The organism is Pseudonocardia yuanmonensis, assembly GCF_039542425.1.
In the GTDB taxonomy this organism is placed as follows: domain Bacteria; phylum Actinomycetota; class Actinomycetes; order Mycobacteriales; family Pseudonocardiaceae; genus Pseudonocardia; species Pseudonocardia yuanmonensis.
Genome location: NZ_BAABIC010000010.1, coordinates 110,417 through 220,431 on the forward strand (window position 1 = coordinate 110,417; position 110,015 = coordinate 220,431).

Sequence of the window (110,015 nt, forward strand, 5' to 3'; positions counted from 1 at the left end):
ACGAGCCGACCGGCTCCGTGGGCCTCGAGGAGGTGCCGGAGGGCGTCGTGCTCGCGGTGCGCGGTGCCCTCGACCTCTCGCTCGCCCCCAAGGTGCAGCGGGCGGTGGAGCGGGCCGTGCGGTTGCGCCCCGCGCTGCTCGTGATCGACCTGACCGAGGTGAGCTTCCTGGCCTCGGCCGGCATGGCCGAGCTCGTCCGCGCCAACCGGCAGCTGCAGGGGCAGGTCCCGGTCCGCGTCGTCGCCGCAGGGCGGCTCGTCCTGCGCCCGCTCGAGCTGACCCGACTCACGGACGAGCTCGCCATCCACCCCACCCTCGACGACGCCCTCGCCGCGGGATGACGCGGATGGAGGACGAGGGCCCGGAGACCGACGCCCTGCTGACCGCCCTGGCCTCGGCGTTCACCGGCCCGGACGGGCGACCCGTGCCGGTCGAGCGGCTGGCCCTGACCCCCGAGCGACTCGCCCGCCTGCACACCGAGGGCTCCGCCGTCCTGCGCCCGACCGACGGCTCCGCCGTCCTCGTCCTCGACGACACCCAGCTCGCCGCGCTGCTCCCGGGGGCGACCGCGGCGCTCGTCGTCCTCGACGGGCACGGCGGCGACCCGATCGGCAACGGCGCGGCCCCCACCGCGGCCCCCACCGCGTCCCCCACCGCGTCCCCCACCGCGTCCCCCACCGCGTCCACCGCGGCCACCGCCCCGGCGGGCCACGACGGCGCCGTCGCCCTCGTCACCCGCGCCCCGGTGGGCCGTTCGCACCTGCTCGCGGCCCGGGCCGTCGCGGCGGCGACGGGAGGCCTGCGCCGGGCCGTCGACGCCCTGCGCACCGAGGCCGCGGTGATCGACGCGCTGCACTCGGTGGGCCGCCGGCTCACCGCGCAGCTCGACATCGACCGGATCGTGCAGGAGGCCACGGACGCGGCCACCACGGCCGTCGGGGCGGCGTTCGGCGCGTTCTTCTACAACCTGGTCAACCAGTTCGGCGAGTCCTACACGCTCTACACGCTGTCCGGGGTGCCGCGGGAGGCCTTCGCCCGGTTCCCGATGCCACGCAACACCGAGGTCTTCGCCCCGACCTTCGACGGCCGGGGCACCGTCCGCAGCGACGACATCACCGCGGACCCGCGCTTCGGCCGCAACGCCCCGTACCACGGCATGCCCGAGGGCCACCTGCCCGTGCGCAGCTACCTGGCGGTGTCGGTGATCAGCCCGACCAGCGGCGAGGTGCTCGGCGGCTTCTTCTTCGGCCACCCGGAGCCCGGCCGGTTCACCGACCGGCACCAGTACGTGGCCGAGGGCATCGCGGGCTACTCGGCGATCGCGCTCGACAACGCGCGGCTGTTCGAGCGCGAGCGCGACTTCACCCGCGAGCTCTCCCGCAGCATGCTGCCCGAGGCCCCCGCGGTGCCCGGCCTGGAACTGGTCACCCGGTACCTGCCCGCGGCCACCGGGCCCAAGATCGGCGGCGACTGGTTCGACGTCATCCGGCTGGTCGACGGGTCGACCGCGTTCGTGATCGGCGACGTCGTGGGGCACGGGGTCACCGCCGCCACCGTGATGGGCCAGGTCCGCACCGCCATCCGCTCCTACGCCCTGCTCGGACTGCCGCCCTCCGAGGTGCTGCGGCACGTCTCCGCGCTGCTCGACAGCTTCGCCGAGTCCACCTTCGTGACCTGCTTCTACGCCGTCCACACCCCCGACGACGGCCTGGTCTTCGCCAACGCCGGGCACCTTCCGGCCGTGCTGCTCCGCGCCGACGGCACGATCGAGCAGCTCGGCGAGGCGCTGGCGCAGCCGCTGGGCGTCGGCACCACCTTCCCGGAGCGCACCGCGTTGTTCCGGGAAGGCGACGACCTGCTGCTCTACACGGACGGACTGGTGGAGAGCCGCAGCCGGGACGTCACACAGGGCATCGAGTGGCTGCTCGAGGCGGTCGCCGGCCTGCCGCGCCCGCTCACCGGCGAGGCCTGCGACGGCCTCGTCCAGGCGCTGACCGGGGGCGCGCACGACGACGACGTCGCCCTGATCTACGTGCACCGCGCGGGAGCGGGACCGGCGTGAGACGGACCCGCGGCGGCGAGGACCGGACGTCGGGGGCGTCCGGCGACGGCGACTTCCACGCCCGGATCTGGGCGACGGCGGACCGCCTGGTGGGGCTGCGCCGGGCGCTGGCCCGCTGGGCGGCCGGGACCGGGCTGCCGGAGGAGCGGCAGGAGGACGTGGTGCTCGCCGCGTACGAGGCGATGGCGAACTCCGCCGAGCACGCCTACCCGGACGGGGAGGGCGGCCCGGTGGAGGTCTCGGCCCGGTGCGGGTCGGCCGAGCTGACCGTGGTCGTGACCGACGAGGGCCGCTGGAAGGCGCCGGACCCGCACGAGACGCTGCGCGGGCGCGGCCGGCCGCTCATCGGGGTCCTGGCCGACGCCGCCGCCACCGTCCACCGCGAGGACGGCACGACCGTCACGATGAGCTGGCGGCTCGCGCCGGCCTGAGCACGGTGCGGCGGTCCCGCGCGAACCACTCCGCGCCGAGCAGCACCATCAGCGCCAGCTCCACCGGCAGGCCGCCGTAGTACAGCAGCTCCGCGCCCGCCCGGGCCTGCTCGGCGGGCAGCCCGGGCGGCGGGTCGGCGTACACCGTCCTCGCGAGGACGTCGTGCGCGGCCACGGCTGCGACGAGCACCGCCGCGCGGACGCCGAGGCGGGCCCGGTGCGGCGCCGGCTCGGGGCTCACCAGCGAGGCGGCGAACAGCGTCCCGGCCACCAGCATGTGGACGGCGACGAGGGCGTGCGCGGCCGGGCCGCCGGTGGCGTGCAGGCCGGTGCGGAGGAGCACCCACAGGCCGCCGACGTCGAGCAGGCCGGCGACGACGGGGTGGGTGAGCACGCGGACCGGGCCGGAGCGCAGTGCCCGGGCCAGCCCCCGGGCCCGGGCCACGGGCAGGGTCCGGAGCGCGAGCGTGACCGGCGCCGCGCGCACCAGGAGCAGCGGCGCGAGCATGCCGAGCAGGAGGTGGCCGGCCACGTGCACGCGCAGGTCGGGGTGGACGGTCAGCGGGGCGCCGACCGCGGCGCCCGCGACCCCGGTGAGCCAGCTCGCCGTCCGCCGCGCCGGCCACGGGCGCCCGAGGACCGCCGCCAGGTACCCGGCCGCGGCGACGGCGGCGAGCAGGCCCACGGGGACCGGCCCCACGAGGCCGTGCCCGCTCATGCACGCCGCTCGCGGGTGCGGACCAGCAGCACCAGACCCACCACGAGCAGGACGACGGCCAGGACGTTCCACATCACGTCGTAGACCAGCAGGTCCGGCACGTAGCGGATCTGGTGCAGGCCCAGCAGCTTGTGCTGGACCAGCCCGTCGTACAGCTGGAAGGCGCCGCCGCCGGCCAGCGCCCCGCCGGCCACGCGCACCGGCCGGAGCGCACGGTCCCGGCGCAGCGCGGCGATCAGGAACCAGGCGGCGACCGTGGCGAACCAGCTGAAGGCGTGGAAGATCCCGTCGGAGACCAGCCCGGCCGCGGAGCTCGCCCGGTCGTAGAAGTGGTGCCAGTGCAGGAGCTGGTGGAACACGGCCTCGTCGAGGAACGCCACCGCGCCGAGCCCCAGCAGGACGCCCGCGAGGACGTTGCGCCGCGCGGCCCGTGCCGCGACCGCCCCGGCCGCGCCCCTCCCTGTCGTCGGTGCCGCCATGTCCGTGCTCCCTCCGTCGCCGAGGAGGCACTACCCGGCGTGGTGCGCCGGACACCGGCGGGCCGGGGAGGCTGCCGGTTGGGACGGGCGGGTGCGGGTACATCACCCGGGTGGCCGATCACCCGCACGTCGACCGACCCGTGCCCACCACCACCGAGACCGGCTCGCCCTGGCTGACCGACCGCGCCGACGTCCGCTACACCGGACCGACCACCGAGCGGCACTTCGACGTGCTGGTCCTCGGCGGCGGGATCACCGGGCTGACCACGGCGTACCTGCTGAAGGAGCGCGGCGCGCGGGTCGCCGTCGTGGAGGGCGACCGGGTGGCCTCCGGCGCCACCGGCAACAACACCGCCAAGGTCACGGCGTTGCAGGGCACGATGCTGTCGCAGATCCGGTCGGCGCGCGGCGCGGAGGCGGCGGCCTACTACGCCGAGCACAGCCTGCGCGGGGTCGAGCTGGTGGCGGCCGTCGCGGAGGAGCTGGGGATCGACTGCGACCTGCACCGCCGGGAGGCGTGCACCGTCGCCGCAGACCGTTCCGAGCTGCGGTCGGTGGAGAAGGAGTTCGAGGCCGCGCGGGCGGCGGGCCTGCCGGTGGAGTGGACCGAGGAGACCGACCTGCCGTTCGGCGTCGCGGGCGCGGTCCGGATGCCGGAGCAGATCGAGTTCCACCCCGTCCGGTACGCCCGGGGCCTCGCCGCGGCCGTGCACGGGAACGGGTCGGCGGTGTTCGAGCGCACCCGCGCCGTCGAGCTGGCCGAGGAGGACCCGGTCCGCGTCGGGACGACGCGCGGGACGCTGACCGGCGACCGGGTCGTCGTCGCGACGCACTACCCGGTGTGGGACCGCGGGGTCTTCTTCGCCCGGATGGAGGCGGTGCGGGCCTACTGCATCGCGGCGCGCATCCGGGGCGGCCCGCCGCGGTCGATGTCCATCACCGCGGGCTCGCCGAGCTGGTCCTTCCGCTCGCTCGGGGACCAGGTGATCCTCTGCGGCCAGGACCACCCGACCGGGCAGCGCGGCGTCGACCCCGGCCGCTACGGCGTCCTCGAGGACTTCCTGCGCCGCCACGTCACGGTCGAGCAGGTCACCCACCGGTGGTCGGCGCAGGACGCGCTGCCCTACGACCACACCCCGATGGTCGGGACCTACACCCCCGTGTCCTCCCGGGTCTTCGTCGCCGCCGGCTACTCGAAGTGGGGGCTCTCGGGCGGCAGCATGGCCGCGGCCCTGCTCGCGGAGCAGATCGCGGGCGGGCCGGGCTCGCCGGTGCTCACCCCGCACCGGATCAGCCCGAGGGCGTTGCCCACCCTGGCCCGCACGAACGCGAAGGTCGCGATCGACCTGGTCGGGGACCGGCTGCGGCCCGGCGAGGCCGCCTCGGCGGCGGAGGTCCCCGCGGGTGAGGGCCGCATCGTCCGCTCCGGCGCGGACCGGACCGGCGTCTACCGTGACCCCGAGGGTGGGCTGCACGCCGTGTCCGTGCGCTGCACCCATCTCGGCTGCCTGGTGCGGTTCAACGGCGCCGAGCGCAGCTGGGACTGCCCGTGCCACGGCTCCCGGTTCGACGTCGACGGGGCCGTGCTGGAGGGCCCCGCGACCCGCCCGCTCGACCGCCGACCCGTGCCGGGCGCCCCGAGCGACCGCGGTCGCCGCGCCTAGACTCCGATGGTGCGCCCCGCCGAGAGCCCAGCGGACGCGGACACCGGACGGACGACCGGTGACCGGCTCCGCCGGATCCAGACGCTCACCGACACCGAGCTGGCCCGGCTCGGCGTCGACGCGCTGCTGGGCGAGGTGCTCGAGCGCGTCCGGGACCTGCTCGACGTCGACACGGTCGCGGTGCTGCTCCTCGATCCGTCGAGGACGTTCCTCGTCGCCACGGCGACCCGGGGGCTGGAGGAGGAGACCCGCCAGGGCGTGCGGATCCCACTCGGTCGGGGCTTCGCCGGCCGGATCGCCGCGGAGAAGCACGCCGTGATCATCGACGAGGTCGACCACTCGAACGTGCTCAACCCGATCCTGCGGGAGAAGGGCATCCGCTCCCTGCTCGGCGTCCCGCTGCTGGTCGGCGGGGACGTGCTCGGGGTGCTGCACGTCGGCACCCTGCGACCGCGCGAGTTCACCGCGGAGGACGCGGAGCTGCTCCAGCTCGCCGCGGACCGGGTGGCCCTGGCGACCCGGGCGCAGATGACCCAGGCCGAGCGGTCGGCGGCGGCCGCCCTGCAACGCAGCCTGCTGCCCGGGCAGCTGCCGTCGGTCCCGGGACTGGAGCTCGCCGCGCGGTACGTGCCCGGCGGGGGCGGCGAGATCGGTGGGGACTGGTACGACGTGTTCGACCTGCCCTCGGGCCGGCTGTGCGTCGTGGTGGGGGACGTCGTGGGGCGCGGGCTGCAGGCCTCCGTCGCGATGGGCCGGCTGCGCAGCGCCGTGCGCGCCTACGCCCTGCAGACCGAGGACCCGGGGGAGCTCCTGCGCCGGCTCGACATGCAGGTCCAGCACTTCGAGCGGGACGTCATGGCCACCGTGCTGTGCGCGGTGGTGGAGGTCGACCAGAGCCTGGCGTGGGTGTCGTCGGCCGGGCACCCGCCGCCCGTCCGGGCCCTGGACGGTGCCCGGGGCGAACTGGTGGACGTGCCGACGGACCCGCCCATCGGGCTGACGCCGCCGCGGCGGCGGCGCACCAGCAGCGTGGCCCTGCCGGTCGGCTCCTGCCTCGTCCTGTACACGGACGGCCTGGTGGAGCGCCGCCGCGAGTCGCTCGACGCGGGGCTGGAGCGGCTGAAGGACGCGGTGCGGCCGGCGGCGGCCGAGGACGTGTGCGTGCGGATCATGGGCCGGCTGATCGGCAGCGAGACCTCCGCGGACGACGTCGCCCTGCTCGTCGTCGCACGCCCGGCCGACAGCGGGACGGCACCGCTGCGGCTGGTCGAGCCCGCGGTGCCGCGGTCGCTGCGCAGCGTGCGGCAGTCGCTGCGGAGCTACCTCGCCTCGGTCGGCGCGACGCTGGAGGAGATCTCCGACCTGGTCCTGGCCATCGGGGAGGCGTCCGCCAACGTCGTGGAGCACGCCTACGGGCCGGGCGGCGGCCTGCTGGAGGTGCACCTCGAGATGCACGGGCCCCGGGTGAGCGCGACGATCCGCGACACGGGCTCCTGGCGGGAGGCCCGCGGCGTGAACCGCGGCCGCGGGACCACCCTGATGCACGGCCTCGTCGACGAGTGCCACGTCGAGCGGGACGCGACCGGGACCCGGGTCGTGCTGGAGAGGACCCTGGGGAGGAACCGGTGACGGACGCGAGCGTCGTGGCCCGCGAGGCCGAGCCCGGCCGGTTGGAGATCACCGTCGCCGGCGAGGTCGACCTGGAGAACGCGACCTCCTTCGAGCAGCGGGTCCAGGAGCTGATCACGAACCGCGCCCGGTCGGTGGTCCTCGACCTGGGCGGCCTGGACTACCTCGACAGCGCGGGGCTGCGGGCCCTGTTCACCCTCGCGAACCGCCTGCAGCTGCTCCAGGTCGAGCTCGAGATCGTGCTGCCCGGGGACTCGCCGGTGCGCAAGGCCGTCGAGCTGGTGGGGCTGGGCGAGGTCGTCACCCTGCGGATCGACTGAGCCGGATTCTGGAACGGTCCAGAGAAGCACGCTCTTGCGCCACACGAAAGCTGTAGTGCAAGATGCAGATATCCCGATCGGAGCCCGGAGGTTCCGAGGGAAACGGCATCGCCGACATCGTCGAGCAGGAAGGAGCACCCGCGATGCTGATGCGTACGGACCCGTTCCGTGAGTTCGACCGTCTCGCCCAGCAGGCCCTCGGCACGGCCGCCGGGACGTGGTCCCGCCCCGCCGCCATGCCGATGGACGCCTACCGCCACGGCGAGGAGTTCGTGGTCGAGTTCGACCTCCCCGGCGTCGACCCGTCCGCGATCGAGCTGTCCGTGGAGCGCAACGTCCTGACCGTCAAGGCCGAGCGCCGGCCGACGCTGCGCGACGAGCACATCGAGATGCAGGTGGCCGAGCGGCCCCTCGGCGTCTACTCGCGCCAGCTGTTCCTCGGCGACACGCTCGACACCGACCACATCCACGCCGACTACCACTCCGGCGTCCTGACCCTGCGCATCCCTGTCGCGGAGAGGGCCAAGCCGCGTACCATCTCCATCTCCACCGCGAACGATCCGGGGCGCCGCGAGATCGACGCCTGACCGTCCGTCCGGCCGGGTCACCGGGCCCGGCCGGCACTCCTCGGAGCTGAACGCAGGTGAGCCCGATGAGACCACGTGCCGACGTCGGCCGGAGCGCCGCCGTCGACCCGGCCGCGCACGAGCGGTCCCCGCCCCGTGCGGGCGCCGCCGCCCGGGTGCAGGTGTGCCCCTACGCCTGCACCCCGGCCGCCGCGCCGCTCCCGTCCGGACCGCCGATGCCCTGATCGGCGACCTCCCCCGTCGACTCCCCGACGACCGATCCCCAGGAGCCCCATGTGAGCCTCGCCAACGTCTGGCTGCAGCAGCTCGACGGCAGCCTCGTCCGGGCCGACCAGGCCACCGAGATCACCCTGCACCGGACCCCCGAGCTGTCGGGCAAGTCGGCCCACTGGCTCCTCACGGTGTCCGTCCCCGTGCCGGTGGGCAGCGGCGACCCCGGGGGCTGGCGCACCGAGCAGCTGCACCGGACCCTCGCGCAGACCTCCGCGCCGCCCACGGACGCGCCGGTCGCCCTCGCGCGCCTGCTGGCGCGGCTCGACGCGGCGGACGCGGCCGGTGTCGTGCGCGCCGACACCTCGCGCGTCCGGCACGTGCCGCACCCCGACCACACGCTCGGCGCCGGCGAGATCCGCTTCGGCTTCACCGCCTTCTCCGGCGTGGAACCGCGCGCGGCGCTCGACGGCGTCGTCGCCCCGGACGAACCGGGAGAGCTCACCGGGGAGCACCGGCCCCGCCGGGCCGAACTCGCGGGGAGCGGCGCCGGGCCCCGCTGACCGGCGCCGACCGGCAGGAACCCAGCCCAGGCCCGCCCACGGCGTCACCCGAACCGGCCGGACGGTCCGCCGCCATCGGGCACCGGACGGTCGACGATCCTTCACCGTTCCCGACGGCCGAGAGGAGGACCCACACAGCGAAACGACACGTGGAAGAGATCGGATCACCCACCGGGCCGGGCGCCGGGAGCACGGCGCAGTCGACACCCGCCGTCAGACACCTCCCGCCGCCCGGCCCCCGACATGCCCGGACCGAGCCGGGTCGCGGTCGGGGAGTGGCCGCGTCCGGGCGGGGTACCGCCCCGGCATGGCTGGACCGGACCCGACCGCCGACCCCGAGGGCTCGTCCCTGACCTTCGTCGGCACCGCGACGACGCTGCAGCGCCTCGGCCCCTTCACCGTCCTCACCGACCCCAACTTCCTGCACCGCGGCGAGCGCGCCTACCTGGGTCACGGCCTCACGAGCAGGCGCCGCACCGAACCCGCGCTCGGGCCGCAGGACCTCCCGCCGCTGGACGCCGTGGTGCTGTCCCACCTGCACGGGGACCACTTCGACCGGCGCGCCCGGAAGGGGCTGCCGCCCGCCGTGCCGATCGTGACGACCCCGCACGCCGAGCGCCGCCTCACCCGCCAGGGCTTCCACGCCGCGGCGGGGCTGCGCACGTGGGAGACGTGGGAGACCAGCCGCGGCGACGCGGTGCTGCGCGTGACCGCGGTGCCGGGGCAGCACGGCCCCGCCCTGGTGCACCGCGCCCTCCCGCCGGTCATGGGCTCCGTGCTCGAGCTCGAGCGGGCGGGCCGCACCGTCCTGCGGCTCTACCAGACCGGCGACACGCTCATGCGTCCCTTCCTGCACCGCGTCCACGAGCGCTTCGGCCCGCCGGACGTCCTCGTCGCGCACCTGGGCGGGACGCGGGTCGCCGGGATCCTGGTGACCATGGACGCCCGGCAGGGCGCGGACCTGGTCGAGGCGTTCCGCCCCGGGACCACGATCCCCGTGCACTTCGACGACTACGACGTGTTCCGGTCGCCGCTGAGCCACTTCACGCAGGAGCTGCACGACCGCGGGCTGCAGGCGGGGCTGCGGGTGCTGCACCGGGGCGAGACCGCGCGGCTGGAGCCGGTCGCGGCTCCGGTGCGCGGCTGACCCGGCCGGCCGGGCCCGCGTCGCCCACGTGCTCGCCGTGTGCGGGCGGTCGGTCGTCGAGCAGGCCGCGGCGGAGCTCGGCGAGGGTGCGCGCGAGCAGCCGGGAGACGTGCATCTGGGAGATGCCGACCCGCTCCGCGATCTGCGTCTGCGTCATCTCGCCGAAGAACCGCAGCATGAGGATGGTGCGCTCGCGCTCGGGGAGGCCGTCCAGCAGCGGGCGGAGCGCGTCGCGGTACTCGACGAGGTCGAGCTCGCGGTCCAGCTCGCCGAGCCGGTCGGCCAGCGGGGTGTCGCCCTCGTCGTCGCCCGCGACGGCGTCGAGCGAGCCCGCACTCTGGTTGGCCTGCGCGTCGAGGGCCTCGATGACCTCCTCGATCGGTACGCCGAGGTGCGCGGCGAGCTCGCTGGGCCGCGGGGCCCGGCCGAGCTGCTGGGACAGCGGCCCGGTGGCCCGGCGGACGGCCACGCCGAGGTCCTTGAGCCGCCGCGGCACCCGCATGCTCCAGGTGCGGTCGCGGAAGTAGCGCAGGATCTCCCCGCGCACGCAGGGAATGAGATAGCCGAGGAACTCGCCCTGCGCGCGCTCGGGGTCCCACCGGTCGATCGCGGAGATGAGGCCGACGGTCGCGACCTGCACGAGGTCGTCGAGCCCGCCCGGGTAGCCGCGGCTGTGCTTCTTGGCGAGGTGCCGGGCCACGGGGAGGAAGCCGAGCACGAGTTCGTCGCGCAGGGCACTCCGCCGGGGATCGGCCGGGTCCATCTCCGCGTAGGCGTAGAGCCCCGGCATGAGGCGGACGTACTCGCTGTCCGGCGGGACCTCGGTGGACTCGGTGAGGCCGGCCGTCACGGAGCGTCCCCGGGGTGGGGTGTCGCGACGGCTCGGTGGGTTCGGGGCCCGACGACCACCTGGGTCACTTCCCTCCGTCGTGGATGTGTGCTGTCGACGGGCGGACTGTTTCACCCCGGCGCCGGGACGCCGGGCCGGACGCTACCCAACTCGAACATCGGGCGCAGGACGGGACGCCGGCGACGGGCCGTGTGGCCGGATCGTGCAGGTCCGGGAGCTGCACGGGTGAGGGGTTCGGTCCACCGCGGCCGGGTACCTGACGGCCGACGTTGATCACGGACGGGAGGGGTGACCGTGCCGACCTGGCTGCTGGCCGGCCTGTGGGGGCTGCTCGCGGGCGGTGCGCTGGTCCTCGGGGCCGCGATCGCGTGGTGGGTGCGGGTACCGCCGAAGATCGTCGCCGGGATCATGGCGTTCGGCGCGGGTGTGCTGATCTCGGCGCTGGCATTCGAGCTGGTGGACGAGGCGGCGCGGCAGGGCGGGCTCGTCGCCACGACGGTGGGCTTTCTGGCCGGCGCGGTCGTGTACGTGCTGGCCAACGCGGCGCTGGACCGGCGTGGCGCCCGGCACCGGAAGCGCTCGGGCGACCAGCAGCCCTCGGAGGAGGAGCAGTCCGGCAGCGGCGCGGCGATCGCCGTCGGGGCCCTGCTCGACGGCGTCCCCGAGTCCGTCGTCCTCGGGCTCACCCTGCTCACCGGGGGCGCGGTGAGTCCCGCGGTGCTGGCGGCCATCTTCATCTCCAACGTCCCCGAGGGGCTGTCGAGCGCGGCCGGGATGAAGCGCGCGGGCCGTCCCGCCCGCTACGTCTTCGGGGTGTGGATCGGCATCGCACTGGCGAGCGGGGTGAGCGCGCTCGTCGGCTACCTCGCGCTCGACGGCGTGTCCCCGACGGTCGTCGCGGTGATCATCGCGGTGGCGGCGGGCGCGATCCTCGCGATGCTGGCCGACACGATGATCCCGGAGGCCTTCGAGCGCGCCCACGTCCTCACGGGGCTGATCACGGCCCTCGGCTTCCTCACCGCGTTCGCGGTGCACACCGCGGGCGCCTGATCGCCGGCGGTGTAACACTTCGACCCCCCGCGGACGCTCACCGGACGGTGAGAGCGTTCGAGTGGCGGGAGGTCGACCTCAGCGTGAACGGGGTGCGCGTCGACGGGGTACGGGTGCGGGCGGCCGAGCCCGCCGAGGGCACGGTGGTCCTGGCGGTCGCCGGCGAGATCGACGTCGCCCACGCGGACGCGGTGCGCCGGGCCGCGGAACCGCGGCTGGGCCAGGGTGTGCGGCTGGTCCTCGACCTCACGGACCTGACCTACCTCGGCTCGCACGGGCTCGCGGTCCTGGCCGACCTCGACGGCGCGGCGCGTGCCCGCTCGGGCGTGCTCGTCGTGGTCACCGGTGCGGCGAACAAGGCGGTGCTGCGGCCCGTCGCCCTCACCGCGATGGACCAGGTCCTGCGGCTCGCCCCCACCCTCGACGCCGCGCTGGCCGACCCCGCGGCCTGACACTCGACCCCGCCGCTACCGGCGGGCCTCCGCCACCCAGGCCGCCATCTCGCCGCGGACCTCGCCGGCACCGAGCAGCGCCGTCATCGTGTCGCCGACCGTGCGCAGCGCCGCCGCGGGCTCGCCCCGTTCGGCGATCTGGGCGCGCAGCGGGGTGCCCGTGCAGAAGCCCTCGGCCACCGCGGCCGCCGAGGGCGCGGTGCCGGTCCGGACCACCCGCTCCAGGTCGACGTCGGTGAACCCGGCCCCGGCCAGGTCGGCGCGGATGCGGTCCGGGTCGGCGTACCCGTGCGGAACCGCCGCGACGAACGGCGGCGGGTCGGCGGGGAAGGCCGCGCGGAGGCCGGCGGTCAGCGCCTCCGCGAACGCGTGCGTGCGCACCTCGTCCCAGGCGGTGAACAGGAAGCGCCCGCCCGGCGTGAGCACCCGCCGGACCTCGGTGTACGCCGCCGGGCGGTCGGGGAAGAACATCACCCCGAACCCGCACACGGCCAGGTCCACCGTGCCGTCGCCGGCCGGCAGGTGCGCCGCGTCGGCCTGCTCCCACCGTGCGCGGGCCTCGCGCCCGCCGCCGTACCGGACCATCGCGGGGTTGAGGTCGGTGGCGAGCAGGTCCGTTCCCGGCAGCGCCTCGGCCAGTGCCCGGGTGACCACCCCGGTGCCCGCGGCGACCTCCAGCACCCGCCGCGGCGCGGTGGCCGCCGCCCGACGGGCGAGCTCGGCGGCGAAGGGGGCGAACACCGCGGCCTCGAGGCCGTCCGCGTAGGCCCGGGGCATGGCGTCCACCCAGACGCGGTCCTGCTCGTTCGGCATGCGGCGACGGTAGGACGTCCGGCGCTCCCGTGGTCCCGCCGGACGGCCGAGATGCGGACACCCGTGTGACGTGGAGCACCGGGCGTTTACGGACCCGGCACACCGGGGGACCCGCGGACCACGAGGGTCGAACCGACGGCCCGCACCGGCGAGCCGGCCCAGCGGGGTCGCGCGGCCCGGGTCCCCGTCGGACGACCCGCACGCGGCCCCCACCGCTCCGGCCGCCTCGCCCCCCGATCGACCAAGGAGCGACGAGTGAGCGTCCACGCCCTGTCCGAGACCGGCCCCGAACCGGATCCGCCGCTCACGCGGCCCAGTGAGTACGCCGACGAGATGCCGCGGCTGCGCCGCTTCGCCACCCTCCCCGAAGGCTCCCCGGAACGCGCGCGGCTGCGCTCGGAGCTGATCGTGGCCTTCCTGCCGGTGGTGCGGAACCTGGCCAAGCGGCACGGCGCGGGCTACCGCGGCGGCCAGGAGGACCTGGTGCAGGTGGGCACGGTCGGGCTGATCAACGCGATCGACCGGTGGGACCCGGAGCGCGCCCAGGGCGAGTTCCTCGGCTTCCTGATCCCGTCGGTGCGTGGCGAGATGCTGCGTTACTTCCGTGACCGCACCTGGTCGGTGCGGGTGCCGCGGCGGCTCAAGGAGCTGAGCGTCGAGATCACCCGCGCCGCCGGGCAGCTGTCGAACCGGCTCGGCCGGGCGCCGAGGCCGAGCGAGCTCGCGAAGCACCTGAACGTCGACGTCGGCGAGGTCGTCGAGGCGCTCAACGCCAAGGCGAACCAGCACAGCGCCCCGCTCGAGGCGGTCGCGGACGACGACTCCGGCCCCGGCGTCGTCGACTCGCTCGGCGACCTGGACCGCAACCTGGAGAAGGTGGAGAACCGCGAGGCGCTGCGCCCGCTGATCGCGGAGCTGCCCGAGCGCGAGCGCGGCATTCTCACCATGCGCTTCTTCGGCGACCGCACCCAGACGCAGATCGCCGAGCACTACGGGATCTCGCAGATGCACGTCTCCCGACTGCTGGCGCGCACGCTGGCCCGCCTCCGGGAGGGCCTCCTCGAGGACCGCGGGTGATCCCGCGCGGCGGAACCCGCTGCTGCGCACACGATTGGAGCGCGCGGAGACCGGCAATCCGGGCGGAGTGACGGCGATGAACGACGATGGGCGGGAGGCCCGTGCGGCGGAGACGATGCGGTCGGCACCGGCGTTGCGCGCGGGCTTCGCGCTGTCCGATCTCACGCTGCGCGAGCTGTGGACCGCCCAGGTCGCCCTCGGTGGGATGCTGTCCGAGGAGGAGCTGCGGGACACCCTCGAGCTGCGGCGCGAGCCCACCTGGGCCGAGCACGACGTGGTGGCGGCCGCGCTCAACGACTGGTTCACCGAGCGGGGCCAGGACCACCCGGTGGCCTACTCGGAGGAACTGCGCGCCCGGGACCCGGGCGCGTCGTGACGGACGGTTAAGCACGGCGACGGGCGGGAACCCGTTTCCCGATCGGGTGACGCACCCGCACCGACGGACCCCACGGGAGCGACCATGACCTCGACCGACCGCGGCGACCAGGGCGACGGCGCCGACACGGACGCGCGCCCGCACCCGCGGGAGATGTTCATCCGCCTGCTGTTCGACACGGTGCGGCAGGACCCCTTCCCGAGCGGCACCCAGCTCGACCTCATCGAGGAGTCGATCCCGGCCCAGATGGTGCCGGAGTACGTCGAGCTGCTGATCCAGAAGTCGCGGGAGGGCTGCTTCCCGAGCACGGACGTGCTGCGCCGGATCCAGCGGATGTCCGCCGGCGGCGGAGCGGCCCCGCGCTGCTGATCCGCCGTCCTCCACGGCCACTCGCGACCGCGGAGTCGGCCTGCCGCCGACCCGCCCCGACCGGGTCGTTCTCGAGGCCGGTTCGGCAGGTCGCGGCCTTTCGACGCGCGGGCCGCGGGGGTTCGGTCGTACCGTCGTGACTGCTCGCCGAGCGAGCCGGGGTGAAGCAGACCGCCCTCGTCCGACCTCACGGCGGAGGACAGCCTGTGCACCGCACGACCGTCACCCTCTCCGGCCGGCTCCCGTGACCCGCGAGGTCCACGCGACCCCCGTCGGGACTGCCGACGGGCACGCCGCGAGCGAGTACATCGGGTTGATGCCCACCCTGGAGCGCTACGCCTCGCTCCCGCCCGAGCACCCGGACCGGCCCCGGCTGCGGGAGGAGCTGGCGCTGGGCTTCCTGCCCGTGGTCCGGCACGTGGCGGCCAGGCACGCGCGCGGCTACCCGGGCGGGCTGGACGACCTGGTCCAGGTCGGAGCCCTCGGCCTGCTCAGCGCGCTGGACCGGTGGGACCCGGAGTTGGCCCGGGGCGAGTTCCTGGGCTACCTGGTGCCGTGCGTGCGCGGGGAGATCCTGCGCTACTTCCGGGACCGGACCTGGACGATGCGGGTCCCACGCCGGCTCAAGGACCTTACCGTGGCGATCCGGCAGGTCACCGGACCGCTGTCGCAGCAGCTCGGCCGGGCGCCGCGGCCCAGCGAGCTCGCCGCGCACCTCGACGTCCCGGTCGAGGAGGTGATCGAGGCCCTCGACGCCGAGTCGAACCAGTACACGGGCTCGCTCGACGCCGTGCTCGGCGAGGACGACGGTGACAACCCGATCACGAACCGGCTGGGCGAGCTCGACGCCGCGCTGGACCTCGTGGAGTACCGGCACGCCCTGCGCCCGCTGCTGGACCGGCTGCCCGAGCGCGAGCGCACGATCCTGCTGCTGCGCTTCTTCGGGGAGCTCACCCAGACCCAGATCGCCGAGCGGATCGGCATCTCGCAGATGCACGTGTCCCGGCTGCTCTCGCGGACCCTGAGACGGCTGCGCAGCGAGCTGCTCGACGGACCCGGCCGACCTCCCGGCCGACGCCGCGCCCGGGAGGGCGGCCGGCTGACCGGCAGGCCGACCGCAGCGGGTCCCGCGGCCGGCCCGAAGACCACCCTCGTCACTCCTTGTTGAGCTTGTCCTGCGCCAGGCCCGCGGCCTTCTCCATCGTGTTGGGCAGCTCGGTGGTGCCGTAGAAGCGGCTGTCCGGGTGCGTCGGCGGCGGCATCGGCACCGACGACGTCGGTCCCTCGTGGTAGCTGAACTCCCCGTTGCCGTCCGGGGTCGGCCCCTTGGCCCAGCGGCCCTCGGCCGCGTGCGCCCCGTCCGAGAAGTTGAGGTACTGGTAGGAGAACTCGGTCGCCTCCTTGCCCTGCGGGAAGTTGCTCGGCACCGGCAGCTTCTCCGAGCCCTCCTCCTTGAGCTCCTCGGCGGCGGCGAGCCACATGTTCTGGTGCATCGTGTCGCGGGCGAGCAGGAAGGACAGCAGGTCGCGCACACCGGGGTCGTCGGTCATGTGGTAGAGCCGGGCGACCTGCAGGCGGCCCTGCATCTCGGCGTTGGCGTTGGCCTGGAAGTCGGCGAGCAGGTTGCCGCTGGCGGTGATGTAGGAGCCCTGCCAGGGGTTGCCCATGCTGTCGACCGGGCGGGCGCCGGCACCGGCGACGATGGCGTGCTGGATGTCGGTGCCACCGATGACCGCGGCGACGGTCGGGTCGTCCTGGACCGCGTCGGAGGTGATTCCGAGCGGCGCCTTCTCCAGCAGCTGGGCGATCATGGTCGCCAGCATCTCGACGTGTCCGATCTCCTCGGACGCGATACCGAACACGAGGTCGCGGTACTTGCCCGGGGTGTGCATGTTCCAGCCCTGGAACATGTACTGCATCGCGACGGTGATCTCCCCGTACTGCCCGCCCAGCACCTCCTGCAGCTTGCGGGCGTACACGGCGTCGGGCTTGTCGGGGGTGGCCTTGAACTGCAACTCCTGGCGGTGCAGGAACATGCGGGCTCCTCACGAGGTGGACGGCGCCGCCCGGGGGCGACGTGGGCCCGCGGCGTCGGTGGGCCGCGAGGGGGCCGGCGCGTGATCTCGGCCGGCGCGGCGCGGATGCCCGGCGCCGCCGGGCGTAAACCGGAACCGGTCCCAAGGACGCAGCCGGGTTGAGCCGACCGCGGTGGGGTAGCCGCCGCCCGCGGACGCGTTCCGACCACCACGAGGAGACCCGCCATGACCGAGACCGTGGCGCGCGACGACGTGCCGTCCGGCGCCGACGTCGTCGACGAGCTGACCAGGGACCACCACGAGGTGCTCGAGCTGCTCGAGCGCATCACCGCCACCCGGGTGGCGCAGGAGCGCCGGGACATGGCCGACACCGCCATCGCCGAGGTGGTGCGGCACTCGGTGGCCGAGGAGATGTACGTCTACCCGGCGATGTCCGACGCGCTCGACCGGGGCGCGGACACCGTGGAGCACGACAAGGAGGAGCACAACAAGCTCGAGCGGATCATGAAGGACCTCGAGGGCGTCGACGGGGACGACCCGCGGTTCGACACGCTCGTCGCGGACTTCACCCGGGCGCTGCGCCACCACGCCGAGGACGAGGAGACCGAGCAGTTCCCGCGGATGCGCGAGGCGATCCCGCAGGAGCAGCTCGTCGAGCTGCGGCGCAAGGTCGAGGCGGCCAAGAAGATCGCGCCGACCCGCCCGCACCCCGACTCGCCCAACGCCGAGCTGTTCCACAAGATGGCCGGGCCGGGTGTCGGGCTGGTCGACCGCCTCCGCGACCGGCTGAGCAACCGCTCCACCGGCTGACCGCGAGCGGTTCCGACCGACCGACGCCCGGGCACCGCGGTGCCCGGGCGTCGGCGTTCCCCGGCGTTCCCCGGCGTTCCCCGGCGTTCTCCGGCCCACCGCGGGCCGGCGGTCATCCGTTGAGCTCGGCGCGCAGGTGGGCGAGCGTGCGGGCGAGCAGCCGGGACACGTGCATCTGCGAGATGCCGACCCGCTCGGCGATCTGGGTCTGCGTCTGCTCGCCATAGAAGCGCAGCAGCAGGATCGTGCGCTCGCGCTCGGGCAGCGCGGCGATCAGCCGCCGCAGGTCGCCGCTGTGGTCGACGAGGTCGAGCCCGACGTCCGCGGCGCCCAACCGGTCGGCGGGGGTGAACCCGGACTCCGACTCCGGCTCGTCGAGGCTGTCGGCGCGGTGGCCCGCAAGGGCGTCGAGGGCCTCGACGACGTCGTCGACCGACCGGCCGAGCTCGGCGGCGAGCTCGCTGGGCCGCGGCGCGCGGCCGAGGCGCTGGGTGAGGTCGATCGTGGCGCGGTTGACCGCGACCGTCAGGTCCTTGATCGCCCGGGGCACGCGCAGGGCCCAGGTGTGGTCGCGCAGGTGGCGCAGCATGGACCCGCGGATGCTCGGCACGAGATAGGCGAGCGGGCCGCCGGCCGTGACCTCCGGGTCGTAGTTGTCGACGGCCCGGATCAGGCCGACGATGCCGGCCTGCTCCAGGTCCTCCGCCGCAGCGGAGGTCGCGTAGCGCCGGGCGAGGTTGCGCACCAGCGGGAGGAACTCGGTGATGAGGTAGTCGCGGCGCGCCGCGTGGTCCGGGTCCTCCGGGCCGCTCTCGGCGTGCGCGCGCAGCAGTGGCTCGAGATCGTCGTAGCCGTGCGGACCGTCCCTGCGCTCGGCAGGCGCCCGCGTCCTCGGTGGGATCGGCGTGGTCGTGGGCACAGGCCCGCCTACCCGGCAGCCCGGCGGGGAAACGGTCGGGGCCGCTCCCCTCGGCGAACGGCGCGTGGCACGCCCGCCCGGGCGTTGCGGGCGGGCGCCCCGGCGGGGAAGGTGGGGGGCAAGCCCGCGCGAGTCCCGTGACCGGAGGCAGCCATGCGCGACGAGGCGTCCGGACAGTGCGCCGGCCTCGGCACCGCCGTCGACGAGACCGCCGGCGTGTGCGTGCTGACGCTCGAGGGGGTTCTCGGTGTGCGCACGGCTCCCGAGCTCGACCGGGTCCTGCACAAGCTGCTCCTGGACCGTGGCCGGCTGCTGGTCGACGTCGGGCGGCTGGGCCTGTCCTCCACCGCGGCGCTGGCCACCTTCCCGTCGGCGCTGGCGGCGGTCGGCGGCTGGCCGGCCGCCAGGATGGTGCTGTTCGCGGCGGGCGGGCCGGTGATCGAAGGGATGGCGCAGGCGGGGCGGCACCGAGAGGTCCCCGTCGCGACCCGTCGCGCGGAGGCCCTTGCCCTGCTCGACCGGCGCCCTGCACGGGTGCGCCGGAGCACGGACCTGCCCGCCGGACCGGCCGCCGCGCCCTTCGCCCGCCTGCTCCTCCGCTCGGCCTGTGAGGACTGGGGGCTCCCGGCCGAGCTCGTCGAGCGGGCCGCGATCGTCACCAACGAGCTGGTCAGCAACGCGGTGCAGCACACGCTCGGGCCGGGCGACCTGACCCTGGCCCACTCGTCGCGGGGACTGTGGGTCTCGGTGCGGGACGGCTCCGCGGCCCGGCCCGTGCTGACCGCGGAGTCGGACGGTCTCGGCCTGCGGGCGGTCGCCGAGCTGAGCAGCACATGGGGCGTGACCCCCTTGGGCAGCGGCAAGGCCGTCTGGGCCCTGGTCGCCGAGGGCGACGCAGCCGGCTGAGGTGCACGCCGGTGTTCTCGGAGGAAGGGGCATGAGCCGGTGACGCCGGGGTACCCCGCCCGCTCCACGGGCCCCTCCGGGGACCGTCCGGTGACCGACGACCACGAGGGGCGGACGTGCGCCGGAACGACCTGACGTGCCGCGTCGACGACGGACCGGTCCCGGTCCTCGTCCTCGCCGGCCCGCTGACCGTGCGCACCGCGCCGCGGGCCGAGACGGACCTGCGCAAGCTCCTGTTCGACCGGGGTTCGGTGCTGGTCGACGTGCGCGACCTGGACCCCGTCGTCCCCGCGCTCCTGGCCCTGTTCACCAGCACCCTGACGGCAGCGGGCGGATGGCCGTCGGCGCGGCTGGTGCTGGTGACGGGCCCGGGGCCGGTCGCCACCGCCCTGCGGCGCAGCGGGGTGCTCCAGGAGATCCGGATCGCCCCCGACCGCGAGCACGGCCGGGCCCTGCTCGGGCTGCGCCCGACCCGGATCCGGCGGCTCACCGAACTGCCCGACACGGTGGTCGGCGTGCGGTTCGCACGCGTCCTCGTGCGGGAGGCCTGCCGCGAGTGGGAGCTGGTCTCCGGCGTGCCCGCCCGCGCCGAGCTCGTCGCGGACGAGCTGGTCGCCAACGCGCTCGTGCACGGCCGCGGGCGCCGGTCGTTGCTGCTGACCCTGGACCGCGGCGGGCTGCGCGTGGGGGTGCGGGACGAGGGGATCGACATGCCCGACCCGGACACCTCCGGCGGGCAGGGGTTGCACGTGGTCGCCGAGCTGGCCGACGGCTGGGGAGCGACCCGGCACGAGGTGGGCAAGACCGTCTGGGCCGTACTTCGCACCCGGTGAACGCACGCCGGGCCCGGACCGGTCCCGTCCCCGGCCCCACGGCCCGTCAGTCCGGGAGCCGGTCCGCGGGCGCCTGCGCCAGGGACCGCCCCGCGGCCTCCCGGGCGGCCAGCGCGGCCCGTCGGTGCCGCTCGGCCGCGTCGAGGTCACCCACCGCCATGAGGGTCCGCGCGGCGTGCTCGTGCCTCTCGGCGGTGAGCAGCTGTCGCTGCGCCGCCCGTTCGTGTGCGGTCCCGGCGTGCCGCAGCGCCGCCCGGGCCCGCTCCGTCGCCGTCTCCACGTCCGCCACGGTGGAGCCGCGGCGCAGGCTGATCTCGCGCCGGCGGGTCCGCAGCTCCTCGAGCCGGAGGTCGATCTCCGCCCGGCGCTGCTCGACCGCGGCCAGGAACTCGGCCTCGTTCGCGTCCACGGCCTCGTTCACCCCACGGTCCCGCTCGCCGCCGCCCGGTCGACCCGCCGCTACCGCGCCGCGACGCTCTCGGCGCCGGCCGACTCCTCCATGGTGAGAATGGCCCCGACCACCGAACCCCCGTCGCCCCGCAGCGGGCTGGCGATGACCCGGACGTCGATGCTGCGGCCGCGCCGGTTGATCGCCGGCAGCGTGACCTCCTGCGGACCGTCCTCACCCGAGAGGGTACTGCGGACCACCGGCCGCACGAGGTCCAGCGGCAGCCCGATGTCGAGGTTGAGGAAGTGCTGGCCCACGGCCTCGTCCCGGCGCAGCCCCCACAGCTCCTCGGCCTGGTGGTTCCACACCTGCACGTGCAGCTCGGTGCCCACGACCACGACGCCGGCGCGCAGGCTGGTCAGGATGGTCTCGAGGAAGGCGTTGGCTCGGTCGAGCTCGCCGGTACGGTCCTGCAGCTCGTCGTTGATCGTCTGGAGCTCGTCGTTGGTCGACTGGAGCTCCTCGTTCATCGTCTCGAGCTCCTCGTTCGTGGACTGGAGCTCCTCGTTGGTGGTCTCCAGCTCCTCGACCGTGGACTGGAGCTCCTCGTTGGTCGTCTCGAGCTCCTCGTTGGTGGACTGCAGCTCTTCGTAGGCCGTCTCGAGCTGGCGGTTGGCCTGCTCCAGCTCGTCCTGCAGCCGGCGGAAGTCCGTGACGTCGTGGAAGGCGACGCCGACGCCGAGCACGTCCGCGCCCGACCCGACCAGCGGGCTGACCTGCACCTCCAGGTGCACGGCCTCGGTGCCGCGGTGGTAGGTGACGTCCGTGACCCGGACCGTGCGCCGCTCGCTCTGCGCCTTCTCGATGTGCCGGCGGAGCTCCAACGGCCGGTAGGAGAGCTCGAGGTCCCGGAACGGCCGGCCGACGTCCCGCGCCGAGATGCCGAACAGCACCTCGGCCTGCCGGTTGACCACCGCGATCGTGCCGTCGCCCGTGAGCACGATCTGGGCGAGGGGGGAGGCGAGCACGGCCTCGTTGCGCAGCACGTCGATGCCGCTCAGGTCGGCCCGGTTCATCATCGGCGGAGCGTCCGCGAACAACGTCCCGTTCTGCGGGGCGCTGCGCGGCGCCTTGCGGAACGTGCGCCGCTTGAGGTCGACGGGCAGGAACAGCGCGCCGTGGCTGAGCAACATCTCGGCCTTCCCCAGGAACAGCACACCCGGCTCGGAGAGCGCGAAGTGGAAGCGGGTCAGGATCCGGGCCTGGGTCTCGGCGTTGAAGTACATCAGCGTGTTGCGGCAGACCAGCAGGTCGATCCGGGAGATCGGGGCGTCCTGCACCAGGTCGTTGCGACCGAAGATCACGGAGCGGCGGAGGTCCTTGCGGAAGGCGAAGCGACCGCCGGTCTGCTCGAAGTACTTCTCCAGCAGCTGCGGCGGGATACCGCGGACCTCGCGGTCCGAGTAGGTCCCGTGCCGGGCGTGGGTCAGCGCCTCCTCGTCGACGTCCGTGGCGTAGATCTTGACCCGGTCCCGGAACTCGGCGGTGCCCAGCATCTCGGCCAGGACGATCGCGAGGGTGTAGGCCTCCTCGCCCGAGGCGCAGCCCGCGCTCCACACCCGCAGGGGCTCGGTGGGGCCCTTGCCGGCCAGCAGCGCCGGCAGCACGTCGGTGCGCAGGTACTCCCAGGCCTCCGCATCGCGGAAGAAACCGGTGACGTTGATGAGGATGGTGTTGAACAGGGCGGTGAACTCCTCGGCGTGCAGCTCGAGGTAGTCCAGGTACTCGGCGTAGTCCGCGACGCCGACCTGGGACATCCGCCGGTCCACCCGCCGCATGAGGCTGGACCGCTTGTACCCGGTGAAGTCGAAGCCGCGGTTCACCTTCAGGTGCTGCAGCAGGGCCTCGAAGGCCGGATCCGGCTGCGACAACGACTTTCTCCGCTCACCTCGGGGCCGGGCCACCCGGCACGGGCCGCGCGGGGAGCCTAGCCGATGACGGCCGCCCGGACGCTCAGTCCTCGGGCAGGTCCCGGGTGAGCATCCGGCGCAGCATCCCGGCCTCCGACCCGGTCCGGTCGGCCTTGCGCCGGTGCGTCCGGGCGGCGTGCGGCCGCCCGGACGACTCGGCGGTGTCCGCGAGCCACCGCTGGAGCGCGGCCTTCTCCTCCAGCGCCCGCAGCGCGGCCCAGAGGACGACCTCGACCCCGTCGGCCTGCTCGCCCGCGAGGCTGTCCGGCGACCAGGCGTGCCCGACCCGGCAGCGAAAGCGGGGCTCCGGTTGTCCCTCGAGGCGGAACAGCACCCCGTCGCAGTCCGGGCAGGAGAGGGGGGAGGGCTCGCCCAGCTCCAGCTGCGGCTGGGGGCCGGGCACCGCAGCGGCGACGTCCGTCTCCTCTGCCGCGAGGGGGTCGACCGGATCGTCGGCCCGCGTGCCGACCGGGTCGTCGGGCGGGTCGGCCAGCAGGTCGACGATCGCGGCCCCGAGCTTCCCCGCCGGCACCGCGCGGGCCCCGGAGACGTGCTCGAGGGCGCTCTGCGGCATCCCGGGGTACAGGGCCTCGGCCGGCTCCTGGACCAGCGCGGCGCCGCCCTGCCGGGCGAGGACGGCGAGGCCCGCAGTGCCGTCGTCCCGGTTGCCGGACAGCACGATCCCGATCGCGTGCGGGCCGAAGTCCACGGCCGCCGAGCGGAAGAGCGGGTCGATGGAGGGCCGGTGCCCGTTCTCGCGCGGCCCGCGCGAGAGGTGCAGGTGCCCGTCGGCGACGAGCACGTGGTGGTCCGCGGGGGCCGTGAAGATGGTCCCGGGCTCCAGGCGCATCCCGTGCCGCGCCGTCACCGCCGGCAGGGGCCCCGCGCGGCCGAGGATCGCGGCGAGCGCGCTGGGCGCCTCGCTCGGGATGTGCAGCACCACGACCACCGCCGCGGGCAGGTCCACCGGCAGCGAGGCGGCGAAGGCGCGCAACGCCTCCACCCCGCCGGCGGAGGCTCCCACCACGACGACGTCCGTGACCACGGCCGCACGCACGGGCGCGGGTGCCTCGTCCGGGCGGTAGGTGTGCGGGTCGGTCAGGCCGCCCGCCGGTCCGTCCGGAAGCGGTCCGACGGCGGACACGTCCGGCACGGGCACCGCCTCTCGATCGGTGTCGGGCAGGTCCAGGCGGGCCGCCCGGGCCTGCCCGAACGGTACCCCTTCCGGGCCCACTCCCACCGGCCGTCCGACGATTGACCGGACGGGGACCGGGGAACACCGCCGTGGTGGCCGACCACCCGCTGCTCGTGCTCGGCGCCTCCGCAGGAGGCGTCGAGGCGCTGCTCGAGGTGGTCGCCGGGCTGCCCGCGGACCTGCCCGCCGCGGTCCTGGTCACACTGCACACGACCGACCGACCGCAGAGCACCCTGCCGCGGGTCCTCGGCCGCGCGGGCCCGCTGCCCGCCGGCCAGGCGGCGGACGGGGAGCCGCTGCGCGCGGGCCGGATCCTCGTGGCCCCGCCCGACCGCCACCTGCTCGTGAACGGGGGAACGGTCGCCCTGAGCAGAGGCCCGAAGGTGAACCGGCACCGCCCCGCGGTGGACGCGATGTTCGCCTCGGCCGCGCGGGCCCGGGGCCCCCGGGTGGTCGCGGCCGTGCTCTCCGGCGCGCTCGACGACGGTGCGGTCGGCGCCGCCCTCGTCGAGCGGGCGGGCGGCCGGGTGCTCGTGCAGGATCCCGCCGACGCCCTCTTCGGCTCGATGCCGCGGGCCGCGGCCGCGGCCGTGCCCGCCGCGCGGGCGGCGCCGGCCGCGAAGCTCGGCCCGCTGCTCGCGAGAACGGTCCAGGAGTTGCCCCCGGGAGGTGACGGCATGGGCGACACGGCGAGGATCCCGGCCGACGACGACGGCATGGCCGGCAGCCGGGACCCGGCCTTCCTCCGGCCGGACGAGAGCACGCCGACCCGGATGGCCTGCCCCGAGTGCGGCGGCGGGCTCGCGCGCATCGACCTGCCGCGCATCGGCTACTTCCGCTGCCACGTGGGGCACCAGTACAGCCCCCGCTCGCTCGAGGCCGCCCAGCGGGAGGAGGCGGAGGCGAAGCTGTGGTCGGCGATCGCCGCACTGGAGGAGCACGCCGTGCTGGCGCGCGTGCTCGAGGAGGCGGATCGGACGGACGGGGCCGGGCTCGACCCCGACATGGACTTCCGTGCCGCGGCCGAGCACTCGGCGGACCTGGCGCGGTCGATGCGGGCGCGCCTGCTGCGCGGCGAGGCGACCTGACCCCTCGTCCGGCCGAGCGTGCGCGCCCCTTCCCCGGGGGATCAGCGTGGACCGTCCGCCAGGACGTGGCGGGCGATCTCGACGAGCTTCGTGTTGGTGGTGCGGGAGCCGTGCCGGAGCATCTCGAACGCGGCCCGCTCGTCGATCCCGTGGGTGTGCATCAGGACGCCCTTGGCCTGCCCGATGAGGTCGCGACTGGCCAGCGCCCGCTGCAGGTTGTCGGCCTGCAGCGCGCCGGCGAGGGACACGGAGGCCAGCGCCGCGCACAGCCGGGCGCGGGCGAGCTCGGGCTCGCCGAACGCCCCGGGCGCGGGGGCGTGCAGCACCAGTGCGGCCCTCCGCTGCCGCGGCGCCGAGACCAGCGGGACCGCCGCCACCGACCGCAGGCCGAGCTGGGTCGCCGGGGTCGCGAGCCCGGGCCACCGGGCGGCGGCCTCCGGCGCGCCGAGGTCCTGCACCACCACCTGCTCACCGGTGCGGAGCGCGTCGGGCCCGGGGCCCTCGCCCAGCCGGACCTGCAGCGCGCAGGCCTGCCCGGCGAGCTCGTCCGTCGCGGCCCGCACCGCCGGCCCGGGCGACTGAACCAGCAGCCCGACGTGCAGGGCCGCCGGGACCGCCCGCCGCGTCGTCTCGACCACCGCGGTGCAGGCGCGCTCCGCGTCGGAGGCGCCGAGCAACGTCCGCGTGGCCTCCTCGAGCACCCCGACCAGACCGGAGCCGTCGGTGCCGTCCGCGGCGTCGGTGTCGTCGCCGTCGGCGGCCGCCCGCCCGTCCGGGGCGGGACCGTTCCTCCGCAGGGCCTCGGCGGTCCGACGCACCCGCGCGACGCTGTCGTGCAGCTCCGCGAACCGCTCGACCAGCTCCGCGTGGCGCAGGCACAGCTCCTCGGACCGGGCCCGGGCGAACCGGGCGGCGGCGAGCCGCACCGCGCGGTTCTCCTGCGCCTCGGGTGCGGAGCCCTGGATCGTGCCGGAGCCACCACCCGTGCGGACGGACGCCCCGTCCGCGGCGCCCACGCCGCCCAGCTCCGCGTCGAGGACTCGCAGGGTGTGCTCCACCAGGTCGAAGGCGTGCGCCAGGTCCGCCCAGAGCCCGGTCCCGTCGGTGGTCACGTCGTCCTCCTCCCAGCGTCCCGAGGCCCTCCGACGCTAGCGCCGACCGGTTCCCGCGGCATCCGGGAGGCCGTCGGTCAGGTGTCCCGCAGCCGCCGCCGGACGACGCCGGGAACCACACCCCAGAGCACGCCGAGCAGCACCAGCGCGGCGGCCGCGGCGATGACCCCGGCGACCCAGCCGAGGACCACGTCGAAGATCAGCTCGACCACCCCGACGACGGCGAGCCCGAGCGTCGTCAGGCCCGCGATCGCGAGGCGTTGGCTCACCGCGACGAGCGGGCGCCGCGCGTGCAGGCGGAACAGCACCCGGTGCAGCATCACGGGCGCGATGAGCAGGCCGGTGGCGGTCACCGACAGGGCGGTGGTCACGAGGTAGACGACCCGCTGGTGGGTCACGATGTCGGCGAACCGGCTCTGGAAGGGCACGGTCAGCAGGAGGCCGGTGAGCAGCTGCACGCCGGTCTGCGAGACCCGCAGCTCCTGCAGCAGGTCCGCCCAGTTCCGGTCCAGCCGCTCGGTCGGGGTCTCCCGCCGCTCCCGGAAGTCCCATGCCGCGTCGTCGTCGATCCCGTCGTCGACCCGGGTGTCGGTCCGCGCGCCGGTCCGGGTGTCGGTCCGGTGGTCGGCGCCGCCGCCGGCCGCGGGGTCGGAGCCGGGGCGGGTGTCGGTGCGCTCGGGATCCACGGGCCACCTCCGCTGCGTACGCTGGGAGCAGAGCGTGCCACGGTCCGCCCCCGTTTCGGCAGGGCCGCGAGGGGTATCGGCCCCGCACGTCGAACCCACCACCGGCACCGTCCCCGAACCACCCGGAGCGCACGTCCCATGAGCGAAGAGACCCTCGACGACATCGCCGCGACCATCGCGGAGCGCGCCTCCTCGGCCGGCCGCACCGTGGCCGTCGCCGAGTCGCTGACCGGAGGCATGGTCGCCTCCGCCCTGGCCCGCGCCGAGGGCGCCTCCGAGTGGTTCCGCGGCTCTGTCGTGGCCTACTCCAGCGAGGTCAAGCACGACCTGCTGGACGTCCCGGAGGGCCCGGTCGTGAGCGAGCCCGCGGCGCGGGCCATGGCCGGGCGGGTGCGCGAGCTGCTCGGCGCCGACCTCGCCGTCGCGCTGACCGGCTCGGGCGGGCCGGACCCGCAGGACGGCCAGCCGCCCGGCACCGTCTACATGGCCGCCGCCGGCGAGCCCGGGGGCGAGGAGGTGCTCCGGCTCGACCTCGAGGGCGAGCCGGGGGAGATCTGCGGCGCCGCCGCGAAGGAGGCCCTCCTGTGGATCGCGGCGCGGCTGCAGGCCGACCAGGAGGACGCGCGGGTGGGCTCCGGGCCGGGCCGGCGCGGCGGCACGGAATGACCGACGCCGCCACGGCGACCGTCACGGGCACGCCGACGCCGGCCCAGCGGCTGCTGCAGGTCCGCACGATCTACGCCGAGCCCGAGGCCCGTGACTCGCCCCGCGGCCGTCAGGTCCTGGAGCGCTTCCCCGGCGCCGAGATCATCGAGGTCCCGTCGCACTGGCAGATCCCGGAGCTGCACGGCAACGCCGGCAACGTCGACCGCTGGGTGCGGGTCAAGACCGAGACGCTGGTGCTGGGGGTGAAGAAGTCGCTGTCCGCGCGGCCCAACGGCCGGTCGTCGGACTTCATCGCGCCCTCCACCGCCAACGGCTGCGCGATGGCCTGCGCCTACTGCTACGTGCCCCGGCGCAAGGGCTACGCGAACCCGATCACGGTCTTCACCAACATCGAGCGGATCACGAAGTACCTGCGCGGGCACGTGAGGCGCCAGGGTCCGAAGCCCGAGCCCGACCAGGTGGATCCGCACGCCTGGGTCTACGACATCGGCGAGAGCTCGGACGTCTCGGTCGACGCGCTGGTCAGCGACAACGTCGCGGACCTGGTCGCGACCTTCCGCGAGCTGCCCACGGCCAAGGCGAGCTTCGCCACGAAGTTCGTCAACCGCGAGCTGCTCGACCTGGACCCGCAGGGCCGCACCCGGATCCGCTTCTCGCTGATGCCCGAGCGTGACTCCAGGCTGCTCGACGTGCGCACCAGCCCCGTGGCCGAGCGGATCGCGGCGATCGACGACTTCGTCGCCGCCGGGTACGAGGTGCACCTCAACCTCTCGCCGATCGTGCTGCGCGAAGGCTGGGAGCAGGACTGGGCCGAGCTGCTCGTCCGGCTCGACGACGAGCTGGGCGCGGCCTTCAAGGAGCAGGCGGCCGCGGAGATCATCATGCTCACCCACAACCGCGAGCTGCACGAGGTCAACCTCGGCTGGCACCCGAAGGCCGAGGAGGTGCTGTGGCGCCCGGAGCTGCAGCAGGCCAAGCGCAGCCAGAGCGGGATGTGGAACGTCCGGTACCGCAACGTGCCCAAGCGGGAGGGCGTGCAGGCCGTCACCGACCTCATCGCCCGGCACGCGCCGTGGCTGCGGGTGCGGTACGCCTTCTGACCCCCTCCGAGGAGGCAACCGATGACCACGGCCCTGCGGAGCGACCACGGCCTGTTCGGGCCGACGTCGGTGACCTGGCGCGTGCACCTCGAACCGGTCATGTGGGTGGCCGGCATGCGGGCGCTGCTCCTGCAGTCCCTGCACCCCCGGGTCATGCGCGGGACCTTCCAGAACAGCGCGCTGTTCGACCCGGCCAAGGCGTGGCCGCGGTTCCAGCGGACCGTGGAGTTCGTCGGCACCCGCACCTTCGGGTCCCTGGCCGAGGTCGAGGCGGCCGGGGCCCGGGTGCGGCGGCTGCACCACCGGCTGCGCGGGTTCGACCCGGAGTCCGGCCGGCGGTTCCCGATCGACGCACCCGAGGGCCTGCTGTGGGTGCACTGCGGCGAGATCGACTCCTACGTCGACGTCGCCCGCCGCGCGGGGATCGTCTCCGCGGCCGAGGCGGACGAGTACGTGGCCGAGAGCGTGCGGGCGGCGGAGGTGGTGGGCCTGGACCCGGCCGTCGTGCCGGCGTCCCGGGCGGAGCTGGCCGAGTACTTCGCGCGGATGCGGCCCCGGCTGCGGGTCACGGACGAGGCGCGGGTCGCCGTCGGCGGGCTGCTCGCCCCGCCGGCCCCGCCGCCCGGTGCTCCCGCGTGGACCCGCGCGGCGATCTCGGCCACCGCGACCACCGCGTTGGCCACCCTGCCGCGCTGGGCCCGCCGGATGTACGGGCTGCCGGGCCTGCCGACGACGGACCTGGTCGCGTCGGCGTTGCTCGGGGGGCTGCGCCGGGCGACCGACCTGCTGCCCGACCCGCCCGCGCCGCCGGAGGTCCGGGAGGCGCGCCGGCTCGTCCGCGAGGTCCGCGCGGGCCGGTCGGTGTAGCCCGCGGGCCCTCCGGGGTATCGCCCGGTGGACCGGACGGACGCACCGCGGGAGGACACGATGAGCGAGTTCGAGAAGGGCGACAAGGTCCGCTGGAAGAGCCACGGCGGGTGGGCCGAGGGCGAGGTGCTCAAGAAGATCACCGAGGACACCGAGGCCGCCGGGCGCACCGTGCGGGCGTCGAAGGACGAGCCGCAGTACCTCGTGCGCAGCGAGAAGAGCGACAGCGAGGCCGTGCACAAGCCGGACGCCCTGGAGCGCTGCTGAGCAGCTGCCCCCAGGGCGGGGAGGGGTCGACGCAGGTGGCTCGGTCGGCTCCATGCCCGGCCGGCCGGCCGGTTGGGCGGGGTCGGCGCGGGTAGCCGAGGGGCATGACGACCCGAGAACTCGCCCTCGTCACCGGCGCCTCCAGCGGTATCGGCCTGGAGCTCGCCCGCGAACTGGCCCGCCGCGGCTACGACCTCGTCGTCACCGCAGAGGACGCGGCGCTGGAGACCGCCGCCGGGAAGATCCGCGAGGCCGGCCAGAGCGCCGAGGACGACGGCGGCGGCGTCTCCGTCACCACCGTGCACGCCGACCTGCGGCGCCGGGAGGGCGTCGAGGAGGTGTGGGCCGCCGTGGGCAAGACCGGGCGCCCGGTCGCCGTCGCCGCGCTGAACGCCGGCGTCGGCCTCGGCGGCCCGTTCGTGGAGAACGACCTCGAGGCCGAGCAGGACGTCATCGACGTGAACGTCACCTCGACCGTCCGGCTGTCGAAGCACGTGCTGAGGGACATGGTGGCCCGGCACGAGGGACGGGTCCTGATCACGTCGTCGATCGCGTCCCAGATGCCCGGCACCTACCAGGCGATCTACAACGCCTCGAAGTCCTTCCTGCAGTCCTTCGCGCAGGCGGTGCAGGCCGAGCTCGAGGCGGGCGACAGCGGCGTCACGGTGACCTCGCTGATGCCCGGGCCCACCGAGACGAACTTCTTCCACCGCGCCGAGATGGACGACACCAGGGTCGGCGCCGCGGACAAGGACGACCCGGCGCAGGTGGCGAAGCAGGGGGTGGACGCCCTGCTCGCCGGCAGGGACAAGGTGGTCGCCGGGTCGCTGTCCACCCGCGCGCAGAGCGTGGCGAACGACGTGCTGCCGGACAAGCTGAAGGCCGGGGCGCACAAGAAGATGGCCGAGCCGGGCTCGGCCGAGAAGTGAGCACCGAGAAGTGACCGCGGAGGCCTGACCGCGAGGACCGACCGCCGGCCCTGGTCGGGCCCGAGCTCGGGAGGGAGCAGGGACATGGCCGACAAGCACCGGGAAGCGGAGAAGATGCGCGACGACGTGCCGGCGACGATCGCGCGCTCGGACGACAAGGCGGTGCGCACCTACAAGAAGGCGCTCGAGTCCGCGGAGGAGAGCTACGGCGACGGGGAGCGGGCCCACCGCACCGCCTTCGCCGCGCTCAAGCACACCCACGAGAAGGTCGGGGACCACTGGGAGCCGAAGGACGAGCCGGGTCCGTCGGACGAGCAGGCCGAGAAGAGCGCCCCGCAGTCCCGGTCCGACGACCGCGACACCGCGGGCGGGGTGAACGCCAGGGCGAAGAAGGGCCACCTCGTGCAGATCGCGAAGAAGCTCGACATCGCCGATCCCGACGGCAAGAACAAGGACGAGCTCGTCGAGGAGATCCAGAAGGCGAACGACCGCGAGACCGCTCGCGCCCGGAAGAAGTGACCAGCGCCACGCCGACCTGGTGACACGCGTTTGACCGGCGGAGATCGGTGGGACCCCAGGCGCATTCCGCATCGAATCGCAGGGAGCCTGCTGTGACCGACGTGCACCCGGAGGGCCTCGTCGCCGCCCCCGCCCGGGTCCGTGCCCGCCCCCGCCTGGGAGCCCCGCTGTGGCTCTGGGCGATCATCTCCGCGGTCTGCTCGCTGGTCGCGGTGGCCGCCTTCGTGCGGTGGGACCCGCTGGGCGGGGTGGGCACCACGGCGGACGCGAGCGCGTCGAGCGGGCTCGCGGTGGGCGGCACCAGCCTGCTGCCGCTGGAGAAGGCCTCCGGGCCGGGCGGGGACCTCTCCGGGTTCGCCGGCCGCACCGTCACCTCTGAGGGCGTCCCCGTGCAGTCGGTCCCGGCGGACGAGGGCTTCTGGCTGGGCACCGCGGCCGACGAGCGGGTGTGGGTCCAGATCGTGCGGCAGCCGGGCGAGTCGCCCTTCCGGGTCTCCGCCGCGGACCGGGTGTCCTTCACCGGGCGGATGGTGGCGCACACGGACGGCTTCGCCGCGCAGGTCGCGCCGGGCGACCCGGCCGCCTCGGCGCTGCTGGGCCGCCAGCGCGCCCACGTCGAGGTCGCCGCGTCGGACCTGGAGATCGTCTCCTCGTAGGCTCGCAGGGGTGACCGACCTCGACCCCTACGACGGTGCCGGGCTCACGGACGGGCGGCTGCGCGTCCGCTTCGCCTCCGGCCGCACGGACGAGGTCGCCGCGACCGTCCCCGTGCCGGGCGTGCTGCGGCTGCGGATCGGGCCGCCCGTCCCCGGGACCTCGCCGATCCTCCTCCCGCTCGCGGACCGGCCCGCCGAGCTCACCGCCGTCGAGGGCGGGGTGCGGATCGCCGGACCCGAGGTCGAGGCCGTGTGGTCGGCCGACGGGCAGGGCCTGCGGTGCGGCGGCTTCGCCCGGTTCTCCGAGCCCGCCGCCGAGACCGTGCCCTTCGCCGCGGGCCGCCGTCCGGCCACGGGGGAGCGCCCCGCGGGCTGGGTCGAGACGGTGCACCTGGGTCCCGACGCCGGCGTGTACGGCGGCGGCGAGAGCTACCAGGGCATCGACCTGCGCGGCAGGTTCCGGCGGATGCGCAACACCGAGGTGGACCGGGCGGCGGGCCGCGACACCGCGTACCTCAACGTACCCCTGCTGTGGTCGGACCGCGGCTGGGGCCTGTTCGTGCACACCGGCGCGGTCGTCGACGCCGACCTCGGCGCCACCCACGCCGAGGCCGCGCGGATCGACGTCGACGGGGAGGGCCTGGACCTGTTCGTGCTCACCGGGGACGCGCCCGCGATCCTCCGCCGCTACCACGCCCTCACCGGGCTGCCCCGGCCGTTGCCGGAGTGGGCGCTCGGGACCTGGATGAGCCGGTCCTCCTACTTCACCGCCGGGGAGATGGTGGCGACGGCGGACGAGCTGGCCGCCGCCGGGAGCCCGCCGGTCCTGATGCACGTCGACGAGTGGCTGGGCGAGGTCGTCCTCGACACGTCCGCGTGGAGCGCCGGCCCGGACCGGGAACGGTTCCCCGAGGGCTGGGCGGCGCCGCTGCACGACCGTGGTGTGCGGACCAGCCTGTGGATCAACCCGTACCTCGCCCGCGGCACGGAGGAGGCCGAGCGGCACCGCGAGTTCCTGCTGGGCGGCCCGTCCGGGCGCCCCGTCCCGACGATCGACGACCCGGACACCCTGCCCGTCGACCTCACCGACCCGCGGGCACGGAGCTGGTGGGTGGAGCGGCTCGCCGCGACCCTCCGATCGGAGGGCGCCTCGGCGGTGCTCGCCGACTTCGGCGAGGAGGTGCCGGGGGAGGCCCGCTTCGCCGACGGCAGCACGGGCGCGGCCCGGCACAACAGCTACGGGCTGCTCTACGCCGAGGCGGTCGCGGAGGCGGGGGAGCGGGCCCACGGGGCCGACTTCGTCGCGGTCGCCCGCTCCGGCACCGCGGGGCAGCAGCGGTACGCGGTGACCTGGGCGGGGGACATGCCCTCGACCTGGGGCGGGCTCACCTCCACGCTGCGGGCCTGCCTGTCGATGGCGCTGTCCGGGCTGGCCTTCGTCACCCACGACGCCGGCGGCTACTGGACCCCGGAGTCCTACGAGCGGGCGAAGGAGCTGCGCAGGGACATGCGGCCCTTCGCCACCGAACCGGACGTCGAGCCGGAGCTGTACGTGCGGTGGACGCAGTGGGCAGCGTTCTCGCCGATCATGCGCTTCCACGGGGTCGGCGCCCGGGAGCCCACCGCCTACCCGTCGCCCCACCGGGAGGCGGCGCTGGCCGCGTGCGCCCTGCGCGGGGAGCTGCGGCCGCGGCTGGTCGCCGCGACGCGGGAGGCCGCGGAGAGCGGGACGCCCGTGATCCGGCCGATGGTGCTGGCGTACCCGGGCGACCGGGCGGCCCGCGACGCGGACCTGCAGTACCTGCTGGGGCCGGACGTGCTGGTCGCACCCCTGCTCGAACCGGGCGGGCGTCGCTTGCTGTGGGTGCCGCCGGGGGACTGGCGGCCGCTGTGCGGGGCGGCCCCGGTCAGCGGGCCGGGCTGGCGCGAGGTGTCCTGCGACCTCGGCGCGTTCCCGGCCTGGGCCCGGGCGGACGGTACAGGGGCTGCGGGGCACGAGGATTGAACGTCCCGGTCCGCGGATACGCCTCGGCCATGACCGCACGCGACAAGAACGACGAGGGCATGACCGAGCAGGTCCTGCGGGAGTCCACGATCACCGGCACCCCGGAGGACGACGCCCACGCCGCGGCCGACGAGCCGCAGGGGGCGGCGTTCCCGCGCGGCGGCGCGGACACGGCCGACAGCGCCGGCGAGCACGAGGAGGGCGACCGCTGACGGACGCCGCCGGGGCGGGCCGCGCGGGCGGGCGCCCGGGCCGCCCGCGGGCTCGGCGGCGCCGCCGGGGAGCAGGCCTCGTCGAGCGGGCCTCGTCGAGCGGGCCTCGTCGCGTGGGGCCCGCTCGAGCGGGGCCTCAGCGGGCGGGGCCGAGCGCCGCGGCGCCGGTCTTGAACGCCGGCTGCTTCGATGCCGGGTCCCAGGTCGTGAGGGTGAGCTCGTTGGCGGCCCGGTCGTGGGCCCGGTCCCGCTCCGGCGCGTCCCAGTAGCCGTAGTGGAAGGGCAGGAACACCACGCCCTCGCGCAGGTCCACGATCCGCACCCGGGCCCGCACGCGGCCGCGCCGGGTGCGCAGCTCGGCGAGGTCCCCCTCGGCCAGCCCCGCCCGCCCGGCGTCGGCCGCGGAGCACTCCACCCACACCTCGGGCTCGGCGTCCTGCAGCTCCGGCGCTCGGCCCGTCTTGGTGCGGGTGTGGAAGTGCACCAGCGTGCGGCCGGTGATCAGGGCGAGCGGGTACTCGTCGTCCGTCGGCTCGGGCAGCGGGACGTGCCGGACGGCCCGCAGCATCGCCCGGCCCTGCGGGTTGCGGGCCCGGTACGCGTCGGCGTCCGTGGGCTCGCCCGTGACCAGGTCCTTCGGGTAGTTCTCGCAGACGTCCGGGTGCGCGGGGAAGCGACCGTCGCCGTAGAGCCGTGGGGTGCCGTCCGGCGCCTCGGCCGTGCACGGCCACTGGATCCCGCCCGCCCCGCGCAGCCGGTCGTGGCTCAGCGCGGTCTGGTCGAGCGGGCGGCCCGCGGTCGACGCGGCCCAGGCGGCGAAGGCCGATTCGGCGTCGTCCCAGGGCGGGAAGGCCTGCCCGTCCCGGTCGCGCAGGTCCGTGCGCCGGGCGAAGTCCAGGAAGATGTCGAGGTCCGGCCGGGCCTCCCCGGGCGGGTCGACCGCCTTCTCCGCGAGGTGCACGGTCCGGTCCGCGTTGGTGAGCACCCCGGTCTTCTCGCCCCACGTCGCCGCGGGCAGCACGACGTCGGCGAACTCCGTGGTCTCGGTGCGGAACAGGTCCTGCACCACCACGAACAGGTCGTCCTGCGCCAGCACCCGGCGGATCCGGGCGAGCTCGGGCAGCGAGACGGCGGGATTGGTGCCGGAGATCCACAGCAGCCGGATCGTGCCCTGCTCGGCCTGCTCGAACAGCTTCATCGCGTGCGTCGGCGGACCCTCGTGCGGCAGTGTGTCCGGGTCGACGTTCCAGATCCGGGCCAGCTCCTCGACGTGCGCCGGGTTGGCCCAGTTGCGGAAGCCCGCGAGGTCGCCGTTCGCGCCGCACTCGCGGGTGTTCTCCGCCGTGGGCTGGCCGTTCATCTGCAGCACCCCGCATCCGGGCCGGCCCAGCATCCCGCGCAGCAGGTGCACGTTGTTCACCGCACACCCCGCCGCGGTGGCCTGGTGGGACTGGTAGAAGCCCTGCAGCACCGTCGACAGCAGCCGCTGCGCCCCGCCGAGCAGGGCCGCGGCCGCCCGGAGGTCGGGTTCGGGAATCCCGCACAGCTCCGCCACGGTCCCCGGCGGATAGTCCGCGACGACCGCCGCGAGATCGGCGAAGCCCACCGTGTGCGCGCCGACGTACGCCTCGTCCACGTGCCCGCCCTCGAGGAGCAGGTGCAGCAGGCCGTTCATCAGGGGCAGGTTGGTGCCGGGGCGCGGCGCGAGGTGCACGCCGCCGGAGGCGCGGGCGGCCCGGGCGACCTCGGTGGTGCGCGGGTCCACGCACAGCAGCCGGGGCGGGTCGTCGCCGGCGAGCCGGTCGAGGATGCGGCTCCACAGCACGGGCTGCGTCGCGGCCGCGTTGTGCCCGAAGAGGGCGATGACGTCCGCGTGGTCGACGTCGGCGTAGGACCCGGGCTGGCCGTCGCTGCCGAAGGACTCCTTGAGCGCCTCGGCCGCGGTCGCCGTGCACAGCCGCGTGTTGCCGTCGAGGTTCCTCGTGCCGAGCCCGCCGTGCACCACGGCGGCGAGCGTCCAGTACTCCTCGGCGAACAGCTGACCGGTCGTGTAGAAGCCCAGGCCGGCCGGTCCGTCGTCCGCGAGCACGGCGCGGGTGCGGGCCACGATCCGCTCCATCGCGGTGTCCCAGTCCGTCTCGACCAGCTCGCCGCCCTCGCGGACGAGCGGGCGGGCGAGCCGGTCGGGCGAGCCGTTGGCCTGCCAGCCGAAGAGGTCCTTGGGCCCGAGGCGGCCGCGGTTCACCCGGTCCCCGGCCCGGCCCCGCACCCCGACGATCCGGCCCGCCCGCACCGCCACGTCCATGGCGTCGCCGTTGGAGTGCAGCAGCGACGCGGCCGGGACCCAGCGCTCGACGTCCTCCTCCGTCACGCCCTCGGCCAGCTGGACGTCGACGCGGACGGGCCACTCCGCGCCCTTCCCGTACGGGGTGCGGGCACCCCAGGGGTGCGCGACGCGATCCGGTTCCATGGGCGCAGAACTACCCGGCCTCACCGTGTCCACGCCGGACGACGTGTGACCCGCGCGGGGACGGGTAGTTCGCCGGACGTGGAGATCGCGGGGAGCGTCGTGGTGGTGACCGGCGCGTCGAGTGGCATCGGGCGCGCGACCGCGCTCGAGCTGCTCCGGCGCGGCGCGCGTGTGATCGGAGTGGCCCGCGACGCCGACGCCCTGGCCGAGCTGAGCGGGCACGGCCTGGTCCCGGCCCCGGCCGACACCAGCGACTTCGCGGCCGTCGAGGCGGTCGCCGGGGACGCGACGGGGCGCTTCGGCCGCATCGACGCCTGGGTGAACTGTGCCGGGGTCGTGGAGTTCGGCGCCTTCCTCGACGTGCCGCTGGAGGAGGTGCGGCGGGTGCTCGACGTCGACCTCATGGGGTACGTGCACGGCTGCCGCGCCGCCCTGCCCGGGATGATGGAGCGCGACCACGGAGTGATCGTGAACGTGTCGTCGATCCTCGGGCTGATCGCCCTGCCCTACGGCGCGGCCTACTCCATGGCGAAGTTCGCGATCCGCGCGCTCGGCGTCAGCCTGCGCCAGGAGCTGCGGACCTCCGGCGTGCGCGGGGTGCGGGTGGGCACGGTGCTGCCCGCCGCGATCGACACGCCCATCTGGCGGGACGCCGCCAACCGGACGGGTGCCCGGCCGCGGCTCGCCGCGCCGACCTACCGCCCCGAGCGGGTCGCGCGCATCATCGTGAACCAGATCCGCAGGCCCCGGCGCGAGGTCGTGGCGGGCGGCGTCCTCGCGCGGCTGCTCCTGCTGCAGCACAAGGTCTGGCCGGAGAGCGCCGAGCGGGTGTTCGCCGCCGAGGTGCACCGCTACGTGCTGGCCCGGCCCGGCGGGCCGGAGGACGATCAGGGGACCCTGTACGCCCCGCCCGACCGGCCGCGCCGCGTGCACGACGGCTGGAACGGGCCGGGGCGCGAGCGGGCCCGCAGGATCGCGGCCGGCCTCGGTGCCGCGACCGCACTGGGAGCGGTCGTCGGCCGGGCCGTCCGGCGGTGACGGGCGGGACGTGGTGACGGGCGTGGTGACGAGCAACGTCGGAGGAGGGAGCGGGATGCAGGTCGAGCGGTTCGTGCCGGCGGAGCCGGCGGAGGTCTGGCGGGTGCTCGCCGACGGCTGGAGCTACCCGCTCTGGGTGGTGGGCGCCACGCACATGCGGGCCGTCGACGACGGCTTCCCGGCCGTCGGGACGCGCCTGCACCACAGCGTCGGCAGCTGGCCGGTCCAGCTGAAGGACCGCACCGAGGTGGTGGCCTGCGAGCCGGAGCGGCTGCTCGAGCTCAAGGCGCACGCCTGGCCGTCCGGCGCCGCGCGGGTGCGCATCGAGCTGCGGCCCGAACCCGGCGGGACGCGGATCGTGATGCAGGAGCACGCCGAGTCCGGCCCGGCGGTCCTGATCCCGGGGCTCGTGCAGCAGGCCGTGCTGGTGCCGCGCAACACCGAGACCCTGGCCCGGCTCGAGAGCATCGTCCGGAACAAGGTCGTGCGGCAGTCGTGAGCGACACCGCCGACGCCGTCGTCGTCGGGGCCGGGCACAACGGCCTCGTCGCCGCCAACCTGCTCGCCGACGCCGGCTGGCAGGTCCTCGTCCTGGAGGCCGCCGAGGCCCCGGGCGGCGCCGTGCGCACCGCCGAGATCACCGCGCCCGGCTTCCGGAGCGACCTGTTCAGCGCCTTCTACCCGCTCGGCGCCGCCTCCCCGGTGCTGCGCGAGCTCGGCCTCGACCGGTACGGCCTGCGCTGGCGGCACGCCCCCGAGGTGCTCGCGCACGTCACCCCGGACGACCGCTGCGCCGTCCTGTCCCGCGACCTCGACGCCACCGCGGGCGGGCTGGACGCGTTCGCACCCGGGGACGGGGCGGTCTGGCGGGAGATGGCGGGGGAGTGGGACCGCGTCCGGGACGCGCTGCTGGAGACGGTGCTGCGCCCGTTCCCGCCGGTCAAGGGCACGCCGCGGCTGCTGCGCGCGCTCGGCGCGGCGGACGCGCTGCGGTTCGCGCGGATGATCGTCCAGCCCGTCCGCCGGTTCGCCGACGAGCGGTTCGCCGGGGAGGGCGCCAAGCTGCTGCTGGCCGGCAACGCGCTGCACACCGACCTCGGGCCCGACGCCGCGGGCAGCGCGGTGTTCGGCTGGCTGCTCTGCATGCTGGGCCAGGACGTCGGCTTCCCGGTGCCCGAGGGCGGCGCCGGGCGGATCGTCGACGCGCTGGTGGCACGGCTCGAGGAGCGCGGCGGCCGGGTCGAGTGCGGCCGGCCGGTGCGCGAGGTGCTGCTGCAGGGCGGGCGCGCGGTCGGGGTGCGGGACGCCGAGGGCACGCCGGTGACGGCCCGGCGCGCCGTGCTCGCCGACGTCCCCGCCCCGGTGCTCTACCGGGACCTGGTGGGCGAGGCGAACCTGCCGTCCCGGTTCGTCCGCGACCTCGACCGGTTCCAGTGGGACACCGCGACGGTCAAGCTCGACTGGGCGCTCGACGGTCCGGTGCCCTGGACCGCGGCGGAGGCCCGCCGGGCCGGCACCGTGCACCTGGGCTCCGACATGCACGGCCTGCGCGGCTACGCCGCCGACCTGGCCGCCGGACGGGTACCCGAGCAACCCTTCCTGCTGTTCGGGCAGATGACCGTCGCCGACCCCTCGCGCTCGCCCGCCGGCACCGAGTCCGCGTGGGCCTACACGCACGTGCCGCGGGACCTGGGCTGGACCGAAGCGGACCTGCTCCGGCACGCCGAGCGCATCGAGGCGACGATCGAGCGCAACGCGCCGGGCTTCCGTGACCTGGTCCGGGCGCGGAGCGTGGCCGGTCCCGCGGACCTGCAGCGGCGCAACCCCGGGCTGGTCGACGGGGCGATCAACGGCGGCACGGCGGCCGTCCACCAGCAGCTGGTGTTCCGGCCCGTCCCCGGGCTGGGGCGCGCGGACACCCCGATCGACCGGCTCTTCCTCTCCGGGTCGTCCGCTCACCCCGGGGGCGCGGTGCACGGCGGGGCGGGCGCCAACGCGGCCCGGGCCGCCCTCGCCGCCTCGGGCCGCCTCGGGCCGGTCTACCGCGGCCTGGTCCGGGCCGCCCACAAGCGCATCTACGCCGACCCCCGGCGACCACGGCACGGATCCACCACGCGATCCCGGAGCGGTCGCGAGCACACCATGGCTCCCTGACGCGCACGATCCCGCCCTGACACCGCGTCAGGGATCCATGATGCGCAAGGTCGGAGCCCCTGGGCGCGCCATGCTTCCCCGGCGCCTCGTCACGGGCGTGTGCGGAGGAGGTCGGGGGACAGGGCGGGGCGGCCGCCCGGGTGGCGGACCGTCGAGGCCGCGGCGGCCACGCCCACCGCGAGGGCCGCGCCGGGGTCCGCGGACGGATCCCGCAGCAGGGTGACGGCGAGGCCGGCGGTGAGCGCGTCGCCCCCGCCCGTCGTGTCGACGGGCCCCTCCGGACCGGGGTCCTCGAGCGGCAGGAACACCTCGCCGCCCGCCCAGACGGCCACGTTCCCCGGCTCGTCGCGTTCCACGCCGAGCACCGCGACCCCGAGCCCGTCGTCGACGAGCCGGCGGCCGGCGTCGACCGCGGCCGCCGGGCCGTCGATCTCCCGGCCGAGCAGCTGCTCGGCCTCGGCGGGATCGGCGCGCAACATGTCGACCAGTCCGAGCAGCGCGTCCCGCCCGTCGTCGCCGGGCACGCCGTCGAGCAGGATGCGGGCGCCGCCGATGTGGGCGTGCCGGGCGGCGGCGAGCAGGGCCGGCACCGGCTGCTGGGCCTGCAGGACCACGACGCGGGCCGCGCGCAGCTCCGTGGCGGCGGCGTCGACGTCGGCCTCGGTGAGGAGCACCGGCTCACCCAGGTCCTGCAGGTAGCGCCACCGCCCCTCCCGGTCGAGGACGTCGACCACGAGGCCCGTCGCCGTGCCGGGGCGGCGCACGACCCGGGACACGTCCAGCCCGTCGAGGCGGGCGCGGTCGAGCACGAGCTCCGCCGCGGTGTCGTCCCCGGCCACGGCCACCAGCGAGGCCGTCGCACCCAGCTGGGTCACGCCCACCGCGCAGTTCGCGCCCTTGCCGCCGAGCATCTCGTGACGCTCCCGGACGTCGGCCGCGCTCCCGGGCCCGGGCATCTCGTCGACGACCAGCACCAGGTCCCGGGCCAGCTGACCCACGACCACGACCTCCGGAACGGTCCGCATGGTCCGGCCCCTACCCGTGCCCCGGGCCGGCACACGCGTGGTCCAGGATCAGTAGTCCGGATCGCCGGGGCGGGGCGGCGAGCAGTTGTTGGCCACGTTCATCTGCTGGGCCAGCTCGTCGACCCGTTCCGCGCGCGCCTGCTCGTCGCCGCGACCGGACCCGGTGTCCTCGCCGGCCTCCCCGCCGGTCTCTCCGCGGGTCTCCTCGCGGGTCTTCTCGGCACCGTCCTGCTGGGCGGGGTCCTGCACGCCACGGACCTCCCTCGTCACGTCGTCAGCCGGCCGGCGTCCCGGCCGTCCGGCCCCCGCGTACCCGGTCACCAGGGCGTCACTCCCGCAGCACGGCCGCGACCGGCGGGGAGCGGAAGGCCGTGCCCTCGCCCTCCGTCCACCGCCGCAGGTCCGGCTTCTGCGGACCGGACCCGCCGAGCAGCAGCACGCCCGTCAGCACCGCCGCACCGACGCCGGTGACCACCACACCGAGCAGGATCGTGCGGTCGATCGCCGCGGGCCCGCCGGAGGTCGCGAGCCGCATCACCACCGGTGCCGCGAGGAACGCCGCCTCCGCGCGCAGCAGCTGGACCAGCGCGAACGCCGGCCCGAGCCGGGGCGCGGGAACGCTCAGCGCGCCGAGGAAGAGCCCCGGGGCCACGCCCGTGCCCGCGCCCAGCCCGAGCAGGAACCCCGCTACCGCCGCGCGCACCAGACCGCCGCCGCTCAGCAGGACGGCACCGGCCGCGCACACCGTGAGCAGCCCGCCCAGCACCAGCACGGGCAACCACCGGGTGGGCAGGACGCGGACGATCAGCAGGATCGCCAGCAGCATCCCGGCCACCTGGGTGGCCAGCGCCGCGCCGACGACCGCGGGCGGATGTCCCTCGACCCCCTGCAGCCGCAGCACCGCCAGCTCGGTGAACGCGGTGAACCCGGCGCCGGTGACCATCGCGGCCCCGATGCCGGTGATCGGCAGCGTGTGCGCGAGGAGCCGGACCGGCATCAGCGGGTCCTCCTTGCGGTACTCGCGGACCACCAGCAGCACGAGCGCCGCCAGCCCGAGAACCGTCGGCACCACGAACCCGGGTGCGGTGGCCGGGCGCCCGACCAGCACGCTCACCCCCACGAAGGGCAGGAAGGTCGCGGCCGCGGCCAGCGGGACGCCGGACGGGTCGAAGCGCATCCGCGGCGCCTCGGGGTCGCTGCGCCCGAACCCCGCGAGCCCCACCACGAACCCCGCCAGCGCGATCACCGCGGCGCCCAGGTGCACCCAGCGCCAGGCGCCGGGCGTGGCGGCGAACCCGCCGATCGACGTCCCGAGCACCGAGCCGCCGAAGAGCCCCAGGTTGATCAACGCGACGGTGAGCGGGATCCGCCGCGGGCCGTGCCCGGTCACGGCCGGCGGCAGCGCCACGACCAGCAGCATCCCGCTGCCCAGGCCCAGCAGCACCCGCCCGGTGACGAGCACGGCGTTCGACCCGGCGAGCGCGGCCGCCCCGGCCCCGGCGGCGACCAGCAGGGTGCAACCCAGGTAGATCCGGCGCGGGTCGATGCGCCGCATCAGGTCGGCGGCCGCGACCACGCCGAAGGCGTACGACGCGTTGGCCAGCCCCTGCCCGAGCTGCAGCCCGGCCCGGTCGGTGCCGAGCTCGCGGGCCAGCACCGGGGTGAACAGGAAGGGCGCCGTGGAGAGCAGCACGAAGGGGGCGAGGCCGAGCAGCGCCATGGCGATGCCGGTGGACCAACGGCCGGTGAGGCGGGGCGACGGCAGCCTCATGGGGCGGTGCGGCGCGGGCGGGGGAGCACGGGCATGCCCCGGTCTTCCCCTCCGCCGGAGGGCTCAACCGGGGGGCCGCGCCCGGATCAGCTCCGGTCGCTGCGCGACACCGCGTACGCCGGCACGTCCGGGAGCCCGGCGCTCGCCGGGATGCCCAGCGCCCGCAGGATCATCTGCGCGGGCCGGTGCTCGCCGCACACCAGGTGCAGGCCCCCGCCGCGGCGCTCGAGGTCCTCGCCCAGGGTCAGCAGCTCCCGCACCCCGCTCGCGCAGAGGTGCTGCAGGTCGTCGAGCTCCACGACGACGACGGCGGAGTCCGCCTCGGCGAGCCGGCGCAGCGCCGCGCGGAAGGGCCCGAGGGTCGCGAGATCGACCTCCCCGCGCAGGTGCGCGACGAGGTGGCCCGGTTCCGGGCGTTCCTCGAGCTCGATCTCGACCATGGCCCTCTCCTGCATCGGCGGTGCGCCTCCCCGGGACGGGAGATCGCGCGCTGCGTGGTTGAACGCCGCGACTCCGAGAAGCTTTCATGCTGGCACGCGAGTACCTGTCCGCGTAACCCCCGAACCTCCGCACCCCGGCCGGCGTCCGTTTGCCCCACCCGCGGCCGGGTATCGCAGCGGGGACCGTGGATCCCGAGCGGGAGGCCCGCATGCTCACCGCACTGGCCCTCAACTGCACCCTGAACGCGTCCCCGACCGGGTCGAGCACCCAGAAGCTGATCGACGAGGTGTTCGCCGCGTTCAAGGAGCACGACGTGGTGGGCGAGACGATCCGCGTCGTCGACCACGACGTCCGTCCCGGCGTCCAGCCCGACATGGGCGCCGGCGACGACTGGCCGGAGCTGCGCCGCCGGATCCTCGACGCCGACATCCTGCTGCTGGCCAGCCCGACCTGGGTCGGGCACATGAGCAGCGTCGCGCAGCGCGTGCTGGAGCGGCTGGACGCCGAGATCTCCGAGACGGACGACGAGGGCCGCCCGCTGATGTTCGGCAAGGTCGCGGTCGCGGCCGTCGTCGGCAACGAGGACGGCGCCCACAAGATCGCCGCCGACCTGTTCCAGGCGCTCAACGACACCGGCTTCACGGTGCCGGCGCAGGGGTCCGTGTACTGGAACGGCGAGGCGATGTCCGGCACGGACTACAAGGACCTCGACGAGACCCCCGAACCCGTGGCGGCCACGACCGCCACCCTCGCCGCCAACGCGGCGCACCTGGCCCGGCTGCTCAACGAGCACCAGTACCCCGCCTGACCCCCGGCTGAGAGGAGGCGTCGTGCGCGCAGTCACCTGGCACGGCAAGCGCGACGTCCGGGTGGACACCCACCCGGACCCGTCCATCAAGGATCCCGACGACGTCATCGTGCAGATCACCTCGACCGGCCTGTGCGGCTCCGACCTGCACCTGTACGAGGTGCTGGGCCCGTTCCTCGGGGAGGGCGACATCCTCGGTCACGAGCCGATGGGGATCGTCGCGGAGAAGGGCCCGGGCGTGACCTCGCTCGAGGTCGGCGACCGCGTGGTGGTGCCGTTCAACGTCTCCTGCGGCACCTGCTGGATGTGCGAGCGCGGCCTGCACTCGCAGTGCGAGACCACCCAGAACCGCGAGCAGGGCATGGGCGCGTCCCTGTTCGGCTACACGAAGCTCTACGGCCAGGTGCCGGGCGGGCAGGCGGAGTTCCTGCGGGTGCCGTTCGGGGACCGGCTGCCGATCAAGGTGCCGGAGGGCCCGCCGGACGACCGGTTCGTCTACCTCTCGGACGTGCTGCCCACGGCCTGGCAGGCCGTCGCCTACGCCGACCCGCCGCGGGACGGCAGCCTGGTCGTCCTCGGGCTCGGCCCGATCGGCGACATGGCCTGCCGGATCGCCCGGCACCGCGGCGTCGAGACGGTCATCGGCATCGACCTGGTGCCCGAGCGGCTGAGCCGGGCGCAGAACCGCGGCGTGACCACGATCGACCTGCGCGAGGCCGGCAAGGACGTCGTCGACGCGGTCCGCACCCTCACCGGCGGCCGCGGGGCGGACGCGGTGATCGACGCCGTCGGCATGGAGGCGCACGGCTCGCCGTTCGGCAAGATCGCCCACCAGCTCGCCGGTTTCCTGCCCGACGCGCTGGCCGCGCCGTTCATGAAGACCGCGGGCGTGGACCGGCTGGCCGCGCTGCAGATGGCGATCGAGCTGGTCCGCCGGGGCGGCACGGTCTCGCTGTCCGGCGTCTACGGCGGGATGGCCGATCCGCTGCCGATGCTGCAGATGTTCGACAAGCAGATCCAGCTGCGGATGGGTCAGGCGAACGTGCACCGCTGGGTGCCGGACCTGCTGCCGCTGCTCACGGACGACGACCCGCTGGGCACCGAGGACTTCGCCACCCACCACGTGCCCCTGGAGTCCGCACCGGACGCCTACAAGATGTTCCAGGAGAAGCGCGACGGGGCGGTGAAGGTCCTGTTCAAGCCCGGGACCGCGACGTCGTGAGCGGCAGGAGCGCCGAGGAGGTCCACGAGGAGTTCGGCGAGGCGGTCAACATGACCGCCGCCGAGCTCGAGAAGTGGCTGAAGACGGACGAGTCCAAGGACGCCGGCCAGCACAAGGACGGCGGCGAGTCCGTCGGGCACGAGTCGGGCCGGCGGATCGTGCAGATCCTGCGGAGCAGGAAGGCCGATCTGTCCGAGGACGACGAGAAGCACATGCGCAAGGTCGTCGGCTACGTGCACCGGCACCTGGCGCAGAAGCCGAAGGGCGACGTCACGGAGACGACCTGGCGCCACTCGCTGATGAACTGGGGGCACGACCCCCTGAAGTGATCGTCGCGCACGACGCGGGCCGCCCGGGCAGGGCGGCCCGCGCCGGCGTCCGGCGGACGGGCCAGGAACCCGTGCGGTCCACCCCGGACGGCCCATTGACCGGCACGGACCGAGGGAGTTCGCTCACGGCAAGAGCGAGGGGGAGCCATGCTGAGCGACGAGGACCGGCGCCGGCTGCAGGACATCGAGGCGGCGATCCGGATGGAGGACCCGCGCTTCGCCGAGCGGCTCGCCGACGGGAGGTTCCCGGCCCGCGCGGGGCGGGCGGCGGCGCTCGCCCTGATCCTGCTCGGCCTCGTCGGGCTGCTCGCCGGGCTGGCCCTGCTCTCCGGCCCCACCCTGCTGTTCGCCGCCCTGGTCACCGCCATGGGCGTCATGCTGTGGGGCCGGCTCGGCCGCAGGCGCCGCCGCGCCGGTTGACCGCGGGCCGTCAGGCCACCGCGCGCGACTGCTCCACCGCGAGCGCGTCGACGAGGTCGTTCATCTCGTCGCCGGAGTGGCCCTTGACCCAGCGGAAGGACACGTCCCCGCGCTCGTTGACCAGCGTGATCAGGGGCTCCCACAGGTCCCGGCTCACCACCGGCTTGCGCGCGCTCGTCGTCCAGCCGCGCGCGAGCCAGCCCTTCCACCAGCCGTCCCGGAAGCAGTTCACGACGTAGGTCGAGTCGCTGACCACCACCAGCGGGCCCTCGAGCGCCCGCACCGCCTCCAGCGCGGCGCGGATCTCCATACGCTGGTTGGTGGTCCCCGCCTCGCCGCCGCTGTCCTGCCGGCCGTCGCGGGTGGCCCACGCCCAGCCGCCCGGACCGGGGTTGCCCGAGCACGCCCCGTCCGTCCACACCTCGAGGGCGCCGTCGGCCGCCGGCATGTCCGGACGCGGGGCCGACCGGGTGGGCCGCGCGGCCAGGGTGTCCGCCTCCGCACCGCCGGAACCACCGTTCCCGGCCGCCCCGGCGCAGGCCGTGTGCGCCCACGACTTCCCGGCCTTGGCGATCTCCTCGCCGGGCCGGATCGGGTTCGAGCAGACGCCGCAGGTGGTGGCGTACTTCGCGGTCATCGGCACCGGGCAAGCCTACGGCCCGGCTCCCTGCCCACCTCCCTGCCCACCTCCCTGCCCACCTCCCTGCCCACCTCCCTGCCCACCTCCCGGCTCCCGGCATGCCGGACCCACGCACGGGGTACCGCTCGCCGCGTGCCGACTCAGGTCCTGCTCGTGGTCGTCGTGCTGGCGGCGGGGGTGGTCCTCGGCCGCCTGGTGAGCCGGCGGACGGGGCTCCCCGACGCCGCGGTGTACGTCCTGCTCGGCGTGGCTGCCGCGTTCATCCCCGGCGTGGCGGAGGTCCGGCTCTCCCCGGACCTGGTGCTGCTGCTGTTCCTGCCGCCGCTGATCTACTACGCCGCCTTCTTCAGCGACCCCCGCGAGACGGCGAACCACCTCGTGCCGGTCGTCGGGCAGGCGGTCGGCCTGGTCGTCGTCACTGCGGTGGCCGTGGGCGGGACCCTGCTGCTGGTCTTCCCCGACGTGGGCTGGGCCGCCGCGATCGCCTTCGGCGCGGCCGTCGCGCCGCCCGATCCCGTGGCCGCCGGCTCGGTCCTGCAACGCCTCGGCGCCCCACGTCGGCTGGTGACCGTGCTGGAGTCCGAGGGCCTGGTCAACGACGGCGTGGCCCTGACCCTGTTCGCCGTCGCGATCGGCGCGGTGGGCGCCTCGACCTCGGCCGGGGAGATCGGCCTGAAGCTGTTGATCGAGGTGGGCGGGGGCATCGCCCTCGGGCTGGTGGTCGGGATCGTGAGCGCCGCCCTGCGCCGGTACGTGCGGGACACCGCGAGCCACGTGCTGCTCTCCCTGGTCACTCCGTACCTGGCCTTCGTCCCGGCGCAGGAGCTGCACGCCTCCGGGGTGCTGGCGACGGTGACCGCGGCCGTGTGGCTCGGCGTCCGGGGCCGGGGGCTGGTCGAGCCGACGGTGCGGCTGCACTCGGAGACCTTCTGGTCGGTGCTGAACACCCTGCTCGTGGCGCTGCTGTTCGTGCTGCTGGGCATCCAGGTGCCGACGGTGTTCCGCGAGATCGGGGCCTACCCGTGGCAGGCCCTCCTGCTCGCCGCGCTGGCGGTGTCGGTGGCCGCGATCGTGGTCCGCCTCGCCTGGGTGATGGCCGTGCCCCCGCTGGGTCAGCTGCTGCCGATCCGCCAGGACCCGGCCTCGCACATGCCCTGGCGGGAGCGCCTGGCCCTCGGCTGGTGCGGGCCGCGGGGCGCGGTGTCGCTCGCCGTGGCCCTGTCCATCCCGCTGACGGCGGTCGGCGGGGCCCCGTTCCCACGCCGCGACCTGCTGCTCTTCCTCACCGTCGTGGTGGTGCTGGTGACCCTGGTGGGCCAGACGGTGCCGCTGCCCTGGCTGCTGCGGGTGCTGCGGCTGCGGCCCGACGAGCGGGAGCGCACCGAGGGGCTCCGGGCCCGCCGGGCCGCCGTCGACGCGGCGCTGCGCGAGCTCGACGAGGTCGCCGAGCAGGACGAGCCCGGCCCGGCCGGGGTGGAGGAGCTCCGCCAGGTCCTGGAGCTGCGCCGCGACCACCTCCGGGACCAGCTGGAGGCGAGCCGCCGTGCCCACCAGGGCGACGGCGACGGCGCCGGCAGGAACGGGGACGGGCGGGCGGGGCACGACCGGAACGCCGAGGGCCCCACCGACACCAGCGCCCTGCGGCTGCGCCTGCTGAAGGTCGAGCGCGAGACCCTGCGCCGGCTGCAGTCGCGCGGCGAGATCAGCCGCCCGACGATGGTGGCGATCAGCCAGGAGCTCGACCTGGACGAGACCCAGCTCCGCCGGCGGAGCTGAGCACCGGCCGGGCGCGGTGCCCCGGCGGGCGGCTCAGCGCAGCTGCGGCAGGACCTTCTCGGACCAGCCGCGGAAGAAGCCCTCGTGGTCCCCGCCGACCTGCTGGACGTAGACCTCGTCCACGCCGGCGTCGAGGTACTGCCGGACCCGCTCGAGGTGGTCGTCCGGGTCGTCGCCGCACACGATCGTCTCCGCGACCTGCTCGCGCTGCACCAGCGTCATGGCGTCGGCGAAGTCCTGCGGGCGGGGCAGGGTCTGGGCGAGCTGGCCGGGCAGCGCGTCGTTCCCCCACAGGCGGTGCGCCCGGTCGATCGCGGCCTCGCGGTCGGGCTCCCAGCAGACCTTCATCCCGGCCTGGACCGGCTTGTCCCCGCCGCCGGACTCGCGGAAGGTCCGGACCAGGTCGCCGTCGGGCATCACGGTGCAGTAGCCGTCCCCGATCCGCCCGGCCAGCTCGGTCGCCTGCGGACCGAACCCGGAGACGTAGATCGGCACCGGCTGGTCCGGCAGCGTGTAGATCCGCGCCTCCTGCACCTCGTAGTAGGTGCCGTGGTGGCTGATCTGCTCCCCCTCGTGCAGGAGGCGGATCACGTCGACCGCCTCCTCGAGCATGGCCAGTCGCTCGCCGACCGAGGGCCACGCGTCGCCGAGGACGTGCTCGTTGAGCAGCTCGCCGCTGCCGACGCCGAGGATGAACCGGCCGTCGAGCTGCACCGCGGCGGTCGCCGCGGCCTGGGCGATCACGGCCGGGTGGATGCGGACGGTCGGGCAGGTCACCGCGGTGGTCACGGGGAGCGACACCGCCTCCGACAGCGCCCCGATCACGGACCAGACGAAGGGGCTCTGGCCCTGCTCGTCGTTCCACGGGTGGAAGTGGTCGGAGATCCACAGCCTCTCGAAGCCGGCCCGTTCCGCCGCCCGCGCCTGGGCGACGAGCTCCTTCGGGCCGTACTGCTCGCAGGACAGGAAGTAGCCGATGCTCGCCATGCGGGAGCGCTACCCGGGCCCGACGTGGTGAACCGCGATCCCGACCCGCGAGTGATCGACACGTGGCTGGGCCGGTCGGGGCAACGCGGACGGCCGGGTCCGCCCCGTCGCTACGACGGACGGGCGGATTCTGTGCGGCGGGACCCGCGGAGCGAGTGGTGCGACCCCGCTCGGGGGTAGTTCGGGAGGGGCGCGGCCGGGCACCGGCCGCGCGGCGGGAAGGAGCACGGATGCGCACGACGGCGCTGGAGATCGACGACGAGGCCCCGCGGTCGGAGAACGGGACGCGGCCCGCCGACCTCGATCCCGTCGAGCGCCGGCAGGCCGCGGTCGCCGACCTGAAGGCCAGCCTGCGGGACCTGCTGCGCACCCTGCTGAAGTCCTCGGTGGGGCTCGTCCTGGAGCACGTGGAGGACCTGGGCGGAACCCTCCAGAAGATGGCCGCGTCGGGCGGGCTCGCCGTCGGCGCGGTGCTCGGCGGGGTCCGGGCCGGACTGGCCGGCAAGAACCCGATCTGGGGCGCGCTGAAGGGCGCGGTCGGGGCCATGAGCACCGGAATGCGCGTCGCGATCATTCTTGCGCTCGTCCTCGCGATCGTGTTGTTGCCGGTGACCGTGGTGCTGGTTCTCATCGCGTTGATCGTGCTGATCGTCGTGGCGGCCGCCAAAGCGGGTTCCTGACCCGCTCGTGTCGGCTCCGGACGGCGTCGTCCACAGCGGAGTACCCGGCGGAGTGCTCCGGGTGCTGCGTCGACCGAGCTCCTCGCCGTGCACCCTCCTCGCACGGCCGCTTCCGCTGCGTGACAGCACGTTGGGCCGACCGGGCGGTAGGCCCTCGTTCGGCCCAGCGCAGTCGCGGAAACGTCCCAGTGCGGGTCACCCGGCCGTTTCACGATCATTTCGGAAAAATGGGCCGGGAGAGTGGACCGAACGGCGCAAAAATGCGCGATGTCCGCGCTCAGCGTGTGCGGCCAGATCCGTTCGGGTAGAAGCTGCTGACCCCGGTTCGGGGCTCGAGCGTGATCGGTTCGGTGTCATCGGTCGCATTCGTGCGGGCGCGGACCGGCCACCACACGAGGAGGCACGATGAAATGCGGCGCACGGGTGGCGCTCGGGGTAGCCGGCGGCTACTTCCTGGGACGCACCAAGAAGATGAAGCTCGCCCTGATGCTCGGCGGGATGGCCGCGGGGCGTCGTGCGGGCGGGCCGGGTGAGCTCCTGGCGCAAGGTGCCAAGCTGCTCAACAGCTCCCCCGAGCTGTCCGCGCTGAGCGACCAGGTCCGCGGGCGCCTGCTGGACGCCGGCAAGGGCGCCGCGATGGCCGTGGCGGCGCGCCAGGTCGCCGCGCTGACCGACAAGGTCGGCAAGAAGGTCGAGGGTCTCGTCGACGCCGGCTCCGGGGCAGCCGGCTCGGCGAAGAACATGGCGAGCGACACGGGGAAGGACACGGCGGAGGACGCCGGGGAGGCGGGCACCGACGCGACGCAGAGCGCGGTGTCGAGCGCCCGCGACGCGGCCGGTGGCGACGACGAGGAGACCGACCGGTCCGACGAGGCCGGTGACCAGGCGAGCGACGAGGCCGGCGACGAGTCGGGCGACGAGCCGGCCGAGCCGGAGCAGGCCGAGGAGGCGCCGAAGCGGCGCCGCACCGCCAAGGCGCAGGGCACGGCGCGCGGGGCGGGGTCGCGGGCCGCCGGCAGCGGGCGTCGCACCGCGGCCGCGGGCACCGCCACCGCCCGGGCCGGCGCGAGGGCCGCCGCGGGTGGGGCCAAGGCGGCGTCCGGGCGCGGCAAGACCGCGGGCAAGCGGAGGAGCAGCGATGCCTGACACGAAGAAGCTGGCGGAGGCGCTTCCGGCCGACGCGTTGAAGGACGCCGGCTCGCGCCTGCTGTCGCTGCTCGTGCAGCGTGCGGCCGAGGCCGCCACGGACCGGGTGACGAGCCTGACGGACCGCCTCGACACGGTCACGGAGAACGGCGGGACCGGGGTGCGCGAGGCCCTGGGCCGCCGCCGTGACGACGAGGACGGCGACCCGGACGCCGAGGGCGAGGACGGCGACGGCGGCGACGGCAAGGGCGGCGGCTTCTTCTCGGGGATCAAGGACAAGGTGACCGGCCTGTTCGGCGGGGGCGGCGACGACGACTCCGAGGGCGGGGGCGGCGGCAGCGGCGGCGGCAAGAAGGTCAAGCTGACCAACATCGTCGAGGAGATCGACGTCGGCCTCCCGGTGCGCACCACCTACAACCTGTGGACCCAGTACGCCGACTTCCCGGGCTTCATGAAGAAGGTCGAGAGCGTCGACCAGATCACCGACGAGAAGACCCACTGGAAGGCGAAGGTCTTCTGGTCCCACCGCGAGTGGGAGGCGACGACCATGGAGCAGGTCGCCGACTCGCACATCATGTGGCGCTCCAAGGGCGCCAAGGGGCACGTGGACGGAGCGGTGAGCTTCACCGGGCTGGGCCCGAACCTCACCCGGGTGCTGCTGGTGCTCGAGTACCACCCGCAGGGCCTGTTCGAGCGCACCGGCAACATCTGGCGCGCCCAGGGCCGCCGCGCCCGGCTGGAGTTCAAGCACTTCCGCCGGCACGCCATGACCACGGCCATGCTGCACCAGGACGAGATCGAGGGCTGGCGCGGCGAGATCCGGGACGCCGAGGTCGTCCGGACCCACGAGGAGGCGCTCGAGGACGAGCGGCGCGCCCGCGAGGAGGAGGGCGAGCCCGAGGAGCGCGACGAGTACGCCGAGGAGGGCGCCGGAGAGGGTTACGACGAGGAGGCCGAGCCCGCCGCCGAGTACGACGAGGACTACGAGGAGGAGCCCGCCGACGAGGAGGGCGACTACGACGAGGCCGACGAGTACGCCGACGAGGGCGACTACGAGGAGGCCGACGAGGCCGACGAGTACCCCGAGGAGGGCCCGGTCGACGAGGCCGCCGAGGAGGAGGCCGAGCCCGTCGACGAGGCGGACGAGGACACCGCGCCCGCCGACGAGGCCGACGAGGCCGACGAGGAACCCGACGAGGAGCCGCCCCCGGCCCGCCGCCGTACCGCACGCCGGCAGCCCGCGGGCGCCGGCGGAAGGAGCCGATGAGCGATGACGGTGGCGACGCAGACGGGTGGGGGCCACGTGCAGCGCGGCGGCGGAGGCTCGAGCGGCCTCGCCGACGTCGTCGAGCTGATCCTCGACAAGGGCCTGGTCATCGACGTGTTCGTGCGGGTGTCGCTGGTGGGGATCGAGATCCTCACGATCGACGCGCGCGTGGTGGTGGCGAGCGTGGACACGTTCCTGCGCTTCGCCGAGGCCACCAACCGGCTCGACCTGTACGGGAAGGGCAAGGGCGGCAAGGACCTCACCGAGCTCACCCAGGGCGTGATGGAGGGCGGCGCCAAGGGCAAGACCACGGGCGTGATCGACGCCGCCGTCGACAAGGTGGAGGAGCTCCTGGGCGGCAACAACCGCGAGGAGGAGCGGGAGGAGGCGCCGCGTCGGCGGCGGCCGCAGCGGACGCGGGAGCGTGAGGCGTGAGCGCGACGTACGTCTACGGGTTGGTCCGGTCCGACGCCGAGCTGCCCGACGACCTCGTGGGGCTGGGCCCCTCGGGGACGGTCACCACGGTCGTGCACGACAAGGTCGCCGCCATCGTGGGCGACGTGCCGCTCGACCGCCCGCTGGGCACCCGGGACGACCTGGTCGCCCACGAGGCCGTGGTGGACTCGGTGGCCGCGCGTACGACCGTGCTCCCGATGCGGTTCCCGGCCGTGATCGAGGAGGAGGGCGTGGTCGGCGAGCTCCTCGCGCCCCACCACGACCGGTTCGTCCGGGCGCTGGACCAGCTCGAGGGCACCGTGCAGTACACGCTCAAGGGCCGCTACGAGCAGGACGTCCTGCTCCGCGAGATCGTGGAGGAGGACTCGGGGGTGCGCGAGCTGCAGGAGCGCATCCGCGGGGTGCCCGAGGAGGCGGCCTACTACGACCGCGTCAAGCTCGGCGAGCTGATCGTCAAGGCGCTCGAGGAGCGCCGCGACGTCGACGCCAAGGACATCGTCGACCGGATCGGCCCGTTCGCCGAGGCGGTCTCGACCACCACCCCGACCCAGCCCGAGGACGTCGTGAACGCGGCGTTCCTGGTCCGGCGGGACGGCGCGGAGGAGTTCGAGAAGGCCGTCGAGGAGCTGGGCGCGGACACCGGCGAGTGGCTCCACCTGCGGCTGCTCGGCCCGCTCGCGCCCTACGACTTCGTCCCGGAGGAGTGAGCGCGGATGGGAATCGTGTCAGGTCTGCTCGGGCTGCCGGTGGCCCCCGTGCGCGGGGTCCTGTGGCTGGCCCAGCAGATCCAGGACCAGGCCGAGCAGCAGTACTACGATCCCGCGCGGATCCGCGCCGAACTGGAGTGGGTCGACGAGGCGCGGCGGACCGGCGAGCTCTCCGAGGAGGAGTGCGCCGAGCGTGAGAACGAGCTGTTGCAGCGGCTGATGGTGCGCCGCGCCTGACCGGCGGGACGGATGACGGAACAACACGAGGACACCGGACGCGAGCGCCCCGCTCGCCGCACCGCCGCCCGTAGGGGCGAGCCGGCCGGCGAGCGGGAGGGCTCGCACGACGGGGAGCACAACGGGAGCGCGCGCTCCGACGCCGCGCGCAACGGCACCGCGCGCAACGGCACCGCGCCCCCGCGGAAGCGGGGGCGCGCCCGCGGCGCGCTGCCGGCCCACGCGGCCCGGCGGGCGGCCGAGGAGATCGTCGCACTCACCGGGCGCGAGCTGGAGTCGGTGGTGTCGATCGAGCGACGGGACGAGGGCTGGATGATCGGCGTCGAGGTCGTCGAGACCCGCCGGATCCCGGACTCGGCCGACATCCTGGCCGTCTTCGAGGTGGAGGTCGACGAGCACGGCGATCTCCTCGGCTACAAGAGGACCGGCCGGCACAGCCGTGGGCAGCTGCACAGAGGAGGACGATGACGACCGGAGGTCTTCCGGTACCGGGACGCTCGGCGCGTCCGCCCGAGCACCGCGTGGAGTCGACGAACCTCGCCGACATCCTGGAGCGCGTGCTCGACAAGGGCATCGTGATCGCCGGCGACATCCGGGTGAACCTGCTCGACATCGAGCTGCTCACCATCAAGATCAGGTTGCTCGTCGCCTCGGTCGACAAGGCCCGCGAGATGGGCATCGACTGGTGGGAGCACGACCCGACGCTCAGCTCCGGCCAGCGCGACCTGAACGAGGAGAACCGCCGCCTGCGCCAGCGCATCGGCGACCTCGAGGCCGCCCGCAACCGGGAGCTCGGGAACGGGTCGGGAGCGGGCGCCGCCCCGGAGCAGGAGCCGGAACCCGAGCCGACCCGGACCCGGACCGCACGGGCCCGGGAGGAGCAGGGGGAGCGGGAGTGAGCCTGGTCTGGCTGTACGCGGTGCGGCTCGGCGGCGCCGAGGCCCCGGCCGGGCCGGGCGTCGACGGCGAGGCACCCCGGCTCGTCGCCGAGGGCCCGCTCGTCGCCGTGGTCGGCACCGTGCGCGAGGAGGAGTTCGACGAGGCGGCGCTGGCCCGCGCGATGGAGGACCTGGGCCGCATCGAGCGGCTCGCCCGCGCGCACCACGGCGTGATCGTGGAGGCGGCGGCGGAGCTGCCCACCGCGCCGCTGCGGCTGGCCACCGTCTACCGGGACGACGAGGCCGTCGCGCGGATGCTGCGCGAGCGCGCGGCCGAGTTCGGGGCCGTGCTCGACCGGGTCCGCGACCGCCGGGAGTGGGGGGTCAAGGTCTACGTCGACGCGAAGCCCGAGGCGCCCGCCGAGGAGCCCGAGCCGTCCGGGAAGCCCGGGACGGCGTACCTGCTGCGCCGGCGCGCCGACCGGGACCGGGGCGCCCGGGCCCGCGAGCGCGCCCGCGCGGTCGCCGACCGGATCGACGAGACGCTGGCGCAGGTCGCCGCGGCCGCGTACCGGATGAAGCCGCAGGACGCCCGGCTCAGCGGCCGCGAGCAGGAGATGGTGCTCAACGCGACGTACCTGGTGGACGTGGCGGGCGAGGAGGAGTTCCGCGCGGCGCTGTCGGGAGTCGAGGCGGAGGGCGCGACGGTCGAGCTCACGGGTCCGTGGCCGCCCTTCTCCTTCGCCACGCTGGGGGAGTCGTGACGCTGGCCCACCCGGACGACGAGCTGAGCCTCGTCGACCTGCTCGACCGGCTGCTCGCCGGGGGCGTGATGCTGACCGGGGACATCACGATCTCGCTGGCGGACGTCGACCTCGTGCACGTCTCGCTGCGGGCACTGATCAGCTCCGTCGCGAAGCTGAACGAGGGCCACGACCCGGCGCTGCCGGACGGGGCGCTCGCGCAGGCCGAGCTCACCGGGTTCGACGTCACGGAGGTCGACGTCACGGGGGCGCCTCGTGCCTGAGCTGCCCCGCCGCGTCGAGGCCCAGCCGGACACGGTCGGCCGCGACCTCGGGCGGCTCGTGCTCACGATCGTCGAGCTGCTCCGCCAGCTCATGGAACGGCAGGCGCTGCGCCGGGTCGACGCCGGCGACCTGCCGGAGGAGAAGATCGAGCAGCTCGGCCTGGGGCTGATGCGGCTCGAGGAGGCGATGGTCGAGCTGCGCGAGCACTTCGGGCTGGAACCGGGCGACCTGAACATCGACCTGGGCCCGCTCGGCAACCTGCTGGGCCCGGAGGCCGGGACCCGGTAGGCAGGAGGGGGACGACTGCCGGGGTGCGGTCGCGGGTACCCGACCGGCGCCCGGGGACCGGGACGGACGAGGGAGGCGGCGTGGCACGCGCGATCTGGACGGGCTCGATCACCTTCGGGCTGGTGTCGATCCCGGTGGGGCTGTTCACCGCGACGGACGACCACACGATCCACTTCCACCAGTTCCAGCGGGGCACCTCGGACCGCATCCGCAACCAGCGCGTCAACGAGCGCACGGGCGAGGAGGTCGACTACGGCGACGTCGTCAAGGGCGCCGAGGTGGGGGACGGCGAGTACGTCGTGGTCGAGCAGGAGGAGCTGGACCAGATCGCGCCCGGCCGCTCCCGCACCCTCGACATCACGGACTTCGTCGACCTCGCCGACATCGACCCGGTGTACTACCAGCGCACGTACTGGCTGGCCCCGACGGGCGACGAGTACCGCAAGCCCTATGCGCTGCTGCGCGAGGCGATGACTCGGGGCGGGAAGGCCGCGATCGGGACGTTCGTGATGCGCGGCAAGGAGTACCTGGCGGCGGTGCGGGCCGACGGCGACGTCCTGGCCCTGCACACCCTGCACTTCGCCGACGAGGTCCGGGACGCGTCGGACCTGGAGAACGTCCCCACACGGCGGACGAAGCCGGGGGAGAAGGAACTGAAGATGGCCACGCAGCTCATCGAGTCGATGAGCGGGCCGTGGAAGCCCGAGCAGTACCGCGACACCTACCGGGACCGCGTCGAGCAGCTGATCGAGGACAAGAAGCAGGGCCGGGAGATCGTCACCGAGTCCGAGCCGCCGGAGCCCACCGAGATGAACGCGCTGCTGGAGGCCCTGCAGCGCAGCGTCGAGGAGGCCCGGGGCAAGAAGTCCGGCGGCGGGAGGTCCGGCGGGGGTAAGTCGAGCGGGAAGTCGGGCGGCGGGAAGTCCTCCTCGGGCTCGCGCCGCAAGGCCTCCTGACGGTCCGGGCGCGGGCTCCCGCTCAGTCCCGCGCCGCCAGCGCGTCCTGCACCACGGAGCGCAGGTCGCCGCCCTCCTCGAAGGCCCGGCGCTGGTGGGTCGCGCCCGGCCGGCGCGCGGCCAGGGCCTGCCAGAGCTCCCGGACCGTGTCGAGGTCGCCGGCGTCCCGCAGGGCCGGTCCGACGTGGTCGATCAGCGCGCGCACGACGTCCGCCGCCGGGGCCGGGCGCCAGGTGTGCGGGTGCAGCAGCTCCGCGTCCGGCCCCGAGCGGCTCGCCCGCCACGCGGCCAGCCGCAGGACCTCGACCCGCACCGCGTCGGCCGGCACCCCGTCGGCCCACTCGCGCGCCGCCGTCTCGACCAGAGCGCGGGTCAGGGCGGCCACGAGGACGGCGTCGACCGGCTCGCGGCACACGTCCGCGACCCGGACCTCGAGCGTGGGGTGGTGGGCGGAGAGGCGGGCGTCGAAGTAGAACATGCCCTCGTCGAGCAGGGTGTCCGTGCCGAGCAGGGTCTCGGTGAGCTCGCGGTACGCGGCGGCCGAGCCGTAGGGACCGGTCGGTCCCGCCGAGGGCCAGCGGCCCCAGACCTGGGTGCGGAAGCCCGCGTAGCCGGTGTCCGTGCCGTCCCAGAAGGGCGAGTTGACCGACAGCGCGAGCAGCACCGCGAGCCACGGCCGGATCCGGTCGAGCGCGCCGACGGCCTCGTCCGCCGAGTCCACGGCGACGTGCACGTGGCAGGCGCAGGTCAGCTGCTCGAGCCCGGTGCGGCCGAAGCGTTCGACCATCGCCCGGTAGCGGGCGTCGGAGGAGACGTGCGGGTCCGCGGGGACCGGCGGCGTGCCGAGCGCCACCGCCTCCACGCCCGCGGCGCGGGCCGCCCGCTCGGCCTCGCCGCGCCGGGTGCGGATCTCGCCGAGCAGGTCGCCGAGGTCGCGGCAGGGGTCGGTCGCGGTCTCCACCTGCTGGGCCTGCAGCTCGCCGGTGAGCTCACCCGCGGCACGGCGCAGCACGGTGGACCCGACGGCGCGGGGCTCGCCCGAGTCCGGGTCGACCAGCAGGAACTCCTCCTCGACGCCCATCGTCCGCACCGCCACGGGAGCAGTATCGCCGAGGGCCGGGATCCGCTCCGGGGGAGGGCGGGCCCGCTCGCGGGTCCCCGTCCGACCCCGACCGGGGCCCTAGCCGCCGCACGCGCGGCCGCACGGGCCGCCGTGCCCCGGGCGGCGGCGCAGGCAGCGCCACCACAGCCCGCCCACGGTGCCCATCGCCGCCCCGATCAGGGCGTACCCCGGCCGTCCGGCCAGGAGGCCGACGACCAGCCCGAGCACGGCCAGCACGGTGAGTACGAGGATCCCGGTGATCTCGGGGCCGGGTGCCGACAGATCCGCGTCGTCGTCCTCCTCCCCGGTCCCGCCGTCGCCGTCCCGGCGGTCGGTGCGGTCCCCGGCGGGGTCGCCGAGGGCGTCCCCGGCCGCCGGGGCCGGTGCGCCCGCCGCGAGCAACGGGTCGGGGACGGGAGCCGCGGGGGTCGGGCGCCCGGGGCTCGGCTCGACCGGGCCGGGCACCTCCCGGGGGTCGGCCGTGAGCTGCCGGGCGAGCCGGGGGTCCTCGCGTTCGAGGACTCTGCCGATCGCCGCGAGGGCAGCCCGCTCCTTGCTGCTGAGCACCATGCGCTCCTCTCCTCCGGATCGCGGCCCGACTACCCCGGTCCGGCGGGTCGAACCCCTGCCCGCCACCCGGATCGGGGCGACGGGTCGGCGGGGCGCGGCGGGGTATCCGGCCGTTATGACCTCCTTCGGCTACACCTTGATGACCGAGCAGCGCGGGCCCCGTGACCTCGTCGCCGACGCCGTCGCGGCCGAGCGGGCCGGGTTCGACTTCGAGGTGATGAGCGACCACTACTTCCCGTGGCTCGACGAGATGGGCCACGCCCCGTACGCCTGGAGCGTCCTCGGCGCCGTCGCCACCGCGACCGAACGGGTCGGCCTGATGACCTACGTGACCTGCCCGATCATGCGGTACCACCCCGCCGTCGTGGCGCAGAAGGCGGCGACGGTCGCGCTGCTGTCGTCCGGCCGGTTCACCCTCGGGCTGGGGTCCGGCGAGAACCTCAACGAGCACGTCGTGGGGCGGGGATGGCCCACGGCCGACGTGCGTCAGGAGATGCTCGACGAGGCCGTCGCGATCATCCGCGAGCTGCTCGCCGGCGGCTACGTGACCTACGAGGGGAAGCACTACCGGGTCGACTCGGCCAAGCTGTGGGACCGCCCGGAGGACGGCGTCCCGCTGGCGCTGGCGGTGTCCGGTGCGCAGTCGGTGAACCGGTACGCCCCGGTCGCCGACGCCATGGTGGCCGTCGAGCCGCTGCCCGACCTGGTGGAGGGCTGGGACCGGGCGGCGGGCGCCGACCTGCCGAAGATCGGCCAGCAGCCGATCAGCTGGGGCCCGGACACCGACGCCGCCGTCGAGCGTGCGCACTCGCTGTTCCGCTGGTTCGCCGGCGGCTGGAAGGTCAACGCCGAGCTGCCCGGCACCGCCGGGTTCGCCGCGGCCACCCAGTTCGTACGCAAGGAGGACGTGGCCTCGGCGATCGCCTGCGGGCCGGACGTCTCGGCGCACGTCGAGGCCGTGCGCCCGTTCGTCGAGGCCGGGTTCACACACGTCGCGCTGGTCGAGGTCGGCGGCGAGATGCAGCCGGACTTCCTCGAGTTCGCGCGCACCGAGCTGCTGCCGGCGCTGCGCGAGGAGTACGGCGAGGCGAAGGCCCCCGCTATCGCCGGGCGAGCGCGCTGACGAGGTGGTCACGGAGCTCCGGGACGGACTCGAACACCTCCCGCGCTCCCGCCTCCCGCAGCTCCTCGACCGAGAAGCCACCGGTCCGGATCGCGTAGCCCGCGCACCCGGCCCGGCCGGCGGCCTCGAAGTCCCACACCGAGTCGCCGACGACGAGCCCGCTGCGCCCCTCGACCTTGCCCATCGCCACCCCGATCAGGTCCGGCTCGGGCTTGGTCGACTCGACGTCCTCGCTGCTCGTCCAGGCGTGCGCGAGCTCCCGTCCGCCGAAGCGGTCGAGGTAGGCGTCGACGTGGTTCGGCTTCCCCGAGCTCGCCAGCACGACCTTGAGCCCGGCGTCGCGCAGCGCGGTGAGCAGCTCGCGGACCCCCTCGAACGGTTGGATCTCGGCGAGCAGCGGTTCGAACTCCTCGGCCCACGCCTCCCGCGCCGCGTCGCCGTGCTCCTCCTCGAACCGCTCCCCGGCGACGGCGGGGACCAGCTGGTCGCCGCCCATCCCGATCGCGCGGTGCAGCCGCCACACCGGCAGCGTCACGTCGAACCGCCTGAAGGCCCGGAACCAGGCCAGCGCGTGGTGGTAGTTGGTGTCGACCAGCGTGCCGTCGACGTCCAGGACGGCCGTGTCGAGCGCCGAGAAGTCCGGCGGCCCCGCCTGCGAGGTCCGGTCCGCCGTCCCGTCCGCCGTCTCGTCCACCGTTCCGTCCACCGTGGTCTCCGAAGCCATGGGTGCCGGGTACCCGGCGGGCGTGCCCTGACGCGCGGTCAGGAGCGAGGCTCCTCACGAACCACGTCGCGGGGATCCTTGTCGTCCCGCAGGCCGAGGTAGCGGGGATGCCGTAGGCGGGCGTCGCGCGTCCACTCGGTGAACCCGAGCTGGGCGACGAGCTCGGGGCGCAGCCAGTGCGCGCCCTTCTCCCGGACGGCGTCGGCGAAGGGGGACCGGTCGGCCGCGAGCCCGTCGAAGCGTGCCCGCAGGTCGTGCAGCACGTGCCCGTCGAAGCCGGTGCCCACCTTGCCCGCGTAGCGCAGCCCGTCGCCGTCGTACACCCCGACGAGGAGCGCGCCGAAGCCCTGCCGCGAACCCGTCGGGTCCGTCCAGCCGCCGACCACGAACTCCTGCTCGCGCACGCACTTGAACTTCAGCCAGTCCTCGGAGCGCTTCCCCGGCAGGTAGCGGGCGTCCGCCCGTTTCGCGATCAGCCCCTCCCAGCCGCGCGCGCACGCCTCGGCGAGGTAGGCCTCGCCGTCCGTGTTGCGGTGGGCGGAGAAGCGGATCGGGTCGGTGAAGTCCACCGCCGCGCGCAGCAGCCGCTTGCGGGTGCGCAGGGGCAGGCCGGTGACGTCGCGGCCGGACACCACCATCACGTCGAACAGGTAGCCGAACACCTCCACGCCGGTGGCACGGGCCCGGTCGGGGTCGTGGAGCCCGAGCCGCGCCTGGAGCGTCGAGAAGCTGGTCTGCGGGCCGTCGAAGGCCACGATCTCCCCGTCGGCGACGAGAGCCGGGCCGCGTCCCAGCGCCTCTGCGATCTCCGGGTAGGTGCCGGTCATCGGCTTCTCCGAGCGCGACCAGAGCGTGGTGCCGGCGTCGTCCCGGACGATCACCGCCCGCACGCCGTCGAGCTTGCGCTCGTAGATCCACCCCGGGTCGGAGAAGTGGTCGGCGGTCAGCGTGGCGAGCATCGGGTGCACGAACCCCGCCGCCGCGGGCCGCAGCCCCGCCCGCTCCTCCGCGTCGAGCAGGTCGAGCGGGTCCCCGGTGTCGGCCATCGTCGATGCCTACCCCATCCGGCGGCGGCGCGCACCGCTCCGGCGGCGGACCGTCCGTGCCGGTCAGCGGCGCAGCAGGCGCAGCAGCGCCGGCGGGCGGCCGCCGAAGCCCTCCGCCTCGAGCATCGCCAGCAGCACCCGCGGCAGGTCCCGCACCGCCGGGAACAGCAGGAAGCGGGGCACCCAGCGCGGGCGGAACTTGGCGTTGAACCGGTAGAGGCTCTCGATCTGCCACCACCGCGAGGCGACGTGCAGGATCCGCGCCCACAGCCGCGCGACCGGGCCCGCCCCGAGCCGCTGCCCCCGCTCGAGGGCCCCGCGGAACACCGCGAAGTTCAGCGACACCCGGGCGATGCCGTGCCCACCGGCCCACCGCAGGACGTCGACGACGAGCTTCTCGGTGAGCCCGGTGTCCGCCGTCGGGTCGCGGCGCATGAGGTCGAGGGAGAGCCCGTCGCGGCCCCACGGGACGAGCTGCAGCAGCGCCGCCGGGACCCCGTCGCGGTGCGCGACGGCCAGGACCGCCTCGCCGTCCGTGCCGTCGGCGGTGCGGGAGAGGGCCATGGAGAAGCCGCGCTCCTCGGCGTCGCCGCGCCAGCTGCGGGCCAGCTGCGCGAGCTCGGCCCGCTCGGTCGGCTCGATCTCGCGGACCCGGCGGACGTCGACCGCGACGCCCGCCCGCTCCGCGCGGGCGACGGTCTGCCGCACACCCCGCATCGCGCGGCCCTCCAGCGTGAACGTCGCGGTGTCGAGGACGGCCTCGTCGCCGAACTCCAGGACCGAGAACCCGGCCCGGGCCCACGCCGTCGCCCCCTCCTCGGAGCAGGCGAGCACGGCCGGGACCCAGGCGTGCGCGACCGCCCGGTCGAGGAAGGCCGCGATCGCCGCGCCCCACTCGCCCTGCTCGCCGAGCGGGTCCCCGGAGGCCAGGGCGACCCCGGCGAGCACCCGGTAGGACACCGCGGCCCCGCCGCTCGGCGCGTAGACGACGGTGCGGTCGCGGCGCAGCGCGAAGTAGTCGAGCGAGTCCGGGTCCGGGCGGCGGGCGAGCATGCCGCGCAGCCGCGCCTCGTCGCCGGGCTCGAGGCGGGACTCGGGCTCGGGGGAGCGCAGCAGGAAGTACCCGGCACCCAGCACCGCGAGCACGCCGAAGGTGAGGCCGACGGTCGCGGTGAGGTCGTCGAGCCACACGCCATGCGCGGTGAACCCGACCGGGCCGGACACCCCGACCAGCGAGAGCAGTGCCTGGAGCAGCTGGTCCGTCGCCGCGGCGCCCGGCGCGAGGCGGTGCGGGTTGAGCGCGAGGAACAGCCACACCACCGCCACGCCGGCCACCGCGAACTGCACGAGCACGCGGGCCGCCCGGGTGACGCCGCCGGGATCGGAGCGCGCGGGGAAGGACCGGCGGGTCACGACGAGCAGGGCCAGCAGCAGCGCGGTGACGACGGCGGCCTCCGCGCCGTGCCCGTGCGCCGGACCGATCACCCGCCCGAGGTTGACCGCGGTGAGCGCCGCGGTGATCATCACGGCGAGCGCCCACGCCCGCCGTTTGCGGCGGCGCAGCCCCGCGGCGAGCAGCAGCATCCCGACGCCCGCGACCACCGTGACCACGACCTGCCCGACCCCGACGATCTCCGGCAGGCCCACCGAGGCCCGGAACGGCTCGCCCAGCATCCGGCGCGGCCCGGCCAGCAGGCCGCCGGCGAGCGCGAGGATCCCGACCAGCCGCGTGGACCACACCACCAGCCGGACCGCGGTCGCCCCGGCCAGGGCGCGGGCGGGCACCCGCGGCAGGGCGCGGCTCACCGCCGGACGGGTCGCGGGACGGGTCGCGGGACGGGTCAACGTGCCCGCCCCGGCGTGCGGGACGCGCTCGGCGCCGGTGCCATGGGGTGGCACGATACGACCTCCCGGTCGCCGCGGCCGCGTGCGCTCCCGGTCCGGGTCCGTCAGTCGCGGGAGTTCGCGGACACCGGGACCGCGTCGGTCGGCCCCGAGGACTGCACGACGGGCCGACGCGCGGACAGCAGGGCGACGCCGACGGCCGTCACGACCATCCCGAGGACGCCGACGGCGAGGGTGAGCGGCGTGGTGCCGAACGGCTCGCCGAGCACCAGCACGCCCACCGCCCCCGCCGTGACCGGGTCGAGGATCGTGAGCACCGCGAGCGGGGCGCCCAGGCCGCCGCCGCGGTAGGCGTGCTGCGCGAGCGCGGTCCCGATCAGCGCGGCCGCCGCGGTCACGGCGAACCGGCCGGGCGTGAGGTGGCCGAGCAGCAGGGTCTTGGTCGTCGCGGAGGCGGCGCCGAAGCACAGCGCGGCGCCCACGGCGTAGCACACGGCGGCCCCGCGCGGCCCGCGCCGGCCCAGCAGCAGCCCGCCCGCGGCCGCGGCCGCGACCACCAGCGCGAGCACACCGACGACCGGCCAGAACCCGAGGCCGCCGCCCGGTGCGGAGTGCGGCCCGTGCGGGCCGTGGTGCGGCACCGCGGAGAGCACGGCGGGCAGCCCGAGGACCACGCACAGCAGCCCGGCCCACGAGCGCGGCCTGATCCGCGTGCGGTTCACCCGCGACCCGAGCACGAGGGCGATCGCCAGGCAGGACACCCCGAGCGGCTGCACCACGACGAGCGGCCCGGCGGCCAGCGCGGCGACGTGCAGCCCCGCTCCGGTCAGCGTGGCGGCCACGGCCGCCCACCAGAGCCGGCGCCGCACCAGCCGGGTCATCAGGCCGAGGCCGGCCGCCGACTGCCGGGACGCCTCGCGCTCCTGGAGCACCGCCGACACCGCGTAGAACACCGCCGAGGCGACGGCGAGCAGGATCGCGAGGGGGATCAGCACTCCCGCGACTGTACGGAAGGACGGCCGAGCGCAGGCCCCAGCCGCGTCGCGATGTCGGTCAGGATCTGGACGTAGTCCTCCTGCGCGAAGCTGAACGGCAGCGCGAACACCACCTCCCGGACCGCCAGGAACCCCGGGTGCGCGTACAGCCGCGCGGCGATCTCCTCGGACGGTCCGACGAGGTCGGGGGAGAACAGCATCCCGGCCGGGCCCTGCGGGGCCCCCGTCCGCGGCAGCCTGGCCGCCGCGTAGGCCTCGTACTTCGCGCGCTGCCCGGGCGTCGCGGAGTCGGTCGGCACCACGACGAGCCCCTGGGAGACGCGGGCGGCGGCCCCGGCCGGGTGCGCGGCCCGGAAGGCGTCGATGTGGGAGCGCTGGATCGTGGCGAAGTCCGTGCCCCCGGCGGCGCCGTCCTCGGCCCGGACCACGCTGCTTGTCAGGAAGTTCATCCCGTGCTCGCCCGCGCGCCGGGCCGAGCCGATGCTCGCGGCGCCGTACCACATCCGCCCGCGCAGCCCCGGGGAGTGCGGCTGCACCCGGTCGGAGAACACCTCGATGCCCCGTGTTCCCGAGAAGGGGCTCGCGGGCTCCCCGGCGACCAGCCGCAGCAGCCGGGTCACCCGGTCGGGCCCGAAGTCCTCCCGGTCCCCGGTGTCGGGGTAGAGCGCCTCCCTGACGTCGTCGAAGTGCATCGGCGGCCCGACGCTCACGCCGGGGTTGAGCCGCCCGCCGGACAGGACGTCCACCGTCGCGAGGTCCTCGGCCAGCCGCAGCGGGTTCTCCCAGCCCAGCGGGATCACCGCGGTGCCCAGCTCGATCCGGCGGGTGCGCTGCGAGGCCGCGGCGAGCACCGCGACGGGCGAGGAGATGCCGAACTGCAGGTGCCGGTGCCGGACCCACGCACTGTCGAACCCGAGCTCCTCGCCCAGCTCGATCATGCGCAGGGTGGTCTCGTGGCCGGCGGCGGGATCCGCCTCGTCGAACGAGCCGATGGTGAGGAAGCCCAGCTTCTCCAGCGGTTCCGACGGTGCGGGCATGCGGGCTCCAGGCGGCGGGGATCAGGGCGGGACGGGCGAACGGCGTCCGTGACGATCACGGACGCCGCCATCATGCCCCGGCCCGGCCGTGGGCCGAGGGGGACCTCAGGGGCACACCCCGGGCCGGACGAGGTCGAGCGCGAACCGGTCCCGCCACCGCTCCGGCCGCTCCCGGGGCACGATGACCAGGCCGACCTTGGGCTCGTCGTCCCCCGGTGGGTTCGCGTCGATCAGCTCTCGCACGCGCTGTCCCACCCGCCGGTAGAACTCCAGCTGCGTCGTGCGCCCGAACAGCGCCCACCCGAGTCGGAGGATCGGGTTGGGCACCGGGGCCCGGCGCGAGTAGGCGTGGATCCAGAAGGTGACGCGCCCGGTCTCCGGGTCCTTGGCGACCTCGTAGCTCAGCCGGCCCTGCTCGAGGTGCCCGCACAGCGTCTGGTAGGTCCAGCCCCACACGCGCTGGCCGTCCCGGACCGTGTCGTAGGCGTCCGTCACCCGGACCGGCATGAGGAAGCGGAGGAACAGGAACCGGCCCTCCAGCACCATGTCCCGGCCGAGCAACGGGTCGTCGCGACGGTAGATGCCCCGGAGCAGGCGGTCGTCCGTGAACTCGTAGTTGCGCACGATCCGGCAGGCGCGCTCGAAGGGGCCGTCGGGCTCGGGCGGACCGGGGGCCTCGACGCCGAGCTCGGCGTAGCCGGAGTCGACGTGCCAGTGCGGGTCGTGCGTGGTGGTGGGCGCCTCGTCCTCGGAGTAGTTCACCTCGAGGCCGGCGAGGTGGCTGACCTCCGCCTCGAGCGCCGCGCGGTTCAGCGGGACTCCTCGCGTCGCACGGACTCGCTGATCAGCCAGAACGTCGGCGGCCAGAGCCCGACGAACAGGGCGCGCCGCTCGGCGTTGCCCCGTTCCTCCTGGTCCAGGGTCTTCGCCCGCATCCACAGCCCGATGCAGAGCGCGATGCAGCCCAGCGACACGCTCTGCAGGTGGATCGCGCGTACGCCCGCGCGCCGGAGGATCGTCCCGATGGTCACGGGGCATGGGTTCCCGATCGTCGGGTACTCACACCCGGTGCTCCGTTCCCCTGCGCGAGGTTGGCGTGCGCGACGCGAGCCGGTCACGGGCACGCGCCGGTCCCGTCGGGTCGGCGCGGTGGTCCGGTGGCCCGTGGGACTCGCGATCGTGGCGTGGCGTTACCTGTGGCGGACCACCGTCACGCACCGCACCGACGAACCCGGCGACGCCTCGGACCTGCCGAAGCCGCTGCCGCCGGAGGTCTGCGACGACCGCGTCCAGCACATCGAGAGCGGGTACGGGGACCTGCTGCACCGCGCCTACTCGGTGACCGTCGCCGGCGGCGACTGCACCCCGGAGCTGCTCCTCGAGCGGCTCGCCGCGGACCCCAACGACTGGTCGCCCTCGGGGCTCGCCGTGTTCCGGCGGACGCGGGGCCACGACGGTGCCATGACGGTCGGCGACGAGTTCCTCATCCGGCTGCCCGGTCCGTGGGACGGGCCGGTCCGCGTCGTCGGGTCGGGCCCGCGGCACTTCCGCCTGGCCACCCTGCAGGGCCATCTCGAGGCCGGGCAGATCGAGTTCCGGACGGAGCAGGTGGGGGAGGACGTCCGGTTCGTCATCGAGTCCTGGGCCCGCCCGGGCGACCGGCTCTCGCACGTCCTCTACGACCGGCTGCTGCTGGCCAAGGAGGTGCAGCTGGTCATGTGGACGCACGTGTGCCTGCGGGCCGCGGCGCTGGCGCACGGGCGGCCGCGCGGGGGCCTGACGGTGCGCACCCGGCGGGTGGACATGTCCGGCGAGCACGCCTGCGCGACGCGCCCGGCGGACACGGATCGGACGGATTCGTCGGATCAGGTGTAGGCGGCGGGCGGGGCGGGGATCCCCGGGACGAGGCACAGAGAGCCGGCCCGTCGAGGCCGGCAGAGACCGCGGCTGTCCGTCGTTGGGGAGCGGATCGGGCAGTCCTTCGGGCCGGGGTCGCCGTGATCGGGGTGGCGACCCCGGCCTCGCCTGTGTGCGTACCCGGTGCGGCCGTACGTCGTCCGTTCCCATTCCTGATCGGATAGCGAAAAGCAGGAACGGGGACCGGCCGGTCCCCGCCCCGTACGCATTTCCGCCGCGGATCAGCTCGCCGGCATCAACACCTTGTCGATGACGAACACGGTGGCGTTGGCGGTCGGGATGTTGCCGCAGAGGACGTTCGCGGTGTTGCCCTGACCGTCCGTCACCGTCGGCGCCTCGGGGGTGCCGCCGATGGTCACCGTGCCGCCGGCGAGCTCGGTCGTGGTGCCGGCGTCGACGAGGCCGTCGGCGTCGTAGCGTTGCGGGACCACGTGGTACGACAGCAGCCCGCCCAGCTGCTGCTGGTTCGCCAGCAGCCCGTCGAACGCCTGGTCGCCCAGCCGGCTCCGCACCTGGTCGAACGCGCCGTCGTCGGGCGCGAACACGGTGATGCCCTTCTGCGAGTTCAGCGTGTCGGCCAGGCCCGGGACCCTGCCCACGGCGGCGACCAGAGTCGTGAGCAGGGGGTTCGTGCTCGCCGCGCTCGCCACCGGCTGCGGGCCCATGCTCGTCAGCGAACCGGGGGCGTCGCCCTGCGGGAGCTGGTCGCAGGCCGGGCCGAAGACGTCGGCGTCGGTGGTCACGCCGTCCCCCGCCGTGGCCGACACGGGGGCCGACACGGGGGCGGACATGGGGGCCGGCATCGGGGCAGCTGCGGTCGGGGAGGCCGGCGCGGCGGTGCCGGAGGAGCCGGACCCGCACGCGGCGAGGCCGAGGGACATTGCGGCGAGCGCACCGGCGGCGGCGAGCCGGAAGGGCTTGGTCATCGTGTTCTCCTACGGTTTCCCGGCCCGGTTCCTCCGGGCCCGTCGACAATTTCTTCGACCGCTCCCGGAATGCGGTTCGGCGATTCCGGCGCTTCGTTCCCGGTGCGATTCCGGTTCGGTCCCGACCGCATGGACCAGAATGCTCAGACGACCGAGCCGCTCGCCACGACCCGGCTCGGCACCGCGGGCGCGGTCCGGCCCGGCTCGAGCGACACCGCGTAGGCGGTGAAGCTGCCGCCGGCCGGCAGCGTGGTCACGTCGGTGTGCCCGGAGGTCGCGTCGAAGGTGCCGAGCGGCACGGGAGCGGACCCGGAGGCGTCGAGGCCCCACAGCACGTAGACCGAGCCCGCGCGGTCGTTGGTCGGCAGGTCGGCGACCACCACCCGGCGGGCGCCCGGACCGGCCACCACGGCGGCCACCGGTGTGCCGTGCCCGTCCGTGAGAGTCGCGTGCGTGCTGCCCGGCGCGTCCATCCCGGTCACGAGGCGGCCGAGGTCGCGGACCTGCGCCACCTCGGCGTCGCGCTGCCGGTGCAGGCCCGCGGCCTGCCCGGCGAGCCCGCCGACGGCGACCACGCACGCGGCGGCGGCCACCGCGGCCCACACACGCTGCGGGCCGGTCGCCGCCCACCCGGTCCGCGCCCGGTCCGGCGGCGGGGCGTCGGGACGCCGTGCACGGTCCGGTGCGGCGCCGGGGGATTCCGCGCGGGCGGCGGACAGGATCCGGTTCCGCAGCCCGGCGGGCGGCGGCACCGCCGGCAGCGTCCGGGCCAGCCCGGCCAGCACCGTGTCGTGCCGGCGCAGGGCACCGCTGCACTCGGGGCAGCGCGCGAGGTGGGCGCGGACCTCGAACTCCTCCGCGGGCTCGAGGGCGTGCAGGGCGAACCCGGCGACCTGGCGGCTCATCGGGCACGGCGGGGCGGTGGTGCTCACCGGCCCTCACCCTCGCCGAGCACCGGCCCGAGGGCGGCGCGGAGCCGGCCGAGGCCGGCGAACATCCGGGACTTGACGGTGCCGAGCGGCACGCCGGTCAGCGTGGCGACCTCCCGCTGGGTGTAGCCGCCGAAGTAGGCGAGGGCGAGCGCGTGCCGCTGGTCGGCGGGCAGCGCGTCGAGCGCGGAGCGGACCTTCCCGGCGGCGACCGCGCCGAGCGCGTCGACGTCGGCCCCGGGCAGCCGGGGCAGGGCCCGGTCGGTGTCGTCGTCCATCGGGACGGTGCGCCGCCGCGCGGTGTCCTCCCGCCGCACCAGGTCCACCGCCTTGTGGTGCACCAGGGTCATCACCCAGGTCGAGGCTCGGCCGCGGCGCGGGTCGAAACGCCCGGCCTCGCGCCAGACGGCGGTGAAGGCCTCCTGCACGGCGTCCTCGGCGAGCGCGTCGTCGCCGCAGATCCGCCGGGCGAGCGACCAGGCCTGCCGGCCGTGCCGGTCGTAGAGCCGGGCCAGCGCGTCCCGCCGGCCCTCGGCGAGGGCGGCGAGGAGATCGGCGGAGTCGTCCGGTGCCGGCGCCCGGCCGGCGCGCGCGGCGGCCTCCCTGGGGTTCACGCCCGACGTTCGCGCCCGCCCGCCGGATCGGTTCGGACCGCCTGGTCAGCGGTGCAGCGTGAGGAGCTGCTCGAAGAACCCGCCGAAGCCGCGCTCGCGGTCCACCAGGTGCACCTCGAGGATCCAGTGGCACCGCCGCCCGGAAGGGTCGGTGCGCCGCATCGGGTGGTCGCTGCCGGGCGCGATGTAGCTCTCGATCCGCTCGCCGTCGATCCACTCGTGCGGGAACTCGCCCACCAGGTGGCCGCTGTGCGCGCCCCCGAACTCCCAGCCGGCCTCCTCGGCCAGCTCCACGACGTGCGCGTACAGCTCCGCGCCGCTGATCCCGGGGTGGGCCTCGAAGTGGGCGCGGCCGGCCTCGAAGATGCGGGGCAGGTCGTCCCGCAGCCGGTGCTTGACCGGGTCGTCGCCCAGCACGAAGGTGCGCCCGAAGTCCGCCTCCCACTCGGCGAAGATCGGTCCGAGGTCGAGGAAGACGATGTCGTCGGCCTCGATCAGCCGGTCCGGCGGGTTCTCCTTGTAGGGCAGGAGCGTGTTCGGGCCCGAGCGCACCACGCGCTTGTGCCAGTGCCGGTCGGTGCCGAACAGCTCGGCGCCGAGGTCGCGCACCCGGTCGCTGACGGTCCGCTCGGACTCGCCCGGCGCGATCAGCCCGCGCCGACCCGCCTCCTCGAACAGGTGCAGGGCCTTGCGCTCGGCCTCGACGAGGTTCCGCGCACGCGCCTCCTCGTCGACGGGTGCGGTGCTCGTGACCTCGCTCATCCACGCCTCCTCGCGTCACCCCGACCCTAGGTCGCCGCGGGCGCCGCTTCTAGGCTCGCGGCGAGGAGGGCGCACGTGGTCGTCGACCGGCTGGAACGGCACCAGGTCCCGCTGTACGTGGCCGCGATCCTCGCCGGGGCGGCGCTCGGGCTGCTCGCCCCGGCCGCGGGGCCGGGCCTGGCGGTGGCCGTCGGGCCGGTGCTCGGGGCCCTCCTCTACGTGACGTTCCTGCAGGTCCCGGCCCGGGAGCTCGCCCGGTCGCTGCGCGCGGGGCGCTTCCTGGCGGCCGTGCTGGTCGTGGACTTCGTGGTGGCGCCGCTGGTCGTCGCGGCCGTGACGCCCGCCCTGCCCGCGGACGTCGCCGTCCGCACCGGCGTCCTGCTCGTGCTGCTCGCGCCCTGCGTCGACTACGTCGTGGTCTTCACCCGGCTCGCCGGCGGGAGCGCGGGGCGCCTGCTGGCCGCGACGCCGGTGCTGTTGGTGGTCCAGATGGCGCTGCTGCCGGTCCTGCTGGGCCTGTTCCTCGGGCCCGCCGCGGCGGGGGCGATCGCGCCCGGCCCGTTCGTCGAGGCCTTCCTGGGCTACATCGTGCTGCCGCTCGCGCTCGCCTGGGTCACGCAGGCGTGGGCGGCGCGGCACCGGAGCGGGGAGAGGGTCGCGCGGGCGGCCGGCGCGGGAATGGTGCCGCTGATGGTGGCGACGCTGCTGCTCGTGGTCGCCTCGCAGGTCCCGGGGCTCGACGGGGCGGCGGCGGTCCTCGGCGCGGTGCCCGTCTACGTGCTGTTCCTGCTGGCCATGGTGCCGCTCGGGGCGCTGGTGGCCCGGCTCCTCCGGCTCGGGAGCGCCGACGCCCGGGCGGTGGCCTTCACGGGCGCCACCCGGAACTCGCTGGTCGTGCTGCCGCTGGCCCTGGCGATGCCCGCCGGGCCGGTCGTGGCGGCGACCGTGGTGACCCAGACGCTCGTCGAGGTCGTCGGGATGGTCGTCGCGGTGCGCGCGGTGCCCCGGGTGGTGGCATGGCTGCTCCGCGGGGCGCCGGAGCGCCCCGCGGACCGGGCTCCCGGCTGACCGCTCCGGGGGCTCCGACGGGCCGGCTACTGCGGAGTGACCTCGGCCATGTCGTTCCAGGCCTCACCCTCGAGGTCCTGGTAGTTGATCTTCGGGCGCTCGGCGACGACCGTGCTCATGAACGGGAAGAAGTTCTGGGCGTGCTCGGTCTGCACGTGCGCGGAGCCGGCGTCGCCGTCCCGGAACGTCTCGACGATCGCGAACTCGTTCGGCGTGGTGCCGCTCTCGTAGAAGTCGAACGAGACGTTGCCCGGCTCGGACCGCACGTTGTCGGTGTACTCCTTGATGCCGGCCAGCCAGTCCTCGCGCTTCTCGGGCTTGATCTTCACCTTGAGCACGATGAGGATCACGGTCACCTCCGGGGTCGTGGATCGTGGTCGGCCCCGGGCGGTCCACCCGGGACGGTGGGGGAAGCCTCTCACCCCGGCGCCGCGGGCGGTGTCTCAATCGGCGACGGCCCGCCCCTCGGGTGAGGCCGCGGCATACGGACCGTCCGCCGCGTCACTTCCGCTCATCGGAAGCTTGCCCTGACAAGGTTCCGGCGCGCCGCTCATACTCCGGCGGATCCGGACACCGAGGAGGGTTCCATGACAACGGAGTCAGCAGGGACGTCGGGGCGGTCGGGGGCGCGCGCCGGCTGGGCGGCGCCGCTGTGCTGGTCGGCGGTGGCGCTCGAGGGGTTCGACCTGGTCGTGCTGGGGGTCGTCCTCCCGTCGTTGCTGCGCGACCCCGCCTGGGGGCTGAATCCCGCGTCGGCGTCGCTGATCTCGGTCGTCGGCCTGGTCGGCGTCATGGTGGGCGCGCTCACCGCCGGCCCGCTCACGGACCGGTTCGGCCGCCGCTCGATGCTGCTGGTCACCGTCACGTCGTTCTCGGTGCTGACGCTGCTGTGCGCCTTCGCGCCCGGGCCGGTGCTGTTCGGCGTGCTGCGCTTCCTCGCCGGGCTCGGCCTCGGCGGCGTGCTCCCGGTGGCGATCGCGATGGTCAACGAGTTCGCCCGCACCGGCCGCGGCGGCAGCGCCACCACGGTGCTCATGACCGGCTACCACGTCGGCGCGGTGCTCACCTCGCTGCTCGGCATCGTCGTCATCCCGTCGATCGGCTGGCGGGCCATGTTCGTCATCGGGGCCCTGCCGGCGCTGGTGCTCATCCCGCTGATCTGGGCGCGGCTGCCCGAGTCCATCCCGGTCGAGCACGGCCCGGGCGCACCGCGCAACCCGGTCGCGACGCTCTTCCGCGGCGGCTACCTGCGCGCCACGCTCGCCTTCTGGGTCACCTCGTTCATGGGCCTGCTGCTGGTCTACGGCCTGAACACCTGGCTGCCCGAGATCATGCGGTCCGCCGGGTACGCCCTCGGTGCCGCGCTGGCCCTGCTGCTGGTGCTCAACGTCGGCGCGATCGTCGGTCTGCTCGTCGCCGGCCGGGTCGCGGACAAGATCGGCGTGCGGACGTCGACCATCGCCTGGTTCGCCGCGGCCGCGCTGTTCCTCGCGCTGCTGTCGATCAAGCTGCCCGGCATCGGCGTGTACGTGAGCGTGCTGCTCGCGGGTGTGTTCGTGTTCAGCTCGCAGGTGCTCACCTACGCCTACGTCAGCCAGCACTACCCGACCGAGGCCCGGGCGACGGCGATCGGCAGCGCGTCCGGCGTGGGGCGGCTCGGCGCCATCTGCGGGCCGGTGGTCGGCGGCGCCCTGCTGACGGCCGGCCTCGCCTACCCGTGGGGCTTCTACGCCTTCGCGGTCGTGGCGGCGATCGGCGCGGTGTCGGTCTCGGTCGTCGGCCGCAGCCGGGCCCAGGACCCCGCGGACCGCCGGATCGAGACCGCATGAGGACGGTCCGGGACGCCACCTTCGACGTCCTCCGCCGGTACGACCTCACGACGGTCTTCGCCAACCCGGGCTCCACCGAGATCACGCTGCTCGCCGACCTGCCGGCCGACCTCGAGTTCGTGCTCGCCCTGCACGAGGGGTCGGTGGTCGGCGTCGCGACCGGCTGGGCCACCGCGCACGACCGCCCCGCGCTGGTCGTCCTGCACACCACGGCCGGGCTCGGCAACGCGGTCGGCGCGCTCGCCACGGCACGGGTCAACCGGGTGCCGCTGGTGGTCGTCGTCGGGCAGCAGGACCGGCGGCACCTCGCCTTCCGGCCCTTCCTCACCGGGGAGCTGGAAGGCCTGGCCGGCAGCTACCCGGTCTGGACGACGACGCCCGCCCGGCCCCAGGACGTCCCGTCCGCCGTGGCCCGGGCCCACCACGAGGCGGTCGCCGGCCGCGGCCCCGCGCTGGTCGTCGTGCCCAGCGACGACTGGGCCGAGCCGGCCGGGGACGAGCTGGCGGCGCCCGCGGTGGTGCGGCGCGGGACGCGGGCTGCGCCGTCCGTGGTGGAGGAGCTGGCCTCGGCTCTCGCCGGGGCGGAATCGCCTGCGCTCGTGGTCGGGGCCGACGCCGACGGCGAGGAGTGCTGGGCCGCGCTCGTCGCCCTCGCCGAGCGGCTGGACTGCCCGGTCCGGCAGGAGCCGTTCGCGGCGCGGGCCGGGTTCCCGCAGGACCACCGGCTCTTCGCCGGGCACCTGCCCGCGGGGCGGGCGCGGCTGCGCGACACCCTCGCCCCGCACGACGTCGTCCTGGTCGTCGGGGCCCCGGCCTTCCGGCAGTACCCGTACGAGCCGGGACCGCTCGCGGCCGAGGGCACCCGGTTGCTGCTGGTCACCGACGACCCGGAGGACGCCCACCACAGCCCGGTCGACCTCGCCGTCGTCGCCGAACCGGCGGCGCTGTGCCGCTCGCTCGCGGACCGGGTGCCCGACCGGCCGGGGGAGCGCTCGTTCCCGAAGGCCGAGGCGCCGTCGCCGCCGGACCCGGGGGAGCCGCTGCGGGCCGCGCACGTGCTCGCGGCCCTCGCCGCGCGGGTCCCGGCCGAGACGGTCGTGGTGGAGGAGACGCCGTCGAGCCGCCCGGACCTGCACCGGCTGCTCCCGGCCCGGTGCCCGCTGGGCTTCCTCTCCGCGGCGATGGGCGGGCTCGGCTTCGGCCTCCCCGCCGCGATCGGGGTCCGGATGGCCCGTCCGTCCACGCCGGTCGTCGCGGTGGTGGGGGACGGGTCGTCGCTGTACGGGATCCAGGCGCTGTGGACGGCCGCGCACTATCGCGTCGGCGCGGTGGTCGTGGTGCTGGCCAACGGCCGCTACGCGATCATGGACCGGCTGGCCGAGAAGCAGGGCGGCGCGGCCCCGTGGCCCGCGTTCACGGAGGTCAGCGTGTCGGGGCTGGCGCAGTCGCTGGGCTGCCCCGCGCGCCGGGTGGAGACGGGGGAGGAGCTCACCGCCGCCCTCGACGCGGTCGTCCCGACCCTCACCTCCCGCACGGAGCCGCTGGTGTTGGAGGTGGTGGTGCAGCCCGACCCGACCTTCGACCCCTGACGGCCCGGGTGCCGGTGCCCGCGCGGTCGGGTGTCCCTCGTGCTGGCACACCTGTGGGAGCGGGACACATCCGCTCGGGCCGAACACATCCGCTTGAGCCGGACACACCTGCTTGGGCCGGACACATCCTCGCGAGCGCGGGCACATCCTCGCGAGTGAGCAGGGAGACGCCCTCGCGAGCCCGGACACATCCTCGCGAGCGCGGACACACCCGTCCGAGCCCGGCGGCACATCCGGGAGGGGCGCCGCACACCCTGTCGACTGGTTGTGCGAGGAACGGGTGGGTGTGCAGGAAGCGGCAGGTCAGCGGCGGCCGTTCCCGGCGACAGCCCTGCCCTTCCACCGCGGGGCTGCGTCAAGCCCCACTGCGTCGTCCTCGATGAGCGAGCGGCGCCCTCGCTCAGTAGGTGTGAGCGAGCGCGCCGTTCGCTCGTCCGGGAGCTGGTGGGACGGCGTGATTCGAGTCATCGCGCCTCGGCCGAGGGCTACGCGTTCCCCATATCGCCGCGAGGGGAGCGGGACACGCGCGGATCTTGCTCCACAACAGGTGATCATGTATCCGGGCAGGGGTCGTCGCGGATCGGAGAGGGCTCCCACACCCCGAGGGTCGTCGCACACGTCGTCGACAGGGTGTGTCGCGGATCGTCCGGGTGTGAGACCGGGTCACGGCGGGTGTGCCGGCGCGGGCCTGGAGACGATGATCGCCGCGAGGGGGCGGAACAGGCGCTGGGCGCGGATCCCGCTCCACGCTCGGCGATCATGGTGAGGCGGTCCGCCCGCCGGACCTGCGGTGCACCAGCCGCGTCGGAGCGGTTCCTGCACGGCCCTCGTCGGCGTCTCCCTCGGCGGCATGACGCGCACGAGGTCGCGCGGGCCGGTCAGCGGGTGAACCAGGAAGGGGCGTCGAGGCGGGGGCCCACGGTGACCCGGCCGAGCGCGTCCTCGATCGTGCGGACCGCGTCCTCGCCGAGCTCGGCCGCCCACCGCGTCCTGAGCTCGTCGAAGATCGCCGCCGACCGCTGCAGCAGGTCGCGGCCGCGGGCCGTGGGGCGGACCAGGATCCGGCGGGCGTCGGCGGGATCGGAGGCACGTTCGACGTAGCCGGCCGCCTCGAGCGAGGCGATCGTCTTGGCCGCCGCCTGCTTGGTCACGCCGAGCCGTCGACCGAGCTCGGCGGCCGTCGTACCCGTCCCGACGGCCTGCAGGGCGAAGCCGTGCAGGGGCCGGGCGTCCGGATGTCCGCGCTGCGCCAGCTCCTCGTGCAGGGCGTCGACCAGCGTCTGGAAGCCCGCCAGCAGGAGCAGGGGCAGCGCGAAGCCGGGACGGTCAGTTGACACGGTCGACAACCAGGTTCACCATCTCGACAACCATGTTGTCGACCGTACCGGAGGAAGCCGTGGCCGTCGTCCGCCGCGCCGACCAGCGCACCCACGAGACCCCGAACGCCGTGATGACCACCCTGGCCTCGCCCACCCTCGGCGGCGCGGCCCAGTCGCTCTGGCAGGTGCGGATGCGGCCGGGCCAGGCGGGGCCGGACCACGTGATGGACGTGGAGCAGGTGTGGACCGTCGTCGACGGCGGGATGACGCTCCGCACCGCCGACGGGGAGTCCGTGCTGACCGCGGGGGACACCGCCGTGCTGCCGGCCGGGGTCGACCGGCGCGTGGTGGCCGACCCCGAGCGCGGCTTGTCCGCCCTGGTCACCGGCTCCGGCTCGGGGCGGGCCCTGCTCCCGGACGGGACGGACCGCGGCGTTCCGGACTGGGTCCGCTGAGCACACACGGACGCGGGCGCGCCGGGGACCCCTCGACCCCGGCGCGCCCGCGACCCCGGCGCGGCGCCTCGTCAGCGTCGGACGAGCGCTGCGATCTCCTGCCGGCGGACCCAGGCGATCAGGGCGAACAGCACGCCCAGGATGATCGGCGTGTAGACGTACTCGGCCATGCCGATCACGAAGACCTGGAAGAACACGGCGCCGATCATCAGCGCGACGAAGCAGGCCGCGGCGAGGCCCGCGAGCACCGGGATCATCAGGCCGATGCCGCCCGCGACCTCCAGCGCGCCGATCAGGTAGCGGAACCAGTCGCCCGCCCCGATGGCGTCGAAGGACTGCACCGCGGTGGCCTCGCCGAACAGCTTCGGGGCGCCGGAGCCGACAGCCATGAACAGGCCCAGCACGACCTGCAGGACGTACAGGGCGATGCGGCCCTTGCTCCGCGGGCGGGAGGTGGTGGCGGCGGTGGCGATCATCTCTCGGTCCTCTCCTCGGTGCGGCGTCCGCCGCGGTGTCACAAGGGAGACCGCGCCTCCGCCGGGAACTCATCGCCGCCGGCACCACCGGATCCGGTGAGTTCCCCGCGGAGGATCACCTCGGGACTCGCGGGCCGCTCCAGCACCGTCTCGTCCGGCGGCCCGAAGCCGAAGCGCGCGTAGAGGCCGTGCGCGTCCTTGGTGTGCAACGACCAGCGCATCCCCGGTCCGCCGGCGAGCATCACCTCGACCAGCGCGACGCCCAGCCCGTGACCCCGGACGGACGGATCCACCCAGACGTCGGCGAGGTAGGCGAAGGACACGCCGTCGGACACCGCCCGGGCCGATCCCAGGGTCCGGTCCCCGCGGTAGAGCCCGACCACCCGCCAGGCCACGTCGAGCTGGCGCTCAAGGTGCTCGCGGTGCCGCCAGCGGCCCCAGTACGCCTCGGTGGACAGCCAGGCCCAGACGGCGTCCCGGTCCAGCCGGGCCGGGTCGTCGTCGATCTCGAACTCGCCGATCACGCGCTTCACCCGGCCACCCTGACAGGCGCCGCGCGGCGGAGCAGCAGGATTCGGACCCCGGTCGCTACGGCAGCATCCAGCCCAGCACCGGCGTGGACTGCAGGTAGATCAGGAACGCGAGCACCAGCAGCATGCCGAGGCTCCACCCGACGACCTTGCGCAGCAGCACGCCCTCCTGCCCGTCGAGCCTCACCGCCGCCACGGCGATCGTGAGGTTCTGCGGGGACAGCATCTTGCCGAGCACCCCGCCCGACGAGTTCGCGCCGGCCAGCAGCTCCGGCGGCAGGCCCGCCGACTGGGCCGCGGTGACCTGCAGCGACCCGAACAACGCGTTGGCCGACGTGTCCGAGCCGGTCACGGCGACGCCGAACCAGCCGAGCAGCGGGGACAGGAAGGCCAGGGCGCCGCCCGCACCGGCGATGAGCAGGCCGATCGCGGTGGTCTGCGCCGACGCGTTCATCACGTAGGCCAGCGCCAGGACCGCGGCGACGGTGACGATCGCCCACTTCAGCTCCGCGACCGTCCGTCCCCAGGTGCGCACCGCCCGCCCCGCGCCGACACCGAGCACGGCCGCGATGATCACGCCGGCGATGAGCATGAGCGTGCCGGCCGTGGAGAGCCAGGTCAGCGAGAACTGGGTGGTGCTGCTGGGCCTGCCGTTGGTGCCGACGACGTCGAGGCCGGGCCAGTGGAAGGCCAGCTTCAGGCTGTCCACGGCGGGCTTGATCCCCGGCAGCTGCACGAGCCCGAAGACCAGCACGATGATCACGTACGGGGCGTAGGCGCGGCGGATCTCACGCGGGTCGTCGTGCCGCGGGGCCGAGCCGACGGCGGCGACGGCCTCGCGGTCCTCGGTCGAGGTTCCCGCCGGCACCGGCCTCCCGGAGGGCCCGGGCGTGCCGCGCGGGCCGGTACCCCCGGTCCTGCCGGAGCCGCCGGGCCGGTCCGGGCCCGTGTCGCCGCGGGAGCCGCCGACACCACCACCGACGCCCTCCTGGGCACCGCCCCCGGCGGTCCCGGCGTCGGGCTCGAGGTCGGGTTCGTCCCCGGTCCGGCGCGCCGCCCACACCGCCTGCGGCCGCGCCCGGGCCACCACGACGACGGCGACCGCGGACAGCAGCGCGGCCGCGATGTCCGTCAGCGGGACCGAGATGAAGTTCGACGTGACGAACTGGGCGACCGCGAACACCACACCCGCGAGGACGGCCGGCACCCACGCCTCCCGCACACCCCGGCGCCCGTCGACCAGGAACACCAGCACCAGCGGGACGAACAGGGCGAGCAGCGGGGTCTGCCGGCCGACGACCGAGGCGACCTCCCCGAGCGGGAGCCCGGTGACCTGCGCGAGCGTGATCACCGGGACGCCCATCGCGCCGAACGCCACCGGCGCGGTGTTCGCGACGAGCGCCAGGACGGCCGCCCGCATCGGGTGGAAGCCGAGCGCCATCAGCATCACCGAGGTGATCGCGACGGGGGCGCCGAAGCCGGCCAGCGCCTCGAGCAGCGCGCCGAAGCAGAACGCGACGAGGATCGCCTGGGTGCGCCGGTCCGAGGACAGCGTGCCGAAGTTGCGGCGCAACACGTCGAAGTGACCGGTCGCGACGGTCATGTTGAACACCCAGAGGGCATTCACGACGATCCACAGGATCGGGAACAGCCCGAAGAAGGCGCCGTGCGCGGCCGCCGACAGCGACATGGCGAGCGGCATCCCGAACCCGGCGATCGCCACCACGAGCGCCGACAGCAGGCCGGCCAGCGCCGCCCACTGTGCCCGCACCCGCAGCACCCCGAGCAGGAGGAGCACCACCGCGAGCGGTACCACCGAGACCAGGGCCGACCACCCGAGCGAGCCGCCGACGGCCTTCGGATCCTGCTGGTACACCGCCAGGACCGGTCCCGCCAGCGGTCCGGACAACATCGTCGCAGCCGTCATGGTCGGGCAGTGTGCGCCCGGTCACCCTCCTCGGCAGGGCGGGCTGGGCCGAACGGGTGTCGCGCCCGCCGCGGCCGGGTCAGTCCTCGCTGATCGACAACGCGCCGGAGGGACAGGCGTCGACGGCGGCGCGCACCTTCTCGTCGACCTCCGGGTCCTCCTCCAGGAGCACCACGATCCCGTCGCCGTCCTGGTCGAACACCGCGGAGTCGGTCATCACGCACATGCCGGCCCCGATGCAGGTCCCGCGGTCGGCCCTGAGCTCGCTCATCACGCTCCTCCCCAGGTCACGGGCAGGATCTCCATCCCGTAGACGACGTTGAACGACCGGAACCTACGATCATCGGCCGCCGGGCGCAGGTCCGGGAACCGCCGCAGCAGCGCCGGGAAGGCGACCCGCATCTCCATCCGGGCCAGCGGCGCGCCGAGACAGTGGTGCACCCCGTGCCCGAACGCGACGTGCCCGAGCGCACCCCGCCGGACGTCGAGCCGCTCGGGGTCCTCCAGCAGCGCGCTGTCGCGATTGGCGGCCGGGATCGAGAGCATCACGAGCTCGCCCTCGGCGACGGGCTGCCCGGCGATCTCGGCCGGCCCGGTCGCCGACTTGATCGTCCCGGAGTGCACGATCGACAGCCACCGCAGCAGCTCCTCGACGGCGGGCCCGACCGCCTCCGGGTCGTCCCGGACGAGGGCGAGCTGGTCGGGGTGGTCCATCAGTGCGAGCGTGCCGAGGCCGAGCATGTTCGAGGTGGTCTCGTGCCCGGCGATCAGCAGCAGGTTGGCGATGCCGATCAGCTCGTCGTCCGTGAGCTCATCGCCGTGCTCGCGCACGAGCATGCCGAGCAGCCCCTCGCCCGGCTCGGCCCGCTCCCGGGCGATCAGGCTCGCCATGTAGCCGCGCTGCTCCTCCTGGGCCCGCAGCCGCACGTCCATCGGCACCGACAGGTCCAGCAGCCGTGCACTCCGTCGCTGGAACTCCGCCCGGTCCTCGTACGGCACGCCGAGCAGCTCGCAGATCACGAGCGACGGGACCGGCAGCGCGAAGTCGGCGACCAGGTCCGCGGGCGGCCCGGCCTGCTCCATCGCGTCGAGGTGCTGGTCGACGATCTCCCGTACCCGGGGTTCGAGGCGCTGCATCCGCCGCCCGGTGAACTCCGGGGTGAGCATCCGCCGCAGCCGGGTGTGCGCGGGCGGGTCGAAGGCCAGCAGGTTCCCGGCCCGCAGCCGGGCGATCTCCTCCGGGCTGCGCTCCGGCATGCCCGGCACGCGGAAGGCGCCCTCCCACTCGTTGCTGAAGCGCTCCGGGTCGCCCAGGACCTCCCGGACGTCCGCCCAGCGCGTGACCAGCCAGGCCTCCAGCCCGAAGGGTGTGCGCACCTTCCGGACGCCCGCCCCCTCGCGGATCGCCGCCAGCTCCCGCGCGGGGTCGAACCCGTCCCGCTGCATGTGCAGCGGCAGCTCCTCGACACCCCTGCCCGCGGCCCCACCGGCGTCGGCACCCGCTGCCGTGCCCGCCTTCGTGCCCGTCGCCGCGCTCCCCGTCATCCGGCCTCCCCGATCGGCTCGCCCCTCCGGCCACTCTCACACCACGGCGCCGGACGGGCACGGAGCGCGCTGAGAGGGTGCTGAGCGACCAGGACATCTCCGTACGACCCGGACGCCGGGGTTCACGCGTACCGGTTCCGGTACAGGTCCCGCAGCAGCAGGATCTCGGCGCCGTGGTGGATCGCCTCGCGGTTGATGTGCAGCACCAGGTCCGACAGCGGGAACTCCGCGTACGGCCCCTCGGCCGGCCCGCACGGCCGGGCGAGCCCGGCCTCGTCGAGCGCCTCGACCCCGCCGATCCACGAGGCGTACGCCCGGTCCAGCTGGCGCAGCGCCTCCGCCGCCGTCCCCGCGTACGCGTGGCTCTCGTACGACATCGGCGGGCCGCCGAAGTGGGACGCGGCGCGCACCCCGAACACGCCGACGACCAGGTGGCCCATCCGCCACGCGATCGTGGTGAGCGGCGGGGGGTCGGGTTCGGGGAAGGCGAAGTCGATCCGGTGCCCGCCCGACCCCATCTGGATCGCACCGGGCGCGGGGCTCCCGGCCGGGCGGACGCTCCAGCCCGGCGCCGGCTCCCACAGGTACTCCTCGTCCGTCAGCCCCTCGAGCTTCGGACGCAGCAGGGTCTGCCAGTGCCAGGAGAGCTGCTCGGCGAGTGCGGTGGCGAGGCTGCGGGCCGTGGTGTCGGTCATACCGCGCACGCTAGCCCGGGCCCCCGACACTTCCCGACCTCGCGCACCGGCCACGAACCGGCCGAACCGCCCCCGTCCGTCGTGCGTGGGAGGTGGTGCCGGAGCACCACCTCCCGCCCACGTACGGCGTCGGCCGGGGGTCAGCTGCGGGGCACCGGCACGTTGCGGATGCTCGCGTCGAGCAGCTGGACCGGGTGCAGCAGGGGCACCCCGTCCTCCGTGCCGTTCCTCAGGTGCTTGCCGATCTGCAGCAGGCACCCCGGGTTCGCCGTGACGACGACCGTGGGCTCCACCGACCGGACGTTGTCCGCCTTGCGCTTGCCCAGCTCGTCGGCCGCCTCGGGCATCACCATGTTGTAGATGCCCGCGGAGCCGCAGCACAGCGCCGCCTCCGGGATGTCCAGCAGCTCCAGCTCGGGGATGCTCCGCAGCACCTCCCGCGGCTGCTCGCGCACGCCCTGGGCGTGCCCGAGGTGGCACGCGTCGTGGTAGGCGACCCGGGCGCGCACCGGTGAGCGCGGGGCGCGCGGCCCCAGCTCGGCGAGCACCTCGTGGACGTCCCGCACCCGCGCGCTGAACTCCTTCGCCCGCACCGCCCACTCCGGGTCGTCGGCGAGCAGGTGGGCGTAGTCCTTCATCGAGGACCCGCAGCCGGCCACGTTGGTCACCACGTGGTCGACGTCGAGCCGTTCGAAACGCTCGATGGTGCGCTTCGCCCGGGCGAGCGCCGGGTCCTCGCGCCCGGCGTGCAGCTCGAGCGCCCCGCAGCACTGCTGGTCGCGCGGGACCAGGACGTCGAGCCCCTCGGCGGAGAGCACCCGCACGGTGGCCTCGTTGACCCGGTGGAAGAACACGTCCTGCACACAGCCGGAGAGCAGCGCGACCCGGCCGCGCCGCTCGCCGACGGCGGAGGTGTGCACCGGCAGCGTCGCGAAGGCCTCCCGCACGGTCACCGGCGGGAGCAGCGACTCCAGCGCGGCCAGCCGCCCCGGGAGCTTCGCCGCGAGCTTCCGGACGGTCGGCACGGCGGCGAGCTTCTGGTACAGCGCACCCGGCAGGGCCGCCGCGCGCAGCCGCCGCTTGTACGGGAACAGCGCGAAGATCGCCTCGCGGAACAGCCGGTCCGAGGGCGTGCGCGGGACGTTGCGCTCGAGCTGCGGGCGCACCGACTCGAGCAGCTTGTCGTACTGCACGCCGGACGGGCAGGCCGTCACGCACGCCATGCAGCCCAGGCAGGCGTCGATGTGCTGGCGCAGCGGTCCCGCCAGCCCGATCTCGCCCTTCTCGGCGAGGTCCATCAGGTAGATGCGCCCGCGCGGGGAGTCCATCTCCTCGCCCCAGAGCTGGTAGGTGGGGCAGGTGGGCAGGCAGAAGCCGCAGTGCACGCAGTCGTCGAGCAGCTCCCGCGAGGGCGGGTGGTGCGCGTCGAAGGCGCTCGGCCCGGTCTGCGGCAGGTTGGTGTCGGCGGAGCCGGCGGGTGTGGTCACGAGATCTCCCACGGGTCGAAGCGGCCCGGGCCGAACCGGCCGTCCGGGTCGAACCGCTGCTTGACGGCTTTCAGCACGGCGAGGGCGGAGGGCGGCGGCCCCCAGGCGGGGACGTCGAGCCCGGCGGGGCGCGACCGCAGGACGCTCGTCCCGCCGGCGGTGTGCACGGCGGCGTGCGCCTCCGCGACCGCCGTCCCCGGCAGCGACACGGTGGCGACCCCGGTGCCCAGCCCGGCGGTGACGGCCGTGGCGGGCAGCGCCTCCAGCAGGCCGGGCAGCAGTGAGGGCTTCGCCCCGATCCGCAGCACCGCCCCGTCGTCCGAGCCGGAGCCACGGGTGAGCGCGGCGTGCTCGGCCCACACGTCGCTCTCGGCCACGGCCGCCCCGTCGCCGAACAACCGGGTGAGCCGCTCCAGCCGGGCCGGCAGGGCCTCCTCGGTCGAGTCGATGCGCACGAGGAGCTTCCCCGAGCTCAGCCACTCGACGGCCGTCGGCTCGAGCTGCGAGGCCAGCACCTCGCGCGCGAGCCGGGTCGCCTCCGCGAGGTCGCACTCCACGACCACCGTGCCGACGGCCCGCGGCACCGGGTGCAGCCGCAGCACGACCTCCACCAGCACGCCGAGGGTGCCGTAGGAGCCGTGCAGCAGCTTGGCCAGGTCGAACCCGGCCACGTTCTTGATGACGTGCCCGCCCGAGCGCACCACGGCGCCGTCGGACAGCAGTGTGGTGGCGCCGATGACGAGGTCGCGCATCGTGCCGTACACCAGCGCGGACGGACCGGCGTCCGCCGTGGCCACCAGCCCGCCGACGGTCGCGCCGTCCGCCACCCGCGCGGCGTCGAAGGACAGGTGCTGGCCGTGCGCGGCCAGCTCCTCCTGCAGCGCCCGCAGCGGCGTCCCGGCGTGCACCGAGACGGTCATGTCGCCCGGGTTGTGCGTGATCACGCCGGTCAGCCCGGTGGTGTCGAGGACGGCGTCGACGGGGCCGAGCCGGCCCGCCCAGTCCGCCGCCGTGCCGGCGCCGGCGACGGAGACGCGGCCGGCGGTGTCGAGGAGGGCTTCGCGGGCCTCCTTCAACGACCCCGGCTTGAGTGCGGTCAGAGTCATAGCCGCTCGATCACTCCCGACTCCTCCAGCGGGTGCGGCCGGTACCTTCCGGGCCGCTCGCCGCACAGCCGCGGCGTGGGCAGGACCTTGCCGGGGTTGCAGATGCCCTCCGGGTCGAAGGCCGCCCGCACCCGCTGCATCACCGCGAGGTCCTCCTCGCCGTACATCTTGGGCATCGAGCACGCCTTGTCCGTGCCGATGCCGTGCTCGCCGGACAGCGACCCGCCCAGCTCCACGCAGAGCTCGGCGATCGCCCCCGACAGCTCCTCCGCGCGCTCGGTCTCGCCCGCGGCGGCGCTGTAGAGGACCAGGGGGTGGAGGTTGCCGTCGCCGGCGTGGAAGACGTTCGCCACCCGCAGCCCGGCCTCGTCGCCCATGTCGGCGATGCGGCCCAGCACCTCGGCGAGCCGGGTCCGGGGCACCACGCCGTCCTGCACGAAGTAGTCCGGCGAGATCCGGCCGACCGCGGCGAAGGCCGCCTTGCGCCCGCGCCAGATCGCCGCGCGCTCCTCCGGCGAGCCCGCGATGTGCAGCCGGGTGCAGCCGTGCGCGTCGCAGATCTCCTTGACCCGGGTGAACTCGGCGTCGCACTGCTCGATCGGGCCGTCGAGCTCCACGACCAGTGCGGCCGGCGTGCCCACGGTGTACCCGGCGTGCACCGCCTCCTCGGCCGCCTCGATCGCCAGCGTGTCCATCATCTCCACGGCGGCGGGGACGATCCCGGCCGCGACGATGTCCGACACCACCTCGCCCGCCGCGGAGATCGACGGGAAGTCGGCGAGCAGCGTGCGCACGGTCTCGGGCGTGCCCAGCAGCCGGACCGTGATCTTCGTGGTGATCCCCAGGGTGCCCTCCGAGCCGAGGAAGACCCCGCGCAGGTCCGGGCCCTGCTGCTCGCCGGTGTCGCCGCCGAGGGTGACCAGCTCCCCGTCCGGCAGCACGACCTCCATCGACAGCACGTGGTTGGTGGTGAACCCGTACTTGAGGCAGTGGGCGCCGCCGGAGTTCTCCGCGACGTTGCCGCCGATCGTGCACACCTGCTGCGAAGAGGGATCCGGCGCGTAGTAGAGCCCGTGCCTGGCGACCGCCGCGGTGATCTCCAGGTTCGTCACCCCGGGTTCGACGACGGCGCGCCGGTTCTCCGGGTCGACCTCGAGCACCCGCTTGAGCCGGGCGAGCGAGATCACGACGCCGTCGGCCACCGGCAGCGCCCCGCCGGAGAGCCCGGTGCCGGCGCCGCGGGCGACGAACGGGACCTTGTTGCGGTGGCAGGCCCGCACGGCGCGGGCGACGCCCTCGGCGTCGCGCGGGATGAGCACGATCTCGGGACGGACCCGGTAGCCGGTCAGCCCGTCGCACTCGTAGGCCCGGGTCTGGACCGGGTCGTCGATGACGTCATCGGGGCCCAGGGCCGCCACGATCGCGGCGCGGGCCACGGGATCGAGGGCCATCCGACCTCCTTGTCACGGCTCGTGGTGGGAACGGGGAAAGCGTAGGGCGGCGGGGCCGCGGCGACCGTCTCAAGTCGGTCCCGGTGGCCGGACGTCGGTCACGCGGTCGCCAGCAGGGTCCCCAGCCGGCGCCCGGCCGCGACGACGAGCGGCGCGATCCGCGCGACCGCGGCGTCGTCCATCCGGGAGAGCGGGCCGGAGACCGACACGGCCGCGGAGCCGTGCGGCCCGGTCACCGGCGCGGCGACGCACCGGACGCCGGCCTCCTGCTCGCCCTCGTCGAGCACGTAGCCGCGCTCGCGGGCCACGGCCAGCTCGCGGTCGAGCACCTCCGGATCGGTGATCGTGGTCCGGGTGACGGCGGGCAGCCCGGTGCGCGCCACGATCGCGGACGCCTCGGCGGGCGGCAGCGCGGACAGCAGCGCCTTGCCGACGCCCGTGCAGTGCACCGGGACCCGGCGCCCGATCTCGGTGAACATGCGCATCTGGTGCGGTGAGGGCACCTGTGCGACGTAGACCGCGCGGTCCCCGTCGAGCACCGCGAGGTTGGCCGTCTCGCCGATCTCGGCGACCAGGTCCGCGAGCACGGGGGTGGCCCACCGGCCGAACTGCTGCGCCGCCGTCTCGCCCAGGCCGACGAGCTTGGGGCCGAGCGTGTAGCGCCGCGAGGGCAGCTGCCGCAGGTAGCCCAGGTCGACGAGGGTGCGCACCAGCCGGTGGATCGTCGCCGGGGCGAGCCCGGTCCGGTCGGCGAGCTCGGACAGCCCGGCCTCGCCGCCCGCCTCCGCCAGCGTCTCGAGCAGCCCGAACGCGCGGGTCAGCGACTGGACGCCACCCGTGCGGGGTACATCGGGCCGGGACGTCGGTGGAGCGGACGCCCGCGGGAACTCGATGCCGTCGGTCACGGTCGACGATCCTACATTCCATGATGCGGAATTGCCAGTCCGTCTGGTAGAAAAGACGGGCACCAGAGTCGAGCAGAGAGGACGCCGCGATGGCCGGCACCGCAGGACTGCAGGTCGATCCCGAGCTGCGGCGGTTCGTGGAGGGCGAGCTGCTGGCGGGTCTGGAGCTCACGCCCGAGGCCTTCTGGGGCGCGCTCGCGGACCTGCAGGGCCGCTTCGCCCCGCGGATCGGCGAACTGCTCGCCCGCCGGGACGAGATCCAGGCGGGGATCGACGCATGGCACGAGGCCCACGGCCCCGGCGACCCGGAGGCGTACAAGAACCTGCTCACGGAGCTCGGCCATCTCCTGACGACCGACGAGCCGGCCCCCGTCTCCGTCGGGGACGTCGACCCCGAGATCGCCGAGGTCCCCGGCCCGCAGCTGGTCGTCCCCGCCACCGTCCCGCGGTACGCGCTGAACGCGGCCAACGCCCGCTGGGGCTCGCTGTACGACGCCTTCTACGGCACGGACGCGCTGCCGCTCGACCACGAGCTGGCCAAGGGCTACGACGAGCAGCGCGGCGCCCAGGTCATCGCGGCCGCGGACGAGCTGCTCGACGAGCTGTTCCCGCTGGCCCAGGGCTCGCACGCGGACGTCACCGCGTACTCCGGCTCCGAGCAGGGCTTCGTCGCGTTCACCGCGGGCGGCGAGACCGGGCTGGCCGACGCCGGGCAGTTCGCCGGCTTCCGCGCGCCGGACGGCGAGGGTCGTGCCGCGATCCTGCTGCAGCGCAACGGCCTGCACGTCGAGCTCACCGTCGACCCGACCCACCGGGTGGGGCGGCAGCACCACGCGGACGTCGCGGACGTCGTGCTCGAGTCCGCCGTCACCACGATCGTCGACCTGGAGGACTCGGTCGCCACGGTCGACGGCGAGGACAAGGCCCTGGCCTACCGCACCTGGCTCGGGCTGATGACCGGCGAGCTGGTGTCGGAGTTCGAGAAGGGCGGGGAGACCGTCACCCGCCGGGTGAACGGCGACCGCGAGTACACCGGCCCCGACGGCGCGCCGCTCACCCTGCCCGGCCGCTCGCTGCTGCTGGTCCGCAACGTCGGGCACCACATGACCACGAACGCGGTCCGCACCGCCGAGGGCGAGGAGATCGCCGAGGGCGTGCTCGACGCGCTGGTCACCGCGACCGCCGCGCAGTACGACCTGCAGGGGAAGGGGCGGTTCTCCAACTCCCGGGCCGGGTCGATGTACATCGTCAAGCCCAAGCAGCACGGGCCGGACGAGGTCGCGCTGACCGTCGAGCTGTTCGCCGCCGTCGAGGAGGCCCTCGGCCTGCCCGCGCGCACGCTGAAGATCGGCATCATGGACGAGGAGAAGCGCACCAGCGTCAACCTCGCGAGCTGCATCGCGGCCGCCGCCGAGCGGGTCATCTTCGTCAACACCGGCTTCCTCGACCGCACCGGCGACGAGATCCACACCTGCTTCGCGGCGGGCCCCGTGGTGCCCAAGGGCGACATGAAGTCCTCGACGTGGCTGAACGCCTACGAGGACCGCAACGTCGACGTCGCGCTCGCCTCCGGGTTCGCGCACACCGCGCAGATCGGCAAGGGCATGTGGGCCAAGCCCGCCGCGATGGCGGACATGCTCGAGCAGAAGGGCGCGCAGCCGCAGCAGGGCGCCAACTGCGCCTGGGTGCCGTCGCCGACCGCCGCGACCCTGCACGCGCTGCACTACCTGCGCACGGACGTGCACGCCGTCCAGGAGGACATCGCGAAGCGGGCCGTCACCGACCGCGACAAGCTGCTGGTGCTGCCGATCCTCACCGAGGAGCTCAGCGAGGAGCGGAAGACCCACGAGCTGGAGACGAACGCGCAGTCGATCCTCGGCTACGTCGTCCGCTGGGTGGGGCTGGGCATCGGCTGCTCCACGGTGCCGGACCTCGAGGGCGTCGGGCTGATGGAGGACCGGGCGACGCTGCGGATCTCCAGCCAGCTCATCGCGAACTGGCTGCACCACGGCGTCGTCGAGGAGAAGACGGTGCGGGACACCTTCGCCCGCATGGCCGCCCTGGTCGACGAGCAGAACGCGAACGAGCCGGGCTACCCGCCGATGGCCAAGGACCTCGAGGGCAGCGAGAGCTTCCAGGCCGCCCTCGAGCTGGTCTTCACCGGCCGCACCGAGCCCAACGGCTACACCGAGCGCGTTCTCACCACCTGGCGGCAGAAGGCCAAGCAGAAGTAGCCCGCGAGTCGGCACCCCCGGTCGTCCGAGTCACACATCCCGGGAGACGGGCATGCCCGGCGCACCCGGGCGGCGTTGTGCCGACGGGGTACCGGGACGTGCGGTTCGGTGACCGGAGGATGCCGACCCGCGGGACGATCATGGAGTGTGGATGAGGGCCTGGGCGCGCGTCGCGGCGGTGCTGTTCGTCATCGGGTACGGCGCGAACCAGTTCAGCCCGCTCATGGTCATGTACCGGGAGCAGGGGCACTACTCGGCGACGGTCGTCGCGGCCTTCTTCGGCGTGTACGTGGCCGGGCTCGCCCCCGGGCTGCTCGTCGGGGGGCCGCTGTCGGACCGGCTCGGCCGCCGCCGGGTGCTGCTGCCGGCGGTGGTCGCGTCCGTGCCGGCGAGCGGCGTGCTCGCGGCCGGGGCCTTCTCCGAGACGCTCCTCTACACCGGCCGTTTCCTGTTCGGTCTGGTCACGGGCGTGGCCATGGCCGTCGGGACGACGTGGGTGAAGGAGCTCTCGCAGGCCCCGCACGATCCCGAGGCGGACGCGGGCTCCGGCGCCCGCCGCGCCGCGCTGGCGCTGTCCGCGGGGTTCGGCATCGGCCCGGCGGTCGGCGGCGTGCTGGCCCAGTGGGCGCCGCTGCCGATGGAGCTGCCCTACCTGGTGCACGTCGTGCTCACGCTGCCGGTGATCCCGCTGGTCGCCCGCGCCCCGGAGACCCGGTCGCCCGAGGTGGCGCCGCGGCGCTCGCTCCTCTCGGACCTGAAGGTGCCGGCGGCGGCGCACCCGCGCTTCCTGGGGCTGGTGCTGCCACTTGCCCCGTGGGTGTTCGGCGCACCCGCGCTGTCCTTCGCCGTGCAGCCGGCCGCCCTCGGGTCCGAGCGCACGGCGGGTTTCGGCCTGATCTTCGCGACCGGGCTCACCGCCGTGACCCTCTCGGCCGGCGTCGCGATCCAGTCCGCCGCGCGCCGGCTCGACGCCCGCGCCCCGCTCGCCGGGGCCCGGCTCGGCCTGGTCCTGATCGTCGTCGGGATCCTGGTCGCCGCGGTCACGGCGCTGACCGGCTCGCTCGTGGTGGCGTTCGTGGCCTCCGCGATCCTCGGCGCGGCCTACGGCATCTCGCTGGTCTCCGGCCTGCTGGAGGTGCAGCGGATCGCCGGGCCGGCACACCTGGCCGGGCTCACGGCCGTCTTCTACTCGCTGACCTACATCGGGTTCCTGCTGCCGGTCGTCCTGGCCCCGCTCGCGGTCCACGTGCCCTACCCGGTCCTGCTGGTCGTCGTGGCCGTCGTCGCGGCGATGTGCCTCGCCGTGCTGGTCACGGCCGGGCGACGCACCCGGCGCACGGTCACCGTCTGACCCCGCACGACGGCGCCCCCGTGCCCCGCGACACCGTGCCGCTCGACCTGCGCGCCACCCCCTTCGACCATCCCGACGCGCAACGGCTGATCGCGGCCGTGCAGCAGGTCTACGTCGAGCGGTACGGCGGCACGGACGCGACGCACACCGACCCGGCCGAGTTCGCCGCCCCGCACGGGCTCTTCCTCGTGGGCTACGCCGCGGGCACGCCGGTCGCCGCGGGCGGCTGGCGGGTGCGCGACGCCGAGCCGGCCGATCCCGTCGTCCGGGACGGCGACGCGGAGATCAAGCGGATGTACGTGGTCCCGGAGGCGCGGGGGAGGAGCCACGCCCGGGCCGTCCTCGCCGCGATCGAGCGCTCGGCCGCCGCCCCGGGCCGGCGCCGGATGATCCTCGAGACGGGCACGAGGCAGCCCGAGGCGCTCGCGCTCTACCGCAGCTCGGGCTACGTACCGATCCCCGGGTTCGGGGTGTATCGGGACGAACCGGGCAGCCGCTGTCTCGCCAAGATCATCGCGTGACGCGGGGCGCCGCCGGGGCCGACCAGTAGGATCGGTGTCGGCGCCGGTCTCCGGCGCACCCTGTCCGAAGCTCGTCAACGACCCGACGCACCCCTTGAGCCGGGCCGCTCCCTGCGAGCATGCGCGCTGCACGGTGGTCGCGGGACGGAGGTGTCTTGCTCGCGCTCGTCGTCGCCCATCTCGCGGTGGCCGCGCTGCTGCCGCCGGTGTCGCGGCGCAGCCGGCGGGCCGCCTTCGGGATCGCCGCGGTGCTCCCCGCCGCGGCGCTGGTCTGGGGATTCGCGCACACCGGCGCGGCGCTCGGGCCCGGCCTCGAGGAGACGGTGACCTGGTCGGAGGCCCTGGACCTGGAGCTCGGGTTCCGGCTCGACGCGCTGGGCCTGGTCATGATCGTGCTGGTCGGCGGGCTGGGGGCGCTGATCCTGGCCTACAGCGCCTGGTACTTCGGCAAGGACAGCCGGGACGCCCCGCGGAACTCCGCGCTGCTGCTCGCGTTCGCCGGGGCGATGCTGGGTCTCGTCCTGGCGGACGACCTGCTCACCCTCTACGTCTTCTGGGAACTGACGTCGATCGCGTCGTTCCTGCTGGTCGGGCAGGGCGGGCTGCACCGGGCGAACCGGCGGGCGGCCGTCCAGGCGCTGCTGGTGACCGTCCTCGGCGGGCTCGCGATGCTGCTCGGGATCGTGTTCGTCGGCGAGTCCGCCGGCACCTACCGGATCTCGGCGATCGTGGCCGCCCCGCCCACGGGCGGGCTCGCGGCCACCGGTGTCGCGCTGATCCTGGTGGGCGCGCTGACCAAGTCCGCGCAGGCCCCCTTCCACCCCTGGCTGCCGGCCGCGATGGCCGCGCCCACGCCGGTCAGCGCGTACCTGCACGCGGCGTCGATGGTGAAGGCCGGCGTGGTCCTGGTGGGGCGGCTCTCCCCGGGCTTCGCGGACCGGGCGGAGTGGTGGGTGCCGATCGCGGTCCTGGGCCTGGTCACCATGCTGATCGGCGGCTGGCGCGCGCTGCAGGAGACGGACCTGAAGCGGCTGCTGGCCTTCGGCACCGTGAGCCAGCTCGGGTTCCTCATGGTGCTCTTCGGCTCCGGCGACCGGATCGGCGAGGTCGCGGCGCTGACGATGCTGCTGGCCCACGGCCTGTTCAAGGCGCCCCTGTTCATGGTGGTCGGGATCGTCGACAAGGTCACCGGCACCCGCGAGGTCGGCGCGCTGTCCGGGCTGGGCCGGGCGCTGCCGGGTCTCGCGGTCGCCTCCGTGCTGGCCGCCGCGTCCATGGCCGGCGTGCCGTTCCTGCTCGGGTTCCTGGGCAAGGAGGCGGCGTTCGAGGCGTTCGTGCACCAGGGCGGCCCACGGGGCTGGGTCCTCGCGCTCGGCCTGTTGGCCGGCTCGATCCTCACCGTCGCGTACTCGGCGCGGTTCCTCTGGGGCGCCTTCGCCGTCAAGCCGGGGGTCGAGGCCCTCGACCCGAAGCAGCCGGCGCCGGGCCTGCTCGCGCCGACCTGGCTGGCCGCGGTCGCCGGGCTGGTGCTCGGCTGTGTCCCGCCGCTGGTCGACGCCCTCGCGCAGCCCTACGCCGCCGCCTATCCGGCCACGGACGCGACCGAGGCGGACTACCACCTCGCGCTGTGGCACGGGCTCTCCCTGCCGCTGCTGTTCTCCGTGGTCGCGCTGGCGGCGGGCCTCGCCCTGCACCTCGGGCGCGACCGGGTGACCGGCCTGCACCGGACCCTGCGCCACCCGCTGTCGGCCCAGCGCGGGTACGAGATCGCGGTGGCCGGGCTCGAACGGGCCGCCACCCAGGTCACCGGTCGTGTGCAGGTCGGCTCGCTGCCGGTCTACCTGGGCGTGCTGCTGTGCACGGTGCTCGCCCTGCCCGGAGTCGCGCTCGTCACCGGCGGCACCTGGCCCCGTGGGCAGTCGTGGGTGTCCTCGCTGCTGCAGCTGCCGCTCGGGTTGATCGTGGTGGTCGCGGCGCTCGCGCTGACCCGCGTGCGGCGGCGGTTCACCGCGGTCCTGCTGGTCGGGGCCATCGGCTACGGGATCGGCGGGCTGTTCGTCGTCGACGGCGCGCCGGACCTCGCACTGGCGCAGTTCCTGGTCGAGACGTTGACGCTGGTCGCCTTCGTGTTCGTGCTGCGGCGGCTGCCCGCGCACTTCGGGTCCGCCACCGAGCCGGGCGCACGCCCGGGGCGCGGGGTGCAGCTGCGCAAGGCCGCCCTCGCCACCGTCGCGGGCGTGTTCGTCGCGATCGCCGGTGTGGTCCTCACCGGCGCACGGCAGCAGCCGCCCGCGGCCAGCGGCGAGTTCGTGGCCCGCGCCCCGGAGGCCGGGGCGGACAACGTCATCGCCGCCATCCTCGTCGACTTCCGCGCGCTGGACACGGTCGGCGAGATCACCGTGCTGCTCATCGCCGCGGCCGGCACCGCGAGCCTGGTGCTGGCCACCCGGTTCGACGGGAAGCGCCGGGCCGGCGGCGGCACCCCCGAGCACGAGAGGGAGGTCCTCGGATGAGCGCCCCGGAGAAGGTGCCCTTCACGCACTGGGACGAGCCGGAGGGGGAGTGGACCCTGCCCGGGGCCTGCCCGGTGCGTACCGACCGCACCCTGCTGCTGGAGGCCGCCGCCCGGTTCCTCTTCCCGACGGTGCTGGTCTTCTCGGTCTACCTGCTGATCGTGGGGCACTACGCGCCGGGCGGCGGGTTCTCCGGCGGCCTCGTGGCCGGGCTGGCCTTCGTGCTGCGCTACATCGCGGGCGGCGGCTCCGAGGGCGCCGAGATCGGCTCACGGCTCAGCCTGCGGCCGCCGGTCCTGATGGGGCTCGGCCTGCTGATCGCGGTCCTCTCGGCGCTCGCCCCGGCGGCGTTCGGTGCGCCGGTGCTGGCCAGTGCCACGGTGTCGGTCGAGATCCCGCTGATCGGCACGGTCGACCTGGTCTCCAGCCTGCTCCTCGACATCGGCGTGTACCTGCTGATCATCGGCGTGGTCCTCGACCTGCTGCGCTCGCTCGGCAGCGGGATCGAGCGGGACGCCCGGGACGCCGCCGGCGAGGAGGCGGGCCCGTGATCACGATCAACGTCGCGATGGCCGTCGTGCTGGCCGTCCTCTACTCCGTGGGCTTCTACCTGTTGCTGCAGCGCTCGCTGATGCGGATCCTGATCGGCATCGTGGTGCTCGGCCACGGCGCCAACCTGCTGCTGCAGCTCGCCGGCGGCCCGCCCGCCCGCGCCCCCGTGCTGGGCACGGCCCTGCCCGAGGAGTTCGCCGACCCGCTGCCGCAGGCCCTCGCGCTCACCGCCGTCGTGATCACCTTCGCGCTCACCACCTACCTGCTGGCCCTGGGCTACCGCAGCTGGGTGCTGACCGGGCGGGACGAGGTCCAGGACGACGTCGAGGACCGCCGCGTCGCCGAACGCGCGCGTCCCGAGGGCTCGATGGAGGAGGACGCCGAGGTCCCGGAGGACGAGGAGGACCCCGGCTCGGCGGCGGCCTCGGACCGCACGGACGAGCCCGCCGAGGCCGTGCCGGGCACCGCGGGCAGCGGGGCGGCCCGGTGAGCACGCTCGTCACGCTGCCCGTCCTGCTGCCCGTCCTCGGCGCGGCCCTCACGGTGCTGGCCGCCCGCTCGGCGCGGACCCAGCGGCTGATCGGGATCGTGGTGCTCGCCGCGGTCTCGGTGGTGGCCGCGGTGCTGCTCGTCGCGGCGCACCGCGACGGCCCCGTCGTCGCCGAGCTGGGCGGCTGGCCCGCGCCCGTCGGGATCGTGCTGGTGGCCGACCGGCTCTCCGCGCTGCTGCTGCTGATCTCCACGGTGGTCACGCTCGCGGTGCTGGTCTACGCGATCGGCCAGCGGATCTCCGACTACGGCCGGGAGACCGCCAGCACCACCTTCCACCCGATCTTCCTGCTGCTGTCCACGGGCGTGTCGCTGGCCTACCTGACCGGCGACCTGTTCAGCCTGTTCGTGGCGTTCGAGATCATGCTGGCCGCGTCCTACGTGCTGATCACCCGCCGCACCAGCGCCTCGCGGATCCGGTCCGGCATGACGTACGTGATCATCTCGCTGACGTCCTCGCTGCTGTTCCTCACCACGATCGCGCTGGTGTACGCGGCCACGGGCACGGTCAACCTGGCCGACCTCGCCGGCCGCGTGGCGGAGCTGCCGGCCGGGCTGCGGACGCTGCTGTCGATGCTCGCGATCGTCACGTTCGGGATCAAGGCGGCGATGGTGCCGCTGCACTTCTGGCTGCCGGACAGCTACCCCAACGCGCCCGCCCCGGTCACCGCGCTGTTCGCGGGCCTGCTCACCAAGGTCGGCGTCTACGCGCTGCTGCGCACCCAGACGCTGGTGTTCCCGGGCACCGGCCCGTCCGCCGTGCTGCTGGTGCTGGCCGTGCTGACCATGGTCGTGGGCGCGCTCGGCGCGCTCGCCCAGGACGACCTCAACCGCCTGCTGTCCTTCCTGCTGGTCAGCCACATCGGGTTCATGCTGTTCGGGCTCGCGGTGTACGACGCCCGGGGCGCGGCCGGCACGGCCCTCTACATCGTCCACCACATCACCGTGCAGGCCACGCTGTTCCTGGTCAGCGGGCTGATCACGCGCCGGACGGGCACGGTCTCGATCGACGCGATGGGCGGTCTCGCGAAGCGCTCGCCCGCGCTGGCCGTGCTCTTCGCCGTCCCGGCGCTCACCCTCGCCGGCATCCCGCCGACGTCGGGCTTCGTGGCCAAGCTGGCCCTCCTGCAGGCGGGCACCGGGGACGTGGCGACCGCCGTCGTCGCCGGGTTCGTGGTCCTGGCAAGCCTGCTCACCCTGTACGCGGTGGTCCGGGTCTGGGTGCGGGTCTTCTGGGGCACCGAGAAGGAGCCGCTGCCCGATCCGGACCCGACGGACGAGCTGGTCGTCGGCACCGCCCGCGCCTCCCGGCCGATGTACGCGGCCACGGTCGCCCTGGTGGCGGTGAGCATCGCGATCGCCGCCGCGGCCGGGCCGCTGTCCGCGGTCACCGAGCGGGCGGGCTCGGACCTGCTCGCCCGCGTCCCCTACATCGAGGCGGTGCTGGGGTGAGGGGGGCCGGGACGAGGGCCGGGACGAGGGGGCCGGGATGACCGTGCTGCGCCGATGGCCGCAGGTCCTCTGGCTGACGGTCGTCTGGGTCCTGCTCTGGGGCACGATCTCGGTGAAGATCGTGCTCGGCGGGATCCTGGTCGCGGCCGCCGTGACCGCGCTGTTCCCGCTGCCGCTCCTGCCCCGGCTGCCCTTCCGGCCCTGGCCGCTGCTGCGGCTCGGGGTCTGGCTGCTGGCGGACCTGGTCGTCTCCGGCGCACAGGTCGCGTGGGAGACGGTCCGCCACGGCCCGCGGGCGCGGGCCGGGATCGTCGCGGTGCCGCTGCGCACCGGATCGGAGCGGGTCACCACCCTCGTCGCCGCCGCGGCGGCACTGACCCCGGGGAGCTTCGTGCTGCAGATCGACCGGCCGGGCGGCCGGCTGTACGTCTACGCGCTGGGCCTGCGCAGCGCCGCCGACGCCACGCGCGTGCGGCGGCAGATGGAGCGGTTGCAGGACCGCGTGGTGCGGGCCGCGGGGGAGGCGCGGTGAGGCCCGCCGACGTCCTTCTTCCCGCGGAGGCGAGATGACGATCGTCTTCGCGCTGGTCCTCGGCATGCTCGCGGCGGCCGCGCTGATCACCGTCGCGCGGGTGCTGCGCGGGCCGGGGACGCTGGACCGGGTCGCCGCGCTCGACGTGTTCGTGGTGCTGATCGTCGCCGCGTCGGCGGTCTACATCGCGATCTACCGGGACGGGTCCACGATCCCGCTGATGGCGGCCGTCGCGCTCGTCGGGTTCGTGGGATCGGCCACCGCGGCCCGGCTCGTCGAGCGCTGGGAGCGGCACCGGTGAGCGGGTCCGCGGTCCGAGCCGACGTCCTCGGTCCCACGGAGGCGCCGTGATCACCGACGTCGTCTCGGCCGTGTTCCTGCTGCTCGGGGCGCTGTCCTGCCTGCTCGGGGCGATCGGGCTGGTCCGGCTGCCGGACCTGCCGGCCCGGCTGCAGGCCGCGACCAAGCCGCAGACCCTCGGCCTGCTGCTGATCCTGCTCGGCACGGCGATCCGGCTGGACTTCGAGAACGCCGCCACGCTGATCCTGGTGATCCTCTTCCAGGCCGTGACGGCGCCGGTGATCTCGCAGATCGTGGCCCGCTCGGCCTACCGGACCGGCACGCTGGACCGGCGCGCCCTCGTCGTCGACGAGCTGGCCGAGCGGATGGACCGCGAGGCCCGGGAGGGCGGCCCCGCCGGGCGAAAGTAGGCTCCGGGCGTGGCTGTCTACGCGCTCGGTGACGTCGAACCCGACATCCATCCCGAGGCCTACGTCCACCCGGACGCGGTCGTGATCGGGAACGTGAGGCTGGGGGCCCAGGCGTCGGTGTGGCCCACGGCGGTGCTCCGCGGCGACGACGGTTACATCGTGGTCGGCGAGCGCACCAGCATCCAGGACGGCTCGATCATCCACACCACCGCGCGGCAGCCCACGCTGATCGGCAACGACTGCACGGTGGGGCACAACGTGCACATCGAGGCGGCCGACATCGCGGACCGGGTGCTGATCTCCTCCGGCTCAGTGGTGCTCAACGGCTCGACGATCGGGGAGGGCGCCGTCGTGGCGGCCGGCGCGGTCGTGTCGCCGAACGCCGTGATCCCGCCCCGCCGCATGGCCCTGGGCATTCCCGCCCGCGTGCGTGAGGGCTACGAGGTGCCGGAGGACCGGTTCCAGTACGCCGTGGACTCGTACGTGCAGCGCGGCAAGCGGTTCCGCGCCGAGCTGCGCCGGCTGGACGTCTGATGGCGGGCAAGCCGCTGGCCGAGGTCGTCGAGGAGGGCTGGGCCCGGGCGCTGGAGCCCGTCGCGCCCGTCGTGGCGCAGATGGGGGAGTTCCTGCGCGCCGAGCTCGCCGCCGGGCGGAAGTACCTGCCCGCGGGGGCGAACGTGCTGCGGGCCTTCCAGCAGCCGTTCGACGAGGTCCGGGTGCTGATCGTGGGGCAGGACCCCTACCCGACGCCGGGGCACGCCGTCGGACTGTCCTTCTCGGTGTCCGCCGACACCCGCCCGCTGCCCCGCTCGCTGGTCAACATCTTCAAGGAGTACCAGGAGGACCTGGGGCTGCCGCTGCCGTCGTCCGGCGACCTCACGCCGTGGACGAAGCAGGGCGTGCTGCTGCTCAACAGGTGCCTGACCGTGGAGCCCGGCTCACCCGGCTCGCACCGCGACAAGGGCTGGGAGGCGGTCACCGAGCAGGCGATCCGCGCGCTCGTCGAGCGGGACGCGGAGCCGCTGGTGGCGATCCTGTGGGGGCGGGACGCGCGCAACCTCGCGCCGCTGCTCGTGGACGTCCCGATCATCGAGTCCGCGCACCCGAGCCCGATGTCGGCCGACCGCGGGTTCTTCGGCTCGCGGCCCTTCAGCCGGGCGAACGACCTGCTGGAGGAGATCGGCGGGGAGCCGGTGGACTGGCGCCTGCCGTAACCCGACCGCGTGTGGCCCGGTTCACAATCCGAGTCGGGCCGCGGAGGTTTGCCCGGATCGCGCCGCACGTCGTCCGGGCTTCTGAAGCGGGCCTCACCGGGAGTGAGGCAAGCCTGGATTCGGTGGCGGGCACCGGCGGCCGGGACCAGGCTCGAGGCCATGACCACCACCCAGGACATGCCCCAGGTGCAGGCCTGTTCCGTGAACTCGTGCTCCTACAACCAGGACTCGGACTGCCACGCCGGGGCGATCACGATCGCCGGCGACCACGCGCACTGCGGCACCTTCGTCGAGATCTCGTTCCGCGGTGGCCTCGACCGCAGCGGCATGGTCGGCGCCTGCCACCGCACCGACTGCCGGCACAACGAGAAGCTCGAGTGCACCGCCCCGTCCGTGCAGATCGGGCAGGACCAGGACGTGGCGGACTGCCTGACCTACGAGGCCAGGTAACCGATCTCGTCGACCGGCTCCGGTGCGACCGCCCCCGAGCGGTCCGTGCGCAGCGCGCCGTCCGCCTGCGCCAGCGCGGCCACCGGGTCCGCGTCCTCCACGAGCACCGCGCGGTCCGGCCGGGCGAGCCGCCGGGCCGCGCGCAGCAGCAGCCGTCGCTCCGGCGCCTCCAGGCCGTCCGTGAGACGGTCGACGAGCACGAGCGCGGTGTCCGCGGCCGCCGCCCGCTCGATCCGCGCCATGCGGTCCGCGAGCGGGTCCGCCACCCGGGCCGTGAGGCGCAGGGCGCCGGCCTCGTGCCCGTCGGCACACCGGGTCCGGTCCTCGTCCAGGGCGTACATGAGCCGCCGACGGGCCACGGCGGGGCCCAGGATCACCGTCACCTCGCCGAGCGGCAGACGAAGCCCCACGGCAGCCTCCCTCGTGTCGGCAGCGCTCGACTGAGGTGAGGCTAACCCGACGATCGGCCCGCGGTCGAGGCGTTCTCGGCCACAGATCGTCCTCCACGCACGACGACGGGGCGGCCTCCCGAGGGAGGCCGCCCCGTCTGGCGTCTCGCGGGTCGCGCCGTCAGGCGCGCGCGACCTTGCCCGCCTTCAGGCAGGAGGTGCACACGCTCAGGCGCCGACGGTTGCCACCGTCGACCTTCGCGCGCACGGTCTGGATGTTCGGGTTCCAGCGGCGGTGGGTACGGCGGTGCGAGTGCGAGACGGACATGCCGAAGCCCGGACCCTTGCCGCAGACGTCGCAGACGGCAGCCACGTCGGACACTCCTCGGGGTAGACAGACAACGTTGCGAGGCCCGGGTCTCCCCGGGCACGTGTCGTCCAGGGTAACCGCCCGTCCGCCGGCCCTCCCACCGGCCCCCCGCCGCGGCCGACCGGGATCACCGGCGGCGGCCCCTCGATAGGGTGGGGGCGTGCCCCCGACGCTCGACGCCGCCCTGCTCCGGCGCTGGGCCGCCGCCGCCGTGGCCGGGCTCGAACGGCACCGCGGCGAGCTCGACGCGATCAACGTCTTCCCGGTCGCCGACGCGGACACCGGCACCAACATGCTCCTCACCATGCGGGCCGGGGCGGACGCGCTCCCGGAGACGGAGGACCCGGCCGAGACCGCCGCCGCGCTGGCCAAGGGCGCGCTGCGCGGGGCCCGCGGGAACTCCGGGACCATCCTCTCCCAGCTGCTGCGCGGGCTCGCCGAGGCGGTCGGCGCCGGCGAGGACCTCACGGGCGCGCTGCGCCGGGCCGCCGAGCTGGCCACCGCGGCCGTCGCCGAGCCGCGCGAGGGCACGATGCTCACCGTCATCGCCGCGGCCGCCGAGGCCTGCGCGGAGCTCGGCGGGGACCCGGCCGTGGTCGCCGACGCCGCCCACGCCGCCGTCGCCCGCACGACCGGTCAGCTCGCCGAGCTGAGCCGGGCCGGGGTGGTCGACGCGGGCGGGCTGGGGGTCGCCGTGGTGCTCGACGCCCTGGTCGAGGCGTGTGCCGGGCGCGTCCCCGAGCGCTCGCGGGTCGTCGTCCGGGACCGTGCGGCGCTCACCGCCACCCGCGAGTCCGGCGACGAGCAGTACGACAGCGAGGTCATGTACCTGCTCGACCGGACCTCCGACGACGCCGTGTCCGGCCTGCGCGCCCGGCTGACCTCGCTCGGGGACTCCGTGGTCGTCGTCGGCGACGGGTCCGGGACGTGGAACGTGCACGTGCACTGCACGGACGTCGGCGCGGCGATCGAGGCCGGGATCGAGGCGGGCCGCCCGCACCGGATCACCGTCATGCGCTTCGACGATCGCCCGCCCGAGCCCGCGCGGCCCAGCTTCCGCCGCCCGCGCGCGGTGCTGATGATCGCCTCGGGCGCCGGGGTCGCGCAGCTGGCGCGGGGGGCCGGGGCGGACGTGCTGGAGACCCGGCCCGGGCACACGGTCTCGGGCCGGGAGCTGGCGGACGCCGTCGAGGCCACCGGGGCCGCGCACGTCGCCCTCATGACCTGCGACGCCGGGCTGCTCGACCTGGCCGCCCGGGTCGCCGGCGCGGCGCGGGACGAGGGCCGCGAGACGGTCGTCGTCCCCGCGACCTCGGTGCCGCAGGGCCTCGCCGCGCTGGCCGTGCACGACCTGTCCCGCAACGCGGCCGACGACGTCGTCGCCATGGCCGAGGCCGCCGCCGGCACCCGCACCGGCGGGCTGGTCGTGGCGGAGGCGGAGGCGCTGACCTGGGTGGGCCGCTGCGCCCCGGGCGAGGTGCTCGGGATGAGCGAGGGCGAGGTCGTGCTCATCGCCCCCGACCTGACTGTCGGTGCCCTGTGGTTGGCTCACCGCATGCTGACGCCGGGGGGTGAGCTCGTCACCGCGCTGCTGGGCGCCGACGCGCCCGAGGAGCTGGGCAGCGGGCTGGCCGAGGACCTGCGCCGCACCCACCCGGAGGTCGACGTCGTGGTCTACCGCGGCGGGCAGGTGGACTTCCCGCTCGTGCTGGGGGTGGAGTGAGCGTGGCCCTCGCGAGGATCGACCTGGACACCCGCCTGGTCGACGTGATCGGCAGGACCTCGGCGAACGCGTTGGGCGGCAAGCTCGAGCTGCACACCGTCGGCGACCTGGTGCGGCACTACCCGCGCCGGTACGTCGAGCGCGGCAAGCTCACCGACATCGCCGGGCTCGAGGTGGGCGAGTACGTCACGGTGATCGCCACGGTGGAGTCGGCGACCACCCGTCCGATGCGCACCCGGCGCGGCAAGCTGATGAACTGCACGATCCGGGACGCCAAGGGCGCGACCCTCTCGTGCACGTTCTTCAACGCGCAGAAGGTGCAGTCCTTCATCCAGGTCGGGCGCACGTTGATGTTCTCCGGCACGGTGTCGGTGTTCCGGAGCGGCCGGCAGACCACGCTGCAGCTCACCCACCCCGAGTTCGAGGAGCTGGAGGAGGACGCCGAGGACCGGCCGTTCATCTCCATCTACCCGGCCACCAAGGGCGTCCGCTCGCAGGCCATCGCGCGCAGCGTCCGCCAGGTGCTCGCCCTGCTCGACGACCCGACCGACCCGCTGCCGGAGGACCTGCGGCAGGAGCACGAGCTCATGCCGCTGGGCGCCGCGCTGCGCAAGATCCACGTGCCGCAGTCCGAGGCGGACCGGCACGCGGCCAAGGGCCGCCTGGTGTGGGACGAGGCGTTCGGCGTCCAGCTCGCGCTGTCGCTGCAGCGGGAGCGGGCGATGCACCGGCCCGCGGCGCCGTCGCCGCGCAAGGCGGGCGGGTTGCTCGAGGCGTTCGACGCGATCCTGCCGTTCCCGCTCACCGCGGGGCAGAAGTCGGTCGGCGAGGAGATCGCCGAGGACCTCGGCCGGCCGCTGCCGATGAACCGGCTCGTGCAGGGGGACGTGGGCGCGGGCAAGACCGTCGTCGCGCTGCGGGCGATGCTGCAGGTCGTCGACAACGGGCGGCAGGCCGCGATGCTCGCCCCCACCGAGGTGCTGGCCACCCAGCACGCGCGGTCGCTGCGGGCGATGCTGGGGCCGCTCGGCGCCGGCGGCGAGCTCGGCTCGTCGGACGGGGCCACGAGGATCACGCTGCTCACGGGCTCGATGTCCACGGCGGAGCGCCGGCAGGCCCTGCTGGACATCCAGTCCGGGGTCGCGGGGATCGTGGTCGGGACGCACGCGATCATCGAGGACACGGTGGGCTTCGCCGAGCTCGGCCTCGTGGTGGTCGACGAGCAGCACCGGTTCGGCGTCGAGCAGCGGGACGCGTTGCGCGGGCGTGGCGAGCGCACCCCGCACCTGCTGGTCATGACGGCCACGCCGATCCCGCGGACCGTCGCCATGACGGTCTACGGCGACCTGGAGGTCTCGGCGCTCACCGAGCTGCCCAAGGGCCGCTCACCGATCAGGACCACTGTGGTGCCGGCGGGGGAGAAGCCCTCGTGGCTGGAGCGGGTGTGGGCGCGCATCCGCGAGGAGGTCGCGGCGGGGCACCAGTGCTACGTCGTGTTCCCGCGGGTGGGCGGCGAGTACGCGAACCCGAAGAAGAAGGGCCGGGATCCCGAGGACGCCGAGGACCCGGACGACGCCGAGGCGGACGGGGAGGACGGCGAGCGCCGGCCCCCGCTCGCGGTGCTCGACATCGGGCCCAAGCTCGCCGAGGGGCCGCTGGCGGGGCTGCGGATCGGGATCCTGCACGGCAAGCTGCCGGCGGACGAGAAGGACGCGGTCATGCGCGCCTTCGACGCCGGCGAGCTCGACGTCCTCATGGCCACCACGGTGATCGAGGTGGGCGTCGACGTCCCCAACGCCACCGGCATGATCATCATGGACGCGGACCGGTTCGGGCTGTCCCAGCTGCACCAGCTCCGCGGTCGGGTGGGCCGGGGCTCGGCGCCCGGGGTGTGCCTGCTGGTCACGGACATGCCGGGCGGCACCACCGCCCGTGAGCGGCTCGACGCGGTCGCCTCCACCACGGACGGGTTCGAGCTCGCCCGGCTGGACCTGGAGCTGCGCCGGGAGGGCGACATCCTGGGCTCCTCGCAGTCCGGGCGGCGGTCGGGCCTGAAGCTGCTGTCCCTGCTGCGGCACGAGAACGTGATCTCGGAGGCCCGGCTGTCCGCGGCCCGGCTGGTCGCCTCGGACCCGGGCCTGGCCCACCACCCCGGCCTGCGTGCCCTCGTCGCCGAGACGGTGGGGGACGAGGAGTCCGCCGCCTACCTCGACAAGGTGTAGCCCCGGAACCTCCGCGAGTCGCGCTTCCAGCTTCCGCGGGTCGCGCTGTGGGCTTCCGCGGGTCGCGCTGTGGGCTTCCGCGGGTCGCGCTGTGGGCTTCCGCGGGTCGCGCTGTGGGCTTCCGCGGGTCGCGCTGTGGGCTTCCGCGGGTCGCGCTGTGGGCTTCCGCGAGTCGGGAGTTCCGGTAGCGCGAGTCGGCACTTTCAGAAGTCCGAACCGCACAGCTCGGGACATCCCGGAATGTGCAACTCGGTGTCCCGGAACCGTCGACTCGCGGACTACGCGCTGAGCTGGCCCCGGCCGTCGTTCTCCAGCGCGGCGACGGCGGCGCGCGGCAGGTGCACCACGCCCGCCTTCTCCAGCCGGGCCAGCTCGGAACGGGCCATCGCGTACGCGGCGAGGCGCTCGGCGTCGTTGTCCGAGTCCCGAGCGGTGGTCAGCAGCTTGATCGCCCGCTCCACCGACGCACGTTCCGACGGCGAGAGCGAGGAGTGCCGGATCCGCTCGGCGGCGTCCCGCGCGGCCTCCCACGCCCGCACCGCCCGGTCGACGGCGGCGACGAACATCTCGGCGTGGTGGCGGTCTGCGGGCCGGGTGTCCGTGTCCAGGGCCTGGGCCTCGGCGAACGCCTCGACGAACCGCCCGGTGCTGGGCACCGACACGTCCGCCAGGGCGGGCAGCCGCAGCACGGCCATCGGGTCGCACTCGTAGGCGGTGTACTCCTCGCGCAGCCGGTCGAACCGCGCGCGGGCCTGCGTCCACGGCGGTGCCGGCGGGGCCTGCGGGCGGGGTGCCGCGGCCGGCGGCGGGGGGATCGGGCGGCGCCGCCCGGCCCGGTGCGCCGTGATCGCGACGACGGCGAGCAGGAACAGGGGGGAGAAGGAGACCGCGGCGAAGGCCGTCGCGGCCGCGGCGCTGCCCACCAACCCGATCAGCACGATGATCAGCGGCAGCGCGATCCAGGGCGAGGGCACGGCCATCCCCGGCCGGTACGGGCCGTGGTGCCGGTGCGGCGGTCCGGACGCCATCCGGCGCACCCGCCGTGCCGCCCGCTCACCCGGGTTGTCCCAGCGGGGACCGTGGCCCCGGCCGTAGCCGGGCCCGCCGTAGCCGCCCGGGTGATGCGGACGCCGTGTCATGACTCCTTGGTACCCGAACGGGTGGTGACGTGCATCGACCCTGCGGGGGAATGTCACGGTCGCCCCTGTTTCGGGGCCACGCCGGTCTCAGCGGCGTCTCAGATCGTCGGCTTCGGACGGGCTGCACGGGGGCGCCCCGTACCCCGTCCCATCTGGTGGTTCAGCGGTCGACGGGCGTCCTGGCCGCGTGCCACGATTCCCCGTCCCCGCCGCCACCGCGGCGCGGGCGCACGTCACGTCCGACGGACCAGGGAGCCGGATGTTCTCGAAAGTGCTGGTGGCCAACCGCGGGGAGATCGCGATCCGGGCGTTCCGGGCCGCGTTCGAGCTGGGGATCTCGACGGTGGCGGTGTTCCCGTACGAGGACCGCAACTCGCTGCACCGGGCGAAGGCCGACGAGTCGTACCTGATCGGCGAGCGCGGCCATCCGGTGCGGGCGTACCTGTCGGTCGAGGAGATCATCAAGGCGGCGAAGAAGGCGGGCGCCGACGCCGTCTACCCCGGCTACGGCTTCCTGTCCGAGAACCCGGACCTCGCCGCCGCCTGCCACGAAGCCGGTATCACCTTCGTCGGGCCGCCGTCCGATGTCCTGCACCTGACCGGCAACAAGTCCCGCGCCGTCGGGGCCGCGCGCGAGGCCGGGGTGCCGGTGCTGAAGTCGTCCGAACCCTCGGACGACGTGGAGACCCTGCTCGCCGCGGCCGACGACGTCGGGTTCCCGATCTTCGTCAAGGCCGTGGCCGGCGGTGGCGGGCGCGGGATGCGGCGGGTGGAGAACCCGGCCGACCTGCGCGACGCCGTCGAGGCCGCCTCCCGGGAGGCCGAGTCGGCCTTCGGTGACGGCACCGTGTTCCTCGAGCAGGCGGTGGTGAACCCGCGGCACATCGAGGTGCAGATCCTGGCCGACGGCGAGGGCGACGTCGTGCACCTGTTCGAGCGGGACTGCTCGGTGCAGCGGCGCCACCAGAAGGTCGTGGAGATCGCGCCCGCGCCGAACCTGGACCCGGAGCTGCGCGAGCGCATCTGCACGGACGCGGTCAACTTCGCCCGCCACATCGGCTACCGCAACGCGGGCACCGTCGAGTTCCTGGTCGACGAGCGCGGCAACCACGTGTTCATCGAGATGAACCCGCGCATCCAGGTCGAGCACACCGTGACCGAGCAGGTGACCGACCGGGACCTGGTGATCGCCCAGCTGCGCATCGCCTCGGGGATGACGCTGCCGGAGCTGCACCTGACCCAGGACGAGGTCACGCTCTCCGGCGCGGCGCTGCAGTGCCGCGTGACGACCGAGGACCCGGCCAACGGGTTCCGCCCCGACACCGGTGTGATCAGCGCCTACCGCTCGCCCGGCGGCCCCGGCGTGCGGCTCGACGGCGGCACGGTGCACACCGGCGCCGAGGTGTCGGCGCACTTCGACTCGATGCTGGTCAAGCTGACCTGCCACGGCCACGACTTCGCCAACGCCGTGCGCCGCGCCCGCCGGGCGATCGCGGAGTTCCGGATCCGCGGCGTCTCCACGAACCTGCCCTTCCTCGCCGCGGTGCTCGACGACCCGGACTTCGCCGCCGGGCGGATCACCACGAGCTTCATCGGGGACCGACCGGATCTGCTCAGGGCGCGTCCGTCCGCCGACCGCGGCTCGCGGATGCTGGCGTACCTGGCCGAGACCACGGTGAACAGGCCGAACGGTCCGCGCCCCGAGGTCGTCGAACCCGTCGACAAGCTGCCGCCGCTCGACCTGAACGCCGAGGCGCCCGCCGGGTCCGCGCAGCTGCTGCGCGAGCTCGGGCCGGAGAAGTTCGCGCAGCGGTTGCGTGACCAGAAGGCCGTCGCGATCACCGACACCACGTTCCGGGACGCGCACCAGTCGTTGCTGGCCACCCGGATCCGGACGCGGGACCTGCTCGCGGTGGCCCCGCACGTCGCGCGGATGGCACCGCAGCTGCTCAGCCTGGAGTGCTGGGGCGGGGCGACCTACGACGTCGCGCTGCGGTTCCTGGCCGAGGACCCGTGGGAGCGGCTCGCGGCGCTGAAGGAGGTCGTGCCGAACATCTGCACGCAGATGCTGCTGCGCGGGCGCAACACCGTCGGCTACACGCCGTACCCGACCGAGGTCACGGACGCCTTCGTCGCCGAGGCCGCGAAGACCGGCATGGACATCTTCCGGATCTTCGACGCGCTCAACGACATCTCCCAGATGCGCCCGGCGATCGACGCGGTGCGGGAGACCGGGACCGCGGTCGCCGAGGTCGCGCTGTGCTACACCGCCGACCTGTCCGACCCGGGCGAGCAGCTCTACACCCTCGACTACTACGTGCGGCTGGCCGAGCAGATCGTCGAGGCCGGCGCGCACGTGCTGGCGATCAAGGACATGGCCGGGCTGCTGCGCCCGCCGGCCGCGCGCACCCTCGTCGAGGCCCTGCGCAGCCGGTTCGACCTGCCCGTGCACCTGCACACCCACGACACCGCCGGCGGCCAGCTGGCCACGCTGATCACCGCGATCGACGCCGGGGTGGACGCCGTCGACGGCGCCGTCGCCTCGATGGCCGGGACCACGTCGCAGCCGTCGCTGTCGGCGCTGGTCGCCGCGACCGACCACACCGAGCGGGCCTCGGGGCTGTCGCTGCAGGCCGTGTCCGACCTGGAGCCGTACTGGGAGGCGGTGCGGAAGGTCTACGCGCCGTTCGAGTCCGGGCTCGCCTCGCCGACCGGCCGGGTGTACCACCACGAGATCCCGGGTGGACAGCTGTCCAACCTGCGCCAGCAGGCGATCGCCCTCGGGCTGGGGGACCGGTTCGAGCTGATCGAGGACTGCTACGCCGCCGCGGACCGGATGCTCGGTCGCCTGGTGAAGGTCACGCCGTCGTCCAAGGTGGTCGGCGACCTTGCCCTGCACCTGGTCGGGGCGGGGGTCACGGCCGAGGACTTCGAGTCCGACCCGGGCAAGTTCGACGTGCCGGACTCGGTCATCGGGTTCCTGCGCGGCGAGCTGGGCGACCCGCCCGGCGGCTGGCCCGAGCCCTTCCGCACCCGGGCGCTGGAGGGCCGCTCGCCGGAGGCCGAGCACCCGGAGCTGTCCATCGAGGACCGGCGCGGGCTGCGCGACGAGCGGCGCACGACGCTGAACCGGCTGCTGTTCCCCGGCCCGACCAAGGAGTTCGACGCCCACCGGGAGCACTACGGCGACACCAGCGTGCTGTCGTCGAAGGACTTCTTCTACGGCCTCGAGCCGGACATCGAGCACACCGTCACCCTCGAGCAGGGCGTCACGCTGCTGATCGAGCTGGAGGCGATCTCCGAGCCCGACGAGCGCGGCTACCGCACCGTGCTGACCACGCTCAACGGGCAGCTGCGGCCGGTGTCGGTGCGCGATCGGTCCATCCAGACGGACGTCAAGGCCGCGGAGAGGGCCGAGCGGGGCAACGACCACCACGTCGCCGCGCCGTTCGGCGGCGTCGTCACGCTGCAGGTCGGCGAGGGCGACGCGGTGTCCGCCGGGCAGACCGTCGCCACCATCGAGGCGATGAAGATGGAGGCCAGCATCTCCGCCCAGCGCGGCGGCACGGTCAAGCGGCTGGCCATCGGCAAGGTCCAGCAGGTGGAGGGCGGCGACCTGCTGCTGGAGATCGAGTAGCCCCTCGCTGCACGAACGGCACTCTCGTGCGCTAGGTATGAGCGGGAGTGCCGTTCGTGCATGTCGGGAGAGGGATCGGTGACGCGGATCATCGCCGGGGAGGCGCGGGGGCGGCGGCTGCGCGTGCCCTCGGACGGGACCCGGCCGACGTCGGACCGGGTGCGGGAGGCGCTGTTCTCCGCGCTCGAGCACGATCCCGGGCTGGTCGACGCCGTCGTGCTCGACCTCTGCGCGGGCACCGGGGCCCTCGGACTGGAGGCGCTGTCGCGGGGCGCGGCGGAGGCGACCTTCGTGGAGCTGGACCGGCGCGCGGTCGCGGTGCTGCGGGCCAACGTCGCCCTCGTCGGGCTCGGCGGGGACGTGCGGTACGGGCCGGCGGGGACGGTGCTGGAGACCGCGCCGCCACACGCCCACGACCTCGTGTTCGTCGACCCGCCGTACGCCGAGCCGGACGAGGCGATCGCGCGGTGGCTGCACACCGGACGTCGGACGGGGTGGATCGCGGCCGAGGCGGTGGTGGTCGTCGAGCGGGCCAGGTCGAAGGGCGGGTTCCCGTGGCCGGAGGGGTTCGCGGCGGTGCGTGAGCGTCGTTACGGGGACACGGTGATCCACGTCGGCGGCTGTTACGGTCCGGCCATGCCAACTGAGGCGCAGCGATGAGGCGCGCGGTCTGTCCCGGCTCGTTCGACCCCGTGACGCTCGGCCACCTCGACGTCATCTCCCGGGCCGCCGGCCTGTTCGACGAGGTCGTCGTCGCCGTGCTGATCAACAAGAAGAAGCAGGGCCTGTTCTCCGTCGAGGAGCGCATCGCGATGCTGGAGGAGGTCACGGCCGACCTCCCGAACGTCCGCGCGGACTCCTTCCACGGCCTGCTCGTCGACTACTGCCGCACCCACGACATCAAGGCGATCGTCAAGGGCCTGCGCGCCGTCACCGACTTCGACTACGAGCTGCAGATGGCGCAGATGAACCAGCGGCTCTCCGGCGTCGACACGCTGTTCATGTCGACCAACCCCGAGTTCAGCTTCCTGTCCAGCTCGCTGGTCAAGGAGGTCGCGACCTACGGCGGCGACGTCGCGCACCTGCTCCCGCCCTCGGTGCACCGCCAGCTCCTCGACCGGATCGCCGAGCGCAACTGAGGCTCCTACCCGCGTGCCGCGCGGATCATGCCGGTGATCACCCGGACGGAACTTGACACGCCCTGGGCGCGGGCAATACGGGGAACGCGGGCCCGCCGGTGAGAGGATCGCGGCCGTGTACAGGGTCTTCGAGTCGCTCGACGCACTGGTGACGGTGGTGGAGGAGGCGCGCGGCGTCCCCATGACCGCCAACTGCGTGGTGCCGCGCGGCGACGTCCTCGACCTGCTCGACGACCTGCGCGAGGCGATCCCGGGCGAGCTCGACGACGCCCAGGACGTCCTCGACCGGCGCGACGAGATCGTCGGCGAGGCGGAGCGGGAGGCCGAGGAGACCCGCACCGCCGCCTCGACCGAGGCCGAGGAGATGCTCGCCGAGGCCCGGGCCGAGGCCGAACGGCTGGTGGCCGAGGCCCGCGAGGAGGCCGAGCGCACCCTCGCCGACGCCCGGCACGAGGCCGACACCATGATCGCCGACGGCCGGCAGGAGTACGAGGAGCTCACCGAGCGGGCCCGGCACGACGCCGACCGGCTCGCCGAGGCCGGCCGCGCCGCGCACGACCGGTACGTCGCCGACGGGCAGGCCGAGCAGGCCCGGCTCGTGTCCGGCACCGAGGTCGTCCGGGCGGCGCACACCGAGGCGGCCCGGATCGTCGACACCGCC

At 74.9% G+C, this 110,015-nt stretch carries 120 protein-coding genes (2 of these 120 running past the window's edge); 74 read left to right on the forward strand and 46 right to left on the reverse strand.

The annotated features are described in order from the left end of the window. The 3 genes in view from ABD990_RS16415 to ABD990_RS16425 are tightly spaced (at most 5 nt apart) and all read left to right on the forward strand, a layout consistent with a single transcriptional unit that may run on beyond the window. Positions 1–341: the 3' portion of an STAS domain-containing protein gene (locus ABD990_RS16415; protein ID WP_345381388.1), read on the forward strand. It extends 40 nt beyond the left edge of the window; 341 of the gene's 381 nt are visible here — the last part of the coding sequence; its start codon lies beyond the left edge, outside the window; the stop codon is at positions 339–341. A gap of 5 nt (positions 342–346) precedes the next feature. Beyond that, positions 347–2,062 carry a PP2C family protein-serine/threonine phosphatase gene (locus ABD990_RS16420; protein ID WP_345381389.1) on the forward strand — a complete coding sequence of 572 codons (1,716 nt, stop codon included), beginning with the start codon at positions 347–349 and terminating at the stop codon, positions 2,060–2,062. Continuing rightward, entirely contained in the window at positions 2,059–2,493 is a 435-nt protein-coding gene (locus ABD990_RS16425; protein WP_345381390.1) for an ATP-binding protein, read from the forward strand. The genes ABD990_RS16420 and ABD990_RS16425 overlap by 4 nt, the downstream gene beginning before the upstream one ends. Here ABD990_RS16425 and ABD990_RS16430 read toward each other — a convergent pair. Continuing rightward, positions 2,462–3,211: a cytochrome c oxidase assembly protein gene (locus ABD990_RS16430; RefSeq protein WP_345381391.1), complete on the reverse strand. Its 750-nt coding sequence runs from the start codon at positions 3,209–3,211 to the stop codon at positions 2,462–2,464. The two genes, ABD990_RS16425 and ABD990_RS16430, sit on opposite strands and share 32 nt — an antisense overlap. Next, the gene (locus ABD990_RS16435) at positions 3,208–3,690 is read right to left on the reverse strand and encodes a DUF2243 domain-containing protein (RefSeq protein ID WP_345381392.1); all 483 of its coding nucleotides are present in this window, start codon (positions 3,688–3,690) and stop codon (positions 3,208–3,210) included. Before ABD990_RS16435 ends, ABD990_RS16430 begins: the two co-directional genes overlap by 4 nt. Before the next feature lie 140 nt (positions 3,691–3,830). On the opposite strand from ABD990_RS16435, the gene ABD990_RS16440 reads away from it, so the two are divergent. From ABD990_RS16440 to ABD990_RS16470, 7 genes are all read left to right on the forward strand, one after another. Then, positions 3,831–5,354, forward strand: coding sequence for an FAD-dependent oxidoreductase (locus tag ABD990_RS16440; RefSeq protein WP_345381393.1), 1,524 nt, complete (start codon positions 3,831–3,833; stop codon positions 5,352–5,354). 9 nt (positions 5,355–5,363) lie between these two features. After that, complete coding sequence (locus ABD990_RS16445; RefSeq protein ID WP_345381394.1) at positions 5,364–6,983, forward strand: ATP-binding SpoIIE family protein phosphatase; 1,620 nt, start codon at positions 5,364–5,366, stop codon at positions 6,981–6,983. Beyond that, the gene (locus ABD990_RS16450; protein ID WP_345381395.1) at positions 6,980–7,303 is read left to right on the forward strand and encodes an STAS domain-containing protein; all 324 of its coding nucleotides are present in this window, start codon (positions 6,980–6,982) and stop codon (positions 7,301–7,303) included. Before ABD990_RS16445 ends, ABD990_RS16450 begins: the two co-directional genes overlap by 4 nt. A 143-nt stretch (positions 7,304–7,446) precedes the next feature. Continuing rightward, positions 7,447–7,890, forward strand: coding sequence for an Hsp20/alpha crystallin family protein (locus tag ABD990_RS16455; RefSeq protein WP_345381396.1), 444 nt, complete (start codon positions 7,447–7,449; stop codon positions 7,888–7,890). Between the two features lie 65 nt (positions 7,891–7,955). Beyond that, positions 7,956–8,114, forward strand: coding sequence for a hypothetical protein (locus tag ABD990_RS16460; protein ID WP_345381397.1), 159 nt, complete (start codon positions 7,956–7,958; stop codon positions 8,112–8,114). A gap of 51 nt (positions 8,115–8,165) precedes the next feature. Then, positions 8,166–8,663: a hypothetical protein gene (locus ABD990_RS16465; protein WP_345381398.1), complete on the forward strand. Its 498-nt coding sequence runs from the start codon at positions 8,166–8,168 to the stop codon at positions 8,661–8,663. 307 nt (positions 8,664–8,970) lie between these two features. Continuing rightward, positions 8,971–9,810 (forward strand): MBL fold metallo-hydrolase, encoded by an 840-nt coding sequence (locus tag ABD990_RS16470; protein WP_345381399.1) that lies wholly within the window; start codon positions 8,971–8,973, stop codon positions 9,808–9,810. Here ABD990_RS16470 and ABD990_RS16475 read toward each other — a convergent pair. After that, positions 9,707–10,660 carry a SigB/SigF/SigG family RNA polymerase sigma factor gene (locus tag ABD990_RS16475; protein WP_345381400.1) on the reverse strand — a complete coding sequence of 318 codons (954 nt, stop codon included), beginning with the start codon at positions 10,658–10,660 and terminating at the stop codon, positions 9,707–9,709. The genes ABD990_RS16470 and ABD990_RS16475 overlap by 104 nt on opposite strands. Positions 10,661–10,954: 294 nt before the next feature. Here ABD990_RS16475 and ABD990_RS16480 point away from each other — a divergent pair, with 294 nt between their 5' ends. Both ABD990_RS16480 and ABD990_RS16485 read left to right on the forward strand, forming a co-directional pair. After that, positions 10,955–11,710 carry a ZIP family metal transporter gene (locus ABD990_RS16480; protein ID WP_345381530.1) on the forward strand — a complete coding sequence of 252 codons (756 nt, stop codon included), beginning with the start codon at positions 10,955–10,957 and terminating at the stop codon, positions 11,708–11,710. Between the two features lie 47 nt (positions 11,711–11,757). Next, positions 11,758–12,162 carry an STAS domain-containing protein gene (locus ABD990_RS16485; protein WP_345381401.1) on the forward strand — a complete coding sequence of 135 codons (405 nt, stop codon included), beginning with the start codon at positions 11,758–11,760 and terminating at the stop codon, positions 12,160–12,162. 15 nt (positions 12,163–12,177) lie between these two features. Here the strand turns inward: ABD990_RS16485 and ABD990_RS16490 are convergent, their stop codons facing one another. Continuing rightward, positions 12,178–12,975, reverse strand: coding sequence for a class I SAM-dependent methyltransferase (locus tag ABD990_RS16490; protein WP_345381402.1), 798 nt, complete (start codon positions 12,973–12,975; stop codon positions 12,178–12,180). 255 nt (positions 12,976–13,230) lie between these two features. On the opposite strand from ABD990_RS16490, the gene ABD990_RS16495 reads away from it, so the two are divergent. The 4 genes from ABD990_RS16495 (at position 13,231) to ABD990_RS16510 (ending at position 15,965) form a co-directional block, all read left to right on the forward strand. Continuing rightward, on the forward strand, positions 13,231–14,052 hold the full coding sequence (locus ABD990_RS16495; protein WP_345381403.1) for a SigB/SigF/SigG family RNA polymerase sigma factor: 822 nt from the start codon (positions 13,231–13,233) through the stop codon (positions 14,050–14,052). A 76-nt stretch (positions 14,053–14,128) separates the two neighbouring features. After that, positions 14,129–14,428, forward strand: coding sequence for a hypothetical protein (locus ABD990_RS16500; protein WP_345381404.1), 300 nt, complete (start codon positions 14,129–14,131; stop codon positions 14,426–14,428). An 84-nt stretch (positions 14,429–14,512) separates the two neighbouring features. Next, positions 14,513–14,797 (forward strand): hypothetical protein, encoded by a 285-nt coding sequence (locus ABD990_RS16505; RefSeq protein WP_345381405.1) that lies wholly within the window; start codon positions 14,513–14,515, stop codon positions 14,795–14,797. Between the two features lie 244 nt (positions 14,798–15,041). Beyond that, on the forward strand, positions 15,042–15,965 hold the full coding sequence (locus ABD990_RS16510) for a SigB/SigF/SigG family RNA polymerase sigma factor (RefSeq protein ID WP_345381407.1): 924 nt from the start codon (positions 15,042–15,044) through the stop codon (positions 15,963–15,965). Here ABD990_RS16510 and ABD990_RS16515 read toward each other — a convergent pair. Then, the gene (locus tag ABD990_RS16515) at positions 15,952–16,833 is read right to left on the reverse strand and encodes a manganese catalase (protein ID WP_345381409.1); all 882 of its coding nucleotides are present in this window, start codon (positions 16,831–16,833) and stop codon (positions 15,952–15,954) included. The two genes, ABD990_RS16510 and ABD990_RS16515, sit on opposite strands and share 14 nt — an antisense overlap. Before the next feature lie 225 nt (positions 16,834–17,058). Between ABD990_RS16515 and ABD990_RS16520 the strand changes: the two genes are divergently transcribed. Then, a complete protein-coding gene (locus ABD990_RS16520) occupies positions 17,059–17,643 on the forward strand; it encodes a hemerythrin domain-containing protein (RefSeq protein ID WP_345381410.1) in 585 nt (194 codons plus the stop codon). Positions 17,644–17,755: 112 nt separating this feature from the next. Here ABD990_RS16520 and ABD990_RS16525 read toward each other — a convergent pair whose 3' ends face one another. Further along, positions 17,756–18,562 carry a sigma-70 family RNA polymerase sigma factor gene (locus ABD990_RS16525; protein ID WP_345381411.1) on the reverse strand — a complete coding sequence of 269 codons (807 nt, stop codon included), beginning with the start codon at positions 18,560–18,562 and terminating at the stop codon, positions 17,756–17,758. A 153-nt stretch (positions 18,563–18,715) separates the two neighbouring features. Between ABD990_RS16525 and ABD990_RS16530 the strand changes: the two genes are divergently transcribed. Further along, positions 18,716–19,468 carry an ATP-binding protein gene (locus ABD990_RS16530; RefSeq protein WP_345381413.1) on the forward strand — a complete coding sequence of 251 codons (753 nt, stop codon included), beginning with the start codon at positions 18,716–18,718 and terminating at the stop codon, positions 19,466–19,468. Between the two features lie 116 nt (positions 19,469–19,584). After that, complete coding sequence (locus tag ABD990_RS16535) at positions 19,585–20,301, forward strand: ATP-binding protein (protein ID WP_345381414.1); 717 nt, start codon at positions 19,585–19,587, stop codon at positions 20,299–20,301. A 46-nt stretch (positions 20,302–20,347) separates the two neighbouring features. Here ABD990_RS16535 and ABD990_RS16540 read toward each other — a convergent pair whose 3' ends face one another. From ABD990_RS16540 to ABD990_RS16550, 3 genes are all read right to left on the reverse strand, one after another. Then, on the reverse strand, positions 20,348–20,722 hold the full coding sequence (locus tag ABD990_RS16540) for a hypothetical protein (protein ID WP_345381415.1): 375 nt from the start codon (positions 20,720–20,722) through the stop codon (positions 20,348–20,350). Positions 20,723–20,760: 38 nt separating this feature from the next. Continuing rightward, a complete protein-coding gene (locus ABD990_RS16545) occupies positions 20,761–22,620 on the reverse strand; it encodes a CheR family methyltransferase (RefSeq protein WP_345381416.1) in 1,860 nt (619 codons plus the stop codon). 82 nt (positions 22,621–22,702) lie between these two features. Beyond that, positions 22,703–23,899 (reverse strand): chemotaxis protein CheB, encoded by a 1,197-nt coding sequence (locus ABD990_RS16550; RefSeq protein ID WP_345381417.1) that lies wholly within the window; start codon positions 23,897–23,899, stop codon positions 22,703–22,705. A 44-nt stretch (positions 23,900–23,943) separates the two neighbouring features. On the opposite strand from ABD990_RS16550, the gene ABD990_RS16555 reads away from it, so the two are divergent. Next, positions 23,944–24,942 carry a chemotaxis protein CheB gene (locus ABD990_RS16555; protein ID WP_345381418.1) on the forward strand — a complete coding sequence of 333 codons (999 nt, stop codon included), beginning with the start codon at positions 23,944–23,946 and terminating at the stop codon, positions 24,940–24,942. Positions 24,943–24,983: 41 nt separating this feature from the next. Here the strand turns inward: ABD990_RS16555 and ABD990_RS16560 are convergent, their stop codons facing one another. Continuing rightward, a complete protein-coding gene (locus ABD990_RS16560) occupies positions 24,984–26,054 on the reverse strand; it encodes a GAF and ANTAR domain-containing protein (protein ID WP_345381419.1) in 1,071 nt (356 codons plus the stop codon). 77 nt (positions 26,055–26,131) lie between these two features. Then, complete coding sequence (locus ABD990_RS16565; protein WP_345381420.1) at positions 26,132–26,740, reverse strand: DUF6328 family protein; 609 nt, start codon at positions 26,738–26,740, stop codon at positions 26,132–26,134. A gap of 138 nt (positions 26,741–26,878) precedes the next feature. Here ABD990_RS16565 and ABD990_RS16570 point away from each other — a divergent pair, with 138 nt between their 5' ends. The 9 genes from ABD990_RS16570 (at position 26,879) to ABD990_RS16610 (ending at position 33,961) form a co-directional block, all read left to right on the forward strand. After that, on the forward strand, positions 26,879–27,406 hold the full coding sequence (locus tag ABD990_RS16570) for a CinA family protein (protein WP_345381422.1): 528 nt from the start codon (positions 26,879–26,881) through the stop codon (positions 27,404–27,406). Beyond that, positions 27,403–28,506 (forward strand): spore photoproduct lyase family protein, encoded by a 1,104-nt coding sequence (locus tag ABD990_RS16575; protein WP_345381423.1) that lies wholly within the window; start codon positions 27,403–27,405, stop codon positions 28,504–28,506. The genes ABD990_RS16570 and ABD990_RS16575 overlap by 4 nt, the downstream gene beginning before the upstream one ends. 21 nt (positions 28,507–28,527) lie before the next feature. Then, complete coding sequence (locus ABD990_RS16580) at positions 28,528–29,373, forward strand: oxygenase MpaB family protein (RefSeq protein ID WP_345381424.1); 846 nt, start codon at positions 28,528–28,530, stop codon at positions 29,371–29,373. A gap of 60 nt (positions 29,374–29,433) precedes the next feature. After that, positions 29,434–29,640, forward strand: a complete 207-nt coding sequence (locus ABD990_RS16585; protein ID WP_345381425.1) for a hypervirulence associated TUDOR domain-containing protein — start codon at positions 29,434–29,436, stop codon at positions 29,638–29,640. Positions 29,641–29,744: 104 nt separating this feature from the next. Beyond that, the gene (locus ABD990_RS16590) at positions 29,745–30,569 is read left to right on the forward strand and encodes an SDR family NAD(P)-dependent oxidoreductase (protein ID WP_345381427.1); all 825 of its coding nucleotides are present in this window, start codon (positions 29,745–29,747) and stop codon (positions 30,567–30,569) included. 84 nt (positions 30,570–30,653) lie between these two features. Then, positions 30,654–31,088: a ChaB family protein gene (locus ABD990_RS16595; RefSeq protein WP_345381428.1), complete on the forward strand. Its 435-nt coding sequence runs from the start codon at positions 30,654–30,656 to the stop codon at positions 31,086–31,088. Positions 31,089–31,180: 92 nt separating this feature from the next. Next, positions 31,181–31,744 (forward strand): hypothetical protein, encoded by a 564-nt coding sequence (locus ABD990_RS16600; RefSeq protein WP_345381429.1) that lies wholly within the window; start codon positions 31,181–31,183, stop codon positions 31,742–31,744. A 10-nt stretch (positions 31,745–31,754) separates the two neighbouring features. Further along, entirely contained in the window at positions 31,755–33,749 is a 1,995-nt protein-coding gene (locus ABD990_RS16605; RefSeq protein WP_345381430.1) for a glycoside hydrolase family 31 protein, read from the forward strand. 29 nt (positions 33,750–33,778) lie between these two features. Then, positions 33,779–33,961 (forward strand): hypothetical protein, encoded by a 183-nt coding sequence (locus ABD990_RS16610; protein ID WP_345381431.1) that lies wholly within the window; start codon positions 33,779–33,781, stop codon positions 33,959–33,961. Positions 33,962–34,097: 136 nt separating this feature from the next. Here ABD990_RS16610 and ABD990_RS16615 read toward each other — a convergent pair whose 3' ends face one another. Next, a complete protein-coding gene (locus ABD990_RS16615) occupies positions 34,098–36,431 on the reverse strand; it encodes a molybdopterin oxidoreductase family protein (RefSeq protein WP_345381432.1) in 2,334 nt (777 codons plus the stop codon). A 78-nt stretch (positions 36,432–36,509) separates the two neighbouring features. Between ABD990_RS16615 and ABD990_RS16620 the strand changes: the two genes are divergently transcribed. Genes ABD990_RS16620 through ABD990_RS16630 form a run of 3 tightly spaced genes read left to right on the forward strand, consistent with a single transcriptional unit; the run spans position 36,510 to position 39,623 of the window. Further along, a complete protein-coding gene (locus ABD990_RS16620) occupies positions 36,510–37,469 on the forward strand; it encodes an SDR family NAD(P)-dependent oxidoreductase (protein WP_345381433.1) in 960 nt (319 codons plus the stop codon). A gap of 22 nt (positions 37,470–37,491) precedes the next feature. After that, a complete protein-coding gene (locus tag ABD990_RS16625) occupies positions 37,492–37,968 on the forward strand; it encodes an SRPBCC family protein (protein WP_345381434.1) in 477 nt (158 codons plus the stop codon). Continuing rightward, positions 37,965–39,623 carry a phytoene desaturase family protein gene (locus tag ABD990_RS16630; protein WP_345381435.1) on the forward strand — a complete coding sequence of 553 codons (1,659 nt, stop codon included), beginning with the start codon at positions 37,965–37,967 and terminating at the stop codon, positions 39,621–39,623. Before ABD990_RS16625 ends, ABD990_RS16630 begins: the two co-directional genes overlap by 4 nt. 89 nt (positions 39,624–39,712) lie before the next feature. On the opposite strand, the gene ABD990_RS16635 is transcribed toward ABD990_RS16630, so the two are convergent. The 4 genes from ABD990_RS16635 to ABD990_RS16650 all read right to left on the reverse strand — a co-directional run bounded on the left by ABD990_RS16635 (position 39,713) and on the right by ABD990_RS16650 (position 42,859). Then, positions 39,713–40,648: a PfkB family carbohydrate kinase gene (locus ABD990_RS16635; protein ID WP_345381436.1), complete on the reverse strand. Its 936-nt coding sequence runs from the start codon at positions 40,646–40,648 to the stop codon at positions 39,713–39,715. Positions 40,649–40,696: 48 nt separating this feature from the next. After that, positions 40,697–40,897, reverse strand: coding sequence for a hypothetical protein (locus ABD990_RS16640; RefSeq protein WP_345381437.1), 201 nt, complete (start codon positions 40,895–40,897; stop codon positions 40,697–40,699). Between the two features lie 79 nt (positions 40,898–40,976). After that, positions 40,977–42,419, reverse strand: coding sequence for an MFS transporter (locus ABD990_RS16645; RefSeq protein ID WP_345381438.1), 1,443 nt, complete (start codon positions 42,417–42,419; stop codon positions 40,977–40,979). 86 nt (positions 42,420–42,505) lie between these two features. Then, on the reverse strand, positions 42,506–42,859 hold the full coding sequence (locus tag ABD990_RS16650; protein WP_345381439.1) for an STAS domain-containing protein: 354 nt from the start codon (positions 42,857–42,859) through the stop codon (positions 42,506–42,508). Positions 42,860–43,068: 209 nt separating this feature from the next. On the opposite strand from ABD990_RS16650, the gene ABD990_RS16655 reads away from it, so the two are divergent. The 4 genes from ABD990_RS16655 to ABD990_RS16670 all read left to right on the forward strand — a co-directional run bounded on the left by ABD990_RS16655 (position 43,069) and on the right by ABD990_RS16670 (position 45,639). After that, positions 43,069–43,668: a flavodoxin family protein gene (locus tag ABD990_RS16655; protein WP_345381440.1), complete on the forward strand. Its 600-nt coding sequence runs from the start codon at positions 43,069–43,071 to the stop codon at positions 43,666–43,668. Positions 43,669–43,690: 22 nt separating this feature from the next. After that, positions 43,691–44,890 (forward strand): alcohol dehydrogenase catalytic domain-containing protein, encoded by a 1,200-nt coding sequence (locus ABD990_RS16660; protein ID WP_345381441.1) that lies wholly within the window; start codon positions 43,691–43,693, stop codon positions 44,888–44,890. Then, complete coding sequence (locus ABD990_RS16665) at positions 44,887–45,219, forward strand: DUF3140 domain-containing protein (RefSeq protein WP_345381442.1); 333 nt, start codon at positions 44,887–44,889, stop codon at positions 45,217–45,219. The genes ABD990_RS16660 and ABD990_RS16665 overlap by 4 nt, the downstream gene beginning before the upstream one ends. 147 nt (positions 45,220–45,366) lie before the next feature. Beyond that, the gene (locus ABD990_RS16670; RefSeq protein WP_345381443.1) at positions 45,367–45,639 is read left to right on the forward strand and encodes a DUF3040 domain-containing protein; all 273 of its coding nucleotides are present in this window, start codon (positions 45,367–45,369) and stop codon (positions 45,637–45,639) included. Between the two features lie 10 nt (positions 45,640–45,649). Here the strand turns inward: ABD990_RS16670 and ABD990_RS16675 are convergent, their stop codons facing one another. Next, positions 45,650–46,276 carry a ribonuclease H family protein gene (locus tag ABD990_RS16675; protein WP_345381531.1) on the reverse strand — a complete coding sequence of 209 codons (627 nt, stop codon included), beginning with the start codon at positions 46,274–46,276 and terminating at the stop codon, positions 45,650–45,652. 135 nt (positions 46,277–46,411) lie between these two features. On the opposite strand from ABD990_RS16675, the gene ABD990_RS16680 reads away from it, so the two are divergent. Then, on the forward strand, positions 46,412–48,055 hold the full coding sequence (locus ABD990_RS16680; RefSeq protein WP_345381444.1) for a Na+/H+ antiporter: 1,644 nt from the start codon (positions 46,412–46,414) through the stop codon (positions 48,053–48,055). 33 nt (positions 48,056–48,088) lie between these two features. Here ABD990_RS16680 and ABD990_RS16685 read toward each other — a convergent pair whose 3' ends face one another. Further along, positions 48,089–49,042, reverse strand: a complete 954-nt coding sequence (locus ABD990_RS16685) for an LLM class F420-dependent oxidoreductase (RefSeq protein ID WP_345381445.1) — start codon at positions 49,040–49,042, stop codon at positions 48,089–48,091. Positions 49,043–49,272: 230 nt separating this feature from the next. On the opposite strand from ABD990_RS16685, the gene ABD990_RS16690 reads away from it, so the two are divergent. The 12 genes from ABD990_RS16690 to ku all read left to right on the forward strand — a co-directional run bounded on the left by ABD990_RS16690 (position 49,273) and on the right by ku (position 56,685). Then, the gene (locus ABD990_RS16690; protein ID WP_345381446.1) at positions 49,273–49,722 is read left to right on the forward strand and encodes a hypothetical protein; all 450 of its coding nucleotides are present in this window, start codon (positions 49,273–49,275) and stop codon (positions 49,720–49,722) included. Positions 49,723–50,127: 405 nt separating this feature from the next. Further along, entirely contained in the window at positions 50,128–50,868 is a 741-nt protein-coding gene (locus ABD990_RS16695; protein ID WP_345381447.1) for a hypothetical protein, read from the forward strand. Further along, a complete protein-coding gene (locus ABD990_RS16700; protein WP_345381448.1) occupies positions 50,861–52,135 on the forward strand; it encodes an SRPBCC family protein in 1,275 nt (424 codons plus the stop codon). The genes ABD990_RS16695 and ABD990_RS16700 overlap by 8 nt, the downstream gene beginning before the upstream one ends. 3 nt (positions 52,136–52,138) lie before the next feature. Further along, positions 52,139–52,570 carry a gas vesicle protein GvpJ gene (gene gvpJ / locus ABD990_RS16705; RefSeq protein ID WP_345381449.1) on the forward strand — a complete coding sequence of 144 codons (432 nt, stop codon included), beginning with the start codon at positions 52,139–52,141 and terminating at the stop codon, positions 52,568–52,570. Next, the gene (locus tag ABD990_RS16710; protein WP_345381450.1) at positions 52,567–53,298 is read left to right on the forward strand and encodes a GvpL/GvpF family gas vesicle protein; all 732 of its coding nucleotides are present in this window, start codon (positions 52,567–52,569) and stop codon (positions 53,296–53,298) included. The genes gvpJ and ABD990_RS16710 overlap by 4 nt, the downstream gene beginning before the upstream one ends. Before the next feature lie 6 nt (positions 53,299–53,304). Continuing rightward, positions 53,305–53,535 (forward strand): gas vesicle protein GvpG, encoded by a 231-nt coding sequence (locus ABD990_RS16715; RefSeq protein ID WP_345381451.1) that lies wholly within the window; start codon positions 53,305–53,307, stop codon positions 53,533–53,535. Positions 53,536–53,547: 12 nt separating this feature from the next. Continuing rightward, complete coding sequence (gene gvpO, locus ABD990_RS16720; protein ID WP_345381452.1) at positions 53,548–54,003, forward strand: gas vesicle protein GvpO; 456 nt, start codon at positions 53,548–53,550, stop codon at positions 54,001–54,003. After that, the gene (locus tag ABD990_RS16725; RefSeq protein WP_345381453.1) at positions 54,000–54,434 is read left to right on the forward strand and encodes a gas vesicle protein; all 435 of its coding nucleotides are present in this window, start codon (positions 54,000–54,002) and stop codon (positions 54,432–54,434) included. Before gvpO ends, ABD990_RS16725 begins: the two co-directional genes overlap by 4 nt. After that, positions 54,431–55,177, forward strand: a complete 747-nt coding sequence (locus ABD990_RS16730) for a GvpL/GvpF family gas vesicle protein (RefSeq protein WP_345381454.1) — start codon at positions 54,431–54,433, stop codon at positions 55,175–55,177. The genes ABD990_RS16725 and ABD990_RS16730 overlap by 4 nt, the downstream gene beginning before the upstream one ends. After that, a complete protein-coding gene (locus ABD990_RS16735) occupies positions 55,174–55,440 on the forward strand; it encodes a gas vesicle protein (RefSeq protein ID WP_345381455.1) in 267 nt (88 codons plus the stop codon). Before ABD990_RS16730 ends, ABD990_RS16735 begins: the two co-directional genes overlap by 4 nt. After that, positions 55,433–55,729 (forward strand): gas vesicle protein K, encoded by a 297-nt coding sequence (locus tag ABD990_RS16740; protein WP_345381456.1) that lies wholly within the window; start codon positions 55,433–55,435, stop codon positions 55,727–55,729. The genes ABD990_RS16735 and ABD990_RS16740 overlap by 8 nt, the downstream gene beginning before the upstream one ends. An 80-nt stretch (positions 55,730–55,809) precedes the next feature. Beyond that, complete coding sequence (ku, locus tag ABD990_RS16745; protein ID WP_425569614.1) at positions 55,810–56,685, forward strand: non-homologous end joining protein Ku; 876 nt, start codon at positions 55,810–55,812, stop codon at positions 56,683–56,685. Between the two features lie 22 nt (positions 56,686–56,707). On the opposite strand, the gene ABD990_RS16750 is transcribed toward ku, so the two are convergent. Beyond that, positions 56,708–57,781, reverse strand: coding sequence for a carboxylate-amine ligase (locus ABD990_RS16750; protein WP_345381457.1), 1,074 nt, complete (start codon positions 57,779–57,781; stop codon positions 56,708–56,710). 84 nt (positions 57,782–57,865) lie between these two features. Beyond that, the gene (locus ABD990_RS16755) at positions 57,866–58,357 is read right to left on the reverse strand and encodes a DUF3040 domain-containing protein (protein ID WP_345381458.1); all 492 of its coding nucleotides are present in this window, start codon (positions 58,355–58,357) and stop codon (positions 57,866–57,868) included. A 115-nt stretch (positions 58,358–58,472) separates the two neighbouring features. Here ABD990_RS16755 and ABD990_RS16760 point away from each other — a divergent pair, with 115 nt between their 5' ends. Then, entirely contained in the window at positions 58,473–59,480 is a 1,008-nt protein-coding gene (locus ABD990_RS16760) for a TIGR03557 family F420-dependent LLM class oxidoreductase (protein ID WP_345381459.1), read from the forward strand. Here the strand turns inward: ABD990_RS16760 and ABD990_RS16765 are convergent. From ABD990_RS16765 to ABD990_RS16795, 7 genes are all read right to left on the reverse strand, one after another. After that, on the reverse strand, positions 59,458–60,204 hold the full coding sequence (locus tag ABD990_RS16765) for an HAD family hydrolase (RefSeq protein WP_345381460.1): 747 nt from the start codon (positions 60,202–60,204) through the stop codon (positions 59,458–59,460). The two genes, ABD990_RS16760 and ABD990_RS16765, sit on opposite strands and share 23 nt — an antisense overlap. 38 nt (positions 60,205–60,242) lie before the next feature. Next, positions 60,243–61,250, reverse strand: a complete 1,008-nt coding sequence (ligD, locus tag ABD990_RS16770; protein WP_425569615.1) for a non-homologous end-joining DNA ligase — start codon at positions 61,248–61,250, stop codon at positions 60,243–60,245. A gap of 63 nt (positions 61,251–61,313) precedes the next feature. Then, positions 61,314–63,149 carry a phosphatidylglycerol lysyltransferase domain-containing protein gene (locus ABD990_RS16775; protein ID WP_345381461.1) on the reverse strand — a complete coding sequence of 612 codons (1,836 nt, stop codon included), beginning with the start codon at positions 63,147–63,149 and terminating at the stop codon, positions 61,314–61,316. A gap of 50 nt (positions 63,150–63,199) precedes the next feature. Then, positions 63,200–64,090, reverse strand: a complete 891-nt coding sequence (locus ABD990_RS16780) for a DMT family transporter (RefSeq protein WP_345381462.1) — start codon at positions 64,088–64,090, stop codon at positions 63,200–63,202. Further along, positions 64,084–65,127 (reverse strand): LLM class flavin-dependent oxidoreductase, encoded by a 1,044-nt coding sequence (locus ABD990_RS16785; RefSeq protein WP_345381463.1) that lies wholly within the window; start codon positions 65,125–65,127, stop codon positions 64,084–64,086. The genes ABD990_RS16780 and ABD990_RS16785 overlap by 7 nt, the downstream gene beginning before the upstream one ends. A 105-nt stretch (positions 65,128–65,232) precedes the next feature. Next, positions 65,233–65,889, reverse strand: coding sequence for a DUF1990 family protein (locus ABD990_RS16790; RefSeq protein WP_345381464.1), 657 nt, complete (start codon positions 65,887–65,889; stop codon positions 65,233–65,235). A 47-nt stretch (positions 65,890–65,936) separates the two neighbouring features. After that, complete coding sequence (locus tag ABD990_RS16795) at positions 65,937–66,158, reverse strand: hypothetical protein (protein ID WP_345381465.1); 222 nt, start codon at positions 66,156–66,158, stop codon at positions 65,937–65,939. Positions 66,159–66,291: 133 nt separating this feature from the next. Between ABD990_RS16795 and ABD990_RS16800 the strand changes: the two genes are divergently transcribed. After that, positions 66,292–67,002: a DUF1990 family protein gene (locus ABD990_RS16800; RefSeq protein WP_345381466.1), complete on the forward strand. Its 711-nt coding sequence runs from the start codon at positions 66,292–66,294 to the stop codon at positions 67,000–67,002. Between the two features lie 263 nt (positions 67,003–67,265). Here ABD990_RS16800 and ABD990_RS16805 read toward each other — a convergent pair whose 3' ends face one another. From ABD990_RS16805 to ABD990_RS16820, 4 genes are all read right to left on the reverse strand, one after another. Continuing rightward, positions 67,266–67,970, reverse strand: coding sequence for a fasciclin domain-containing protein (locus ABD990_RS16805; protein ID WP_345381467.1), 705 nt, complete (start codon positions 67,968–67,970; stop codon positions 67,266–67,268). A gap of 143 nt (positions 67,971–68,113) precedes the next feature. Beyond that, positions 68,114–68,902: an anti-sigma factor gene (locus ABD990_RS16810; protein ID WP_345381468.1), complete on the reverse strand. Its 789-nt coding sequence runs from the start codon at positions 68,900–68,902 to the stop codon at positions 68,114–68,116. Then, positions 68,899–69,513, reverse strand: coding sequence for an RNA polymerase sigma factor (locus ABD990_RS16815; RefSeq protein WP_345381469.1), 615 nt, complete (start codon positions 69,511–69,513; stop codon positions 68,899–68,901). Before ABD990_RS16815 ends, ABD990_RS16810 begins: the two co-directional genes overlap by 4 nt. 45 nt (positions 69,514–69,558) lie before the next feature. Continuing rightward, positions 69,559–70,275 (reverse strand): M24 family metallopeptidase, encoded by a 717-nt coding sequence (locus ABD990_RS16820; protein WP_345381470.1) that lies wholly within the window; start codon positions 70,273–70,275, stop codon positions 69,559–69,561. Positions 70,276–70,350: 75 nt separating this feature from the next. Between ABD990_RS16820 and ABD990_RS16825 the strand changes: the two genes are divergently transcribed. Next, positions 70,351–71,343 (forward strand): arsenic resistance protein, encoded by a 993-nt coding sequence (locus ABD990_RS16825; protein WP_345381472.1) that lies wholly within the window; start codon positions 70,351–70,353, stop codon positions 71,341–71,343. A gap of 26 nt (positions 71,344–71,369) precedes the next feature. Here the strand turns inward: ABD990_RS16825 and ABD990_RS16830 are convergent, their stop codons facing one another. Then, the gene (locus ABD990_RS16830; protein WP_345381473.1) at positions 71,370–71,699 is read right to left on the reverse strand and encodes a putative quinol monooxygenase; all 330 of its coding nucleotides are present in this window, start codon (positions 71,697–71,699) and stop codon (positions 71,370–71,372) included. 231 nt (positions 71,700–71,930) lie between these two features. On the opposite strand from ABD990_RS16830, the gene ABD990_RS16835 reads away from it, so the two are divergent. Together ABD990_RS16835 and mdlC are read left to right on the forward strand one after the other, a co-directional pair. Next, positions 71,931–73,172, forward strand: coding sequence for an MFS transporter (locus ABD990_RS16835; protein WP_345381474.1), 1,242 nt, complete (start codon positions 71,931–71,933; stop codon positions 73,170–73,172). Further along, positions 73,169–74,761, forward strand: coding sequence for a benzoylformate decarboxylase (gene mdlC, locus ABD990_RS16840; protein WP_345381475.1), 1,593 nt, complete (start codon positions 73,169–73,171; stop codon positions 74,759–74,761). Before ABD990_RS16835 ends, mdlC begins: the two co-directional genes overlap by 4 nt. Positions 74,762–75,639: 878 nt before the next feature. Here the strand turns inward: mdlC and ABD990_RS16845 are convergent. After that, on the reverse strand, positions 75,640–76,098 hold the full coding sequence (locus ABD990_RS16845; RefSeq protein ID WP_345381476.1) for a MarR family winged helix-turn-helix transcriptional regulator: 459 nt from the start codon (positions 76,096–76,098) through the stop codon (positions 75,640–75,642). Between the two features lie 32 nt (positions 76,099–76,130). Here ABD990_RS16845 and ABD990_RS16850 point away from each other — a divergent pair, with 32 nt between their 5' ends. Next, positions 76,131–76,535: a cupin domain-containing protein gene (locus ABD990_RS16850; protein WP_345381477.1), complete on the forward strand. Its 405-nt coding sequence runs from the start codon at positions 76,131–76,133 to the stop codon at positions 76,533–76,535. 71 nt (positions 76,536–76,606) lie between these two features. On the opposite strand, the gene ABD990_RS16855 is transcribed toward ABD990_RS16850, so the two are convergent. The 10 genes from ABD990_RS16855 to ABD990_RS16900 all read right to left on the reverse strand — a co-directional run bounded on the left by ABD990_RS16855 (position 76,607) and on the right by ABD990_RS16900 (position 86,645). After that, positions 76,607–77,011, reverse strand: coding sequence for a DoxX family protein (locus ABD990_RS16855; RefSeq protein ID WP_345381478.1), 405 nt, complete (start codon positions 77,009–77,011; stop codon positions 76,607–76,609). Between the two features lie 38 nt (positions 77,012–77,049). Then, positions 77,050–77,544, reverse strand: a complete 495-nt coding sequence (locus tag ABD990_RS16860; RefSeq protein ID WP_425569616.1) for a GNAT family N-acetyltransferase — start codon at positions 77,542–77,544, stop codon at positions 77,050–77,052. Positions 77,545–77,599: 55 nt separating this feature from the next. Then, positions 77,600–79,468: an L-lactate permease gene (locus ABD990_RS16865; protein ID WP_425569617.1), complete on the reverse strand. Its 1,869-nt coding sequence runs from the start codon at positions 79,466–79,468 to the stop codon at positions 77,600–77,602. Between the two features lie 79 nt (positions 79,469–79,547). After that, positions 79,548–79,739, reverse strand: a complete 192-nt coding sequence (locus ABD990_RS16870) for a ferredoxin (protein ID WP_345381479.1) — start codon at positions 79,737–79,739, stop codon at positions 79,548–79,550. Continuing rightward, a complete protein-coding gene (locus ABD990_RS16875) occupies positions 79,739–80,914 on the reverse strand; it encodes a cytochrome P450 (protein WP_345381536.1) in 1,176 nt (391 codons plus the stop codon). Before ABD990_RS16875 ends, ABD990_RS16870 begins: the two co-directional genes overlap by 1 nt. A 221-nt stretch (positions 80,915–81,135) precedes the next feature. After that, positions 81,136–81,708, reverse strand: coding sequence for a DinB family protein (locus tag ABD990_RS16880; protein WP_345381480.1), 573 nt, complete (start codon positions 81,706–81,708; stop codon positions 81,136–81,138). Between the two features lie 140 nt (positions 81,709–81,848). Further along, positions 81,849–83,195, reverse strand: coding sequence for a (Fe-S)-binding protein (locus tag ABD990_RS16885; RefSeq protein ID WP_345381481.1), 1,347 nt, complete (start codon positions 83,193–83,195; stop codon positions 81,849–81,851). Beyond that, positions 83,192–84,301, reverse strand: a complete 1,110-nt coding sequence (locus ABD990_RS16890) for an FAD-binding oxidoreductase (protein ID WP_345381482.1) — start codon at positions 84,299–84,301, stop codon at positions 83,192–83,194. Before ABD990_RS16890 ends, ABD990_RS16885 begins: the two co-directional genes overlap by 4 nt. After that, positions 84,298–85,752, reverse strand: coding sequence for an FAD-linked oxidase C-terminal domain-containing protein (locus ABD990_RS16895; protein ID WP_345381483.1), 1,455 nt, complete (start codon positions 85,750–85,752; stop codon positions 84,298–84,300). Before ABD990_RS16895 ends, ABD990_RS16890 begins: the two co-directional genes overlap by 4 nt. Positions 85,753–85,850: 98 nt before the next feature. Next, complete coding sequence (locus ABD990_RS16900; RefSeq protein ID WP_345381537.1) at positions 85,851–86,645, reverse strand: IclR family transcriptional regulator; 795 nt, start codon at positions 86,643–86,645, stop codon at positions 85,851–85,853. Between the two features lie 101 nt (positions 86,646–86,746). On the opposite strand from ABD990_RS16900, the gene ABD990_RS16905 reads away from it, so the two are divergent. From ABD990_RS16905 to ABD990_RS16965, 13 genes are all read left to right on the forward strand, one after another. Next, positions 86,747–88,891 (forward strand): malate synthase G, encoded by a 2,145-nt coding sequence (locus tag ABD990_RS16905; protein WP_345381484.1) that lies wholly within the window; start codon positions 86,747–86,749, stop codon positions 88,889–88,891. Between the two features lie 151 nt (positions 88,892–89,042). Beyond that, positions 89,043–90,242: an MFS transporter gene (locus tag ABD990_RS16910; protein ID WP_345381485.1), complete on the forward strand. Its 1,200-nt coding sequence runs from the start codon at positions 89,043–89,045 to the stop codon at positions 90,240–90,242. Positions 90,243–90,262: 20 nt separating this feature from the next. Further along, positions 90,263–90,763 carry a GNAT family N-acetyltransferase gene (locus tag ABD990_RS16915; protein ID WP_345381486.1) on the forward strand — a complete coding sequence of 167 codons (501 nt, stop codon included), beginning with the start codon at positions 90,263–90,265 and terminating at the stop codon, positions 90,761–90,763. A 155-nt stretch (positions 90,764–90,918) separates the two neighbouring features. After that, complete coding sequence (mbhE, locus tag ABD990_RS16920) at positions 90,919–93,276, forward strand: hydrogen gas-evolving membrane-bound hydrogenase subunit E (protein WP_345381487.1); 2,358 nt, start codon at positions 90,919–90,921, stop codon at positions 93,274–93,276. Next, a complete protein-coding gene (locus ABD990_RS16925) occupies positions 93,273–93,827 on the forward strand; it encodes an MnhB domain-containing protein (RefSeq protein WP_345381488.1) in 555 nt (184 codons plus the stop codon). The genes mbhE and ABD990_RS16925 overlap by 4 nt, the downstream gene beginning before the upstream one ends. After that, entirely contained in the window at positions 93,827–94,318 is a 492-nt protein-coding gene (locus ABD990_RS16930; RefSeq protein WP_345381538.1) for a Na(+)/H(+) antiporter subunit C, read from the forward strand. The genes ABD990_RS16925 and ABD990_RS16930 overlap by 1 nt, the downstream gene beginning before the upstream one ends. Further along, positions 94,315–95,829: a Na+/H+ antiporter subunit D gene (locus ABD990_RS16935; RefSeq protein WP_345381489.1), complete on the forward strand. Its 1,515-nt coding sequence runs from the start codon at positions 94,315–94,317 to the stop codon at positions 95,827–95,829. The genes ABD990_RS16930 and ABD990_RS16935 overlap by 4 nt, the downstream gene beginning before the upstream one ends. Positions 95,830–95,866: 37 nt before the next feature. Then, on the forward strand, positions 95,867–96,361 hold the full coding sequence (locus ABD990_RS16940) for a Na+/H+ antiporter subunit E (protein WP_345381490.1): 495 nt from the start codon (positions 95,867–95,869) through the stop codon (positions 96,359–96,361). A gap of 34 nt (positions 96,362–96,395) precedes the next feature. After that, positions 96,396–96,662, forward strand: a complete 267-nt coding sequence (locus ABD990_RS16945) for a monovalent cation/H+ antiporter complex subunit F (RefSeq protein WP_345381491.1) — start codon at positions 96,396–96,398, stop codon at positions 96,660–96,662. A 46-nt stretch (positions 96,663–96,708) separates the two neighbouring features. Then, positions 96,709–97,071, forward strand: a complete 363-nt coding sequence (gene mnhG / locus ABD990_RS16950) for a monovalent cation/H(+) antiporter subunit G (RefSeq protein ID WP_345381492.1) — start codon at positions 96,709–96,711, stop codon at positions 97,069–97,071. 9 nt (positions 97,072–97,080) lie between these two features. After that, positions 97,081–97,605 (forward strand): gamma carbonic anhydrase family protein, encoded by a 525-nt coding sequence (locus ABD990_RS16955; protein ID WP_345381493.1) that lies wholly within the window; start codon positions 97,081–97,083, stop codon positions 97,603–97,605. After that, positions 97,605–98,285, forward strand: a complete 681-nt coding sequence (locus ABD990_RS16960) for a uracil-DNA glycosylase (RefSeq protein WP_345381494.1) — start codon at positions 97,605–97,607, stop codon at positions 98,283–98,285. The genes ABD990_RS16955 and ABD990_RS16960 overlap by 1 nt, the downstream gene beginning before the upstream one ends. Positions 98,286–98,444: 159 nt before the next feature. Beyond that, a complete protein-coding gene (locus ABD990_RS16965) occupies positions 98,445–98,735 on the forward strand; it encodes a DUF1540 domain-containing protein (RefSeq protein ID WP_345381495.1) in 291 nt (96 codons plus the stop codon). Here the strand turns inward: ABD990_RS16965 and ABD990_RS16970 are convergent. Both ABD990_RS16970 and rpmB read right to left on the reverse strand, forming a co-directional pair. Further along, positions 98,720–99,145, reverse strand: coding sequence for a hypothetical protein (locus tag ABD990_RS16970; protein ID WP_345381496.1), 426 nt, complete (start codon positions 99,143–99,145; stop codon positions 98,720–98,722). The two genes, ABD990_RS16965 and ABD990_RS16970, sit on opposite strands and share 16 nt — an antisense overlap. 160 nt (positions 99,146–99,305) lie before the next feature. Next, positions 99,306–99,497, reverse strand: coding sequence for a 50S ribosomal protein L28 (rpmB, locus tag ABD990_RS16975; protein WP_345381497.1), 192 nt, complete (start codon positions 99,495–99,497; stop codon positions 99,306–99,308). A 157-nt stretch (positions 99,498–99,654) separates the two neighbouring features. Here rpmB and ABD990_RS16980 point away from each other — a divergent pair, with 157 nt between their 5' ends. Together ABD990_RS16980 and recG are read left to right on the forward strand one after the other, a co-directional pair. Further along, the gene (locus ABD990_RS16980; protein WP_345381498.1) at positions 99,655–101,217 is read left to right on the forward strand and encodes a DAK2 domain-containing protein; all 1,563 of its coding nucleotides are present in this window, start codon (positions 99,655–99,657) and stop codon (positions 101,215–101,217) included. Between the two features lie 2 nt (positions 101,218–101,219). Beyond that, the gene (gene recG, locus ABD990_RS16985) at positions 101,220–103,439 is read left to right on the forward strand and encodes an ATP-dependent DNA helicase RecG (protein ID WP_345381499.1); all 2,220 of its coding nucleotides are present in this window, start codon (positions 101,220–101,222) and stop codon (positions 103,437–103,439) included. Between the two features lie 278 nt (positions 103,440–103,717). Here recG and ABD990_RS16990 read toward each other — a convergent pair whose 3' ends face one another. Further along, entirely contained in the window at positions 103,718–104,578 is an 861-nt protein-coding gene (locus tag ABD990_RS16990) for a hypothetical protein (protein ID WP_345381500.1), read from the reverse strand. Between the two features lie 259 nt (positions 104,579–104,837). On the opposite strand from ABD990_RS16990, the gene ABD990_RS16995 reads away from it, so the two are divergent. The 4 genes from ABD990_RS16995 to ABD990_RS17010 form a co-directional block, all read left to right on the forward strand. Beyond that, complete coding sequence (locus tag ABD990_RS16995) at positions 104,838–108,215, forward strand: pyruvate carboxylase (RefSeq protein WP_345381501.1); 3,378 nt, start codon at positions 104,838–104,840, stop codon at positions 108,213–108,215. 78 nt (positions 108,216–108,293) lie between these two features. Continuing rightward, entirely contained in the window at positions 108,294–108,875 is a 582-nt protein-coding gene (gene rsmD, locus ABD990_RS17000; protein WP_345381503.1) for a 16S rRNA (guanine(966)-N(2))-methyltransferase RsmD, read from the forward strand. Continuing rightward, complete coding sequence (coaD, locus tag ABD990_RS17005) at positions 108,872–109,354, forward strand: pantetheine-phosphate adenylyltransferase (RefSeq protein WP_345381504.1); 483 nt, start codon at positions 108,872–108,874, stop codon at positions 109,352–109,354. Before rsmD ends, coaD begins: the two co-directional genes overlap by 4 nt. Positions 109,355–109,469: 115 nt before the next feature. Next, positions 109,470–110,015 carry the 5' portion of a DivIVA domain-containing protein gene (locus tag ABD990_RS17010; protein WP_345381505.1) on the forward strand. Its footprint extends 201 nt past the window's final position, so 546 of the gene's 747 nt are visible here — the first part of the coding sequence; it begins with the start codon at positions 109,470–109,472; the stop codon falls past the right edge of the window.

What these genes read in the sequence shown, in the direction of transcription:
- mdlC (WP_345381475.1), top strand. Translation starts at nt 73,169, where the DNA reads ATGAGGACGGTCCGGGACGCCACCTTCGACGTCCTCCGCCGGTACGAC.
- ABD990_RS16460 (WP_345381397.1), top strand. Translation starts at nt 7,956, where the DNA reads ATGAGACCACGTGCCGACGTCGGCCGGAGCGCCGCCGTCGACCCGGCC.
- ABD990_RS16835 (WP_345381474.1), top strand. Translation starts at nt 71,931, where the DNA reads ATGACAACGGAGTCAGCAGGGACGTCGGGGCGGTCGGGGGCGCGCGCC.
- ABD990_RS16785 (WP_345381463.1), bottom strand. Translation starts at nt 65,127, where the DNA reads ATGCCCGCACCGTCGGAACCGCTGGAGAAGCTGGGCTTCCTCACCATC.
- ABD990_RS16520 (WP_345381410.1), top strand. Translation starts at nt 17,059, where the DNA reads ATGACCGAGACCGTGGCGCGCGACGACGTGCCGTCCGGCGCCGACGTC.
- ABD990_RS16515 (WP_345381409.1), bottom strand. Translation starts at nt 16,833, where the DNA reads ATGTTCCTGCACCGCCAGGAGTTGCAGTTCAAGGCCACCCCCGACAAG.
- ABD990_RS16895 (WP_345381483.1), bottom strand. Translation starts at nt 85,752, where the DNA reads ATGGCCCTCGATCCCGTGGCCCGCGCCGCGATCGTGGCGGCCCTGGGC.
- ABD990_RS16500 (WP_345381404.1), top strand. Translation starts at nt 14,129, where the DNA reads ATGAACGACGATGGGCGGGAGGCCCGTGCGGCGGAGACGATGCGGTCG.
- ABD990_RS16685 (WP_345381445.1), bottom strand. Translation starts at nt 49,042, where the DNA reads ATGGCGAGCATCGGCTACTTCCTGTCCTGCGAGCAGTACGGCCCGAAG.
- ABD990_RS16635 (WP_345381436.1), bottom strand. Translation starts at nt 40,648, where the DNA reads ATGCGGACCGTTCCGGAGGTCGTGGTCGTGGGTCAGCTGGCCCGGGAC.
- ABD990_RS16760 (WP_345381459.1), top strand. Translation starts at nt 58,473, where the DNA reads ATGACCTCCTTCGGCTACACCTTGATGACCGAGCAGCGCGGGCCCCGT.
- ABD990_RS16435 (WP_345381392.1), bottom strand. Translation starts at nt 3,690, where the DNA reads ATGGCGGCACCGACGACAGGGAGGGGCGCGGCCGGGGCGGTCGCGGCA.
- ABD990_RS16695 (WP_345381447.1), top strand. Translation starts at nt 50,128, where the DNA reads ATGAAATGCGGCGCACGGGTGGCGCTCGGGGTAGCCGGCGGCTACTTC.
- ABD990_RS16960 (WP_345381494.1), top strand. Translation starts at nt 97,605, where the DNA reads ATGGCGGGCAAGCCGCTGGCCGAGGTCGTCGAGGAGGGCTGGGCCCGG.
- ABD990_RS16610 (WP_345381431.1), top strand. Translation starts at nt 33,779, where the DNA reads ATGACCGCACGCGACAAGAACGACGAGGGCATGACCGAGCAGGTCCTG.
- ABD990_RS16855 (WP_345381478.1), bottom strand. Translation starts at nt 77,011, where the DNA reads ATGATCGCCACCGCCGCCACCACCTCCCGCCCGCGGAGCAAGGGCCGC.
- ABD990_RS16650 (WP_345381439.1), bottom strand. Translation starts at nt 42,859, where the DNA reads ATGGTCGAGATCGAGCTCGAGGAACGCCCGGAACCGGGCCACCTCGTC.
- ABD990_RS16595 (WP_345381428.1), top strand. Translation starts at nt 30,654, where the DNA reads ATGGCCGACAAGCACCGGGAAGCGGAGAAGATGCGCGACGACGTGCCG.
- ABD990_RS16870 (WP_345381479.1), bottom strand. Translation starts at nt 79,739, where the DNA reads ATGAGCGAGCTCAGGGCCGACCGCGGGACCTGCATCGGGGCCGGCATG.
- ABD990_RS16505 (WP_345381405.1), top strand. Translation starts at nt 14,513, where the DNA reads ATGACCTCGACCGACCGCGGCGACCAGGGCGACGGCGCCGACACGGAC.
- ABD990_RS16430 (WP_345381391.1), bottom strand. Translation starts at nt 3,211, where the DNA reads ATGAGCGGGCACGGCCTCGTGGGGCCGGTCCCCGTGGGCCTGCTCGCC.
- ABD990_RS16590 (WP_345381427.1), top strand. Translation starts at nt 29,745, where the DNA reads ATGACGACCCGAGAACTCGCCCTCGTCACCGGCGCCTCCAGCGGTATC.
- ABD990_RS16755 (WP_345381458.1), bottom strand. Translation starts at nt 58,357, where the DNA reads ATGGTGCTCAGCAGCAAGGAGCGGGCTGCCCTCGCGGCGATCGGCAGA.
- ABD990_RS16945 (WP_345381491.1), top strand. Translation starts at nt 96,396, where the DNA reads ATGACGATCGTCTTCGCGCTGGTCCTCGGCATGCTCGCGGCGGCCGCG.
- ABD990_RS16880 (WP_345381480.1), bottom strand. Translation starts at nt 81,708, where the DNA reads ATGACCGACACCACGGCCCGCAGCCTCGCCACCGCACTCGCCGAGCAG.
- ABD990_RS16580 (WP_345381424.1), top strand. Translation starts at nt 28,528, where the DNA reads ATGACCACGGCCCTGCGGAGCGACCACGGCCTGTTCGGGCCGACGTCG.
- ABD990_RS16530 (WP_345381413.1), top strand. Translation starts at nt 18,716, where the DNA reads ATGCGCGACGAGGCGTCCGGACAGTGCGCCGGCCTCGGCACCGCCGTC.
- gvpO (WP_345381452.1), top strand. Translation starts at nt 53,548, where the DNA reads ATGACGGAACAACACGAGGACACCGGACGCGAGCGCCCCGCTCGCCGC.
- ABD990_RS16990 (WP_345381500.1), bottom strand. Translation starts at nt 104,578, where the DNA reads ATGACACGGCGTCCGCATCACCCGGGCGGCTACGGCGGGCCCGGCTAC.
- ligD (WP_425569615.1), bottom strand. Translation starts at nt 61,250, where the DNA reads ATGGCCGACACCGGGGACCCGCTCGACCTGCTCGACGCGGAGGAGCGG.
- ABD990_RS16820 (WP_345381470.1), bottom strand. Translation starts at nt 70,275, where the DNA reads ATGAGCGAGGTCACGAGCACCGCACCCGTCGACGAGGAGGCGCGTGCG.
- ABD990_RS16905 (WP_345381484.1), top strand. Translation starts at nt 86,747, where the DNA reads ATGGCCGGCACCGCAGGACTGCAGGTCGATCCCGAGCTGCGGCGGTTC.
- ABD990_RS16805 (WP_345381467.1), bottom strand. Translation starts at nt 67,970, where the DNA reads ATGACCAAGCCCTTCCGGCTCGCCGCCGCCGGTGCGCTCGCCGCAATG.
- ABD990_RS16420 (WP_345381389.1), top strand. Translation starts at nt 347, where the DNA reads ATGGAGGACGAGGGCCCGGAGACCGACGCCCTGCTGACCGCCCTGGCC.
- ABD990_RS16690 (WP_345381446.1), top strand. Translation starts at nt 49,273, where the DNA reads ATGCGCACGACGGCGCTGGAGATCGACGACGAGGCCCCGCGGTCGGAG.
- ABD990_RS16455 (WP_345381396.1), top strand. Translation starts at nt 7,447, where the DNA reads ATGCTGATGCGTACGGACCCGTTCCGTGAGTTCGACCGTCTCGCCCAG.
- ABD990_RS16570 (WP_345381422.1), top strand. Translation starts at nt 26,879, where the DNA reads ATGAGCGAAGAGACCCTCGACGACATCGCCGCGACCATCGCGGAGCGC.
- gvpJ (WP_345381449.1), top strand. Translation starts at nt 52,139, where the DNA reads ATGACGGTGGCGACGCAGACGGGTGGGGGCCACGTGCAGCGCGGCGGC.
- ABD990_RS16875 (WP_345381536.1), bottom strand. Translation starts at nt 80,914, where the DNA reads ATGCAGCGGGACGGGTTCGACCCCGCGCGGGAGCTGGCGGCGATCCGC.
- ABD990_RS16585 (WP_345381425.1), top strand. Translation starts at nt 29,434, where the DNA reads ATGAGCGAGTTCGAGAAGGGCGACAAGGTCCGCTGGAAGAGCCACGGC.
- ABD990_RS16715 (WP_345381451.1), top strand. Translation starts at nt 53,305, where the DNA reads ATGGGAATCGTGTCAGGTCTGCTCGGGCTGCCGGTGGCCCCCGTGCGC.
- ABD990_RS16645 (WP_345381438.1), bottom strand. Translation starts at nt 42,419, where the DNA reads ATGAGGCTGCCGTCGCCCCGCCTCACCGGCCGTTGGTCCACCGGCATC.
- ABD990_RS16655 (WP_345381440.1), top strand. Translation starts at nt 43,069, where the DNA reads ATGCTCACCGCACTGGCCCTCAACTGCACCCTGAACGCGTCCCCGACC.
- ABD990_RS16675 (WP_345381531.1), bottom strand. Translation starts at nt 46,276, where the DNA reads ATGACCGCGAAGTACGCCACCACCTGCGGCGTCTGCTCGAACCCGATC.
- ABD990_RS16995 (WP_345381501.1), top strand. Translation starts at nt 104,838, where the DNA reads ATGTTCTCGAAAGTGCTGGTGGCCAACCGCGGGGAGATCGCGATCCGG.
- coaD (WP_345381504.1), top strand. Translation starts at nt 108,872, where the DNA reads ATGAGGCGCGCGGTCTGTCCCGGCTCGTTCGACCCCGTGACGCTCGGC.
- ABD990_RS16940 (WP_345381490.1), top strand. Translation starts at nt 95,867, where the DNA reads ATGACCGTGCTGCGCCGATGGCCGCAGGTCCTCTGGCTGACGGTCGTC.
- ABD990_RS16765 (WP_345381460.1), bottom strand. Translation starts at nt 60,204, where the DNA reads ATGGCTTCGGAGACCACGGTGGACGGAACGGTGGACGAGACGGCGGAC.
- ABD990_RS16470 (WP_345381399.1), top strand. Translation starts at nt 8,971, where the DNA reads ATGGCTGGACCGGACCCGACCGCCGACCCCGAGGGCTCGTCCCTGACC.
- ABD990_RS16615 (WP_345381432.1), bottom strand. Translation starts at nt 36,431, where the DNA reads ATGGAACCGGATCGCGTCGCGCACCCCTGGGGTGCCCGCACCCCGTAC.
- ABD990_RS16965 (WP_345381495.1), top strand. Translation starts at nt 98,445, where the DNA reads ATGACCACCACCCAGGACATGCCCCAGGTGCAGGCCTGTTCCGTGAAC.
- ABD990_RS16850 (WP_345381477.1), top strand. Translation starts at nt 76,131, where the DNA reads ATGTTGTCGACCGTACCGGAGGAAGCCGTGGCCGTCGTCCGCCGCGCC.
- ABD990_RS16725 (WP_345381453.1), top strand. Translation starts at nt 54,000, where the DNA reads ATGACGACCGGAGGTCTTCCGGTACCGGGACGCTCGGCGCGTCCGCCC.
- ABD990_RS16700 (WP_345381448.1), top strand. Translation starts at nt 50,861, where the DNA reads ATGCCTGACACGAAGAAGCTGGCGGAGGCGCTTCCGGCCGACGCGTTG.
- ABD990_RS16910 (WP_345381485.1), top strand. Translation starts at nt 89,043, where the DNA reads ATGAGGGCCTGGGCGCGCGTCGCGGCGGTGCTGTTCGTCATCGGGTAC.
- ABD990_RS16575 (WP_345381423.1), top strand. Translation starts at nt 27,403, where the DNA reads ATGACCGACGCCGCCACGGCGACCGTCACGGGCACGCCGACGCCGGCC.
- ABD990_RS16490 (WP_345381402.1), bottom strand. Translation starts at nt 12,975, where the DNA reads ATGCCGAACGAGCAGGACCGCGTCTGGGTGGACGCCATGCCCCGGGCC.
- ABD990_RS16670 (WP_345381443.1), top strand. Translation starts at nt 45,367, where the DNA reads ATGCTGAGCGACGAGGACCGGCGCCGGCTGCAGGACATCGAGGCGGCG.
- ABD990_RS16925 (WP_345381488.1), top strand. Translation starts at nt 93,273, where the DNA reads ATGAGCGCCCCGGAGAAGGTGCCCTTCACGCACTGGGACGAGCCGGAG.
- ABD990_RS16890 (WP_345381482.1), bottom strand. Translation starts at nt 84,301, where the DNA reads ATGACTCTGACCGCACTCAAGCCGGGGTCGTTGAAGGAGGCCCGCGAA.
- ABD990_RS16865 (WP_425569617.1), bottom strand. Translation starts at nt 79,468, where the DNA reads ATGACGGCTGCGACGATGTTGTCCGGACCGCTGGCGGGACCGGTCCTG.